This is a genomic window from Butyrivibrio sp. AC2005 (assembly GCF_000424145.1).
GTDB lineage: Bacteria > Bacillota > Clostridia > Lachnospirales > Lachnospiraceae > Butyrivibrio.
Genome location: NZ_AUJI01000012.1, coordinates 1 through 115343, shown reverse-complemented (window position 1 = coordinate 115343; position 115343 = coordinate 1). Strand labels below are relative to the sequence as shown.

The 115343-nt window shown below is 40.8% G+C and carries 105 protein-coding genes, 2 tRNA genes, 2 pseudogenes and 1 riboswitch (1 of these 110 running past the window's edge); of the genes and pseudogenes, 10 read left to right on the top strand and 99 right to left on the bottom strand.

All coding sequences use genetic code 11. The features are described from left to right. The 50 genes and pseudogenes from G602_RS0104025 to G602_RS0103770 form a co-directional block, all read right to left on the bottom strand. Window positions 1-589: the start of a protein phosphatase 2C domain-containing protein gene (locus tag G602_RS0104025; protein ID WP_026657801.1), read on the bottom strand. 896 nt of this gene lie to the left of the window's left edge; the window shows 589 of its 1485 coding nt (coding positions 1-589); its start codon is at window positions 587-589; its stop codon lies off the left edge, out of view. Between the two features lie 12 nt (window positions 590-601). Next, entirely contained in the window at window positions 602-1588 is a 987-nt protein-coding gene (locus G602_RS28545; protein WP_049945038.1) for a vWA domain-containing protein, read from the bottom strand. Window positions 1589-1602: 14 nt separating this feature from the next. After that, window positions 1603-2862: a protein kinase domain-containing protein gene (locus G602_RS0104015; protein WP_026657799.1), complete on the bottom strand. Its 1260-nt coding sequence runs from the start codon at window positions 2860-2862 to the stop codon at window positions 1603-1605. 13 nt (window positions 2863-2875) lie between these two features. Continuing rightward, a complete protein-coding gene (locus G602_RS0104010; protein ID WP_026657798.1) occupies window positions 2876-3784 on the bottom strand; it encodes a hypothetical protein in 909 nt (302 codons plus the stop codon). Between the two features lie 14 nt (window positions 3785-3798). Further along, complete coding sequence (locus G602_RS0104005; protein WP_026657797.1) at window positions 3799-7413, bottom strand: AAA family ATPase; 3615 nt, start codon at window positions 7411-7413, stop codon at window positions 3799-3801. A gap of 14 nt (window positions 7414-7427) precedes the next feature. Continuing rightward, window positions 7428-8945 carry a hypothetical protein gene (locus tag G602_RS0104000; protein ID WP_026657796.1) on the bottom strand — a complete coding sequence of 506 codons (1518 nt, stop codon included), beginning with the start codon at window positions 8943-8945 and terminating at the stop codon, window positions 7428-7430. Window positions 8946-8961: 16 nt separating this feature from the next. Beyond that, window positions 8962-10425 (bottom strand): hypothetical protein, encoded by a 1464-nt coding sequence (locus G602_RS0103995; protein ID WP_026657795.1) that lies wholly within the window; start codon window positions 10423-10425, stop codon window positions 8962-8964. A 35-nt stretch (window positions 10426-10460) separates the two neighbouring features. Next, window positions 10461-11591: a coiled-coil domain-containing protein gene (locus G602_RS0103990; protein ID WP_026657793.1), complete on the bottom strand. Its 1131-nt coding sequence runs from the start codon at window positions 11589-11591 to the stop codon at window positions 10461-10463. Beyond that, window positions 11581-12198 (bottom strand): 4Fe-4S single cluster domain-containing protein, encoded by a 618-nt coding sequence (locus G602_RS0103985; protein ID WP_026657792.1) that lies wholly within the window; start codon window positions 12196-12198, stop codon window positions 11581-11583. Before G602_RS0103985 ends, G602_RS0103990 begins: the two co-directional genes overlap by 11 nt. A gap of 53 nt (window positions 12199-12251) precedes the next feature. Beyond that, window positions 12252-12836, bottom strand: a complete 585-nt coding sequence (locus tag G602_RS0103980; RefSeq protein ID WP_026657791.1) for a TerD family protein — start codon at window positions 12834-12836, stop codon at window positions 12252-12254. Window positions 12837-12840: 4 nt separating this feature from the next. Next, window positions 12841-13302, bottom strand: coding sequence for a TerD family protein (locus tag G602_RS0103975; protein WP_256374963.1), 462 nt, complete (start codon window positions 13300-13302; stop codon window positions 12841-12843). Window positions 13303-13450: 148 nt separating this feature from the next. Continuing rightward, the gene (locus G602_RS0103970) at window positions 13451-14032 is read right to left on the bottom strand and encodes a TerD family protein (protein WP_026657789.1); all 582 of its coding nucleotides are present in this window, start codon (window positions 14030-14032) and stop codon (window positions 13451-13453) included. 16 nt (window positions 14033-14048) lie between these two features. Then, window positions 14049-14624, bottom strand: a complete 576-nt coding sequence (locus G602_RS0103965) for a TerD family protein (RefSeq protein ID WP_026657788.1) — start codon at window positions 14622-14624, stop codon at window positions 14049-14051. Window positions 14625-14634: 10 nt separating this feature from the next. After that, on the bottom strand, window positions 14635-15228 hold the full coding sequence (locus G602_RS0103960) for a TerD family protein (RefSeq protein ID WP_026657787.1): 594 nt from the start codon (window positions 15226-15228) through the stop codon (window positions 14635-14637). A gap of 15 nt (window positions 15229-15243) precedes the next feature. Further along, the gene (locus tag G602_RS0103955; RefSeq protein ID WP_026657786.1) at window positions 15244-15876 is read right to left on the bottom strand and encodes a TerD family protein; all 633 of its coding nucleotides are present in this window, start codon (window positions 15874-15876) and stop codon (window positions 15244-15246) included. A 19-nt stretch (window positions 15877-15895) separates the two neighbouring features. Further along, window positions 15896-16513, bottom strand: coding sequence for a TerD family protein (locus G602_RS0103950; protein ID WP_026657784.1), 618 nt, complete (start codon window positions 16511-16513; stop codon window positions 15896-15898). A 2-nt stretch (window positions 16514-16515) separates the two neighbouring features. Further along, window positions 16516-19194: a calcium-translocating P-type ATPase, PMCA-type gene (locus G602_RS0103945; protein ID WP_026657783.1), complete on the bottom strand. Its 2679-nt coding sequence runs from the start codon at window positions 19192-19194 to the stop codon at window positions 16516-16518. 22 nt (window positions 19195-19216) lie between these two features. Continuing rightward, window positions 19217-19504: a helix-turn-helix transcriptional regulator gene (locus G602_RS28540; RefSeq protein ID WP_049945036.1), complete on the bottom strand. Its 288-nt coding sequence runs from the start codon at window positions 19502-19504 to the stop codon at window positions 19217-19219. Between the two features lie 494 nt (window positions 19505-19998). After that, window positions 19999-21903: a YARHG domain-containing protein gene (locus G602_RS0103935; RefSeq protein ID WP_026657782.1), complete on the bottom strand. Its 1905-nt coding sequence runs from the start codon at window positions 21901-21903 to the stop codon at window positions 19999-20001. A gap of 305 nt (window positions 21904-22208) precedes the next feature. After that, the gene (locus tag G602_RS0103930; protein ID WP_155829676.1) at window positions 22209-22895 is read right to left on the bottom strand and encodes a hypothetical protein; all 687 of its coding nucleotides are present in this window, start codon (window positions 22893-22895) and stop codon (window positions 22209-22211) included. 497 nt (window positions 22896-23392) lie between these two features. Further along, window positions 23393-24520: an Ada metal-binding domain-containing protein gene (locus tag G602_RS30865; RefSeq protein WP_026657780.1), complete on the bottom strand. Its 1128-nt coding sequence runs from the start codon at window positions 24518-24520 to the stop codon at window positions 23393-23395. Between the two features lie 33 nt (window positions 24521-24553). Next, entirely contained in the window at window positions 24554-25498 is a 945-nt protein-coding gene (locus G602_RS0103920; RefSeq protein ID WP_026657779.1) for a DNA/RNA non-specific endonuclease, read from the bottom strand. A gap of 57 nt (window positions 25499-25555) precedes the next feature. Then, window positions 25556-25630, bottom strand: a riboswitch (cyclic di-GMP riboswitch). A gap of 465 nt (window positions 25631-26095) precedes the next feature. Beyond that, window positions 26096-26815, bottom strand: coding sequence for an ion transporter (locus tag G602_RS0103915; protein WP_026657778.1), 720 nt, complete (start codon window positions 26813-26815; stop codon window positions 26096-26098). Window positions 26816-26895: 80 nt separating this feature from the next. Then, window positions 26896-27459 carry a hypothetical protein gene (locus tag G602_RS25070; RefSeq protein ID WP_044930969.1) on the bottom strand — a complete coding sequence of 188 codons (564 nt, stop codon included), beginning with the start codon at window positions 27457-27459 and terminating at the stop codon, window positions 26896-26898. Window positions 27460-27485: 26 nt separating this feature from the next. Next, complete coding sequence (locus G602_RS31315) at window positions 27486-28001, bottom strand: NINE protein (RefSeq protein WP_242835482.1); 516 nt, start codon at window positions 27999-28001, stop codon at window positions 27486-27488. Window positions 28002-28095: 94 nt separating this feature from the next. After that, window positions 28096-28599, bottom strand: a pseudogene (locus tag G602_RS31980) (class I SAM-dependent methyltransferase); the annotation flags it as partial. Window positions 28600-28680: 81 nt separating this feature from the next. After that, window positions 28681-29076: pseudogene (locus tag G602_RS31975) on the bottom strand ((deoxy)nucleoside triphosphate pyrophosphohydrolase); the annotation flags it as partial. Window positions 29077-29103: 27 nt separating this feature from the next. Next, entirely contained in the window at window positions 29104-30282 is a 1179-nt protein-coding gene (locus tag G602_RS30860) for an HNH endonuclease domain-containing protein (RefSeq protein ID WP_026657776.1), read from the bottom strand. A gap of 6 nt (window positions 30283-30288) precedes the next feature. Then, a complete protein-coding gene (locus G602_RS0103885) occupies window positions 30289-32427 on the bottom strand; it encodes a DNA/RNA helicase domain-containing protein (RefSeq protein ID WP_026657775.1) in 2139 nt (712 codons plus the stop codon). Between the two features lie 2 nt (window positions 32428-32429). After that, a complete protein-coding gene (locus G602_RS0103880) occupies window positions 32430-32750 on the bottom strand; it encodes a nucleotide pyrophosphohydrolase (RefSeq protein ID WP_026657774.1) in 321 nt (106 codons plus the stop codon). A 5-nt stretch (window positions 32751-32755) separates the two neighbouring features. Beyond that, the gene (locus G602_RS0103875) at window positions 32756-34405 is read right to left on the bottom strand and encodes a DUF2075 domain-containing protein (protein WP_026657772.1); all 1650 of its coding nucleotides are present in this window, start codon (window positions 34403-34405) and stop codon (window positions 32756-32758) included. Window positions 34406-34836: 431 nt separating this feature from the next. Continuing rightward, window positions 34837-36240, bottom strand: coding sequence for a relaxase/mobilization nuclease domain-containing protein (locus G602_RS0103870; RefSeq protein WP_026657771.1), 1404 nt, complete (start codon window positions 36238-36240; stop codon window positions 34837-34839). Window positions 36241-36248: 8 nt separating this feature from the next. Further along, window positions 36249-36581, bottom strand: coding sequence for a plasmid mobilization protein (locus G602_RS0103865; protein ID WP_026657770.1), 333 nt, complete (start codon window positions 36579-36581; stop codon window positions 36249-36251). Between the two features lies 1 nt (window position 36582). After that, the gene (locus G602_RS0103860; RefSeq protein ID WP_026657769.1) at window positions 36583-36972 is read right to left on the bottom strand and encodes a hypothetical protein; all 390 of its coding nucleotides are present in this window, start codon (window positions 36970-36972) and stop codon (window positions 36583-36585) included. Between the two features lie 7 nt (window positions 36973-36979). Continuing rightward, window positions 36980-37393, bottom strand: coding sequence for a hypothetical protein (locus tag G602_RS25050; RefSeq protein ID WP_044930967.1), 414 nt, complete (start codon window positions 37391-37393; stop codon window positions 36980-36982). Beyond that, the gene (locus G602_RS25045) at window positions 37393-38484 is read right to left on the bottom strand and encodes an ArdC-like ssDNA-binding domain-containing protein (RefSeq protein WP_049945034.1); all 1092 of its coding nucleotides are present in this window, start codon (window positions 38482-38484) and stop codon (window positions 37393-37395) included. The genes G602_RS25050 and G602_RS25045 overlap by 1 nt, the downstream gene beginning before the upstream one ends. 69 nt (window positions 38485-38553) lie before the next feature. Beyond that, window positions 38554-39102, bottom strand: coding sequence for a hypothetical protein (locus G602_RS0103840; RefSeq protein WP_026657768.1), 549 nt, complete (start codon window positions 39100-39102; stop codon window positions 38554-38556). Next, window positions 39102-39914: a DUF4366 domain-containing protein gene (locus G602_RS25040; protein WP_049945033.1), complete on the bottom strand. Its 813-nt coding sequence runs from the start codon at window positions 39912-39914 to the stop codon at window positions 39102-39104. The genes G602_RS0103840 and G602_RS25040 overlap by 1 nt, the downstream gene beginning before the upstream one ends. Further along, window positions 39901-40248, bottom strand: coding sequence for a DUF4315 family protein (locus G602_RS25035; protein ID WP_044930965.1), 348 nt, complete (start codon window positions 40246-40248; stop codon window positions 39901-39903). Before G602_RS25035 ends, G602_RS25040 begins: the two co-directional genes overlap by 14 nt. A 50-nt stretch (window positions 40249-40298) precedes the next feature. Continuing rightward, window positions 40299-42071, bottom strand: a complete 1773-nt coding sequence (locus tag G602_RS25030) for a C40 family peptidase (RefSeq protein ID WP_044930963.1) — start codon at window positions 42069-42071, stop codon at window positions 40299-40301. Window positions 42072-42088: 17 nt separating this feature from the next. Next, entirely contained in the window at window positions 42089-44491 is a 2403-nt protein-coding gene (locus tag G602_RS0103820) for a VirB4-like conjugal transfer ATPase, CD1110 family (protein WP_026657767.1), read from the bottom strand. Window positions 44492-44510: 19 nt separating this feature from the next. After that, window positions 44511-44897 (bottom strand): PrgI family protein, encoded by a 387-nt coding sequence (locus G602_RS0103815; RefSeq protein WP_026657765.1) that lies wholly within the window; start codon window positions 44895-44897, stop codon window positions 44511-44513. Between the two features lie 17 nt (window positions 44898-44914). After that, the gene (locus tag G602_RS0103810) at window positions 44915-45784 is read right to left on the bottom strand and encodes a VirB6/TrbL-like conjugal transfer protein, CD1112 family (protein WP_026657764.1); all 870 of its coding nucleotides are present in this window, start codon (window positions 45782-45784) and stop codon (window positions 44915-44917) included. Between the two features lie 212 nt (window positions 45785-45996). After that, the gene (locus tag G602_RS0103805; protein WP_026657763.1) at window positions 45997-46209 is read right to left on the bottom strand and encodes a Maff2 family mobile element protein; all 213 of its coding nucleotides are present in this window, start codon (window positions 46207-46209) and stop codon (window positions 45997-45999) included. A 240-nt stretch (window positions 46210-46449) separates the two neighbouring features. Beyond that, window positions 46450-48213, bottom strand: coding sequence for a VirD4-like conjugal transfer protein, CD1115 family (locus G602_RS0103795; RefSeq protein WP_026657761.1), 1764 nt, complete (start codon window positions 48211-48213; stop codon window positions 46450-46452). Next, on the bottom strand, window positions 48210-48683 hold the full coding sequence (locus G602_RS0103790; RefSeq protein WP_026657760.1) for a PcfB family protein: 474 nt from the start codon (window positions 48681-48683) through the stop codon (window positions 48210-48212). Before G602_RS0103790 ends, G602_RS0103795 begins: the two co-directional genes overlap by 4 nt. Window positions 48684-48694: 11 nt before the next feature. Beyond that, the gene (locus tag G602_RS0103785; RefSeq protein ID WP_026657758.1) at window positions 48695-49120 is read right to left on the bottom strand and encodes a hypothetical protein; all 426 of its coding nucleotides are present in this window, start codon (window positions 49118-49120) and stop codon (window positions 48695-48697) included. A gap of 1 nt (window position 49121) precedes the next feature. Next, window positions 49122-49316, bottom strand: a complete 195-nt coding sequence (locus G602_RS0103780; protein ID WP_026657757.1) for a hypothetical protein — start codon at window positions 49314-49316, stop codon at window positions 49122-49124. A 100-nt stretch (window positions 49317-49416) separates the two neighbouring features. Next, on the bottom strand, window positions 49417-50505 hold the full coding sequence (locus G602_RS0103775; protein WP_026657756.1) for a DUF5688 family protein: 1089 nt from the start codon (window positions 50503-50505) through the stop codon (window positions 49417-49419). A 262-nt stretch (window positions 50506-50767) separates the two neighbouring features. Continuing rightward, window positions 50768-50962 carry a hypothetical protein gene (locus G602_RS0103770; protein WP_026657755.1) on the bottom strand — a complete coding sequence of 65 codons (195 nt, stop codon included), beginning with the start codon at window positions 50960-50962 and terminating at the stop codon, window positions 50768-50770. 215 nt (window positions 50963-51177) lie between these two features. On the opposite strand from G602_RS0103770, the gene G602_RS0103765 reads away from it, so the two are divergent. Further along, entirely contained in the window at window positions 51178-51357 is a 180-nt protein-coding gene (locus tag G602_RS0103765; protein WP_026657754.1) for a hypothetical protein, read from the top strand. 35 nt (window positions 51358-51392) lie between these two features. On the opposite strand, the gene G602_RS0103760 is transcribed toward G602_RS0103765, so the two are convergent. From G602_RS0103760 to G602_RS30120, 3 genes are read right to left on the bottom strand one after another with little or no spacing between them, the layout of a single operon-like run. Further along, the gene (locus tag G602_RS0103760) at window positions 51393-51650 is read right to left on the bottom strand and encodes a hypothetical protein (RefSeq protein WP_026657752.1); all 258 of its coding nucleotides are present in this window, start codon (window positions 51648-51650) and stop codon (window positions 51393-51395) included. Between the two features lie 32 nt (window positions 51651-51682). Next, a complete protein-coding gene (locus tag G602_RS0103755; RefSeq protein WP_026657751.1) occupies window positions 51683-52144 on the bottom strand; it encodes a hypothetical protein in 462 nt (153 codons plus the stop codon). A 4-nt stretch (window positions 52145-52148) separates the two neighbouring features. Next, window positions 52149-52376 carry a hypothetical protein gene (locus G602_RS30120; protein WP_155829675.1) on the bottom strand — a complete coding sequence of 76 codons (228 nt, stop codon included), beginning with the start codon at window positions 52374-52376 and terminating at the stop codon, window positions 52149-52151. Between the two features lie 186 nt (window positions 52377-52562). On the opposite strand from G602_RS30120, the gene G602_RS31700 reads away from it, so the two are divergent. Then, window positions 52563-52694 carry a hypothetical protein gene (locus tag G602_RS31700; RefSeq protein ID WP_256374961.1) on the top strand — a complete coding sequence of 44 codons (132 nt, stop codon included), beginning with the start codon at window positions 52563-52565 and terminating at the stop codon, window positions 52692-52694. Between the two features lie 81 nt (window positions 52695-52775). On the opposite strand, the gene G602_RS0103740 is transcribed toward G602_RS31700, so the two are convergent. The 20 genes from G602_RS0103740 to G602_RS0103645 form a co-directional block, all read right to left on the bottom strand. Beyond that, window positions 52776-53069 (bottom strand): hypothetical protein, encoded by a 294-nt coding sequence (locus tag G602_RS0103740; RefSeq protein ID WP_026657750.1) that lies wholly within the window; start codon window positions 53067-53069, stop codon window positions 52776-52778. A 1-nt stretch (window position 53070) separates the two neighbouring features. Beyond that, the gene (locus G602_RS0103735) at window positions 53071-53352 is read right to left on the bottom strand and encodes a helix-turn-helix domain-containing protein (protein WP_242835481.1); all 282 of its coding nucleotides are present in this window, start codon (window positions 53350-53352) and stop codon (window positions 53071-53073) included. A gap of 94 nt (window positions 53353-53446) precedes the next feature. Then, complete coding sequence (locus G602_RS25025; protein WP_044930961.1) at window positions 53447-54493, bottom strand: DUF6017 domain-containing protein; 1047 nt, start codon at window positions 54491-54493, stop codon at window positions 53447-53449. Window positions 54494-54539: 46 nt separating this feature from the next. Then, window positions 54540-55454, bottom strand: a complete 915-nt coding sequence (locus tag G602_RS0103725; protein ID WP_026657748.1) for a ParB/RepB/Spo0J family partition protein — start codon at window positions 55452-55454, stop codon at window positions 54540-54542. Continuing rightward, window positions 55455-56249 carry a ParA family protein gene (locus G602_RS0103720; protein ID WP_026657747.1) on the bottom strand — a complete coding sequence of 265 codons (795 nt, stop codon included), beginning with the start codon at window positions 56247-56249 and terminating at the stop codon, window positions 55455-55457. Next, window positions 56242-56550, bottom strand: a complete 309-nt coding sequence (locus G602_RS25020) for an excisionase (protein ID WP_044930959.1) — start codon at window positions 56548-56550, stop codon at window positions 56242-56244. The genes G602_RS0103720 and G602_RS25020 overlap by 8 nt, the downstream gene beginning before the upstream one ends. Then, complete coding sequence (locus G602_RS0103710) at window positions 56547-56816, bottom strand: DUF6462 family protein (protein WP_026657746.1); 270 nt, start codon at window positions 56814-56816, stop codon at window positions 56547-56549. Before G602_RS0103710 ends, G602_RS25020 begins: the two co-directional genes overlap by 4 nt. A gap of 293 nt (window positions 56817-57109) precedes the next feature. After that, the gene (gene lysS / locus G602_RS0103705; RefSeq protein ID WP_026657744.1) at window positions 57110-58666 is read right to left on the bottom strand and encodes a lysine--tRNA ligase; all 1557 of its coding nucleotides are present in this window, start codon (window positions 58664-58666) and stop codon (window positions 57110-57112) included. A gap of 186 nt (window positions 58667-58852) precedes the next feature. Further along, window positions 58853-59332, bottom strand: coding sequence for a transcription elongation factor GreA (gene greA / locus G602_RS0103700; RefSeq protein WP_026657743.1), 480 nt, complete (start codon window positions 59330-59332; stop codon window positions 58853-58855). Window positions 59333-59488: 156 nt separating this feature from the next. Next, a complete protein-coding gene (gene dusB / locus G602_RS0103695; protein ID WP_081675821.1) occupies window positions 59489-60517 on the bottom strand; it encodes a tRNA dihydrouridine synthase DusB in 1029 nt (342 codons plus the stop codon). A gap of 21 nt (window positions 60518-60538) precedes the next feature. Then, a complete protein-coding gene (locus tag G602_RS31300; RefSeq protein ID WP_242835480.1) occupies window positions 60539-61105 on the bottom strand; it encodes a DUF6145 family protein in 567 nt (188 codons plus the stop codon). A gap of 94 nt (window positions 61106-61199) precedes the next feature. After that, on the bottom strand, window positions 61200-62006 hold the full coding sequence (locus tag G602_RS0103685; protein WP_026657740.1) for a type III pantothenate kinase: 807 nt from the start codon (window positions 62004-62006) through the stop codon (window positions 61200-61202). A gap of 12 nt (window positions 62007-62018) precedes the next feature. Further along, complete coding sequence (locus G602_RS25010) at window positions 62019-62840, bottom strand: biotin--[acetyl-CoA-carboxylase] ligase (RefSeq protein ID WP_049945031.1); 822 nt, start codon at window positions 62838-62840, stop codon at window positions 62019-62021. 164 nt (window positions 62841-63004) lie between these two features. After that, on the bottom strand, window positions 63005-63994 hold the full coding sequence (gene argF, locus G602_RS0103675) for an ornithine carbamoyltransferase (RefSeq protein WP_044930957.1): 990 nt from the start codon (window positions 63992-63994) through the stop codon (window positions 63005-63007). A 133-nt stretch (window positions 63995-64127) separates the two neighbouring features. Continuing rightward, entirely contained in the window at window positions 64128-65279 is a 1152-nt protein-coding gene (locus G602_RS0103670; protein WP_026657737.1) for a cell wall hydrolase, read from the bottom strand. A 218-nt stretch (window positions 65280-65497) separates the two neighbouring features. Then, a complete protein-coding gene (proC, locus tag G602_RS0103665; RefSeq protein WP_026657736.1) occupies window positions 65498-66292 on the bottom strand; it encodes a pyrroline-5-carboxylate reductase in 795 nt (264 codons plus the stop codon). A 72-nt stretch (window positions 66293-66364) separates the two neighbouring features. Then, complete coding sequence (locus G602_RS0103660; protein ID WP_026657735.1) at window positions 66365-67195, bottom strand: TrmH family RNA methyltransferase; 831 nt, start codon at window positions 67193-67195, stop codon at window positions 66365-66367. 152 nt (window positions 67196-67347) lie between these two features. After that, a complete protein-coding gene (gene pfkA, locus G602_RS0103655) occupies window positions 67348-68316 on the bottom strand; it encodes a 6-phosphofructokinase (protein WP_026657734.1) in 969 nt (322 codons plus the stop codon). Window positions 68317-68453: 137 nt separating this feature from the next. After that, on the bottom strand, window positions 68454-72008 hold the full coding sequence (locus tag G602_RS0103650; protein ID WP_026657733.1) for a DNA polymerase III subunit alpha: 3555 nt from the start codon (window positions 72006-72008) through the stop codon (window positions 68454-68456). A gap of 106 nt (window positions 72009-72114) precedes the next feature. After that, entirely contained in the window at window positions 72115-73851 is a 1737-nt protein-coding gene (locus G602_RS0103645; RefSeq protein WP_026657732.1) for an ABC transporter ATP-binding protein, read from the bottom strand. Between the two features lie 501 nt (window positions 73852-74352). Between G602_RS0103645 and G602_RS0103640 the strand changes: the two genes are divergently transcribed. After that, complete coding sequence (locus G602_RS0103640; protein WP_026657730.1) at window positions 74353-74655, top strand: hypothetical protein; 303 nt, start codon at window positions 74353-74355, stop codon at window positions 74653-74655. A gap of 109 nt (window positions 74656-74764) precedes the next feature. Here the strand turns inward: G602_RS0103640 and G602_RS25005 are convergent, their stop codons facing one another. The 6 genes from G602_RS25005 to G602_RS0103610 all read right to left on the bottom strand — a co-directional run bounded on the left by G602_RS25005 (window position 74765) and on the right by G602_RS0103610 (window position 83041). Continuing rightward, a complete protein-coding gene (locus G602_RS25005; protein ID WP_049945030.1) occupies window positions 74765-75721 on the bottom strand; it encodes a prephenate dehydratase in 957 nt (318 codons plus the stop codon). 114 nt (window positions 75722-75835) lie between these two features. Further along, window positions 75836-79408, bottom strand: a complete 3573-nt coding sequence (gene mfd, locus G602_RS0103630) for a transcription-repair coupling factor (RefSeq protein ID WP_026657729.1) — start codon at window positions 79406-79408, stop codon at window positions 75836-75838. Between the two features lie 108 nt (window positions 79409-79516). After that, on the bottom strand, window positions 79517-80089 hold the full coding sequence (gene pth / locus G602_RS0103625; protein WP_026657728.1) for an aminoacyl-tRNA hydrolase: 573 nt from the start codon (window positions 80087-80089) through the stop codon (window positions 79517-79519). Window positions 80090-80213: 124 nt separating this feature from the next. Further along, window positions 80214-80534, bottom strand: coding sequence for a septation regulator SpoVG (gene spoVG / locus G602_RS25000; protein ID WP_044930955.1), 321 nt, complete (start codon window positions 80532-80534; stop codon window positions 80214-80216). Between the two features lie 117 nt (window positions 80535-80651). Next, window positions 80652-81770 carry a glucose-1-phosphate adenylyltransferase subunit GlgD gene (glgD, locus tag G602_RS0103615; protein ID WP_026657727.1) on the bottom strand — a complete coding sequence of 373 codons (1119 nt, stop codon included), beginning with the start codon at window positions 81768-81770 and terminating at the stop codon, window positions 80652-80654. After that, window positions 81770-83041 (bottom strand): glucose-1-phosphate adenylyltransferase, encoded by a 1272-nt coding sequence (locus tag G602_RS0103610; RefSeq protein WP_026657726.1) that lies wholly within the window; start codon window positions 83039-83041, stop codon window positions 81770-81772. The genes glgD and G602_RS0103610 overlap by 1 nt, the downstream gene beginning before the upstream one ends. Window positions 83042-83286: 245 nt before the next feature. Here G602_RS0103610 and murC point away from each other — a divergent pair, with 245 nt between their 5' ends. The 4 genes from murC to G602_RS0103590 all read left to right on the top strand — a co-directional run bounded on the left by murC (window position 83287) and on the right by G602_RS0103590 (window position 88251). Continuing rightward, window positions 83287-84672: a UDP-N-acetylmuramate--L-alanine ligase gene (murC, locus tag G602_RS0103605; protein ID WP_026657725.1), complete on the top strand. Its 1386-nt coding sequence runs from the start codon at window positions 83287-83289 to the stop codon at window positions 84670-84672. 298 nt (window positions 84673-84970) lie between these two features. Continuing rightward, window positions 84971-85996, top strand: a complete 1026-nt coding sequence (locus tag G602_RS0103600; RefSeq protein WP_081675820.1) for a DnaD domain protein — start codon at window positions 84971-84973, stop codon at window positions 85994-85996. Window positions 85997-86073: 77 nt separating this feature from the next. After that, entirely contained in the window at window positions 86074-87042 is a 969-nt protein-coding gene (locus G602_RS0103595) for an ATP-binding protein (protein WP_026657722.1), read from the top strand. Between the two features lie 12 nt (window positions 87043-87054). Beyond that, entirely contained in the window at window positions 87055-88251 is a 1197-nt protein-coding gene (locus G602_RS0103590) for a ribose-phosphate pyrophosphokinase (protein WP_026657721.1), read from the top strand. Window positions 88252-88535: 284 nt separating this feature from the next. Here the strand turns inward: G602_RS0103590 and G602_RS0103585 are convergent, their stop codons facing one another. Next, entirely contained in the window at window positions 88536-88892 is a 357-nt protein-coding gene (locus G602_RS0103585) for an endonuclease domain-containing protein (RefSeq protein WP_026657720.1), read from the bottom strand. Between the two features lie 331 nt (window positions 88893-89223). Next, complete coding sequence (locus tag G602_RS0103580; RefSeq protein ID WP_026657719.1) at window positions 89224-91782, bottom strand: hypothetical protein; 2559 nt, start codon at window positions 91780-91782, stop codon at window positions 89224-89226. A gap of 107 nt (window positions 91783-91889) precedes the next feature. Between G602_RS0103580 and G602_RS0103575 the strand changes: the two genes are divergently transcribed. Further along, on the top strand, window positions 91890-92387 hold the full coding sequence (locus G602_RS0103575; RefSeq protein ID WP_026657717.1) for a DUF402 domain-containing protein: 498 nt from the start codon (window positions 91890-91892) through the stop codon (window positions 92385-92387). Between the two features lie 5 nt (window positions 92388-92392). On the opposite strand, the gene G602_RS0103570 is transcribed toward G602_RS0103575, so the two are convergent. From G602_RS0103570 to G602_RS0103545, 5 genes are all read right to left on the bottom strand, one after another. Beyond that, window positions 92393-93610, bottom strand: coding sequence for a cell wall hydrolase (locus G602_RS0103570; RefSeq protein WP_242835479.1), 1218 nt, complete (start codon window positions 93608-93610; stop codon window positions 92393-92395). Window positions 93611-93635: 25 nt separating this feature from the next. Further along, a complete protein-coding gene (locus G602_RS0103565; protein ID WP_026657715.1) occupies window positions 93636-94118 on the bottom strand; it encodes a deoxycytidylate deaminase in 483 nt (160 codons plus the stop codon). A gap of 247 nt (window positions 94119-94365) precedes the next feature. Further along, entirely contained in the window at window positions 94366-94803 is a 438-nt protein-coding gene (rpiB, locus tag G602_RS0103560) for a ribose 5-phosphate isomerase B (RefSeq protein WP_026657714.1), read from the bottom strand. 93 nt (window positions 94804-94896) lie between these two features. Continuing rightward, window positions 94897-95955, bottom strand: a complete 1059-nt coding sequence (locus tag G602_RS0103555) for an L-threonylcarbamoyladenylate synthase (protein WP_026657713.1) — start codon at window positions 95953-95955, stop codon at window positions 94897-94899. 205 nt (window positions 95956-96160) lie between these two features. Continuing rightward, a complete protein-coding gene (locus G602_RS0103545; protein WP_026657710.1) occupies window positions 96161-97879 on the bottom strand; it encodes a glycosyl hydrolase family 18 protein in 1719 nt (572 codons plus the stop codon). Window positions 97880-98635: 756 nt separating this feature from the next. Between G602_RS0103545 and G602_RS0103535 the strand changes: the two genes are divergently transcribed. Then, entirely contained in the window at window positions 98636-99337 is a 702-nt protein-coding gene (locus G602_RS0103535) for an adaptor protein MecA (protein ID WP_026657709.1), read from the top strand. Between the two features lie 54 nt (window positions 99338-99391). On the opposite strand, the gene nifJ is transcribed toward G602_RS0103535, so the two are convergent. Continuing rightward, entirely contained in the window at window positions 99392-102919 is a 3528-nt protein-coding gene (gene nifJ / locus G602_RS0103530; RefSeq protein WP_026657708.1) for a pyruvate:ferredoxin (flavodoxin) oxidoreductase, read from the bottom strand. Window positions 102920-103301: 382 nt separating this feature from the next. Here nifJ and G602_RS0103525 point away from each other — a divergent pair, with 382 nt between their 5' ends. Next, complete coding sequence (locus G602_RS0103525) at window positions 103302-103472, top strand: DUF362 domain-containing protein (protein WP_022760404.1); 171 nt, start codon at window positions 103302-103304, stop codon at window positions 103470-103472. Window positions 103473-103532: 60 nt separating this feature from the next. On the opposite strand, the gene G602_RS0103520 is transcribed toward G602_RS0103525, so the two are convergent. The 12 genes from G602_RS0103520 to G602_RS0103460 all read right to left on the bottom strand — a co-directional run bounded on the left by G602_RS0103520 (window position 103533) and on the right by G602_RS0103460 (window position 115321). Next, window positions 103533-105260 carry a methyl-accepting chemotaxis protein gene (locus G602_RS0103520; RefSeq protein ID WP_026657707.1) on the bottom strand — a complete coding sequence of 576 codons (1728 nt, stop codon included), beginning with the start codon at window positions 105258-105260 and terminating at the stop codon, window positions 103533-103535. 12 nt (window positions 105261-105272) lie between these two features. Beyond that, entirely contained in the window at window positions 105273-107600 is a 2328-nt protein-coding gene (locus tag G602_RS29660; protein WP_081675819.1) for an extracellular solute-binding protein, read from the bottom strand. A 145-nt stretch (window positions 107601-107745) separates the two neighbouring features. Next, window positions 107746-109104 carry a replicative DNA helicase gene (gene dnaB, locus G602_RS0103505; RefSeq protein WP_026657706.1) on the bottom strand — a complete coding sequence of 453 codons (1359 nt, stop codon included), beginning with the start codon at window positions 109102-109104 and terminating at the stop codon, window positions 107746-107748. Between the two features lies 1 nt (window position 109105). After that, window positions 109106-109552: a 50S ribosomal protein L9 gene (rplI, locus tag G602_RS0103500; protein ID WP_026657705.1), complete on the bottom strand. Its 447-nt coding sequence runs from the start codon at window positions 109550-109552 to the stop codon at window positions 109106-109108. 26 nt (window positions 109553-109578) lie between these two features. After that, entirely contained in the window at window positions 109579-111630 is a 2052-nt protein-coding gene (locus tag G602_RS0103495) for a DHH family phosphoesterase (RefSeq protein WP_026657703.1), read from the bottom strand. Window positions 111631-111868: 238 nt separating this feature from the next. After that, window positions 111869-112132, bottom strand: a complete 264-nt coding sequence (gene rpsR / locus G602_RS0103490) for a 30S ribosomal protein S18 (protein ID WP_022763528.1) — start codon at window positions 112130-112132, stop codon at window positions 111869-111871. A gap of 76 nt (window positions 112133-112208) precedes the next feature. Continuing rightward, window positions 112209-112664: a single-stranded DNA-binding protein gene (locus tag G602_RS0103485; RefSeq protein ID WP_026657702.1), complete on the bottom strand. Its 456-nt coding sequence runs from the start codon at window positions 112662-112664 to the stop codon at window positions 112209-112211. A 22-nt stretch (window positions 112665-112686) separates the two neighbouring features. Continuing rightward, window positions 112687-112977 carry a 30S ribosomal protein S6 gene (rpsF, locus tag G602_RS0103480; protein ID WP_026657701.1) on the bottom strand — a complete coding sequence of 97 codons (291 nt, stop codon included), beginning with the start codon at window positions 112975-112977 and terminating at the stop codon, window positions 112687-112689. Between the two features lie 290 nt (window positions 112978-113267). Then, a complete protein-coding gene (locus tag G602_RS0103475) occupies window positions 113268-113984 on the bottom strand; it encodes an NAD-dependent protein deacylase (RefSeq protein WP_026657700.1) in 717 nt (238 codons plus the stop codon). A 147-nt stretch (window positions 113985-114131) separates the two neighbouring features. Further along, window positions 114132-115034: a S1 RNA-binding domain-containing protein gene (locus G602_RS0103470; RefSeq protein WP_044930951.1), complete on the bottom strand. Its 903-nt coding sequence runs from the start codon at window positions 115032-115034 to the stop codon at window positions 114132-114134. A 138-nt stretch (window positions 115035-115172) separates the two neighbouring features. Beyond that, window positions 115173-115243, bottom strand: a tRNA-Cys gene (locus G602_RS0103465). 6 nt (window positions 115244-115249) lie between these two features. Continuing rightward, window positions 115250-115321: transfer RNA gene (locus G602_RS0103460), tRNA-Glu, on the bottom strand. Window positions 115322-115343: the final 22 nt, after the last annotated feature.

Below are 115343 nucleotides of genomic sequence, written 5' to 3'. Positions count from 1 at the left end.
AACTATCAAAAGCCCTTGAGTCGCATATAGATGTAGATCTATTGCCTAGGCATCCAACATTATCCCAAGGTACCGGCTGACTATAAAGACCGTTTTCAGAGATACAAACGCATTTACCATCCCCAACCTGTATTCCAAACCAAAAATCATCAAGAATACACGTCACTATTAAGGTACATCCATATATTTTCTGCAGTCTTCTGCCTTCTTTGAGCATGCCAACCACATCATCACTGAGGCCTACTAAATCTGCATCCTGTATTGGATTGGTCTGAACATCTTCAAGAACCAAATCATTCCATTTCTTTATGATATTCTTTTCAATTTCCGTTATCACTCTATCCGGTGATATTTTTAATTCACTGTAATCTTTGATTTGCAAAATCGTTGAGATTGCTGCCTGACAAGCAATCTTGGCTCCTGCTGCACTTCTAAAACAATTCTTATCACCATGCCCATCACTGATTACAGCAATAGCTATCCTATCATCAAGATAAGATTGTGAATAATCTTCACATGCTAACCCCTTGGCTACATGCGAAGCGCCTATCATATGACTATTCAAAACTGCATATTTGCCGTTATTCATCAAATGCTCCCATTATCCAAATGTAGGAAAATCATTTTCCCAATCTATCGTATCTAATCCTGGAATAACTGGATCTGCTCCTGCATGTACATCAACAGATGATTGTTGTACTGGTACTGGTGCCGGAGCAGGTGCCGGAGTAGAAACAGGTGCCTGTGAAGCTGCAGGCGGCACGCTCTGCTGCGGAGTCTGAATTTGTGGTGCGCTAGACATCGTTGACCCAAAGGATGTAGCATTGGATGGCCTTGCATTATTGTTCGAGTTTTGGAGCGATCCCTGCTGTGTAACAAAATCAACACCGGTAAGAGTGACAAGCTCAATCTGCTTAGTTAAAATATTTGTATTTCGAGCTTCCAAAACCATTTTTTCATTTCCCGTAAACTCTAACAAAACCTTCTTACACTCTGGGCTCAACGCTCCTTCCTCTATAGCAATGCCTGCTTTGGTTGCATATTGAAACCACGAATTATGTCTTAAATTATTTAATGCCTCTGGATAGAGAGCAATATCTGAAGGTTTTCCATCAGTTAATAAAATAATCAATGGTGTATACGAACCTGCAGCAGCATTTAAAAATGCTTTTCTGGAAAGCTTTTCATTCAGCGCATTAAATGCCGCGCCAAAATTAGTTCCTCCGCTAACATAAGTAATGTCATCATATACAAACGTTGATACAGGCTGTGGTGAAAGCGTTTTCCAACTCGCTGAGCTCGAAAACTCCATTATTGCTATTTTTATCTCCGCATTGGTATTACTTGCTTCTCTCTTTTTCAATTCGGGAAGTAAGTTACGAATAGCATCATTTACAGCGCCAATTCTGGCTCCTTTCATACTTCCTGATATATCCACAATAAGAAATACAACCATAGCTCTCTTAACAAGATTTGTAGTTATAGTATCTATTGTAGGTGTTGTTTCTATCGGCATCGAAACATTTGTTGGAGCCGGCGTTTGTGGATCTAATGTTGGAAAATCAAATCCATCCCAAAAATCTCCCATTTTTTCATTCTCCTTTAATAGATTTCTCCAATGGTTCCACCAAAATCTATCTTGGTACCAGGGTCAAGTTTAGCATATCCCTGAGGTGGTACACTCATCGATTCACCTGTGCTCTTCATTACATTCCATGTACGATCAGTCATATTCCCTAGCCCCAATACACTTTTATCTGAAAGACTCATTTTTACTATACCTGCTATTGTAGTATAATCTGCGCTATATTGATCAATATGACAATTATATATTTTGGAATCATTCCCCAAAACAACTACATATTCTGGCAATTTTAAAAATCTACAGCCTTGAGGAATGGGCTGTCTTGCATACGCATTAATAAACTGCTCACGCCCATCAATTTTCACCAGCATTCCTCGCGCTTTTATAAGCGCCTCTTCCCACTCTACTTCAGTAATTCGATTGTTGATATCTTTCATTCCCTTTGTAAATGCTTTAGTAAATGTATACTGAATATCTGGTGGATACATGTTCCATCTACTAATAACATTAGGCTGTGCTTCTGGGTTAGGCCTATTCTTATCATTCTCTGGATCGTAAACAAATATCGGATTAACGCCATATAATTGAGCTCCAATTGCATCTGTTAGCGGAAACTGTATTGTATATTCTCCTTCCAGCGGATGATCAATATAGAACAACCTAAACAATAACACCGCAAGAGAAAACCTATCTGAATGCGTATTTGGACGAGTCTGATCGATAACAACTTCTGGTGCCATATATCTTGGCATTCCCTTAACGCCAAGGTTTACACCATATGGAGCAACATTATCATTATCACAAATCAAAACATCTCCATCCACAGGATTAATGAAAAAGCCTCCTTCATTTACATCCTGATAGCTATATCCCATACTATGCAATACTCTGAAACTCTCCACTATATTCAACGCGGCAGTGAAAAGTGTCTCATAATCCTTGAATCGCACAATATTCAACAGAAACTCGCCAAACTCATGATATTTAGAAGGGCGAAGTTCCATGATATAACCATAGCTTCCTTTATATTTCGCAGTAAGCATTAAAGGCCATAGATAGTGCTCATTAGGTGCACCTTTTTTCACATTATTCTTCAAGTTTTCATAAAAGGCATCTGGCGGGATTGGTCTTTTATACCATTTAAGAGCACAAGTTTTTCCTTGATAATTTACCTTATAGACCTCTCCCTGACCACCTTCTGCTAAATATTCAATAATCTGTATACTCTGACTCCCATCTACTGCTGGAATCAGTTCGCCTTTAGTTAATGATGGCATTTTTTCACCTCTCCTATATTATTTCCCATCTACCAAATCCAAAGTCTATGACAGCGCCTTTAACAATAGGCGCTGCACTCTGATGAGCTACTGATAGCTTTTGTCCATCTGGGAGATCAACTCTCCAGTTTTCACCTGATGTATTTCCCAAAGCAAGCACATTTTTATCTTTATTACTACTTACTACTTTTCCAATTTTCGTTTCATCTTCACCTGGCAAAAGATCTTTTTTATTTATCTCAAGCCCATCTATAAGGTGTATCTCCACCCCATCCTTAGCAAGTTTAAGTGTTGTATCATCTGAATGGACACCGTCACAAAACATCTTTTTCCAACTTTGTATATCAGGACGAACATCTCTTTCTTCTTTCTTTTCAAAAACAAGAGAGAAAAGCTCTTTTATGACCTGAAATCCATCATTATCCCATGCCGATACTATAGATGCCCCAATCAAATTGTCCAACATATTATCTTTATCATTATTCGAAAAGACAAAGTGCAGTTTTCTGTAAAGTTCTTTTCTTTGATTGGTATCTTGTGAAAATGCCTTTAATTCCTGCTGTCCATCATATGGTAGCGATGAGTATCTGAAAGCATACAATACCATTGCCAAACAGTACAAATCTTGTTTTACTGTCCATTCTGAGCCATCGCATAATTCAGGCGGTAAAAACTTCCATTGATCATAATTGCAACTAGCTATCTCTATAATCTCATCCGGAAAAAAAACAACATCACCTGAATCCAAATCAGTAGTAATTTTGTTAAAATCCACTAGGCCAATGATTGCTTCCTTTGAATGAGCCTCTTCATATTTTTCTATAACAGCCAAAGACGCTTTCTTGTATGCCTCAGTTGTATGAAATCGGGGTTTAAAAAGTTCCATACCATAAATAATATTGTATAAGGTAGCCGTATTCATATTAGATTTTCAACCTACTTTCCATCTACTCCAATAACCGCAATGGCTTCATCAAGTGTTAATAGGTCATCAGTTATTATCTTCTTTGTTTCTTCCGGACTAATGTTTTCTGAATGAACAACACGTCTCTTGAGCTTTGCTGTAGTCTTCTCATATATGGTTCGCGCAGTACGACCATTAGAAAAATACTCAAGCTTCTTTAGCTCTTCAAATATTGGAACATAATAATCCTCAACCCCATCAGTTATCGTATAGCCATTCTTTCTACAGAAAAGAGCAAAGATATCAAACGTTTCTTTTGCTGTATAATCGCGGAAATGTACCTCTTCTATACGTGATCTCATTCCGCTATTTGACTTATACAGCCCCTGCATATCTTTTTCATATCCAGCCAAAATGATGCAACATCTATTCCTATGATCCGGTTCATCCATAAATGCAATTATCTGCTCTAATGCCTCTTTTTTATAATTCGTATCTGAATGACTATCAGCATATGAAAGACTGTATGCTTCATCTATGAACAGCACACTATTTATAGATTTTTGCAGAAGCGCATATGTTTTCTTGTCTGTCTCTCCCACATATTGGCCTATAAGGTCCTTTGCTGTACATGAATGGAAATTGTTAGTTTTTACAACTCCAAGCTGATGCAAGCATTCTGCAAAAAGTTTTGCACTAGTTGATTTACCCGTTCCAGGATTTCCAACAAAGAAATAATATCCCGGACGGATATTGGCTGTTCCTTCGCCACTTTTTTGAGCAAAAACTATCTCTTCCTGCTTTTGGATGATAATATCCTTCAAATCAGACATTCCAATCTGCTGGTTCAATTCTTCCATGATATCTTCCAACGACTTAGGATTAACCTGATCTTCTACCATTGCCAATAAATCTTCCGGAATATCTTCCAGTGTATATTCATATTTGTTTATCTCCGGATTGTTACTAGAATATGTTCTTTCAAGACGCAGGCGCTTCATGTCAATGACCATCTTCTTAACTTCTCCGGCGTTGCCAAAATCTTCACCTCGAACGTTATATTTGTGCGTCAGAATTAAACGTACTCTGTCGTGGGCTTCATCAGTGATTGTACATCCCTGTGCCCTTATGGTCCTGTCAAAAATCTCAAGGAGTTGATCTGGCGTATAATCCGGGAAGTTCACTACTCTAAGTCTTCTTGAAAGACCTGCATTCATCTTGAGAAATTCTTCGACTTTATTTGAATACATACCAAAAATAACCTTGAAGTCATTGGCATTCTCAGTCATTTTGGTCATCATTGCACCTATAATTTCATTGCCATAAGCAGATTCTGAAATCTGATAAGCTTCATCAATATAGAGAACCTGATTATGATCAATGGCCTTTTGCATCACCTCAACAATCTTGTTCTTAGAATCACCAACATGATTTCCAATTATGTCAGAAGCATCCACAAATAAAGTCTCTGCACCTCCTAACACTTCCATCATATGGTAGAACTCACCAATCATTTTGCCGACAGTAGTCTTTCCTGTTCCGGGATTTCCGGCAAAGATGTAATGGTCCGGATATTCTTCAGGCTTAATACCACGTTTCTTACTATCGATAGTATCAAGGACTTCAAATCTGATATTTTTAAACAAATCCTTGACGAAGCCCATTCCAACGTAATTATCAATCTGCTCATAAATCTCATCAATTGATGATACGCCTCGTTTAACAAAATATTTCTGTGAATCACCAAAATCTTCAGCTATGATGCATTTTAAAATGTCATCTCTTAATGAGCATTGCATCTTAACCTCTTTTGCTAATGCTACAATATCTCGGGCATTACCAAAATCCGCTCTGTTTCGCTGATTATAAAGATTTGTAAAGAACAGATCCAAATCCAACGGTGTTTCACCTTCTTCATCGCCTATGAACCTATATCCGTCCTTTCTGCAATTATTTACAAATATTTCCTGTAACAGATCTGGCTTATAATCTTCTATAGTCAGTATATTAGCTGCGCTGAATCTGCTTCGAAGTCCCGAATTCATCTCCAGTAGTTCATCCATAGGCTCCGGATAACCTGCCATAATCATACAGAATCTGTATTTATCAGGATTTGTCATTATTGGAACAAGTGTATCTATCGCCTCTTTAGGATAATTGTGCTCGTCCCCTTTTTCTAAAAGAGAGTAAGCATCATCTATAAACAAAACCCCCTCCTGAGCACGCTCTACACATTCAGTGGTCTTAATCGCTGTGCCGCCAACATACTGATCAACCAGATCATCTCTCTTAGCTTCTATGGTATTTCCTTTCATCAAGATACCTTCGTCATAGAAAATCTGGCCTATAAGTCTTGCAACTGTAGTTTTACCCACACCTGGATTTCCTCTGAGAATAAAATGTGGAACAGGATATCTGTACCCAGTGTTTTCCGTCTCGGAATCTATTCTCTCATTGGCACAGGCTGGTTTATCAACTTTATTCTTATTAACTTTGCCGCTCTTTTCTTCAGCAGCAGCTTTCTTCATACGATAGTCTTTTAATATCTCTTCTATTCTGGTTGCAACACTTTCCCACCCCTTTGTATTTTTTAATTTTTCAAGAGGATCGGATTCGTCTATTTTCTTGTACTGACTGTATATTTTCTTAACATCATCTTCAGAAAAAGGTACTGTCAGTCCTTCAGAATTCTTCATGTAATCAACAATGTTGTTATAAATTGCATGAAGGTATCCTGAACGATTTTCATCTTTGTCCGCTTCTCTGCTCAGGTACATCAGAGAAGATGTTATTTCTTTCTTATCTTCCTGTTTAAAGGACAGCTTTTTCCCGCCATCGCCAATAATTCTCAGATACTCCAGCATATACCCCAATTCATCAAGATTAGGAAGACCTACTTCAATAGTGGATTTTCTGTTAATGGTACCATTCTCATTAAAGAATCTGTTCTTCAGAACAAAACCATTTTCCATATTGTCAAACATTTTACTCAGGTCTGAGTTTGACATCTGGGGCGCCAGAAAGATACAAATATTCTCATTGGTCTCATGGCTGTACTCATCCCAAAGATGAGAAACCAATTCTAGATACGGCTGTAATGGAGCAGATCGGTCAGTAAAAAAGTCCTGGAAGAATGTAAATACTATGGCTGACTTATGGGAAGTATCTGCCATCATCTTTTTAGCATCATCAAGAAATTCAACCGGTGTAATTTTTGGCTGCTTATAGGTAAGCTTGGCATTTTCCTGATTAGCGTTAGTTTCTGTCTGAGCTGCTGTTTCCTGAGGATATTCTGGTTCAGTAACAGTTGTCTGTTCTTTGGCAACTGCACTAGCACGGGGATTCAAAATGCGTCTTCTCTTTTTTTCCGCAGGTTTCTGCTCCGTTCCTGTCGTAGACGAAGTATTCCTAAGCCCCTTATTCTTATTAATTGCCAGAATGGCACTTTCATCATCCAAAACAAACTTACCAACATTTTTTGCGCCTGAATAAAAGACAACCTGTTCATATCCCAGGTTCTTCAAATAGCCATTTAAAAATGGTCTGAAATTGTTCTTCTGAAGATTCCTTGATATGAACATATCATCCAAATGACCATAAATCAGGAATATCTTATTCAGCTTAGGTCTTTCCAAAACCGAACTCATCTAACTTTCTCCAATCAAATCTTAAGTTTATCTCTTAAAGCCGTATTCTGTGATAGCTTATTTCTGGTTTCTTTCCTGCACTCAAGCTTAATCTGAGCCCCAGGAGTGTTATTTACAACTACGTTTTCTACACTTGTCCTGTAAAAGGCCTTCCTTTCCTCATTAGCCTCTTCACCACAGAGCTGATCAATCTGCACTCTTGTCTGAACTTCTCCGTTTTCCATCAATTCAGGCGCCAGAGTAACTATTATCTCCTCACCGGTTCCTTCATTCTCCAGACCAATGTGAAGCGCTCCGTCATGTTGATCTTCATCATAGGAATAGCCCTTGAAAGTAAAATTATGATCCTCAAAGAAATCTATAATCTCTTCACTAATATTCTGCCTTGAGAAGGCATTACTCATATTCAGAACAGCTTTATAAATTGCCAGAACAGCCGAAGGATAAAGCTTGCCATTAAGGAGCTCAACATATTCCTTAAGTTGTTGTGTTGTCAGATTTTTGGCGTCATCACTTTCCAAGAAAGTTTTTATTTCCTCTGTCTTTTTTACCAGGTAATCATATTGATTCTGACCATCTTTCATTTTGTCTGTGTAATCACAAATCTTTATTCCAACAATTTCATCTTCCAAAGGCTTTCCTGTCTGCGCCTCTGCCTGCTTTTTGGCTTCTTCTGTCACAACTGCCTGAGCATCAAGATATGCTGATAATTCTGCTGACAGAGTTAAAGCCAGTTTATAATAATTGTCCCATTCCTGCTTTTTGCAGTCAGCTTTATAGATTTCTTCCAATATCCCTATAGATGCATCTTTAGCAGTAGCAAGAGCACCCTCGTAATTCTCGATATTATATTGCCCGATGGCATCATTTATCTGCCTTTGAAGTTCAAGCAACTGACTTCCGGAAAACTTCTGTCCCTCATAGTCATCTTCCAATGAAGCAATAAGAATCTTAGATTCTTCAATATACTGGTCAGCCAATTGTCTAGCTCGATTTTTCTTTGCCACAAGATCGTTTTGGAATTGCTGTAACTCTCCCAGAAATTGAGCATATTGATTATCAATAGTCCTAGTTACATTGTCCATGCTCTCAACAATTTTTAACTGATAATTTTTGACATAATTATCCTGTATGTTGAATAATTCATTTGAAAGCTGCTGCCTAGATGTACGTATCTGTCCAACATATTGCTGAAATTTTTCTGGATCATTAGCTTGAGCCAGTTCAATCATAGCCCTTCTATTCTTTTCTATTTCTTGCATCATCCGGCTAGATGTTTCCGTATTTAATCTAAGCTGCTCATTCATATTATTAGCAATTGAAGACCTAAATGAGCCTATAGACTCCCCTATGCCACTTTGCCTTATAGCCTCACGTTTTCGTCTCTGCTCTTCTTCATAACGATTCGCAGCATTTGAAGCCGCTCTTGCACCTGCATAAACCGCTCCGCCAACCAAAGCCATTCCCAAAATCGGAACTGCTGCAGCCGCTACCAACGGAATAAGTATTAATCCACCAGCCTCACCACTCATCAGAATACCTCCATTATCAAATACGCTGTATTTTCTTTTTTATTGACTTTCCTGCTTCCCTCAGGGTAGCGTTCATATTACTCGTAAGCTGCTCTACATCTGTTGCAAAATTGATGATTCCATCATCTTCTTCAAGCTTTATCGCCTCGCATATATGAGCATATATCTGTCTCGAATAATCCTCATTTTCTGCCCCAATGTAATCAACATATACAACAATCCTGTTTTCTACGTGATCTCCCTTTTCATATGGGATAAGATAAATTAAAATTTTAGTCTCAATCGAATTATAAAATGCCAATTCCAGCCATTCCCTAGAGTCAACCGCGTCAAAAGCTTCTCCATACCGAAGGGTCATGTACTCTCTATAATCCAATTTCTCCTTTGTTTCTGAATCAACATTTTTAAAGTGAGTTTCATCTTCAATCCATCCAAGATTTATCTCATCGACCATAAAATCAATGATTTCCTCACCCCAATCAGCACGTTCACATGACATGCTATAACGCTCTTTATATACAGCAAATAGATGATCCAACTGCTCAGCCATTTTGTCTAATTCATCAATATTGTTCTGCATTTCTTCCAAAGAAATACTTTCATCCATGCACAGATACTTATCTATTCCTTCTTTTTCGGCTTTAGCTATTTCTCTGCCGTACTGATTCACTTTTTCGACAAGCTCTCCATAGACACCCCTTGTCCAATAATTTATTTCCTTCCTCGCTTTGTCTTTTTCAGCATCATTTAATTGATTACTCTTTTTATCAGTAGCTAAAGCAAATGACTGCCATATTCCCAACTCATCAACTATACGTAAGTGAACAATCCCCACTTTACTTTTAAAGACCTCATAAAACCTAACCCACTCTTCGTATTGCTCATCGATTTCAAATCCCAACCTATTGAGTCCTGATCTAGCAGAAATAGAAATAGCAATTGCGGCTTCATTTAAGCCTGTTTTATATAGTGTGCGAGCTTCACAGATTGCAGTATGAAAAGTTTTAATTCTTTTTGGAAAAAACTTTTCATGAGGTTTTTTTTCTACAGATTTATATGATAAAGCAGCCTCTGTCATGTATTTCTCTGCTTCTTGAGCACTAGCATTATCCTTCTCTATAGTATTCTGCTTTAAATCAGCTACCAAAGCCTCCATCTGGCGTGACTTTTCAAGTAGTTCCTGCTCTTTTGCCTTCGTGTCTGCAAGCAGTCTCTGATATTCAACATCCATTAAAAGCTGCTGTTCTTGAACCTCAGCACGTATACTTTCTTGATATTCACGCAGAAGTCTTTCGTATTCTCTTTGAACATCCCTATCATGCTGATCAAGATTGGTACGCATTTCGCGCTCATATGCACGTAACTTTTCTTGATTTTCTCGGGCCAATCTCTGCCGCATTTGAGCTGCTTCATTGTTCTGCCTTCGCAGTTCGTTTTGTAATTCCCTTAACTGTCTTTCAAGACGTCTTATCTCATCCATTTATACCAATCTACCTTTAGCCTGTTCCAGCCGCCTCATTTCTTTCCAATCTTTAGTTCTTCTTCAATCTCTGTTGTCTTTCTCTGTTGTGCTTCAACAAAAATTTTTATCTGCTCTTCAATTGCTGTAATATCCATCTCTGTACGCGCAAATAATTCTTCAATGGGAGTAATCTCTTGTCCTCCATAAAGCTTTAGAATTTCAGCATCAATATTATATTTTTCACTTATTTCTTTTAGATCATCTTCATACTTACTATAGTCTTTATCATACTCGGCTTGTAATTTTGCTAATCGCTGCTCAAGGCCTTTTTTTCCATCTACCAACTGTTGATTTTTTGCTTCAAGTTGCCTAATTGATTCATTTAGAGCATCAATATTCTGCTGCAGTGAATCATTGCTTCTATTTAGTTGGTCGATTCTCTGTTCTTTTTCTCTCGTTTCCTCAATGTTTGATGTCCTAAAAACTTCATTTGAAGCAATATCATTCGATGCTTGTACTGGTACTGACGTTGGATGAATCGGAGATGGTTCCGGTTGCTCAATTTGAGGTGCCTGGAAGCCTGAGCCTGCAAAGTCCAAATCAAAACCTGGCAATGCAGTGGTTGATACAGTCGGTTCATCTTTCACAGGTGCTGAAACAGCCCCAGTACCACTCCCCAGCGGAGTTGTCCCTTCAAATGGCGTTGGCATATCAAATCCTCCGCCAAAACTTCCAGTGTTCTGATTTACTTGCTGAGTGTTTGAAATAGTCGTCCCCTGAAGAGAACTATCTGCGCTTATATCCAACTTCATTAAGCACATGTCCAAGCCCTTTGGTTCAAACTCAATTTTGGTTTCACCAACAGGAATCTCATATGATTGAGCTACTGTTGAGGATCCATTTTTTACAATGTCAATCTTTACCGGTACTTTACAAATCAACCTAAAATACAAATAACATCCTATTGTGATAGGCCTAAATGTAATGTAATTATCATTTTCATCTTCTGTTACATTAAAATTATTGAATCTGTACTTGGATCCATTTCGTATATCAAACAAATCTTTCTCAACATTATCAATTTCAAGAAACAATTTGAATTCAACTTTCTTCTGTTCTATTGTTTCCTTATACAGATTAAGCTTGATATAGTCTTTCTTATAGATTTCAAACTCATTGCCCATTAATCTCAGCCCTCTTTTTCAATTCTCGCCATGTTTTTAATCCGTACTCAGATGGAACCCCAACCATATAAATATGATTAGGCTCTACATTAATTTCTATATTCCTTTTATCTCCACTCATGTAATATGAGTTGTATTCCTCTTTATAACGTTTCGTCAGTAATCTAATTTTCTGATTTGATGACCCCCTATATGGCAATCCATCATCTTTATCTTTTATATATTTTCCATCAATCAGAATATCTATTTCTCTCAAAAAATCTTTTCTATCTTTGTCATCTGTTTGTAGTAATTCCTTATAATCAAAGCCTGTATAAACAATAACTCCATAGTCTCTATTCTTACGAATATTCTGTACTAATCCTGTCAATGCCCTGGCTTGTAGAAAAGGCTCTCCGCCACTTATCGTTATGCCTTCAGTATTTGCGTCCGTAAACACTTTTACTAAAGAAGTCACATCAATTCTCGTAGCTTCTTGATTATTCATTTCTTTTGCGATGCAGCCATCACAATCAAAGCAGCATCCACTTACCCAAATTGCGCTTCTTTCATATGGCCCCAAAACTTTCGTTTTCAATACATAATGTGAAATCAGTAATTCGTTCATCTTTTTATATTATGAATGGGAAAACCCAAACAGGTTTTCCCATTCTTACCTATTTAAGCATCTAAGCCATAGTTTCTTACTAAAGCCTCAAGTCCACCTTGGTAACCTGATGCCACAGCATTAAACTTCCATTCGCCATTATGTCTATAGATTTCGCAAACTACTAGCGCAGTTTCTATTGAGAATTCTTCTTCCAAATCAAATCTGATCTGATCCTCTCCCTGCATATCGAATTCATTTGCAATTTTAGCTACTCTGATATATGCATTAGACACCTGTCCAAAGTTCTGTCTTCTAGCTACAGCGTCATGAATAGTAACGCAAACTGCAATCTTCTGGATTTCATCGGGAACTTTTGTGAAATCTATGATAATTACTTCATCATCTCCATCACCCTCGCCAGTAAGGTTATCGCCCTGGTGTACAACAGCACCATTTCTTCCATTAAGATTGTTATAGAAGACAAAATCATCATCTCTCAAGCACTTACCATTCGCTCCAAGTAAAAACGCTGAAGCGTCAAGGTCAAAATCGAAACCACCATCGTACTTATTTGTATCCCATCCTAATCCAACAAGTGCCATCTTCATTGAATTATCTAATGATACTCTTTGTCCTTTTTGTAAATTTACAGCCATATTTCTAATTACCTCCTTTGAGATTTAGTCCATAATCAACAATCAAGTTTTCAAAACATCCTTTATAGCCTTCACCAATCCATTTAAACATCCATTTGTCATGATTTCTATAAAACTCACATGCTAAAACAACTGTCTCTTCTGAGAATTTCTCATCAATACAATATTTTAGAAAAGCCTCGCCATTTTCATCGAATTTATTGTTTAACCATGATAGCAATATCATAATGTTTCGAAATTGTATGAACGTATAACGGCGACCTGTATCATATATTGTCAAACATATTACTATTTTACAAATATGGTCAGGAATTTTCGATAAATCAATCAGCAACTGATCATTCGGATTACAAATTTGACAAACTGCTTCATCTATTGATGATTGATTACCATAAAAGATGAAGTTGTTATCACACTGGCATATATGCTTTTCATCAAGCAAAAATGCAGACATATCTAAAACAATGTCCTCCTTTGGACATATCCGTTCTGCAACAAAAGAAACCTGTACCAGTCTCCCATCTGCATCAATCTAATAAGATTGTGTATTCTCGATTCTTTTCACACTTTTTCACCAAATGACAATCGCTAAATAATCCTTAACACTTTAAAAATCATTCTACCTGTAGGCCATAATTTGTTACCAATGCCGCAAGCCCTCCTTGATACCCTGCTCCCACAGCATTGAATTTCCATAGACCATCTCTTTTGTATATCTCGCAGACAACAATTGCAGTTTCAATAGAAAACTCTTCATCAAGATCAAATCTCAACTGGTCTTCCCCATTCAAGTCAAATTCATTAGCAATCTTAGCAATTCTAATGTATGCATTTTGAACTTGTCCAAAATTCTGTCTACGCTCTACAGCTTGATCTATCGTTACGCATATGGCCAATTTCTCGACATCAGCTGGGATTTTTGTGAAATCGATAATAACATTTTCGCCGTCTCCTCCACCAACTCTATTATCGCCCTGATGTACAACAGCTCCATTCCTGCTTGACAGATTTCCATAAAAGATAAAATCCTCATCGCGAGCACATTTGCCATTGCTTCCCAGCAAAAAAACTGATGCATCCAAATCAAAGTCAAAAGCACCATCATATTGGTTAGTATCCCATCCCAAATCAACAAGTGCCATTGTCATTGAATTATCCAAAGTTACCCTTTGTCCTTTAGAAAGATTAACAGCCATGTTTTCCCCTTCCTGTTTATTGATAAATGTTTACTAACTCCTGCAAACCGCCCTGATATCCAGCTCCGATTGCATTAAACTTCCAGGCCCCTTGATACTTATAAATCTCACATACCAAAATAGCCCTCTCAATCGAAAACTCTTCTGTCAAGTCAAATCTTAACTGATCTTCACCTTGTAAATCGAACTCGTTAGATACCTTCGCCACTCTTACAAACGCATTAGATACTTGTCCAAAGTTTTGCTGTGGAGTTCCTTCCTCGTAAATTGATACTGTTATAGCAATCTTTTCCACCTCTGGAGGAAGTTTTGTGAAATCAATAGTAATTACCTCATCATCACCATCACCTTCTCCACTTGTATTGTCGCCATGATGTATAACAGATCCACTAGGGTTTTTTAGATTGTTATAGAAAACAAAATCATTATCTGTAATCAACTTTCCGTTGGCTCCAAGCAAAAAAGCAGATGCATCCAAATCAAATTTAGGTAATCCCGGATACGGATTAACATCCCATCCTAGTCCAACAAGCGCTAACTGCATAGAACTATCAAGATTTACTCTTTGCCCTTTTTGCAAATTAATTGCCATCTCTATCCTCCTATCTGTACATATCAACCAATTTTGTTACATGGCTGGCATCTTGAACAGGCTGTCCGATAGCATTAAACTTCCATTCGCCATCTCTTCTATAGATTTCTCCCACTATCAGACCTTCCATTCCATTGTAGTTTTCAGATAAGTTAAAATTACAGATCTCGACATTTTTATCCATATCTACCAAATGAATATAAGCATTTTGAATCATTCCAAAGTGTTGATTTCTACTTGTTGCCTCATAGATATTCACAGTAAAGACTATTTTTCCTACCGAAGGGTTTACCTTTGTGAGATTAACTTCTATCTGCTCATCATCGCCTTCACCCTCACCAGTCAAATTATCTCCATGATGTTTGATCGAACCATCAGACAGTTCCTTGTTGCTATAATAGACCAAGTCAAGATATTTACCATTTCCATCACAAAGAATCGCTGATGCATCGCAATCTATAGCCACAGGCTTAATAATCTTCGACAAAAATCCATTTCCAGCAGGTTTAGCTTCATCCCAGCCTAATCCAACCATTATTCGACTTAATCCACCACCACCTTTTGTCAAGTCAATTTTCTGACCTTTTTGAAGATTGATTCCCATCTTTGTTAGTCTCCTTTACACATAAAGATTAAGTAGCGACTCCAATCGGCTAGCTTCTTTTACTGGCTGACCTATCGCATTAAATTTCCACTCTCCGTTTCTACGATATATTTCTCCAACAACCATCCCAGTCATACCACTATAGTTCTCAGATAGATTAAAGCGACATATCTCACTATTATTACTCAAATCCACTAGTCTGATAAATGCGTTCTGAATCATACCAAAATGCTGATTTCTTACATTTGCATCATAAATATTTACAACGAATACTATTTTATCAACATCAGATGGCACCATGCTCAGATTAACCATAATCTGTTCATCATCACCTTCACCCTCACCAGTAAGATTGTCCCCCTGGTGAACAATAGCTCCACTAGAATGTGTAAGGTTTCCAAAGTAAACCACACAATCATTTGCATCTGTTCCATACAATTTTCCATTAGCATTAAGCAGTATAGCCGATGCATCACAGTCTATATCTTGTTTTACTTCAGGTTGAGATTTAAACAATCCTAGTAATCCACCACTCTGCTGGGGAGGCTGCTGTGCCTCATCCCAACCTAATCCGACCATTATACGACTTAATCCACTTCCACCTTTAGTTAAGTCAATTTTCTGACCCTTTTGAAGATTAATTCCCATCTAATTCCTCCTTTGTCCATTATGAAAACGCTGCTACTACATCAACTAACGACTGAACTCTCGCATGTGAACCATCTGCAGTAAATTCCCATCCACTATCCGTTCTGCTTATAGCTCCTGCAATTAGGGCAGTATCATTATTATAATTTTCATTCAAATTAAACTTGCAAAGTTCTCTTCCACTTTTAGCATCAACAACTCTGATAAAAGCATTTTGAAGCATACCAAAATGCTGATTTCTTTTGAAAGCTTCGTAGATATTTACAGCAAATACTATCGAATGCACATCTGAAGGAACACGATTCAAATCAACAAAGATTTGCTCATCATCGCCTTCGCCTGCACCTGTAAGATTATCTCCCTGATGAACAATAGAATGAGCAGGATCAGAAAGGTTATTAAAGAACACAGTACACTCCTTAATATCATTTGGATGGTGAAGAAGCTTCCCATCATATCCAAGCATTATTGCGAATGCATCGCAATCAATATCCTGCGGCTTTGCGCCGAATAAAGCCCCCAAAAATCCAGTGTTTTGCTGAACTTCATCCCAGCCTAACCCCACCATTACCTGGGACAAACCTGCTTGTTCTTTTGACAGATTAATTTTCTGTCCTTTAGATAAGTTGATTGACATCCTCACACCTCCTTAGCTGTGCCCATAATTAGTTTACGTATTAAATCAATCGGTATCATAGTTAAAGCTATTAAGAATACAATTCCCCATCCTGCCAAACCAAAAGGGGTGCAGCTAAACATTGAACTGAGAAATTTAAAGAATAATAGCGGTATCAATGCCGCATTTACAATTAATGCCTGAGCTACAACTATAAGTACCCATACCTTCATAAATCCTGGATTATCCTTTAATCCCTTGAAGATAGCGAAACCATCATCTCTTACGTTAAATCCATTGAAAAGTGCAGCTACTACAAACAGCACAAAGTATGCTGTATAATGCTTTTCCTGACTTCCAAACAGATTCGATATAAATGGTGATTTTAAGAACCAAAAGCTAATAATAGTCATCCACAATGCCATTATCAGAATCTGTGCAGCCATTGCCTTACTAATAATGCTTTCATCTCTACGCCTAGGTTTTTCAAGCATATACTTTTCCAAAGCTGGTTCATTACCAAGCATGATTGCACCTAAACTATCCATTACCAAATTAACAAATAACAAATGTGTTACTTTCAGCGGTTCCACAATACCAAAGAATGGGCTTATAGCACTTACAATTACAGCAGCAACATTTATAACCAGCTGGAACTTGCAGAATTTCAAAATATTTCTATAAATTGTTCTTCCATATAAAATAGCATCCTTGATTGATCTGAAATTGTCATCAATAATAACAATCTCTCCAGCCTCTTTAGCAGCTTCTGTTCCACTACCCATCGCAAAGCCAACATCCGCCCTCTTTAAAGCAGGAGAATCATTAACACCATCACCTGTCATTCCGACTACTAAATTCATCTCTTGACAAAGTCTTACCATTCTTGATTTGTCAGTCGGAAGGGCTCTAGCAATAACTCTAATATCTTTGATGATTGATTTTACCTCTTCATCGCTCATAGAATTAAGCTGTGCGGATGTCAATGCTCTATCCGTATCGGATTTTATAAGTCCAGCATCCTTTGCTATAGAAACAGCTGTCTCCAATCTGTCTCCAGTAATCATTACTACCTGTATTCCTGCTGTCTGCACTTCCTTAATTGCTTCTTTAGCCTCAGGTCTAACATCATCCCTAATCGCAACTAATCCAATGATAACGACGTCATCATTTATTGTATTTTCAGTAAATGCACTTTCTGAATATCCAAACGCCAACACACGCATTGCTCTTGATGCATATTCATTAATCTTCTCGTTTACCACCTCTGGGAACAGCTCTGTTACAGTTCCGTCTGCCTTTAATCCTTTTTTTGCAACTGCAAGTAATTTTTCTGGTGCACCTTTATAGAAAACCTGTCCTAGTTCACGTATCTCAACTTGACTGAATTTATTAGCAGAGTTAAAGCCTTGTGAAAGCCCTACGCTGTAATCTGTATCTTTATCAGTACCATTTGCCAGGAAATTGTATGATTCCTCACCAAGAAATCTCATCAATGCTTGATCTGTCGCATTACCACCAATTACACGATGCTGGCTATCAAACATAGATGCAGTGTTCTTTCCGATTGCAATATCCATTAAAGTCTTTAACTTTCCATGACTCTTGATATCAGATAGCGGAATATTTTCTCCGTCAGGAGTAAAAAACTCTACAACCTCCAAACTACCTTTAGTAATAGTACCCGTTTTATCACTGAAAAGAATATTTAAAGATCCAGCAGTTTCTATTCCCACAGCTTTTCTGACCAATACATTATGATCAAGCATTCTACTAGTGTTCTGCATTAGTACTAATGAAATCATAAGGGGCAATCCTTCTGGAACCGCACATACAACAATCAGAATGGCAAGCGATACCGCCTCTATAACATTCATTAATACATTGCTCCAGCCAGTGCCAATGTACGCTCCAAATCCTCCAGCCTTAATTATGAAATAAGCCATATAAAGGATAACAATAACCACTGCAGAAACATATCCAAATACAGAAATCTGATTAGCCAATTTAGAGAGTTTTACTTTTAATGGAGAATCTGGCTCATCATCCTGCATATCTTCAGCCATCATACCCATCATGGTTGAAAGTCCAACTTTTCTTACATCCAAAATCCCCTCACCATCAAAAACTACAGCTCCTCTAAACAAAGAGTACTTATCAACGAATACATCTCCCGTTAATTCTTCAGGGAAAATAGTATCTATAGACGTTGCTGTTTTCTTACATTCTTCAGCTTCGCCATTAAGAACTGAGTTATCGATTCTCAAATCCCCATCAACCAACAAGCCATCTGCAGGTATTTTATCGCCAGACTGCAAAATAACCTTATCGCCTACTACAACGTCATCCACATCGATAACAGTTATCAATCCATTTCTGTATACCTTACAAGTATCTTTTTTAGTACTTTCCTTCAGTTCCCTGTACTTCGTATCGCTTGCAACACCTGTCTTTGCTGTAACAAATGCCACGATAAGAACTGCAACAATTGTTCCAATCGGCTCATAAATCTGAGCATGTCCCAAGAAGAACATAATCAGCATAATAGCCACAATTGCAAGAAGGATCCTAATCATCGGATCATTAAATGTTTCTTTGAACTCATCCCAAAATGTGGTGGGTTCAGAATCTGGAATTACATTTGTACCATATTTCTCCTTAGATTTTTTGACTTCTTCATCTGTTAAGCCATTAAATTTCATAACAATCTCCTTACCAAATTTTTTATTTTCTACCGGTGACAGCTAAAAGTTCCAATAAATTGTCGCTATCATCGTTGAAAATCGTTTTACAATTATCTTTATTTGCATTCAAAAACATCATTATCGCCAAATAATTATTCCATGATAATTCTGCTGTCCCCCTCTCAACGGCAGATATTGTCTGCCTGCTTAATCCAACCTTTTCTCCAAGTTCGGTCTGCGATATATTCATCTCCTTTCTAATGAGTGGTAGCCGTTTTACCAAAGTTTCAATCATCTCATTCTGCCTCACGACTGTCAGATCTCTCATTTCTATCTCCTCTTAATAACAAAAGCTTTTTCATTCATAAATCATATACAAGCAACAAAAAAGCAAAGTTTCATCTCTTGAACACTTTGCCCTATATAACAAACACAAACTAGGATTTCCTCCTATTCCATATAAATATCATTTAATTATTCTTTAAGCCGCCAAAATACTACATTCTAAGCTTCAATATACCATTCGTTATTTCTTCTAAACCGCATGTATTGATTATAACTCGTGACAAGCAACTTGTCAAAGATATGACTAATTACTTGTCATCATTCATAAAAATCCTATACCCATTTAGACACAAGATAAACGTGAAAAATTATTGAGAGATAACAGTCCATTATTTAGGAAAATCAGTCTAACTCCTCATGGAATCAGACTGATTTCCTTATTCACTATTGTATCTGGCCATTCAGTGTAATGGCATGTTTTAATCGTATTATAACCCCCAATATAGTTAATTCCATTATTGTTAATTAACAATCATATTACTTTCTAGATGCCTCTACCTGCTTTATTGTTTCTACATTTGACTTCTCCCAAACATTAAGAATCTGATCCATTTTTGAATCAAATTCTTCAGGTGAATACCTTGGAGTGTACCACGACTTAGAATTAAAGTAATCTTGCAATTTCTGATCTTTAAACGTTCTTCCATGACGAGCAAAAATTTCGTTTCTAGCAAGCCTTAATTCATCATTAGTAAAACTCTCAAAATAGCTTCTGTCAAAATATCCTGAATCAGATCCATATACTATGTATTCTCCATTCAAACTACTCTGATACTCATTTTCTACATATTCCTCATATGACACATCCATAGTATATGTACATTCATATGACTCATCCGCATTATATATTTCTAGAGTACATTTACCTCCAGCCATTCCAGCATAAAGATAGTATTTTTCTGTAGAAGATGCATATACCATATCACAATAGAATTTATTCCCACCTAGATAAAACAAATCTCCACGAAATTCATTTCCTCTAAAATTTAATTCTATATAACCACACTCTGGATCCTGTGTGCCATCAGAGTATAACCCAAACCACAAAGATGTATCCATCCAACCGCCTTCATAAGACCCACACCAATCCCAATAATTAAGATAATCGCCTTGATTATCAGCAGGATAATCATTAACATTCTCATTACTTATCTCATTTGCAGATACAATATCATCTGCAACAGGAGTTGTTTCTTCTATATTATTATTGTTGTCAATCTCACTTGAAATAGTTTCTACTTCAGAATCGTTTATACCTCCCATCCGAGCTACGTACTGATCATATGTGATAGCCATAGGATCTGCGTATACAAACGATTCTTCAGCAGTATAAATTTCGTCATTCCTATATGGAGTCAATGTGACTTCAAAAATGGCATAGTTACCCTCAAAAGGAGTGCCCTCATGTAACCATGTCCAATCCTTAATCTTTTGCCCCTTATTGTTAGTAATCCATATTTCTTTATCAAACGAATCACCAGCAGCAACTAAAATACTGTCATTCTCAGTATCTTCCATGCCCAATGTAACATCAGCTATAATGTAAGTTCTATAATTATCCGGATAATGTGCCGCTTCCCATTCTTGATAAGTTCCTTCAAACAGCTGCGAACTAGCGAATGGATTTGGATTTAAAACCATTACTCCCGTACAAACCAATAGCGCTATGATTGCCATTTTTTGAATAGGAAATAAGCTTTTTTTAATCTTCCCTTTAAATTGAGGATGAGATGTCATATCTTCGATAAAAATATTAACATCTTTCCTATTTCTACTGTCAAAGAAAAACTTCCCCCCCGATTGAATAATAATAGTCCTAATATTTCTAATTTCAAACAATAACCCTAACAAAATAATCGCAGCAATCACAGCTCTAAGCACAATGTCTGTTCCAACGACAATTGGTGTAAAGGCGCATATACCTGCTATAAGGGCAAACAATATCAGTATCCATAGAGAGAAATATGTTCCCGACTCAATAGAACGAATACTTGCTATATTAATTTGACCCTGCTTATCTTTTCCAAATCTTCTACTTTGTGTGTATTTGAGAATTTTAGAATCAACAGTAATATCTGTCTTGGTACTATATCCTTCAACCAGTGTAATAGGCCCAACATCCACGCCCTTACCCTTGGCCTGGCTCTTGAAATGATATTCACCATAATAGTTCGTAATGTCTATAGCCTGTGTATTAGAAGTATTATTACTATTATCTAAAGCAGACTCATCCATTTCTTTTTTTAAACTGATTCCATGTTTTACTTCTTCAGTTTCTTTTTTTAGACTGATCCCATGTTTTACTTCGTCTATCTTTTCCCCACAAGAAGGACAAAATCTCACATTATCACTAATCTCTTTACCACACTTAGAACAAAACATTAATATTCTCCTTATCATTTGGCAAAATCATTTTTCTTATTTTTTATATATGCATTTTGTATTCATGAGCCATACTTCTATTTGACATTACAAAGGTGCCTATTTATACTAATATTTTTACATTTGCCATAATCCCATATCAACCAATAAAGATTAAATGATTATTAAATAAGTATGATATTATTATTCTTTTTTTATTATTGTATTGAATCCTATTAACAGCACCTTTATTCATTACACGAAACAAAACGGACTCCGTCATCAATTTACTTAATTGATCTCAGAGTCCGTTTTGTATATCTTTATTATTTTATTTTTGCTATCTTTGTCTTATTATCCGCAGTGATAAACACATTTTCTTTCTTGTTAAACTTGCAGGTGACTTTTCTACCAGATTGAAATGTCAGATTATCAATATACATCTTTGATTTCATCTTCTTTCCATTAACATTAAGTATCAAACAAAAAGCAAATGAATCATAAGTATACCCATCTACAGGAGTGTCATTATAATATTCCACCACTGGCAGATTTTTTACTGACAATTTGTAATAATCCTTGTATTTCTTAACCTTAGCATATTTCTTTATTTTATTCATAGGTTCTTGAGGCGCACTATCGCGTCCCTTTATATTCTCAAATCCACATAAATTTCCACTTGGATCAACCGAAAATGAATACTTACTCGCCATCTGCAGCATTGTCTGATGCTCAACAAAACCCATATTACTTCTTATGCTCACCCCAGATCCTTTCATGATCTTTTTGGGTATATATAAATCATAAGAAATCTTAGAATCAGCAAATACAGCTTGTATACTCTCGTTGCTATAAATATGAACAAAATAATTCTGATCACTCTTTGTCTGAGCTTTACTAAAATTAAATTGAAGTGCTTTATCCGCAGCGCATACCACACTTGGCTGACTCTCAAAGAGAAATGATACAATTAGTAACATGCTGAATAATTTAATGACTTTTTTTCTTCCCATAACATCCCCCACACTCTTGTTATTTTGAGCAAAATCATATGACTTTTTAATTATATCACACCACTTTTTTAAGTAGAAAAGCGGATAAGTCATCATCCTGGTAAATATCCAATATACCGCATCAGCGTCTCCCCCCCTCAGTAGGAACAAGTGATGAGGAACATGAAAAGCTCTGTCCTTGGAATCCAGAGTGTAAAAAAACTCTAAAAGATCTTTACCAGCAGCATCAAAAGGAATTTTTCGATGTAATGTGTTCTTAATCATATGTGAATTGTTAAGGTGCCCCAGCCCGTATGGGTTGGGGTATATTTTACGGGCAAAAGTCCTTGTACCTAATAATATAATTGTGGTGGTCGCGCTACCCACCGAACAATTTAGCGCTTACAGATTAAATAATACTGAATCTCTGATAAAAAAATGGAGAACACCATACAATTTCAGCGTTCTCCACTGCTTTTTCTAAAAATTATAAAATTGCTATCCCTCGTTTTTTCATATTAAGGGTTACATTTTTTGCATGGTTGATAACCTTGACCAATTATTTCATCTCTATTTGACGCTGTTGCATAATTAGATGGACTTATTGTTGGTACTGAAGAACAACTGGGACGATGGAATTTCTTTGTGCTTGTATTAAGCACATATTCTTCTGTCGTATTCTGCTGTTCTGGGTTATTGTATGTGTTGAAGTTACTACCATCACCGTCACCGCTAGAACTGTTATCTACTTCAGATGTGGGAGGCACTTCTGTCTCTGGCGCAGCTACAGAAGCAACAGCTGAATCCGGAGTTTGTTCATCAGTTGTTTTAGCCACATCCTCATTATTCTCAGCATTTTGAGCCTCAGCATCTACTTTTTCCTTAGCCAACTTTTCTTCTTCTGCCTTCTTTTCTGCCTCTTCAGTAGCCTTTTTCTCCGCTTCAGCTTTTTCTGCTTCTTCTTTCTCCTTAGCTATTTTTTCTTCATCTATCTTAACGGTTACTTTTACATGTTCAGACTCAATGGCTCCGTCTTTAGACATCGCATATACTTCTGTCTCACCTTCAGATATGCCTTTGATACTGTAATATAGATAATCTGTCAATGCAGCTTTGGAAAATTCAATAGTGGCTATCTCTGGGTTTTTACTAACAAAAACCACATCGCTTTCTGAAAACGAATCTCGATCTTTAACTTTTGCTTTTAAGTAACTACCAGATTTCTCATCACCCTCAACAAGTTCAATGTCTTCACTAGAACGAAATGACAATTTCTCGATATTACTATCTTCATTTACCATTTCTTCATCAGATGCTTCCTCTATAGAATTATCAGTTTCAACAAATCGTTCTGTTGTTTGATCCTCTTTATCGTCAGCTACTTTCTCATTTGATTGTGATGATGGGAGTGTTGCAAAACTACCAATCATTAGTACTATACAAGATACTATAGTAACAATTCCATTCTGAAATTTTGGAGGCAAAAAACTAAAAATCTTTTTTCTCAGTGGAGATATTACCACTGCAAGAGCAAGAAATAATACTCCACTTATAATATATAGCCCACCGTTCATAAAACAGCCGATGGCCATAAAAATATTAAAACCTGCCAAAACCCATTGCACAATCGCCCATATCTTAGACATCTTTTTCTCCTCTTTACTAAATTTTCTTAATTTTTATGGATTACATCTTTTACACGGTGCATATCCTTGTTCTATCAGTTCTTCTCGCGTTCCATTATAATACAGTTTATTTTTTTCTTTCATTTCACTAACACTACTACATGTCTGATAATGAAATTTTTTTGTATTTCTGTTTGCTATATATGCTGTATTATCATTCGTGGTTGTTGCAGTCGTTTCTTTCTCAATATTAGATGTCGTTTCTAACTTTTGAGGAGTTTCATTTTTCGAACTTGTTTTTGAAACATAATTCTCATCTTTATAGTTAGTCCCATCTGAATAATTTAGTATTACACCAGGTTGTACATTATAGCAAAAGACATTGAAGCTTATCGCCTTTCCCTTATCTTCTACGGAATAGGCTTCCATCTGCACACCTTTGCATAGCAAGTTATCGCCATCAAAGATAGGTGTTACACGATACATGACATGATTGCTAGAATTTTTTACATAATCTGCAACTTCATCTTCGTAAGGAAGCATTCCTTCAATATTAAAATATCTTGTACCTGTTATTAGATTCTTCTCATTTGCATTTTCTCCTGTCAATTGATATCCAATAAGGTGACATCTATTGTATAAATACGGAGGATTTGAATTAACTAATCCTTCATATTTGTTTTGATTCCATCCTGTAGGTTTAATCATCCCTATTGAGCCACGTTTTTCTGTAGGCATTAGTTCTTTTCCAACACACGCTTCCGCTGCCGTGCATCTGCCCAATTTATCTAATTCCCCGTATTTTTCATATGATATTGTTGTTATTTCTGATGAAGAAAAAGTCGGGATGTTTTCATTTATAGCTATAGATACTTTACCATCATATGCAGGAATATCAGGCTTCGCAGTTGCGCTAATAGGCGTACACACAAACAAGGATAAAATCAGACCTAAAGCTAATCCTATCCCTCTTTTATAATTTATATTTTCTCTTTTCATAACACTCACCTTCTTAACTCCCAAAAAAGATCTTGCCACTGCAAGATCCATAACTAAAGATGCAGCTGGCTAACTCTATGAGTCCCTATAGCTTTGTGTCGCCAGATTGCTCTGGTTTTACTTAATATCAACAAGTATATCTACTTCGAATATTAACGCCAAGCCATTATATTACAAAAATAAAAAAAATAAAAGACCATTAAATATTCATTTAAGATATGCTACAAGGGCTCATCAGTATTTATATATTAACTATAGAGCGAACCCTTAAGTATATAAATGTTATGAATGATATGATCTGTTGCTTTATTTTTCCATTTTGGCAAAAAATATGTCTCGATCATATTTTACTTAAATCAGTACTAATTTATTATTCAAATATAGCTGTGGTAATCCTCCCAAATTACCACAGCTACATTTTATTTCTTTATTGTAAGTTCCCAGGTATAAGTCTTACCATTTACTTTGGCTTTTATCCTTATTTTTCCGGCTTAAGCATCCTAAATTTTGCTTGTTTCTTTGATTTTTCAAAAAATTACAACAATAATGACTACACATTTCTTATTTTTGTCCTCATTTTAAAAAAAGTATCCAAAATCATTCTGAAATGTCTTTTTTATCTACCTCTTTCATGTATCCGGCTGTTATTATTCCCGCCGGTAGTGCAACAATCGCTATTCCAAAGAATGATGAAAACATAGTCACAACTCTGCCAACTACAGTCACAGGATAAATATCTCCATATCCAACTGTGGTCAAAGAAACCGTAGCCCAGTATATTGCATCAAAGAAAGATGAAAAACTCTCAGGTTCAACGCAAAATATCACGAGCGCAGCTACCAAAACATATCCTATAGCCAAAGAACAAACGGCAAATAATGCCTGTCGTGATTTCTTCAGCACATTTATTATAATGATCAAGCTTTTTGAATACCTCAGTGCTTTAAAAATTCTAAAGATTCTGAACGTTCTTATCATCCTAAATAATCTCAAGAGCTTAAACCCACTCTTCAGCGTAGTCAACGAAGGCAAAATCGATAGCAAATCAACAATAGCCCAAACGGTAAAAGGATATCTTACAAAAGACATCTTCTTTCCTTCAAGTTTATAATCCGCGGTAATCCATCTGAGAGCATAATCCATTATAAAAACTGAAACAGTAATCTTATCAATTGCATAAAAAAGCCTATTTGTTTCTTTGAAAGTCAACGGAATAATGCTTAGTAGAATAAAAAAAAGCATTATCACATCATATAGTCTACTTAGTTGATTATCATCTTCAGCAACTTCGATAATTTCATAAATTTTCTTACGCATATTATCATCCTCTGACATATGTAATTTAGGCTATCATTTACAAAAGCTGCGGCAATCATTTAAATCGCCACAGCTTATAATCATTTTTTAATGGTCAATGTCCATTTATATGTCTTGCCTTTTATCTTGGCCGTGACTTTTGTTTTTCCAGCTTTAAGCATTTTTAGTTTGGCCTGTGTTTTTGTTTTTTTCTGGAACTTAACATTTTTATTTGATGCAGTCCAAGTGACCTTTTTCTTATTCCCCTTAATTTTCAGGATGATAGTATCCCCAACATGAACAGATGCCTTTTTCTTATCAGTCGTCAAAGATACGGTTTCTTTTTTTGAATCAGAATTGCTTTCTGAATTGGTATTATCATCAGATGATTTCTTATCTGATGACGAAGAATTAGAATTGTTAGAACTACCTGAAGAGCATATACTACACGCCGTCAATCCACTTGCTTTAGCATCAGATAATGAAGTCTCATAGATATTCTTGGCTCTGCTTAGCCCTCTACAACTTCTTGAGAAATGATACTTGGTGCCAGTTGCAGTCGTATATACAGTTGTATCTGCATGAATTGTAGCCATCGGAAGTTCTAACATCAATACTAATGACAACAATGTACATACAATCGACTTTTTTAAATATTTATTCATGTCCACCTTACCTCTCTTTTAAAGAATCATAACAACAATCTTCCCTGGGCATCTTTAAATTTCCCAGTAGCAATGAGAACAATGTCTACCATCCAACCTAACCCAAATAAGCCAACAGTGAACAAGTAGATCCATCCCAATCCCTTTCTTCCAACATAAAACTGATGGACACCAAAATAGCCTAAGAAAATGCATAATACCAATGCGACCCATTTGTTCCTAGGAGACGCTGCGTGATAATCAGTATAAAGTGGTTGAGCATCCTGTGCTGTTATCCAAGTGTGGCCACAATTTTTGCACATACCCACGGTTTTGTGATATCCTCTCGTACCGCTTGATTCTCGTTGAAAAGAGATTTTATCACTACCACATTTTGGACATAAAATTGTCACTGCATTAACGCCTGGATTACTAACATTCGGTGAGTTCGAACCATAATAATTATTCGTAATACTAATATTAGGTTGCTGCTCAGGCATTTTTGATCCGCAAAAGCTGCAAAAGCTACCATTAGATTCTGCCCCACAATTTGGACACTTCATATAATTGTTTCTCCTATCATTTTTGTTCTATTGAAATAATTGTATCACAAAAAACACAGCCCATTTCACTCAAAGTTCACTAAACCTCTGCTTATTAAAGCTTTTTCCCTATAGCGTTGACCCACATTTCATTTTCTCTACCAGGTCTATTATCAGTACCAACTTCATTGCAAATTATCACAAATCCCGCATCTTCAAACAGCGTAACAATACTATTCTCATTCAAATCGCTAAATCTACGATTTCCGCGCATCTTCGTACCATCGCCATATTTAAACGAAGCATATATAACGCCACTACTCTTAAGCGAAGCATTCATCTTCTTCATTGTCTCTGGCAGCTGATTCACCGGCACATGAAGAAGTGACGCGCAGGCCCAGACCCCATCGAACTCATTATGAAAATCGATATCCTCAAACCTCATATCCAGAACTTCCTGTCCCAGATATTCAGACGCTCTCTTTCGCATTTCCTTGGATGCATCAAAAGCTGTTACTATAAAGCCTGCCTCCATAAATGCCTTACTATCCCGTCCGCTTCCACAGCCTGCATCCAAAACGCGACCATGTTCAGGAAGAAGTGCTATGAATCTATCCCTCTCATATGACATATCTGCATTAACACTTCCAGCAAAGAATGAATCAGCATTCATGTCATAATACTCTACGTTATTATCAACCATAGCCTCAGCAATCTTTGGAAGTAACGCCAGATCCGCAGGGAGCCAGTCCACACTTCTAAGCTCATTAATCTCAAGCCACTTCGCAGCTTCATGCTCCAAAAGCAGTAGTTTTCCTTCTGCAACTGTCGCCCAGTAGCAGTTCATATGAAGATGAAAAGTCTCATAATCATAATCAATTACATCAATAAGGTCATGTACCTCAATCTCTGCACCAAGTTCTTCTCGAATTTCTCTTACTAACGCCTCTTCAGGAGTTTCACCTTCCTCAATCTTTCCTCCAGGAAATTCCCAGCCATCTTTATAATCTCCATATCCACGCTGGGTTGCGAATATCTTTGTTTTTCTTTTGAAATCATCGCAGATTATTGCTGCGACTACGTTAACAGTTTTCATTTATGTCTTTTCTCTCTTACCTTTTATTTAGCTAATCTTCCACAGCTCATAACCCTGCCGTCTTGCAGAGTCATAGACCGGTCTCATATTCTTTTCCAGTATATTTTCAAATTCTTCTATCGTATTACCTGGCCGATATAATTCCTGGTTTGCCCAAACAGAATGAATATTATCCTTATAGCACGCCTCAAAGCGCTTATGGAAAATAGGTCGTTCTTTATCATGTATCATCTGATAAAGAAGATACTGATTATTTGCAAACTTTATAAAAAAGGGCTCCCACTCAGGAAGCTTATTACTCTTAGACGAATTAAGCGATGAATCCATTGGCATAAGATTCCATAACTCATCATTCATTACAAACGACCATGGAATAAAATGATCAACATCATATTTTTTAGAATCAATAGGATTGTCAGTAAAAACATCTGAAACAGATTCTATCTCCAATACAGCGTCCCATAGCTTTCTTACAGCATTCAGCTTCCGCATTTTCTCATCCATTGGCGCCAGCTTGTAAACAAGCCCTGGCACCTCGGGATTATTATTCTGAAGCCACTTTACCTTTTCAAATTGTATCCACCCCAAAATTGAAACAGTATTATCCTGTATCATCTTTATCCAAGACGGATTAAAATACACTTCTTTTTTGAGTTTACTACTACTCCCCAAAGTATATGGAAGTATATTCACCTTATTTACACGTTCAATATAGGCAATCATCCTGCGAGTGCTTTCCCAATCCGCAGTTTCATCTACTTTGCCGAAAAAACCAGCAAGTGCCCTGTAGGGCACCATGTTTGTAAGCTGTTCTTTTTCCGCTTTAAGTTCAGCGTCATGCTCCTTAATAGCATTCTTTATCTCAAGCTTCGATGCATTTGCCGGAAGCTCACTAATATCACTAAGCTTTTTTACTGCCCTTTCCAAACCATCCTTTACTTCACCGACCACAATCCCGCTAAGATGAATATGAAACTCCAGTACAGAGTACCAGGCATTGGCAATCATTTCATTTATGATTTCATCAAAAGTAGTTTCCGTTACGTCTTCTGAAATCAAATTCACAATAGCTTCCAGCCAATAAAACTTATAGCAATAAGACGGATTCTTCATCATAAGAGAGAAGCCCTCTATATCCAGCTGGTTATAGTAGTCTCCTTCTATTCGTAAGCTATATTCGATTTTCTTAGGATCAAAATCAGCCATTGTTTTTTATATTTCCTCAAATCCAATGCTCTTCAGATACTCATAGGTTCCATTATAATATTCCGGTAAGCGTGTCTCATCTTCCCAGAATCCTGTTGTTGTCTTATGCGAATTCCCTTCAGGTACACATATGATCATTCCTGATCTGGCACGGGTAAGCAATACTCTATATGCATTCAGCATGTACTTCATCTGCTCTAAACGACTCTCGCTATTAGGTATAAGTTCATTCCATCTTTCTTTGCCATTAAACCTGTAATAATGCCAATCGCCATTCTCATAACGCATATCCGCATCCCATAAAAGGCACGTATAATCCAATTCCAGTCCCTGCACCTGAATTTCAGTAGCAGCATCCTCCAAGTAGTTTGAAGATCTGGTATCAGCTTTGTCTTCCAGGAACCAGTGAACTGCGTTATCAACATCAGATTGCAATACATGTATTCCAAGTGGTTTATATCTTGCCGATTCCTTTGTAATTAACACTCCGGTCCGCTCTGTACCCCTGACCTTTTCGTGCAACCATCTCTTTGCTGTTTCCATATCCCTTGTCAGAAAAATAGGATATTTATCTTTTATTTCAGAATAGATGGAAGCAGCACTCGAATCCAGGGAAAGAAGAGCATGGACCATCGCTGACAGTTTCTCTGCTCTGAAGGAGCGAAGAGATACTCCGAGATGAAGATCAGGCGCATAAGTCACATTTCTGTTATCGTTTAGTAATTCATTAACTCTGCCTTCAGCATATTCTGACTCTGTAAGCTGCGGGGAAATGTGTACCTTCCAGTGAGTAAACTTATCATTCAAAGCCCTGATCCATTCTGTAATCCCAGCTTCCCCTGTATTTATCTCCTGTCCTCCACCAACAAGACATACTATGGTAGCCCAGTCTTCACGTTGATCAAGTGCCCATATCAAAAAAGCAGCCTCCGACATTGGAAAGTTTGGAACTTTAAGCTTATTACCGTAAGTTCCACCTCTCTTTAGGTAATCTGCAAGTCTCTTATGAGTCCATGAACGCTGCGCTTCATCAAAAATAGCTACATGCTCAACTTCGCCATATCCAGCATCCTGCATTTTCACTGCTTTTGCCGGATCAATTTCAAGTACACCATTTTCAACAGGATTCTTTATCTTGGCGAGCATATTATCCCTATATCTGTGGATAATTTGGATAAACTTACCCACTTCACGCCTGGAATCCGAAAGCTTCTTCGCTTCTCCCCTTTCCTTGCACTTTGCAAAGTTATCTTTTGCCAAAGCTTCATTGAGTACCGCCACTAGTGGGCCATTCCCCGAAAGATAAACTGCCCCTTCATCCTCTATCGGCTTATCAGAGCCTTGGTAAGTCTGCTTCACTGCCACATCCAAGCCAACCAGGGTTTTACCCGCTCCAGGAACTCCGGTCACAAAGCAGATACTTTTCTCACCATTCCTTTTACTCTTATGTATTACGTCTAAGATATATGCTATAGTTCTATCTGTAGTCACTTTGTCAGCTTCATGTCTAGTGATATCTTCAACCGAATGACTCTCATACAATGCTTTAGCAGCCTCAATTATTGTTGGAGTCGGTGCATACGGACTAATAATCCAATTAGGATCTACAGATGATTCATCCGGAAAATGCTGCAATATTTCTTCAAGTAAAACTCCAAGCCCTGTTTCTCCAGTAACTAATGGATTAACAACTCTGTCATTATAGACAGATGCCTGTATCACCGATGATTTCTTTTTGTATTTCGTTGCAACCAGAATCGGAACTATCAGCTTATCATGACTATACTTATGGAAATTCTTTAGATCCAATGCATAATCAAGGACCTGATCCACGTCGCATTCCTGAATCTTAGATTCTCCAACCTTGAACTCAAGGCAAAAGACTATACCATTTAGCAGCAATACTACATCAAGCCTTTTCCCCAACCGCGGAATATCATACTCAAATATGATACGCCCCCTTGAATCTTTCCAAGAAGTAAGAACTCTCTGTAGAATTTCTATTTCACCGCTCCATGCTTCTCTCGTAGTAGTCAGTGCATCACCATGATATTTGTCACAAAGCACACCAAATATAGACTCTTTATCTTTTTCAAGAAACGTCTTTATATCACTGTCAAACAAACATCGAGGACTATTTCCCATTTTTATAACTCCGTATACTTCTTGCTGCTCCCGTAACTCTTCTCGACAGGATACTTTGCTGCATTCTTCCTTATCTTACTGATTATTGCATCCTCAATATCTACACCGATTTTATCTGCCATAAGAATACAGTAATTCATTACATCCGCGAGTTCTTCTGTAACCGCTTCTTTATCATACTCAGAATTCCACTGAAAACACTCAAGAAGTTCAGCTGCTTCTATAGAAATACTCTTTGCAAGATTTTCAGGAGTATGAAACTGATCCCAATTTCTATCCTCTGTAAACTGTACAACCTCTCGTTTTACTTCTTTAAAGTCCATTCCCTTCAAGCCCTTTCCACATATTTCATAAAATAATCGCGGAGTTTGTCATCGCATACATATAAATATGTTCCGCGGATTCCCCTTGTCATAAGTACGTAATAAATATTCCTGATATATAGATCGAGTTCTTCTTCGGTAGCTGACTGCTTGCCACGCTTGTCAAAATAGCAAGATTTGTCTACATATATCCTTCCGTTTACTTCATCATATCTGATGTCTCTGCCCAATATTACAAAAGCATAATTAAGGTCATACCCAGCACTGGTATGAATACATCCAACTTCATCAATAGCACCATCACTATTAATCCAGTTGTTCAGGCAATGATTCCACCGTTTACTAATTCCCTCTATCTCAATATCATATGCAGTTTTATCGTTCTTGGTTTTCCATTCCCACGCGTATCCGGCAAGCATCCTACAGAGCTCCATGTCTTTTTCCTTTACATACAGCTCCTTGTTGAAGTCTCCAAAGCTTGAAAAAATCTTGAAATCATAATCAGCAAATGTCTTTTTCGGAACGCCAACGTCATGGAGAATATCATTTACATAATTAATATACTCTTCTCCACCTTTAACACGCATCTGCATTTTCAAGAAATGCGTAAGGTAAGCGCCTATGCGCTGCCTTCTCCCCATTTCCAGTTTAACTTTATCCCGGAATACTTCTATTGTCGTTCCTGATGGTCCGGATAACTGATCAGGATCAAAAAAGAATACAGGCGTCTTCGAAATCTTAAGAATCCAGTCCAGCTCCGTTGCATCACTGGGAAGTCCTAGCTTTTTATTGTTATTATCATAGGCCTGGTACCCAACAATACTTCGCCTTACCTGAAGCTTTTGCGCTTCATCGACAAAAAGTATGTCCCACTCCCCACTCTTAACAGCTTCTGATGCCCCAATAACATCCTTTGATGCAAGGCCTTCTATCTTTTTGAACAGACTCTTTAGCGTAGCCCGCAAGGATGTCTGGGGAATTATTAATCCCATCTTCTTATCACGGAATGGATATTCATGAGTCTTTTCATCCTCATAATCCCTTAGATACTTCATCAGATAGACAGCTACGATTGTTTTTCCTGTGCCTGGACGCCCCTCTACCACTATGGGTAATTCTTTCCCTGCCCTGATTTCATAAATGATATCATCTGCCAGTTTTTTCTGATCCCTATTAAGTTCTTTAAAAGGTGAATACTTATAGAACTCGCTATTCTTGATTTGCTCAAGAGTATGCTCGGCGAGATTATATGACCTCAGTTCGTTCCATAATTCTTCGAAAGTATCATCATAATCTGTTTTTCGGAAATAGTTCTTATTAGCGATACCATCATTTTTGTTGGTAATAATGTATTTACCATCTGCAGAAACAAACTGAATAAGCTTAGATTCATAATCAAAAGTAACAGACTGGTTGAATTTACCAGAGTATATAAAGTGAACTTGATTAAATTCCCTTTTCTCGTGATTGTTATAATGCTGCTTCATTCTCTCAGCAACATTTGTAGACTCGCCAATATAAACCTTATTTCCATTTTCCAGGATATAAAGCATCGGCCAGTTTCCAAGATAATCATCATTCCCATAGCTTTCGCTTGGAAATCTGTGATTTGTTATAACATAAAGATTTTCCTTCGTTGTTTCAATGTTAACCATATAATTGCTCCAGTCTTCATTAACTATCTGTAAAGCAACTATAATAAGTATACTACAAATTCAGCAAACCCTACTTAATCAGATTTATTCAGTTTTTCTTTTGCGTAATACACTGCATACAACTTATCCATATACTCATTTCCAGACTTGCCAAAACGCTGCTTTATGGTGGATTTATTTATTCTTCCCCATTACTTATAAAATGTAAAACTTGGCTTTATCTTATTCTTAATAGCATAGCACTTCAGGTCATGTCACTAGTTGGCAAGCAGGGCCTCAGTAAATACCGAGGCTGTGCTTGTTGGGGAAGTCCCCAATCCCCTTTGACATTTTTTCAAACTGGCTACGCTCCTTTCGGAGCTGAATGAAATATCGCCGAGACAACGGCATAAAAAAAGATGGGCACCACCGTTGTAGCAGTGCCCTTTAGATCAACGTGACGGTTCACGTTCTTTCTTTTTATCCTGGTCAGGCGTTTTATCTTCGCCTATCTCAAGAAGTTTATCTATATCATATTTTGCAATCTGATACTTTGTCATGTTTTCCTTCACATCACGGTACTCAGCATAAAGAGCTCTCTTCCTTGACAGAAGATCCTGAAACTCTGCATTGAGTTCGCTGACCTTGGGTATCTTTTTATCTCCAAGCTTTTGAAACGCATCCTTGGAAGCCTTATGGGTCATGATCTCATCCTTATGCTCCGCAAAAAACTTTTTACTGTAACCACTCTCCCGATACTTCACATAAACATCCCTGGTTTTGGAATAATTTATGATATACCCGCGAAGATCTGAGATCTCATCCATACGTTTCTCTATCAGTTTTATCTCGGAACTGACTTTATTGAACCTGTTTGCTGAAGCTTCTGCCTTCTCGGCAAGTTCTTCATAAGTCCGTAGTCCCTGTTCCTGGAAAAAGAGAATGGCCTTCATGACATTTTTCACATTGTACTTTTTTGCCCAGAGTTCATAACCGGGACCTTTACCATTCGCAATGATATCCTGGAGTGATAGCAGAAGATCAAACTTATCATCACGCTTTACAGCTTCTTTAGGATTCCTGCCCTTACCGATATCACCGATCTTATTCCTGATATCATTTTCACTATAACCATCGCCAAGGGAACGGAACCGGATATATCTTTTCTGTCCCCTTCCCCTCAGGGCAGTATGCTTACCTCTTTTTATTTCATAGCCCTGTCTTTGGAGCTCCATGAGAAAATCATCAAAGTCCTTGGGTCTTTTTGAAAGAGCAGCATCAACAGATTCCCTGATCACATCACGGAATGCTTCCCGTTTTGGAAATAAAGTCCGCTTTTCTCTTTCACCATAAGGTCTTGGCGTAATAACAGATAATCCATGTTCAAGACAGATAAGATCGCTAACCTTCTGAAGAACCAGACCCGACTTATGAAAGTCCCTGAACTTTTTAGTATGTTTTATATTGGATGCGCAGAACACAACATGATTATGAACATGTGCCCTGTCAGTATGCGTCGCAACGATAAAAGCATGATTGCCTTTTGTAAAACGCATGGCCGTTTCATATCCGATCCGGTTTGCTTCCTCTGGAGTAACTTCCCCGGGTTTAAATGACTGCCTTATCTGATAGGCAATGACTTCATGATCATATTTTCTTCTCGCCCTTTTTTCATATTCCCGGTAGGACAGAAGGAACTCTTCTGCAACCGCTTCCACGGAGCATGCATAAGATGAAACATATTCTTTTCCTTCTGTCTTCTCAGGATTTTCTGCATAATCAGTCTTTGCTTTTATACTGTCCTTTAAAGTCCAGCCTTTACTGATATGCATTGCAATAAGTCTCGTTGCTGCCATGATAACCTCTAATAAATATTGGAAAGTCTGACAAGGATTTCCTTAAGGACTTCCCATATTTCCTGCTGCTGATCTTTTAGCTGATTGATATCTTCTATATAAATACTGCCGGTCTGGTTAGCTTTCTTGGCATACTGATTCAGGTTATTACTGTTTATCTTCATGAGTCTGACTGCTTCATTGACATCCGAAAGATCAAGAAGGATCATATGCCCGTCAATAGCCATCTTTCTCATATATGCACTAAGATTTGTAACACCTGCATCATGCATCCTGGAGAGGATCTTATCCTTATCTGCCTGTGATATCTTTATAAAGATCTGTGTATCAGTCCGTTTCATATCAAAGCACCAGCTCCTGTTGCAGTTGCCTGCATGGTCTGTCAGTATCCTCAGGCTTACAGTCATGGAGCATTTTTAAAAGAGAAGACTTCTCCTCTTTACCATGAACCGATCCCTCAGGCATACTTACTTTTTCTGAGGCAGCCTGCGTTTCATAGATCTTTTCATCTTCATCAGGAATCCCATTCGCGTTATCATCAATTACATTAACTACGTTATTGATGATGCCATCAAGGTTGTTATCATTCTGCTCAACCTGATCTTCAAGGCCTCTTCTGACATTACCGATCGTGTTGGGATCAAGTTCCTGGGGAAGCCTTATGACAGGTGGTGCAGTGATTCCATTTACCTCATCCCATTTTTCAATGGCAGTTCCTGTTTTATGTTCCATAAAGTTTTCACTCCCCTCTTCGCTTCCTTTCGGGAAATCGGATCTCGAAATGAGCTTTTCCCTCCTCATCAGTTGTCAGATCAACATAGCAGCTGAAAGTGTTTCCTGTCCTCTGGGACTTGCAGTCAAGAAGCTTTACTGTTCCGCAGTTTACGAGATCATCTGCAACTTCCCTTGTCATCTCCTTACCGATCGACTGGAAAAATCTGTTGTTTTTCCATAATGCAAATTTGCAATCCATGTTGTTACAGAAAAATCCCTTTTCCCTTTCAACGACATGGCTCCCACATACAGGACAGCTCCCAACGATGTCATCACCGTTATAAGCCTGCTTCGTTCCGCTGCCGTCATCAAAATTACCGAATGGAAGCTCTTCGCCAAAATCGGCTGCATCCATCCAGCCATCATCTACTGTTCCCATCAGATTGCCACCCCCTTTTCATCCTTCCCGGTATCTCCGTTCATTTTATTTCTGATCTTTTCTTTTTCCATCCTCAGCGAATCTAAAAGAGACGGCTTCTTTCCACCTGCGCCATCGGGTAGTATGCGCACAGTTCCAAGAATCCGTCTCTCTGCTATTACTTTTTCTTTAGGTTCTTCCACAAGTGGTGTGTCATTATCATGGACTACCTTAGCTTGTCTTTCCTGATAAATGCTGTCCAGTTTTCCCTCGATCTTGGTGATCATCCTGGATGATGTTTTCCTTATCGTATCTAGGGAAGCCTTGAGTTCTTTCATATCAGCATCACTTGTGTATCCCGAAAGATAGGGATAACTGTAATCATCCGTATCATATCCCATATACTTCAGGACAATGCATGCAGTTCCTTCCGCTTCCAGTTCTTTGCGATTCTTACTGATATCAGTACTATCCGCATGCAATAGTGCATGGGTTATCTCATGAAGACATGTCTTTACCGTCTGCAACTCACCCATGTCCTTCTGTATTGCTATCCTCTTTTCCGCGGTATGATAGTAACCCTTTGCTCCTGACTTTATGTCTTCAAATCCGATAGGGACAGGACTTATATCCTTAAGTACTCCCATCATCAGTTCATATCTGTCGACTTCGCCCTTAAGCTCATCCACTCCGATCCTTGGAAGCTCTTTTCCATCTGTCTGTGAAACATCAAAAGTTGTCTCAGCCTTAAAAGCCATGACCTGGTACTCTTTTGTTTCCTTTACATGTTCGCCGTCCTTATCGAGAACCGGCTTACCATCGCTGCCAAGCTTATCAACTTCCTTCTGTACAGTATATGGGGCAGGTGCAATTATCCTGATTCCCTTCTCACCCTTTTTCACATAGCGTCCCATCTTCTTCCATCCATCAAATCCCTGGCACAGTGTTGCATCAGGACGCTGCATTGCAATGAGCATGCAATTATTCATTGAATAATGTGGAAACTTTGCCATGACAGCAAGGAGTTTTTTGAACTCCCCACTGTCACGGACTGCCTTCACGCCATCAGTCAGCTGGTCTGTCAGCTGCTTTAACCTGTCTTCTCTTTCCATCCTTCGGCTCCTTTTTCTTCACTTCATTGATCGCCTTTACATAGGCAATGAATCTGGATTTTCTAGCCATCACTCTTCCTCCGTGCTCACTTTATATTTTCCGGATGCAATATCATCCAGCATTTCATACAGGACATCCTCATCAAAGCAGAAGTCTCCATACTCCCTTACTACTCCGACCTGTCTTCTGTATTCCATCTCAAAGTCACCTGACTTTATATAAGTCGTCTCGACCCTGACCACTTCTCCGTCAGTCTGAAGATATAGTTCTGTAAAGAAGATAAGATCTGTATCTCCATCCATAACGGACTCATCGATTTCGTAATATATCGGAACTGCGGGATGATACAGAAATGTATGGTCAAAAAATACGTGTCCCTTTGCATCATGTCCCTTCATATACGGGATATGCTCATCGAATGCATCAAGTATTTCAGGATACAGTTTTTCTGTATAAAGCTCTGAAAGCTCATCCACTATCACATCACATTCAGCGTCCATATCTATTTCATCTTCATCCGGGAATCCCCATAAGATCTGGTCGAAATCCATGCAGCTAAAGAGCTTCTTCAGTGCAGACTTAAGGTCGTCCCTTGTATAAGCCTCCGCACTTACCATCACTTATCCTCCCCATCATCATATGAAGATTCCGTTTCCGGTTTATCATCTTCAGTTTCAAAATCATCCTCATTATCTCTACTGAAGCTGTCCAGATAATCCTGGTCTGTATAGTCCTCATCAGGATCCACACCTGTATTCTTTTTCTTGGAATTCTTTGTGGATGTGTAATACATGAAACCGCCTGCAGCTCCAAGACCGATGAGAAGAATGATCGCCATGATGCCGTTTACATTCACGGGCTCTTTCTCAGGTTCAGGTTCTTCCACCGGTTCCGGTTCAGGCTCCGGCTGCGGAACAGGTTCTACCACCTTGGGTTCTTCCTCTTTCTGCTTGCCTATTCCTGTTGCAGAAATATATTCGCTTATCTGGTCATCATCCATCAGTGATAAAAGGTCTGACTCATCGACCATATTAAGGAAGTGCACTTTTTCTTCACCCTCATCATCACGGTCTATAATGATATAAAAATAGTTGCCGCTCTTTGTCATGACAGTGATGAACTGTTTTCCTCCAGCTTCAAGGCTGCCGTAATCATCAACGAGTTCCATGTTTCCATCGGGAGTAAGAGGTCCCCACTTTTCCTCGACCTCAGGTTCCTTATCCGGTTCTTTTCCCTCACAGTTACGATAGTCCTCACTGCAGATAGGGCAGTCAGGATTGATGTGATCCTCTGTGCACTTATCCTCACAGATACAGTCCGGACCTCCCGCAAATGCAGTCACGGGACTGATACAAAAAAGTGCCCCCATAAGAGCCACTGACATTCCAAAAGCCTTAGCCCTTGTTCTTATAAACTTAATAACTTTCATTTAAGATATCCTCCATTCCAACGTTTGTTGTATTCTGATCATCACTGCCTGCAGAAGATTCTGCATATTCATCAGCAGTTTTTGTTTCCGCAGTTTTCTTACCCTGGGCACTCTTCTTGTTTTTTGAAGGAGCAGGCTTCTTTTCCTCCCTGACTCCCAGGTATTCTGCAAGCTGCTCAGGGGTCATGTTCACCTTGTCCACAACCCCGATAATCTGTGTTACTTCCTCTTCACGAATCTTTGCCTTAATATCTTCGTACTTTGCGGTGATCTCCTCATATCTGGGAGTAATCCTTTCTAGCTCCGCACGAAGTCTAGTTAATTTCTCAAACATATTTTTCCTCCAATAAAACACCCCTGCAAAAATGCAGGGGTAAATAACAACTACTGGATACGCCCATATCCAAGGAAATGAGACTGCCAGTATGGTGTATTGATATTTGAATAATGGACAGGGTTTCCTGCATGGATCATCCATCCTCCGCCCACATAGATGCCGACATGGCTTGCACCAGCAGTATCATATGTGCCCTGGAAAAAGATAAGATCGCCAGGTTTTGCTTCTGAAGATGATACCGGTGTTGTCCTTGCCCGCAGACCATTCGCTGTAAGCCTTCCATAATTCCAGCCATTACCGCAATGATTTATGACCCAGCTCACAAAACCGGAACAGTCAAAACCTGAAGGACTGTAACCTCCCCAGACATAAGGAACACCAAGATAACGCTCTGCCTCAGCAAGCATCCTTGCAAACTGTTCATCTGAAAGGTACTCACCGGGAACATGATGTTCATCATCATCTCCGGGGTGTGTATCATCGGTGTTGTAATAATCATCCTCCCCGAAAAGATATTTCCTGTTTCCATAGGTGAGCATCAGAAGCTTTACACGCTGTTTCTGGGCATCTGTAAATCCCAGCTCATCAGGAACTATATCAAGGGTATGATTTACAAGATAAACATTCAGGATGTAGTAGTCATATTCCTCTGTTACAGTTTCCGTATATGGTTCCCAATAGCCTCCATCTTCGAAAGAATCATCCTCTACCCAACGGACTCCGGAAATTTCCACTTCCCTTTCCCTGGTTTCAACCTCTTCATCAATGCTCAGGTCATACTGTATTTCAAATATCTCCTGCAGTTTTGCCTGGACCTGTTCTCTTGTATAGTCCTCATAAATGACTGTAAGGATGGCTGCCAGCTGATAAGGGTTATGCCCTATCTCATCGAGATGATAGTTGATCTCGTCGTAGTCCGCATAATCCGTCTCGATGTTATCAATATCATCCTGAAGCCCTGCCTCCAGATCCTTATAGTCGTCCTCTGCGCCAAGTATGTCCTCGTCAGTAGCGGTATATGATGAAGCAAAAGCTATATCCCCGCTGCCGCCTCCTATGGCAGAGCATGAACTCATAAGCCCCATTACTGCTATGATCAGGATAAAAACAAGAACGATTATCGCAGCGGTTACAGGATTATCCTCGACAAACTCTTTTACTGTTTCCCATAAAAGAGCCGCCATATCCTCTGCTTTGTCGGTAATTTTCCGTCCTATCTTGCCTCCGTTCTCCGCAGCCCTTCTCTGCTTTTCCACGGCTTTTTTCTGCATTTCCCTCTGGGCTTTCTGCTTTGCTGCTTCCTTTTCTGCAGAGAGTTCTTTTCTTCCATGCATTTTGTTACTGTATTTTTTGTTCTTTGCCCTGGAAGTCGTACTGCTCACGGCACCACTGGCAATATATCCTCCGGTATCAACTACTTCCTCTGCTACAGCTGACTCTTCTTTTCCATCATCAGTAGATCCCACCATGTCAGATGTGACCCCGATCCCTGTCAGGACATCTGCTGTTGTTCGGGAAAAACCGCCCAAAGTCCTGCTCACATTCCGTTCTTCACCCTGCTTTGCTTTCTTACTTACCTCAGCATTTTTCCGCTTTTTCTCAATGTCATTAGCCTTCTTCTGACTCTGTTTATGGACTTTTTGTTTCCTTTTCTTTTCCTCTGCAGTATCCCTGTTGTCAGCTTTTCCATTTCGAAGCTTCTGCTCGTAGTACCTTCTTGCGGAATCCTTGGTTTTCAGTTTATTGGCATGGGTCCTGACCTTCTTTTCGTCTACGGAAGCCTCATCACGAGGCTCCCTTGTGTATAATCCTTCATCCATTACAACTCTCCCATCGTTTATGCGGTGGTCTTATTCTGCTCTTTCTGAGCTGATGTCTCCGAGAACTTGGTGTTGATAACCTCATACAGCTTTGTCTCTTTAGGGAACCTGTCGATGAATGGCAGGATAACATTTCCATAAAAAATAAGCCCTTCACCTTCTCCCGAATGTGTAACATACGAAAGCTGGTGTGGACTTATGTTAAGCTGTTTTGCAAGGATTGCCCTGTCCCCTACGGCCTGATTGAGCATTAAAATGAAGTCAGAGTTTTCAAAGATATTCTCTACTTCCCTTGATGCAAGCAGGTCTTTTACGTTCTGAGTTATGCCTGTCGGCATACCGCCCCATTTTCTGAAGCGCTTCCAGATCTCCACTGTATATGCGGCTGTCTGCTCTTCACGAAGGAGCAGATGCATCTCATCCATATAGTAACGGGTGGACTTTCCTGCCTCCCTGTTCTCAGAGACCCTGCACCAGACCTGGTCCTCGATTATGAGCATGCCTATCTTTTTAAGCTGCTTACCAAGATCCTTGATATCGAAACATACCAGTCTGTTATGAAGCTCCACATTTGTCCTGTGGTTAAAGACGTTAAGGGAACCGGTAACATAGATTTCAAGCGCAGTTGCCACATACCTGGCTTCAGGCTCGTCCTGTTTTAACAGTAAATTGTACAGATCCTCAAGTATAGGAATGTTCTCAGGACTTGGATCCTCAAGGTATTTCCTGTATACCTGACGGACGCATCTGTCTATGACAGTCTTTTCCGTAGGCTGCAGACCGTCCTTTGCACCCATGATAAGTTCGCATAATGACAGGATAAAGTCCACCTTCAGCATTACAGGATTATCATCCTCCGAGTAGTTCATGTTGATATCCATGGGATTGATGTACTGGTCTGATGTCGGGCTTATCTTGATGACCTGACCTCCCAGATACTCTACCATAGCTCGGTACTCGCTTTCCGGATCTGATATGATGATATCGTCATCCGTGACAAGGAATGCGTTTACTATTTCCCTTTTTGCTGCAAAAGATTTACCTGCACCGGGCGTACCAAGGATAAGGCCGTTAGGATTCTTAAGCTTCTTTCTGTCCACCATGATAAGGTTGTTAGAAAGAGCATTAAGTCCATAGTAAAGCGCTCCCCTGTGATCCTGGAACAGTTCCTGTGTAGTAAAAGGCACGAAGATTGCAGTACTACTTGTTGTCATACCACGCTGGATGTCAACCTCGTTATAGGCAAGGGGGAGGGTACTCACAAGTCCCTGCTCCTGCTGAAAATCCAAGCGGATAAGGTTGCAGCTGTGTTTCTGTGCTATCGAAGATGCCTGGAAAATATTGTTATCAAGTTCTTCCTTGGTCTTTCCTGTGTTCATGATAAGAAATGTCAGAAGGAACATTCTCTCGTTCTGTGACTGCAATTCCTTAAGCAATGCCTTAGCGTCTTTGCCATACGTAGCAAGGTCTGAGGGAATGATTTCCATGTCATATCCGGCACGGACCGCCTTTTTCTGCTCTTCTATCTTACTTCTGTCCAGTTCAGTGATTGTATGCTTTACAGTCTTGATTGCCTCATTCTGATCAACGGAATGAAGATGCATCGTTACTATCTGGCTTGATTCCATTCCAAGGAAATCTGCCAGCATCCTGTCGCTTACATCAGAAGCATCGATTGACAAAAAGCTCATGGAACACCATGTATCCCCCATCTTGAAATACCTGCCATTAGGAAACTCAAATGAGCTTGGAGCTATAAAATCCTTCACTGAAAGCCCTGATTTTACAAGATACTTCCAGTCAAAGTTGAACTTGGCGTTGTCTCCCATATGTAGTTGCCTGTGCATCAGCGCAAGTCTCTGTTCTCCATTTAATGTCTCAGCTATGACGCCGAGTCTTTTGAAATTATTAAGTATATCCATTTCGATATGGATGAGCCTTGGTTTAGCTGATCTCATTGAATCTGCATGGATACCGAAGGTGATGTATTTCACCTTTGTGAGTCCGTTGTTACCGGCTTGCATGTTCCTTAAAAGGATTCCGGAATATTCATCCCTAACATCATTGAAGGGATCTCCCTGGTGAGCGATCGCTATCTTTTTCTCAAAGTCTCCTATTTCTGTTGCGAAGTTCATGAATGAAAGTTCAAAATGAACCGAACTGTCAAAGAAATTAAGGAATCCGCACCATTCCTCGAATATCTCGGTCTTATCATCCTGCTGTGCAAGCTGATAGTTGATATCCTGGAACTGGATTGTCTTTGTGTAATAATCCATTCCTACCCTTATTATTCCATCAGGAAATACGCGGTCAAAAGGAAGCGTCTGCTGCGCAGTCCTCGGGGTCCCGTCATCCTTCTGTGCATTCTTTATTATCTCTTTTACCTGCGCCTGTTCACTCTTTGACAGGCCTTCAGGCATCGTAAACTGTCTTATGTCCTTATTCTTTTTCCACGGAACTACGAACAATTCTGTCCACCTCCCTTTCTGCCCTGGCTGTCCGTTCCAGAGCTGAATAATAATTATCCGTTTTATACGGACGTTTCCTTGGCCGTACAAATACGGCTTCTATGAAATGTCCAAGATAGACTTCAAGTGGCCTTCCATTTTTCTCATAAAGTGCAAAAAAGAATATCGGCATCATTATGACCATCATGCACATGATAGCCACATTTACCGGCGCCATGCTCTTTATAAGAAAAAATGACGGGACTCCGATGAGTGCCGCCACGAAAAAGCATACAATCTGTCTTTTTGTCAGATTTAAGAAGATCTTACTTTTGACCTTTGTTAAGTCTCTTGGAACTGATATATATGAAGCTGCCATATTTCTCCTTCCTCATTTTATGTGCACTGCAGGATAGCTTTCGCTACTGTATTTGTCTTAAATAAAGAAAATGCCAGGAGCAGCGTGTATCCTACAACTCCCCATAGGGAACCAACGATATCGCTTGAAAATGCCAATGTCTGTATAAGTGCAGCATAGATACCAACGCATATCATGATAAGGAATCCCTGGAGTCCTAATGCAAACAGGCTCTTTCCAAAATTGATGCAGACAGAGCTCTGCTCCTTGTTAGCAAAAGTAGCGAGTGGTATCGGAGCAAGGGAAACATACATATAGATCTCGATCATTCTCACATAGATTATGACAAATATGAGTTTTGAAAGGATCTGCGTTACTATCATGATTATTGAGACTTGGAAAAACAGCGCAAATATGCTCCATATATCCATAGCCTCTATGGTTGCCTGCATCGCTGCAAGTGCTGATGCGTCAACCGCTGTTGAAGCTGCAATGACTCCGCCCGCATTCAAGATGATATGCTGGGCTACATCAAATACCGCCATTGTGAAATCAAAAGTATGCGAGATTATCTCTACTGCAATGGCTGTCTTGAACACCCATTTAAAGATGAACCATGTTTCGAAATTCGCCAGATTGTTGTAACTGATGATAAGCTGTATCAGCTCATAACATGCTACAAACGTCAGGATTATTCCCGCTATTGGCATTATCACTGTTTCAGAAATATTCTTTATCATGCCAAATACTGTCGGATTAAATGCAGATGGTGTTGTTCCAACCTCCGATGCTATCGTTCCGACCTGATCATTTACACAGTCAAACATGGTCTGCAGTACACTCATAAGGTAGGGAATTATCATATCTTTGAGATGCTGTTCTATCTCTTGAAATAATGTATCAAACATATCCCTCCTAAGTTTTTACCAGCTTGTTGCTGGATTGTTTTTAATAGTGAGTCAAGCCCAGGAAATGCAAGCATTTCCTGGCTGGCGGATATCCGCCAAATAAAAATAAGACAGTAACCCTTCGCATGAGCGAGCTCTGCTCAGGTTTCCTATCTTATTTTTGCTTGACTCTGTATTTTTCCATATTCAGTTGTAATTCCTTCTCGGGCTAATCAGAAAAGGTTGGCAAGAAGTGGAACTACTGTTGTGCCAACGAGGCAAACACCGCCTCCAGCCATCAGCTGCTTCATTCCCTGGCTCTTCGCGCCGGGGTTGTCATTACCATAACCCTCAAGAAGATTGATGATGCCCCATGCTCCAAGGCCGCAGCCTAATGCCACCACGATTGTCTGCAACGCGCCTACGGCAGATGTAAAAAATCCCATAGTTTTTCTTATTATCGGTATTTCGTTAATATTATTATATTATTAAAATTACCGATATCCTCCTTCCAATAATTTTTGTTGGGTAGCGACACCACTCGTACCTCTGTGGTGCCGGTTAATAGTTGCTTTCCGATACCCGTCGACTGATACCGGACACATGGCCATGCCTGCCTGTCTCCAGGCAATATATAAAGCCCAGATGCAAAGCCTTTTATTGACAATGCAGTGGGCTCCATATCATTACTCTTCTACTGTCTCTTCGACGAATTCATATTCATCGTTGTCTTTTAGTTCCAGTTCGTGATTTAAAAACTTCTCCACATCGAACCAGTTCTTTTTGTCTGCATCCGCTGTGTACTTATAATTTGGATGCTGTGTCAAATCATACTTATCTGACAGGAATGGTCTTACACCACGCACCTGGACGATGCATTTGCCGCCATCCATTACTGCTAGCTCATCAATGCTCATAAGATCATGACCGAGCTTTTGGTAGTTCATGTTATAGCTCTGGGATGTTCCCCTGGACTCACCGGTGTTATACATGTCTATGGTCTCTTTGCCAAGACTGGTGTTGAGGTCTTTGAGCGTTGTCTGCTCAGAACCACCAAGGAAAATCTGACTATCACAGTTGCCTATAATAGTTTCAGAATTATCCTTATATATTGCCTTAAGCTGAGACTTTGCCTGAAGTACAAGAGCTGCAGAAATCTCACGGCTTCGTATGGTCGCCATGAGTTTTTCCAAGTTAGGGATTTGTCCGATATTTGCACACTCATCGATCAGACACCTTACATGTACGGGAAGCCGTCCATTATATACATCATCTGCTTTTTCACACAGCGTATTGAAGAGCTGCGTGTATATCATGCTGATAATGAAATTAAAAGTGCTGTCTGTGTCAGACATTATGAGGAACAATATTGTCTTCCTGTCGCCGGTCTTATCAAGTTCCAGTTCATCGTAGCTCATGACCTCACGAAGCTCTGCAATATCGAACGGAGCAAGCCTTGCACCGCAGCTGACCAGGATACTCTTGGCAGTCTTTCCGGCCGCTAATTTATACTTGGAATACTGCCTCACCGCAAAGTGATCAGGATCCTTTTTCTCAAGTCTTTCAAACAGGATATCTACCGCATTTTTAAAAGACTCGTCATCCTCCCTGATTTCCATTGAATTGATGAACTCCACCAGTGTGTTAAAGTTCTTTTCTTCTTCAGGAGCCTCATAGTATATCAGACCGATAAGCGCTGTATAAAGCAGCTTTTCAGCCTTCTCCCAGAAAGGATCTCCGGGAGTACCCTCACCCTTGGTATTCGCCATGAGCGTAGTTACAAGCTTCAAGATATCCTTCTCGGAATGGATATAAGCAAAAGGATTGTAATGCTGACTCTTTTTGAAGTTTATTGTATTGAATATCTTCACGTTATAGCCCGCCTTTACAAACACTTTGCCAACCTCGCCTACTAAAGTTCCTTTCGGATCAGTAAGGACATAGCTGCTATGGAGCTGTAACAGATTGGGCTTTATCCAGTTCCTGGTCTTACCGGAACCGGAACCACCGACAATAAGCACATTTTTATTTCTTGCATATATCCAGTTCTTAGGTCTTGAGTTCATGGTCAGCCTTTCCGTCTTTGAAAGGATGACATTGTTTTCAAAAGCAGGATCTTCAAAAGGCTCTATATCCTCCTGTTTTCCCCATCGCGCTGAACCATATTCCCTGTTATGCCGAAAGGATTTTGCATTTTTCCCTTTAAGGTAGACCGCAAGCCTTAGCGCCAATCCGCAGATAATACCTACAGTAAGATCAAAGGGATTGAAGCTTGGCAGGATATTTGCAAATGCTTTTGAAAACCCACCATATATCACAAGTCCCTGAAGCTTTTCTGACAAGTTATGCCCCCAGGCTATCCTCCAGGCCTCTCCAAGATTTGTACATAAAAGTCCAACCAGAACATAGGGAATGCATAGGATGATCTTTTTCTTTATCTTCTTATTCATCTGACATTCTCCTTAAACTTTTCTTTAATCTTCCGAGGTGCCTTTGCTATCTCATCCTTCAGCTTCTTAAGTTCCTTAAGGAGACTGGGCTTGGGTTTACCCTGAAGCTTCACTACTTTGGCAGAATATTCCTTTACCACTGCGGTAATCGCATCCATGTCTTTTGCCTTAAAAAAGCATGTAAAACGTGGCGGATCTGCCGTTTTATCTTTTACAATGGCAAAATCCACTCCGTATTTATTTGCTATCCGCTTAAATGTCCTGATGCTCTCTCCGCTGACTTCCATGCTGGAAGCACCCTGTCCCTGCTTGATAAGCTGTTTTACAGTCTGCTTTCCTTTGCCGGCAGTGAACTTTTTATTTTTCCTGTGCCGAAGATATGCCTTTAAACACTTCAAAAGGACATGCCCTGAGACTTTTCCGGTATTTATTGCAAACCGGACAGTCTTCTGAGATACTTCTTCATTCATAGGCACTTACCTCACGCAGCTCTTCTTTCAAGCATTATCGCTGGGAAAGTAGATCCGTTACCATCATCAAGGAATACTATCCTTTTTTCAAAAAGAAATTCGATGATAGCAAGATCTGTTTTTGTCAGGTACTGCATTTCGCCGTAAACATCAGTCTTTACAACGAGCGCGTCTCCATCAAGATAGATTCCTGCATCCGTCACAACAAGATCCTCTTCTGAACATACGATATGGTAATCCTCACCCATGGGAGTACCTATAATGCTGTCCCCAAATTCAGCTATAATATTTCTTATACCCGTCACATCAATGAACCTCTTTGTTCCCCGAGCTCCGATGATCACACCTCTTCTCTGAAAAATCAGTGCTTTATATGCTTCAAAGGACGGTATCTCATCCCTCTTTTTCTCAAATTCGATACTAAATAGCTGTTCCATTTTATGCCGCCTTTCTCAAATTTCTGTGCTCATCCATGATCTTCCCCATGCATGGAAAGCAGAATGTCCTTCCGGTTCCGTAGGGGCACGGAGTTTTACAGTTATGAGGTCTTAGCCCGCTGACCGGAATAGGATCCCTTGTACCCTGAAAAGACTTACCACCACTGTATTTATCTCTGTTATATGCTTTTGACATTATTCGATTCCTCCTGTGTTCTACGTTTTTGGAAAGAAATAGCGCCAGTCCGCGTATCCCACAGACTAGCGCCACATACTTCTTTTGTATCATCCGTTTATCAGATGGCTACATCACCCTTGGACTTTACGCCCTTATCTACTGCATCCTTCACAGACTGCTTCGAGGCCTCATCTTTAGCTGCCTTGAGCTCGCCGAGAAGAGATTTCTTTTCTCCAGACTTCTGCCCCATCTCCGCTTCTCTTTCCTTTACTGCTTCACGAAGAAGATGTTTTTCACCAAGCTCAAAGATTTTGTCCTTTGAGTCGTAGTGGTAAACATTATCAGTAAGCTTATCTGAAGGATCAACAGTTGTTGCATTTACTTCCCTTACCATGTTCTCAAGAGATTTAAGATCCATCATTCCATTGTCAGGAACGATAAGAAGTTCATGAATACTGCTGGGTAGAATATAAAAATCACCACCAGCCCTTTCTGCAGCCTTATCCATAAAATCCTCATATGCAAGGACTCCTGCCCCATGAATATTATCAGGAACAGAAGCCACAAAAATCTGCTCCTGCTCCGGTGGAATATTAAGGCCCAGCATCTCCAGGTCCTCAACACCCATCTGCTTTGCAAGTACCTCTGCCATACCCTGAATGACAATAGGTCTGATCTCAGGAGCGTTCTTCACTGCATCCGCATGAAGCTGTTCAGGAGTTATTCCGTAGTTATCAAGCATCTTGTTTGTCACAAGAATAGAGCTCCTACCCTCGTCTGTGGAATTGATAAGAAACCTATATACAACAGCCATATCCTCCATATTCTTATGGGGAACTGTCTCAAGCAGCTCGGCATTTCTCTCTGCTGACACCACTTCCATGGTAAGTTTGCTCTTCATCTGGTCATAATCCATGATTGAAGTAAGATCAAAATCAGGACGATTATCAAGAGCATTTTCAGCCATATCCACAGCCTTATCGACCACAGTTCCATAGTCAGCACCATCCTGCACTGACTTGTAAATCTCGGTAGCATTTATATTTACACCAATGTTGCTTCCCTCAGGCTTTACAGTAAGTGCTTCATATGATTCGTTCATCTTATCTACAGTATGAATCTCTACTGTAGTATCTGATCCAAATCTCTCATCAAGCTGCGACTTCACGTCCTTTACCAGATTCTCTTTGAATGTCTCAAAATCCATCTTCTTTCCTCTTTTCTTTTATGTTTTATATTTCTGCGCAACAAAAAAGCGCCGACTCACCATTTAATTCATGAGTCAACGCTCCATATAATCTTTTGCAAAAGAAATGCACCAGGCAATGTGTTTTGTGTTTCACATTTCTTGGTGCATTATAACAATATCATACTTAAAAGCGGATTGAAATATTCAAAGCATCACAGTTTATAACGTTGCATCACGTTATTACTGCAATAAATAACAAAATATCACTTCACATAATAAATCATTCAAGCAACATATCTGATAGTGAATCTGTACGTTCTTCCAGTAATCCGGACAGGAATTGTAAAGCTCTACTAGCAGCTCCGATATCTACTTCTTGATTCAGACTCTCAGCTATTACACTGATTGCATCCTTAATATGACATATTTCTATGAGGTTATTCTCCAAATCTTCCTTTATAGAATTTATATCCATCTTTAAATCTCCCTTCTTTTGTTAATATAGAAAATTCTATCACTCTTATGAATACAGCGTATTACAAACCAATATTTTTTATTTGTCCTTATAAATAATTCTCAACTATTAGATATAGGTGCAAGTAAGACAGTTAATAGATGTGCTAACTGCGGAAATACTTGGAAACCACGTTATTGATAAATTTATTTGATGAATTATGAGGCACATATATTATGCAGGAAAATAAACATGGTGTAGAACGCCTTTTAAGGGCTATTGAACAGAACATTGATGATAGTAATATAAATGCTCTCGCAGCATTATTAAACTACCATGAGCCGCAATTAAAGCAGGATATTGAAGCTATTGCTAATGTTACTGTTATAAATAAATCGGAGGTTCCTGAAGAGTAAATATAGGAAACAATCAGTTATCAGATAATGAAAAACTAATGGTCACTCTGTATAGTATGTTGGATTCTAAGAAACAAAATAGAAATTGTTCCATCGCCATTATCACATGTCTCGAAATCCTCTATATTAGACTCATCTCCCACGTTATTATCAGCTTCTTCAGCAACTGTATCTTCACCAACTATCACAGTTGCTTCTGTCTGTGCATCTTCACCGGTATTTTTACCGGATGCACATCCGACTATTGAAAATGCCAATAATCCTATAATTGCAATCAGTTCCTTTTTTCTCAATATCCGTTTCTCCTCTACCTATTCAAAATAAGTTATGAAGAAATAACTGCCTTCTTGAATTCTTCATACATAGCGAATCCTATTTCAAAAATCTCATCAAGATCCTCATATGTTCCAAACAAAGGGTAGTTAATTCTATAATCAGGGTCAATCAAAAGTCTTGAATATATGCTCCAGGGTGAACCCAAAAGCAGTTCATTTCCTTCTCTGGCAACCCATCCCCAATCTACAGCTCCATATCGAAGAATAATATGAAATCCAAATGAAAAATTGCCTATCTTTTCTTCCCGGATTGCAAAGAATTTCTCCTTTGAATTAAATGAAGCTTTGTATCCTAATTTCTCAATAATCTCCAGCACTTCATCACGGTCAACATATTCTAACAGCTCCTCCTCCGGTGTTCTGTCTGAATTAAATTTATTGGAAAGTTCTTCATACTTATGTACAAAATCCATTTTGATCAGAGCAGACTTTATTTTTTCATTTAGTTCCATAATTCTATTCCTCCGTAAACCTTAAGGTCACCCCATATTCTGCTGCAATCTTTTTATAATAATCGATATTACTTAAATTTTCATTGCTCGCAGGTATTTCAAGTATATATTTTCCCTCAAGCTTCTGTCCATGCCAGCCTATCCTTAGGAGTTTTTCCCTCTTTATTTTTTCTCGTGACATACTTTTGATAGTCAGCCTCCAGCTTGGGATCTTTAAACTTTCCGTTCTCATCCAATAAGATTTTTTATTATGGGCTATGAAGCAAATGGCTGATCATCCAGATGAATCTTTAGATATATATGAGCTGGAAAAACAATATTTTAAAGATGTTGTCTGATCAGTTCCAAAAATTTGATTTTTGATATTTTCGTGTGGAACAATATATATGTAAATAAAATTTCATACGGAGGTATTATTATGAAACTTATAAAACTTACTCAAAGTAATTCAAATCCGATTTATTTTAATCGTGACCATATCACAAATGTTAGCGTTTCAACAAAGGCAGCAAAAGGGAGAGATAAAGCAGTGGAATATCTATATTATTGAACAATTTCATTTAAGCTTATTAAAAACAAAAAGGCCGTACAGTATTTTATACTTACTGTACAGCCAATTTCGTGGGCATATTTATCCAAATACAATATCCGAAAGTTTATCATCAACCTTTCCGATTACCGTCAGCACTGCACCTCCGCACATGACTGCCAGAAATACCACAAATCCTCCTGTCAGTACACTTGCAAGTAACAGCCATTCCTGCTGGGATACAAAAAGCAGAATCCCTATAGCCATTACAAATATACTGAATCCAGCTACCGTAAGACCAAAGAACGAAAAAATGTAGATCCACATAAGCAGGAACTTAAATACAATCCATACTGGAAATAATACGATTCTCGATAACAGACGCATTACAGCCATTTCAATCACCCCTCTTTTCAACAAACTCCATTCTGACTTTATAAGCCATCAATCTCATGACATATTCAGGCATTTTTCTTTCGCCATGCTCCCAGTCAGAAATAGTTCTGTATGGGATTCCAAGCCACTCAGCAAATTCCTTTCTGTTCATGCCTGTCTTTTCCCTTATAGCTTTCATCTCATAAGCGGTCATCATTTCTTCTCTCTGATCTGGAGCCTGTCCTTTATCTACCTCAATAGAAAGTTTCATCCCTTCAATCTCAACTGTATAACCCTTCTCCATAAGCGCCTCCTTAGTAAAAGCAAATCTGTTGGCACGATTATACGCATTGCGTATCTATATTTAACTTCAGTATAAGCTACGCAATGCGTACTTGTCAATCAACGTTCGCTATCTTCCAGGGAGCGTTAGGATCTGCCATATCCCGGTTAACCTCAACTTGTATATATGCATCGCAAGTACTAGGCGCGTTAAATAGTGCTGCTAACATATACTTTCTTACATTCCTCGGTACATCTTTGAGATTCTTCCAACAATCCATCACGTACTCTATGTGATATTTGTTAAGTTTCAGCATCTTTGCCTTGACGAAATTTGAAGAGTACTTGTTACTCGCAACAACAATTGATTCACTCTGGCATAATACTGTTTCAAGAATCAGATCATATAATCCCTGCAAAAACTCCCTGTCATGCGGATTCTCAGCCATAAGCGAATCCAGCCCAATATTTTCACGTATTAGTTCTGCATAACCCTGTTCGTCAGTTTCAAATCCCATCGCATCATCTGGTCCTGTTACTGTTATAGGCTGATTAGATAAGTTATTACTAAGATTGTTATTATTTGTTTTAGTATTATTAGTGTTTGAAAAATAAACCGGTATCGGTTTGCTTTCAGTCTCAGGGACATTTGAATTTTGGATAGGGTCGTTTAAAAAACAAACTACGTTGTTTGATTTCTGTATAGATTTCTCTGAGTTATCCACAAGAACCTTACTGTTCCCGATAGTACCTTGTAACAGCTCATCTCGTTTTCCAAGAATTTGATTTTCAAACGTTGGGTCTTCCTTTAATATGAAATTCTTAACATAGATCTTGAGCCCTCTTCCCGGGATAAGAACCTTTTCTATCAGTCCGACCGCATCTAGTTTCTTCAAAAAGTCTCCAGCTTTATTCTTTCCACAATTTGCAAACTCCATGATTGTTTCAATAGAGCAGTACACATATGCTCTTCCAAGCTCGTCATACCAGCCATTTTTCATGGATAACTGCATTCTGTCCAGCAACATGGAATATACAACTGCCTCTTCAAGACTTATGTCTTCATACATAGGATTGTAAAGAAGCGTTTTTGGTATTCTTATAAAATTGAACTGATCAGATTCCTGACCATAGAAATAATTGAGATCTAACTTTTTTCCCACGAAATTGTCCTCCAACATAGTTTTTCCAAAGATTTAAAAACAAATTCTACTTGTTTCCTTCATGCCACTTTTCCAAGAGTCCGATAATGACCATTTCCCTTTCCTTAGCAGAAAAGTGCGGTGGAAAGTATTTATCTAGCTTTCTTTCTGAAAAACTAACTTTCCCCGAACCCTTCCTTTTCTCAGGAAGAGCATCATTCAATATCTGAATCATCACCGACTGAGTAATATTTCTTGTATTTTCAGTATCTTTAAGAGCTTCTATCTGAACTGGCTTTAGGAAGCCATTGTCTCTGTAGTATTCGCCGAGCCATCCTTGTAGTTCTTTATCGAATCCTGCAATATCGACAGCCATCGTTACTCCTATCTTCTTCTGATCTACAAGAGTCAGCACGTCCGGTACAAGCTCTGTTAGCTTTATGTAATTCTGAACTGATCTCTCACTCATTCCTGCAGCTTTACCAACAATGGCTCTGGACTTGTTACTACCATCTGACTTGTGGCAATTATTGCCACAAGTTAAGTCTGTTCGTTCACCCTGCCTGCTTATCGCTGCAAGCTTCATCTTTAGTGAGAAGGCTCTTTCACTCGGTAGTATCTCCTCACGCTGGACATTTGCATCAACCATGTAAATCACAGCTTCATCATCATTCATGTTTTTTATCACCGCAGGAACTGTCCTGAGACCAGCAAGTTTTGCCGCATGCATTCTTCTGTGTCCTGAAATCATTTCATACTGACCATCTCCATCCGGTCTAAGAAGAACAGGAGTAAGTATTCCATTGATACTGATACTTTTTACGAGTTCTTCCATTTTTTCATCATCAACAACCTTGAAAGGGTGGTTTTTAAATGGATGTATATGATTTATTTCGATTTCTTCCGTAACATCTGCAGCAATAGGTGCTCCAAGCAATTCCTCTACAGATTCAAAGCGAACTTTTTCTCTTTTTACTGCCATTTATCTTCCCTCCTTTGTATTGTTCATGACAATTTCTGTCAGATTCGCATAAGCTTTAGCTACCTTACCCTTCGGATCATATTCGAAAATGCTCTTTCCCATAGAAGTACTCTCAGAAGCCCTAATAGAAAGAGGTATCTCAACAGGAAATACCGGGAGACTCTTTCCATATACTTCATTAACTTCAGAAACAATTTCTTTAGCATAATTGGTACGATTATCAACCATTGTCAGAAGAATACCTTCAACCTCCAATTTTGAATTGAGCCTGCGTTTTACTGTGTAGATGGTCTTAATTAGAGCCTGTAAGCCTTTAACAGGAAGGAAAGCACTCTGGACCGGAATAATCACTGAATCTGCACAAGCAAGGCAATTAACAGTCATAATCCCCAGTGATGGCATGCAATCAGCGATAACATAGTCATATTGGTCTTTGACCTGCTCCACATAATCCCTTAGAACCAACTCTCTGCTCATAACATTTACAAGTGTTACCTCCGCTGCAGAAAGTCCGATATTTGAAGGCAGTAGGTCAATGTTTTCACTGTGATGGATAATAGCGAAATTTTCCGGAATATCCTCTTCATTTACAAGTCTCTCAATAACATCAACCACAGTTGTTTCAAGCTTGTCCGGTTCTGTTTGTCCCATGCAGATTGATAAACTAGCCTGCGGATCCGCATCAATAATAAGAACCTTCTTCCCACACCTGGCAAGACCGGCAGCCAGATTTACCGTAGATGTTGTCTTTGCGACTCCTCCCTTTTGGTTTGCGATTGCGATTACTTTACTCATACTCGTTTTCCTCCTTTACATGTCCTTCAATGGTTTTAAGTAGCTTTTCATCGTCACCTTCAATAAGGTCTTCTACCAGCTTCATATGATCCCTCAGATATTCTTCAAAGATATCTCTTCTGATAAGTACTCTTTTTCCAATCTTGTACACAGCACCGGATTCCCATGCCATTCTTATCATTGGCTTTTCCCCAAGTCCGTAATATTCACAGCCAATCTTGTAAGTTATGAAGTACCTTCTTGCAAACATCAGATCCTCTTCGTCCAAATACTGAGAAAACTTCCAGATGCATCCACTCATTTTTTCCTGCCTCCAGTCTTGGTCATCTTCGGTGGCTGATGAAATCTTTCAAGATAGGCGTCAAATATTTCCACATTTATAAGTACATATCCATCAACCCTGTAGAGTGCACCGGCTTTATCAGCAAGTTCCAAAAGCTTTTTGTGCTGAATCCCATAAATCCATTCTGCTTCCTTATATCGAATGAACCTTCGGCGGAACATCCTAGCTTTGTTCCTGACTTCCTGTCTGTTCTCAATGTCCTGGTATTCTTCGTTTATATCCATCTTTTTTCTCCCTTCGAAGCTTTTTAGTGGATGAATCCAAACCATTCCAAACATGTCATGAGGCAAAACAAAAAGAGCCACTCTTGAAATTTCTTTCAAGAATGACTCATCTGTTCATCTCTTTATACAAGAGTCACTCTTAAAAGATGTTTTGTAAATCTAAGAATGTCTCTTATATGACTATATATATTTTATGCCTTTTCCTTGCTAACCCCGATTAGAACCTTTTCTGCTGCTGTAATTCTGCTGTCAGAATTATTTCTAATCCCTTGAAAGCCGCTTAAACACTGGGGTTATTTATCGAGCGATTTAAGGCTTGGCCACAATAATACATCCCTGATACTAGGACTATTAGTAAGCAGCATGCACAATCTATCGATTCCATACCCAATACCACCTGTAGGGGGCATACCGATCTCAAGTGCATTCAGGAAGTCTTCATCTGTGTGCTCAGCTTCTTCGTCGCCTGCTGCCGCATTGGCATCCTGCGCTGCGAAACGCTCTCTCTGGTCGATAGGATCGTTCAGCTCAGAGTATGCGTTACACATCTCCCAAGTATTGATGAAGAGCTCGAAACGCTCAACCTTCTCAGGATCTGTGGGCTTCTTCTTAGTAAGAGGTGAAATTGCAAGAGGATGATCCATGATGAATGTAGGCTGGATCAGCTTCTCCTCGCAGAACTCCTCGAAGAAGAGGTTGATGATGTCGCCCTTGGTATGACGATCCTCAAACTCAACGTGGTGCTCCTTAGCGATAGCCTTAGCTTCCTCGTCTGTCTTAACAGCATCGAAATCAACACCTGCGTACTTCTTAACTGCCTCGTTCATTGTAAGGCGCTCGAAGGGCTTGCCAAGGTCGATGATGTTGTCACCGTAAGGAATCTGTGTTGTACCGCAAACCTTCTCAGCAAGGTAACGGAACATGCTCTCTGTGAGCTCCATCATTCCTTCATAATCTGTATATGCCTGATACAGCTCCATAAGTGTAAACTCAGGGTTGTGTCTTGTATCAGTTCCCTCGTTTCTGAATACACGGCCGATCTCGTAAACTCTCTCAAGACCGCCGACGATAAGTCTCTTTAAGTAAAGCTCCAGTGAGATACGAAGCTTTCTCTCCTCATCAAGGGCATTGTAATGTGTGATGAAAGGTCTTGCTGCAGCACCGCCTGCGTTCTCAACAAGCATAGGTGTCTCGACCTCCATGAAATCCCTTGCAGAAAGAAAGTTACGGATCTCCTGAATGATCTGAGATCTCTTGATGAAAGTATCCTTAACCTCTTCGTTCATGATGAGGTCAACATATCTCTGTCTGTAACGGATCTCTGTATCTGTAAGTCCGTGGAACTTCTCCGGAAGAGGCTGAAGTGACTTAGATAAAAGTGTTAGCTCCTTAACATGAACAGAAATCTCACCAGTCTTTGTTCTGAAAGCAAAGCCCTTAACGCCGATGATATCACCGATATCCATCTTCTTGAATGCCGCGTAAGGCTCATCGCCAAGGTCATTCCTTGATACATAAAGCTGCATGCGTCCTGACTTATCCATAAGGTTAGCAAAGGATGCCTTACCCATTACACGCTTGCTCATCATACGTCCTGCGAGCATTACGATCTTCTCTGCAGGGATGTCTGAAAACTCAGGTGTGATCTGCTTGCCCTCTGCGTCTGTCTCGGGTACAACCTCAAGAGTAGCGAAGTTGTCTCTGATCTCCTGTGCGTGATGTGTCTGATCGAATTTTACGATCTGAAAAGGATCCTTGCCTGCTGCCTGAAGGTCTGCGAGCTTCTCACGGCGAACCTTCTTAAGCTGGTTGATGTCTTCTGTCTTTTGTTGATTCTGATTATCTGCCACTTTTCTCCTCTTTCCAGCCTCCCCTCATCCGGCACTTCGTGCCACCTTCCCCCCAAGGGGAAGGCTATGAGTTCAGCTTAATACCTATTAACTGTATAAAAAATAAATGGGGGCAAATTTTCATTACCCCCTGGCCATATTACCTATACTATTATCGAACGAAAATAGAAACCTTCACCGTATTTCTTATTTACGAACGATCTCAAGAACCTTGTAAGTGAACTCACCCATCTGTGTTTCAACGGTAACTTCCTCACCAACCTTAGCGCCGATGAGAGCCTTACCTACAGGTGACTCGTTACTGATCTTACCCTTAAGGCTGTTAGCCTCAGATGAACCAACGATGCTGTACTGAATCTCTTCGTCTGCTTCTACATCAAGAAGCTTAACCTTAGCACCTACGCTAACCTTATCAAGATCAACATCCTCGTCAACGACTACTTCCGCATTCTTAAGGATCTTCTCAAGCTCCTCGATACGAGCTTCAATATCTCTCTGCTCATCCTTAGCTGCATCGTACTCTGCGTTCTCTGAAAGGTCTCCCTGCTCACGAGCTTCCTTGATTCTCTCAGCAACCTCTGCTCTCTTAACAACCTTGAGGTCGTGGAGCTCATCCTCGTATGCTTTGAGGCCTTCGTAGGTTAAAATGTTCTTTTTTTCTTCCATTTTATATACCCTTTCTATGAAAAGTTCGGACACTCTGTCCGTATAATACTTATCTACAATCCATAGCATTATATATGAATAATCATATAAAGTCAAAATAACTTTTAATCATTTATATAATAACTAAATATCGGCCAATATGTATTGGTATAAAAATCAGCCGGTCACACCAAAAACTTCTGCACAGGCAGCCTTCAAAGAGTCCATATCTTCCATGGTATTTATAAGCGCTCTGAACTTCGCGGAACCCGGAAGTCCGGTTGTGTACCAGGATACATGCTTTCTCATCTCCCTGATTCCGATGTACTCACCCTTATACTTAAGCTGCAGATCCGCATGACGTACAACCATGTCGTACATTTCACCCATCGTAGGCCTCTCCGGTACCTCACCTTCACCAAGGTAAGCTATCACTTCCCTGAAAATCCAGGGATTCCCTTCTGCTGCCCTGGCTATCATCACGCCATCACAGCCAGTCTCATCTATAAGTGCCTTGGCGCTTTTTCCGTCAGTCACATCGCCGTTTCCTATTACCGGAACCTTTACAGCCTGCTTCACTTTTTTTATTATCGACCAGTCTGCCTCTCCGCTGTAGTACTGTTCCCTTGTTCTTCCATGAACAGCAATCGCGGCAGCTCCGCCTTCTTCTGCAGCAAGAGCACACTCAACAGCATTTACGCTGTTTTCATTAAAACCTTTTCTTATCTTAACTGTCACAGGTCTGTCAGTCTCGGATACCATGGCTCTGACAATCTTTTCAATGAGCCCGGGATTTTTCATAAGAGCTGATCCCTCTCCGTTTCCCACTACCTTAGGAACGGGACACCCCATGTTTACATCAAGAATGTCGTATGGCTTAGCAGCAATCATCCGCGTAGCCTCGGCCATAACCTCAGGCTCACTTCCGAAAAGCTGCAGCGATACCGGTCTCTCCGACGGATGAATTTCCATCATGTTGTCAGTGTTTCTGTTGTGATAGGTTATTGCCTTGGCACTCACCATCTCCATGCATACGAGCCCCGCTCCCATCTCACTGCAAAGCAGACGAAATGGCAGGTCAGATACCCCTGCCATTGGTCCGAGTATTATGTTATTTTTAAGCTCAACATCCCCAATTGTAAGAGGATGCAGATATTCGTTATATCTTATTCCTTCGTTATTAAAACCTGTTGAAGGTCTATGCATTACTAAAAATCCCTTCTAATATTACTGATCTTCTTCGCTTAAAAGATCACTTACATCCTCATGCAAAATCATCGCACGGTAATACATCTGAAGCGCCTCGAAAAGATCCTGCCTCTGACGTCTCACCTCTCCGATAAGGAGTCCCGCACTCACCTCATCATAGGTGATGTCTTCTTCATCTCTCGTGGTCTCCATGGTGATGGAGCCGTCATCCTCAAACTCAATTGTGAAAATACCACCGGCCTCCTGTGTAAACAGCACGCTTATAATATGAAGTTCCTTCTGAATACTTTCAGGTATCTTTTTGAAAAGAGGATTAAAATAATACTTCATCTCATAAGCATTTGCACCGCAAAGAATAATTCTTCCACCTGCAGACACGCTTCCAAGAGAACCATCCTCAGTGACAACCTGTATGTCGGACACGTCTTCTCCGGTCTCGGCATTGGTAATCTTTCCGGTTTCTTTATTTATGATAAGGCGTCGTCCCTTTGATCTGTCTGCATTCAAAGTGTCGGAGTGAAGTTTTTCCTCATCACCGGGACGTGCTTCTTCGTTATAGACTTTTCTTGTTTCTTTTTCGCTCATATTACCCTCATCCGGCACTTCGTGCCACCTGTCTACGTTCCTCTTCGGTCCGCGCTTAACCAACGTCCCCAAAGGGGGAAGGCTTTATATATTATTACTCGCCGCCTTCAAATTCTTCGTTCTTGGGTTTTGTCTTCTTATTCTTTTCATAGATAATGCGAAGTCCCTGTATTAAAAGGTTGGGATCATAGATATCAATTTCCTCGCATTCATCTGAGATAAGTATTCCGAGTCCTCCGGTCGCAACAACCTTGATATCCTTAAGTCCGGATTCGCGCTTCATCTCATTTATAATATACTTCGCCTGACCGATCTGGCCATAAACAAGTCCCGCCTGCATGGAGCTGATAGTCTCCTGTGCCATAATACTGTCGGGCTTTTTGATTTCAATCTCCGGAAGCTTTGCCGTATCCTGCCAAAGAGCCTTAGCTGAAATCCTTATTCCGGGGCTCACAACTCCGGCCTTAAAATCGCCGTTTTCATTAATGAAAACATAGGTTGTAGCTGTGCCAAAATCTATTACGATAGCAGGTCCGCCGTATATCTCGTAGGCTGCTACCGCACCAACTACAAGGTCAGGACCGACTTCTCCGGGATTCTTTGTCATTATCTTAATGCCGGTCTTGATTCCGGGGCCCACAATATAGGGCTGTTTCCCCAGATACTTAACCATGGAATTTACAAGGGCATGCATTATATTGGGCACAACACTTGAGACGATTATTCCTTCAATCTCTTCCCTATTGATTCCGTTATTTCTTAACATCGCAATTATGTTGTTTCCGTACTCATCCGAGGTGTGAGCTGTCTGTGACATCATACGAAAAGATGCCACTATTTTTTCTCCTTTTAAAACACCAAAAGCGATATTTGTATTTCCAACATCAACTGCTAAAAGCATGGCTACCTCCGGTTACACATATCCGTAAAGGCCTCTGACACTGACCTCACCGGCATTTATTTCTTCGCGCCTACCGTCCTTACAGGTTATTATCAGCGCACCTTCATCCGTTATCCCCTCTGCAATGGCTTCGTATTCACCCTTAGGGTCAAGGATTCTTACTTCTTTTCCTATATTAATAAGTCTGCTCTCGTAATCTTCTCTCAATTGTCTAAGATCACAAACCTCTGCATACTTCTCATAGTTGCTCTCAAAGTGCTTCATACAATTTGCTATGAGTTTTGATCTGTCTGTCTCTCTGCCTGTTTCTGAAAAAATCGATCCTGCAGTCTCTCTTATCTCCTCAGGAAAAAGCTCTAATGGCTGATTCACGTTAATGCCTACTCCGATCACCACAAAGTAGTCGTCCTGGTCAGGCATCTGATGGAGCTCTGTAAGAATACCACAGATTTTCCGTTTATTCAAAACTATATCATTGGGCCACTTGATTCCTGTACCTTTTATTCGATCATCATAAGCTGAGACAACTTCATCTACAGCCTGAGATATCGCCAGCGCCATCACAAGCGTTAGCCCTGACACCTTGTCCATCGGAATCTGCGGCCTCACCATCAGACTCATGAAAATATTGTGCCCTGCAGGACTGCTCCAGCTTCTTCCACGGCTCCCTCTTCCTGCATCCTGCCTGTCAGCCACCGCCAGGAAACCTGACACTCTGCCATTAAGTCCTGCTGCCTTAGCCACATTATTGGTAGAATCGATCACCGGATAGTACTCTACTTCCTTCGCCACCCATTCGGTCGTAATCCCACCTTGAATCTCTTCTAAATCCATATCAATCTTCTCGAACTTACTCCTTTATCGAAGGTCAAAAGCCCGGGGATGAATCGCCAGCTTTGGTTATATATATAATACTTTGCGCAGTTCCCGGGGCAACACGAGCAAATATTATATATATTGCCAAAGCGCACTGCATAACCGGGGTTTTGACCGGCCCATCAAATAGTTGCGTACATTACCGCCTTGATGGTGTGCATGCGGTTTTCTGCTTCCTGGAAGACTATTGACTGCTCGGATTCGAATACCTCGTCCGTAACCTCCATCTCATCCAGCCCGAACTTTTCCTTAATCTTCTGACCGATACCTGTCCCAAGATCATGAAAAGCAGGAAGACAATGCATGAATACAGCCTGATCCCCAGCATTTTTCATAATATCCTTAGTAACAGCATAAGCCTTCAGATCTGTAATTCTCTCTTCCCATACTTCGTCAGGCTCACCCATTGAAACCCATACATCTGTTGAGATAACATCTGCACCCTTGGTAGCTTCCATAGGATCCTCATAAAAATCTATTACAGCGCCGGTCTTCTCGGCTATCTCTTTACATGTCTTTACAAGCTCTTCATTCTGCCAGTATTTTTTTGGCGCGCAGGTTGTAAAATGCATTCCCATCTTTGCGCAGGCGACCATAAGTGAATTACCTGTATTGTATCTTGCATCTCCCATGTATACCATGTGGATTCCTTTGAGCTTACCGAAGTGCTCACGTATAGTCAAAAGGTCTGCAAGCATCTGCGTGGGATGAAACTCATTAGTAAGGCCATTCCAGACCGGTACTTTTGCATACTTTGCAAGTGCCTCAACTATTTCCTGTCCAAAGCCTCTGTACTCGATACCATCATACATGCTGGCAAGAACTCTTGCAGTATCAGCAATGCTCTCCTTTTTACCAATCTGTGAGCCTGACGGATCAAGGTAAGTGGTTCCCATTCCAAGATCATGTGCAGCAACTTCAAAAGAACATCTGGTACGTGTGCTTGTCTTCTCAAAAATTAGAGCTACGTTTTTTCCTCTGTACTCATCATGCAGAGTTCCGTTTTTCTTCTTCTCTTTAAGCTCTGCTGCGAGGTCAAGGAGATACTCTATCTCTTCGGGTTCAAAATCAAGTAACTTAAGAAAATCTCTTCCATGTAAATTAACTGCCATGATCACTCCTCCTGTAATATGTAAATGTAGTTTCTGATATTTTTCGCTTTTCTAAACTTTTAACAAAAAGCCTGATCGTGGGTTTCCCACAATCAGGCTTTATTTTACCATAAATCTGCTTTATATAATACTATTACCAGAATACGTGTGCTCCGATAACCTGTCCATCATGTCCGCCTGCACGTCTGAAGTGAAGTGCTGTTCCGCAGGTTGTCTCTCCTGCAAGTGCTGCATTTGCAGCCTGGAGACAACTATCCGGAATATTTCCTGCATAGACTCTGTCAACTGATCCGTTAAGTGCAGGTGTGAACTGACCTGATGCATAAATTACACCGGAGATGGTTCCTGCATAAGCATTGGACTTAACACGGTTCATAACTACGGCACCAACTGCCACCTTGCCTTCATAAGGCTGATTACCGGCTTCGCAATAAATAAGTGCTGCAAGAAGTCTCGCCTCATCTGTGGAAGCTGCAACCGCTCCGGTATTCTGTGTAAGCTGTGCTTCAGCAGCCTTAGCCTCTTCCTCAGCCTTACGCTGAGCCTCCTCGGCTTCTCTGGCCTCAATAGCTGCTAATGTCTCACCTTCATCTATCCTGAAATCAGTCTCTACATAATCAGCCTGAACGTAACCGGTCTCATCGTTGTAATCAACCTGGATCCATCCGTTTCCAAGATCCTCGACCATGTCCACAAAACCGTTATTAGTTATAACTCCTAAAACCTCTGCATCCTCATCTGCCTCAGCACGGATACGAAGTGCATCACTCTTACTTGATACGAGCTGAACTCCTACTTCCTGAGCAAGTGCTTCAGCCTCTTCTCCAAAAAGGAGATAATCATCCTTAGCCCATCCAACAAGATCTCCTGACTGAATCTTGGTCCAGCCATCCTGCTGTTCTATAATCTTACCACCACAATCTTTATAAAGGACACCAACCTTCTCAGATTCATCATCAGGCGAGATACGAATATTCATAGCCTGAGATACATTAGCCATTACAAGTCTGGAGGAATCCTCTTCTTCATCGTATTCCCCATCTTCATAGGCATCATCATTTGCACTATCGTTAATATCCTGCGCAAAGTCATGAGCCTTGGCAACCTCTTCATCAGAGATCTCTGCAACTTCGGTAGGATTTAAAATGTTACCGATTCCTACGTCGCTGCTGTTCAAAACATTTGTTGTTCTTGCCTGTACGGTTGTGCCATTGGAAGTTCCAAGTATAATAATCGCCATTGCGAATGCGAGAACTCCCTGCATTAACGTGCCTGCTTTTTTCATGCTTTTTTGCTTCCTTTTTAAGATTGTTACAAATTGTTAAGATAAAACACTCGCCTATTGTAACAAATGTATGTTATTTTGTCAAATTATCACCAAAATTATCGTAAAAAAGACTCCCGAAATAATCGGGAGTCTTGATAAATACTAGCGTTACAAATTGTTGCGTTTTTTCGTTTGTTAGTTATTACCTAAATTTCGTTACTAAATATGTGTATTATTTATAGCTCCTTGCTGCGCTCAATAGCTGCCTGCACTGCGTCCATTACGATGCCTCTAAAGCCCATTTCTTCCATAACTTTGACCGCCTCGATGGTCGTACCTGCAGGTGAACACACCATATCTTTGAGCTCACCCGGATGTTTGCCAGTCTCCAATACCATCTTCGCACTTCCAAGTACCGCCTGTGCAGCAAATTCATAGGCTTGCTTTCTTGGCATTCCGCCAAGTACAGCTGCATCCGCCATCGCCTCTATAAACAGGAACACATATGCAGGAGATGAGCCGCTTACACCGGTTACAACGTCCATAAGGTTCTCCGTTACTACGTTTGCAGTTCCGCAGCTTCTTAAAATATCAAGCGCCATATTAAGATCATCATCACTGCAAAGATTATTCGGGCATACCGCTGAGCATCCCTCTCCAACCAACGCAGGAGTATTTGGCATAACTCTGATAATCTTTACCGGTTTTTCGAATTCCTTTGAAATCCACTCCAGCGTCTTGCCCGCAGCAATGCTTATAACCAGCTTGCTTTCATTAACATCATCCATTATGTCCGCTATTGCAACCTTCAAAAACTGAGGTTTTACTGCAAGAAGAATAATATCCGCTTCCTTTGCAACATCAGAATTATTATCCCTTGTCTGTATTCCGAACTTCTTTGCAGCGCTCTCTCTTGCTGCCTCCATCGGATCTGAACCAATGATATCCTGGGGATCAAAAATTCCCTTGGAGATAATTCCGCCCATAAGTGCCTTTGCCATATTACCAAGTCCGATAAATCCTATTGTCATACCTTACCTCCTGTTTCTCTCATACCTTATTGAAGTTACTGTTTTATTGTATATTATTATCAAAATTGACTGTTAACTGTTTCTTCTCTGTCTTGCTGCTTCAAAGGTCAGGATAGCTGCTGAAGTTGCAGCATTCATGGACTCCACCTTTCCGAGCATCGGAATCAGAACATAATCCGTTGCAGCATCCGCCGCTTCACTTGTCAGACCGTTTCCTTCATTTCCTATGAGAAAAGCGCATCCTCCATGGTAATCTATCTCATCGTAATTCTTCTTCCCTTTCAGATGAGCAGCATAGCTTATAACACCATGCTTTTCATGAAGCTCCCTTACCGTTTCGGGAATTGATTCTACATATATGAAGGGCACTCTGAAAATTGCTCCCATGGTTGAACGCACAACCTTTGGATTATATACGTCCGCCATGTCACTACTCATGATGATGCCGGTAACGCCTGCGCCTTCACCTGTTCTGAACATATTACCAAGGTTTCCGGGATCCTGAATATTCTCAAGTATAAGAAGAAGTGGTGCTGCTTTTTTATCCGCTGTAGCATCTCTTTCTCCCAGCATATCCTTCAATGTCCAGCTTTTCTGCTTAACAACGGCTATTACTCCCTGTGGTGTCTGAGTGTCAGCCATCTTCCGCATGACATCGTCTGACACCTCCTCAAAGGTTGCTCCGTCATTTTTACGTATATCTTCTATTACACGTCTGTCTTCGTTTGAAAGATTTTTAAGAAAATGTGACGTTGCATAAACTTCCCGGATAAGGTCTGAAGGCACCTCACGCAGCATGCGGATTCCTTCAATAATAAAGACTCCGTCCTCACGTCTTGCCTTTGCCTTTTTACCGTATTCTGCTATCTTCTTTACTCTGGAATTATTTGTGCTGGAAATCATGATCCCCTCATCCGGCGCTTCGCGCCACCTTCCCCCCAAGGGGAAGGCATAATATATTATAGAAAAACCTTCCCACAATGGGGAAGGCTTTTATCTTTTTAAAGCCTCTAAGGCTTTTATCTTTTTAAAGCCTCTAAGGCTTTTGTTTTTTATTACAGTATCTTACTGATCTCGTACTGATACTCAGGAATGGACTTCTTCATTGCAAGAGCCTCATCGATATCATAATCAACGAACTGTCCGTTTCTGAAAGCAACTACGCGGTTTGTCTTACCTGCTGTAAGAATATCTGCTGCATAGCAACCCATAAGAGATGCATATACACGGTCTTTACAAGTCGGGCTACCACCACGCTGCATGTATCCAAGGATAGAAGCTCTGGTCTCAAGACCTGTAGCAGCTTCGATACGGCGAGCCATTGATGCTGAGTGTCCGATACCCTCTGCATTGATGATGATGTGGTGTGTTTTACCCTTTTTACGGTTATCAATGATGTTATCAATAATTCTCTGCTCGTTGTAGTCATACTTCTCAGGAAGAAGAATGTCATCAGCACCGTTAGCGATTGCGCACCAGAGTGCGATATATCCTGCATGACGTCCCATAACCTCAACGATACTTACACGCTCATGTGATGATGAAGTATCTCTGATCTTATCGATAGCTTCCATAGCAGTGTTAATAGCTGTATCAAAACCGATAGTGTAATCGGTACATGCGATATCAAGGTCGATTGTTCCGGGAAGTCCGATTGTGTTGATGCCCTGTGCTGAAAGCTTCTGAGCACCTCTGTAAGATCCGTCACCACCAATAACAACCATTCCGTCAATGCCGTGCTTTCTGCAGATCTCAGCACCCTTCTTCTGGCCTTCCTCAGTTGTGAACTCCATACATCTTGCAGTTCCGAGAACTGTACCACCTCGCTGAATAATATCAGCAACGCTTCGGCGCTCCATGTCAACAATCTCTTCATTAAGAAGACCCATATAGCCCTTCTTAACACCCTTAACCTTAAGTCCGTTTGCAAGAGCCTTACGAACAACTGCACGGATAGCAGCATTCATTCCGGGTGCATCGCCACCACTTGTAAGTACTCCGATAGTTTTTATTTCTTTTGCCATGTCAGGTAATACCTCGTTATTGATAATAATTTGTCACTTTTTACGCTAATATATTAGCGCAAAATTCCACAATCTGCAATTATATCATTCAGAAATTTAGCATCTTTTTATTCTTTCCAAAATCTTGCGATAAAAACTCACACCACTCTTATATTCTCTTCTCCGAATTTACCTGCAAGAAGGGATATAGTATCCTCATTTGCCGATACCTTAAAAGATGACGGAAGCATTTTTATAAGCTTCTGATCCCTTAGATAAACCGCAACCTTATCCTTCGCTCCCGGACCTGTCACAGTGGAAAGAAGTGTCTCTTCCAGATCCTTTGCCTTTTTCTCATATTCTTCCTTGTTATCAAACTGAACCCAGAGTGTTCTCGGAACCTCATCAAACAGCTGTATCTTCGAAGCAATGAGTTTGGCATCCTTGTCCTCTTCGGCACTTACTCTTCCCTGTATAAACACCTTGGCGTCATCGTTAAGTCTTCCCACATTTGACTCGTAGGTCTTGGGAAATACTATAACTTCTATACTTCCAACCAAATCCTCAAGAGTAATGAATGCCATAAGCTGGTCTGTCTTTGTATATTTGGTCTTCTTATCTGTAATGATGCCTCCGACCGTAACTGTTGCATTATCCTGAACAACAGTAGCATCCGTCTCTTCATCAAGATAAAAATCCGTTGTCTTTGCTGTTATGTGTTTTTTCCAAAGTCCCTCGTATTCCTCAAGAGGATGCCCTGAAATATAAACATCCAGAACCTCCTTCTCAAACTCCAGGCGCATATCCTTAGGATACTCTCCTACATCGGGGAGCTTTATCTCAAACTGTTCCTTCACTTCCTGTGGTGCAAAATCAAACAGAGACATCTGTCCGGCAAAGCTGTTCTTGCTCTTGTCATGAAGCTGATCCAGCATTCTTCCGTACACGCACATCATCTGCTTTCTTGTTCCGCCAAGGCAGTCAAGTGCTCCCGCTTTTATGAAATTCTCTACTGCGCGCTTATTGATTTCGCCATAGGGCTCCATCCTTGTAAGGAAATCATTGATATTCCTGAACTTACCACCGATTTCCCTTTCCTTCACTATAGCTTCTATGACAGGTCGTCCCACACCTTTTATGGATGTCAGCGCATAACGGATTGCTTTTCCGGCAGTTCTGTTATCCACTACAGCTTTATTAGCATGATCTTCTTCTCTCTTTTGCGCGTCAGTATCAAGTCTTGCAACTGAGAATCCGGAAAATCCCTCATTTATGTCAGGTGGCATAATATCAATTCCCATATTTCGACAGGTCATTATATAGGAAGAAACCTTTCCCTGATTGTCGATAACAGAGGTCATAAGTGCCGCCATGAACTCAACCGGATAATAATATTTAAGCCATGCAGTCTGCATTGAGACAACCGCATAGCAGGCAGCGTGGGATTTATTAAAAGCGTACTTTGCAAAATCCATCATAGAATCGTAGATTCTGTTTGCAACATCTGCAGAAACTCCGATAGCCTTACATCCGGGAACTCCTTCCTCCACATTTCCGTTTACGAAGTTTTCCCTCTCGACCTCCATAACATGCTGTTTCTTTTTACTCATGGCACGTCTTACTTCGTCCGCGCGGCCAAGAGTATATCCTCCCATCTGCTGAACTATCTGCATAACCTGCTCCTGGTAGACTATACATCCATAGGTAGGAGCAAGGATGGACTCAAGCTGCGGAGCCTCGTAGGTAATATTCTGAGCGTCCTTTTTTCCTGCTATATATTTAGGAATAAAGTCCATCGGTCCCGGACGATACAGAGAAATTCCGGCTATGATATCCTCCAGGGACTGCGGTTTAAGCTCCTTCATAAAGGACTGCATTCCCGCACTTTCCAGCTGGAACACGCCCTCCGCATGTCCGCTTCCGATTGCGGCAAGAACCTGAGGATCATCATAATCAATTTTATCCATGTCTATGTAATTGGGATCTCCGGGCTTTGCTCCGATTGACTCATTTGCAAATCGCGCTGCATCCTTAATTACCGTAAGCGTACGAAGACCAAGGAAATCCATTTTCAAAAGTCCCAGCTCTTCTATTGTGGTCATTGTAAACTGTGTAGTAAGGTTACCTTCCGCGGATCTGGAAAGAGGAACCAGGTCCTCCGCGGGCTTCTGGCAGATAACGACACCTGCAGCATGAATAGAGGTGTGTCTGGGCAATCCCTCGAGCTTTTTGCACATGTCTATCAGATGCTTAACCTGTGGATCCGACTCATACAATCCTCGCAGCTCTGAATTCATATCCAGGGCTTTTGAAAGAGTAATATTAAGTTCATTAGGTATCATCTTTGCAAGGTTGTCACCGAAACTGTAAGGAAGATCAAGGACTCTTGCCACATCTCTTATAACGCCCTTTGCCTGAAGTGTACCAAAGGTTATAATCTGAACAACCTTGTCCGCACCATATTTTCTTGTAACATAATCAATGACTTCCTGTCGTCTCTCGTATTCGAAGTCCACGTCGATATCGGGCATGGACACACGTTCCGGATTCAGGAAACGTTCAAAAAGAAGATCATACTTAACAGGATCGATGTTAGTTATATGTGTACAGTACGAAACTACAGAACCTGCTGCCGATCCACGCCCGGGTCCTACTGCTATTCCGTTTTCCCTGCAGAAATTTATGTAATCCCAGACTATAAGGAAGTAATCCACATATCCCATTTTCCTGATAACAGAGAGCTCATAATCAAGCTGCTTTTTTATAGTACCGTCATCATCAGGGTATCTCTCCTTTAATCCGTCATCGCACAGCTTATTAAGATAAGTCCAGGAATCATATCCCGGCGGCACCTCGAAGTGAGGGAGCTTTGTAACGCCGAACTCAATCTCAACATTACATCTGTCTGCAATCTTCTGTGTATTCTCCACCGCCTCCTGGGCATAGGGGAAAAGAAGACGCATCTCGTCCTCACTCTTAACGTAATACTGACCGCCCTCATATCTCATTCTGTCTTCGTCGGTTACCTTTTTACCGGTCTGAATGCACAGAAGAAGATCATGGGGCTCAGCGTCCTCTGCATAGGTATAGTGGCAGTCATTGGTCACAACAAGCGGTATATCCAGTTCCTTTGATAAGGTCAAAAGTGCGGAGTTGACTCTTGCCTGTTCCGGAATTCCATGATCCTGCATCTCAAGGAAAAAGTTCCCATGTCCGAAAATCTGATCATATCTTAAAGCTGCTGCCTTAGCCTCCTCAAGGTCTCCCTTTGTTATCGCCTTAGGCACCTCACCTGCAAGGCACGCTGACAGACATATTATTCCCTCATGAAACTCCTGAAGAAGCTCCAGATCAACACGGGGTTTATAGTAATATCCTTCCGTGAAACCGCGGCTGACAATATGCGAAAGGTTCTCGTAGCCCTTATTATTTTCCGCAAGAAGAACAAGGTGATAATATCTGTTCTCATTAACACCTGCTTCCTTCTCAAAGCGGGAGCCCGGTGCAACATACACCTCACACCCGATGATGGGTTTTATTCCTTCCTTCTTGGCAAGCTTGTAAAAATCGATAACTCCGTACATGACACCGTGATCCGTTATGGCTCCGGCCGTCTGTCCAAGTTCCTTAATTCTCTTTACATAGTCTGCTACTTTATTCGATCCGTCCAACAGGGAATATCCTGTATGGACGTGTAAATGTGCAAATGACATGTGTGTTACCTCGTTAATAATGAAGTTCCGGTCTACTCTGTATGACCTCTCACCAAACTCAAAATACTTTGCCAGATGATCTGCAATATCGCGTTGCTCGCGGGGACTACATAGTACCTACCTGCATACGGTAGTACTTCGCATAGATTCCGCCCTTTTCAAGCAGCTGCTTATGATTACCCGTCTCCTGAATTCCATCGGAATCCAGAACAATAATCTCGTCTGCATTTCTGATAGTAGAAAGTCTGTGTGCAATAGTGATAGTTGTTCTGCCCACTGCAAGTCTGTCCAGACTCTCCTGTATATATCTCTCTGATTCATTATCAAGTGCGCTGGTGGCCTCATCAAGAATCAGTATCGGAGGATTCTTAAGGAAAACTCTCGCTATCGCAATGCGCTGCTTCTGTCCTCCGGAAAGCCTTGCTCCACGCTCCCCCACCAGGGTATCGTAGCCGTTTGGAAGAGATGAGATAAATTCGTCAAGGTCTGCCTTTTTAGCAGCATCCTTGATTTCTTCAAGAGTTGCTCCCTGTCTGCCATAGGCTATGTTTTCCCTGATGGTTCCATTAAAAAGATACACCTCTTGCTGTACGATACCAATGACACCTCTCAAAGATTTTTGAGTCAGTGTCCTTACATCTTTTCCATCTATCTTAACTGCACCCTTGGATACATCGTAAAATCTTGGAAGAAGCGAGCAAAGCGTGGATTTTCCTCCGCCGGAGGGACCAACAATCGCAACTTTTTTTCCTGCATCGACATGAAGATTAATATTGTCGAGAACCCTCTCCTCCTCGTCATCATAAGCAAATGAGACATTTTCATAATCCACATCTCCCTTACAGGAGGTCAGCTCTGCAGCATCAGGCGCATCCACAATCTCAGGTACCACATCCATAACATCCCTGAATCTTTGGAATCCCGCAGCGCCCTTTTGAAGCTGCTCTGTGAACTCTATAAGTATCATCACCGGCCCTATGAACACATTTATGTATAGCGCATAAACAGCCAGGTCCTCCACCGAAAGACTTCCCTTTGCAATGAAAAGTCCGCCAAAAACAATTACTGCGATATACATAAGTCCTTCAAAGAAATTGTTTCCTGCAAAGAACATCGCCATAGTCTTATAATTTGCCTCTTTTGATTCCAGAAAGGCTTCATTGCTCTTATCAAACTTCGCTTTTTCAATATCTTCTCCGGTGAAGGATTTAACCACACGGATTCCTCCAAGAGTATCCTGAAGAGAAGAATTGATTCCGGCTATCTTTTTCCTGTTATCAAAAAAGGTCTTGCGCATGATCCCGTTTTGTCTGTATGAAAAAATCGCCATACATAACACAATCACAACAAGAATCAGGGTCATCGGGACATTCATAGTCATAAGAATGGCAAACGAACCTATAAGCTTCACTGTAGATATGAAGATGTTTTCAGGACCATGGTGAGCAAGCTCCGATATATCAAAAAGATCTGACACAAGCTTACTCATCATCTCGCCTGTGTTGTTCTTATCATAGTATGAAAAAGAAAATCTCTCGAATTGCTCGAAAAGATCGCTTCTCATTCCCGACTCCATGCGGGCTCCCATCATGTGCCCCTGATAAGTCACATAATGCTTACACAAAAATCTCACTATGTACATGATGAGCAGTACTACCGCCAGTTTCATCACTCCTGCGACAATCTTTTCGGGAGATTCAAGAAAAAGAGTCTGCCTCAAAATTCTAAGCAGCTGTGGAAACACCAGGTCTATGAGCGACAGAATCGATGCCGCCAAAAGGTCCAGCAAAAACACCCCAATATAAGGTTTGTAATAAGGTATAAATTTTTTTAGTAAATCCATATAAAGTCTAACTCCCAGATCAAAAATCTTTCACACCATCCCCTTGTTGTATCATACCCTATACTATATTTTTAGTCACTTACTTTCATCTGAGCATAACAATTTAAATGGAAATATATGAATCTTTTTATGAATTTGGTACCCTTTTATGGTTTTTTTTCAGATATCTGAAGACCAAAAGGAAATATATAATGATTTCTTGAAATTTGGTATCCATAATTTTCCAAAACATGGGTACCAAATAGATAAAAAAGCACTATCATTTCCTAGCAGTCATATAAAAGATTAAAATAATACCATAAAAGGATACCAAATCACAAAATATGCTCTCAAATTTCCAATCTTATATAACCCAGATTATATAGGGACTAGATACGGAACCCCATAATATACTGATTCCAGTCATATGAATACTATATTATGTCATAGTGGTTTTTTATCAATCAATAGTCTAATATTATATATGATATATATTCGTTATTTTCTTTGAGGGAGGTCGCCATGTATATTGCAATGCACTGTATCAATGCTACCAATGATTTACAGTATGAGATTTGTAAATTTTACGGAATTCATTATGACAACAGATATAAATCCTGTGTCATTTCAACAGACCATCAGCACCATGACTTTGTAATGCCCATGTCCGATACTGATTACAATGAATTTTATAAAAAGATGTTACTCGCTCTGGCCGCAAATGGCGGAAACGTAATTCAATTAAACAATTGCAAGGTCTTCAGGTGCAGGAAAAACGAGATCAGGCATGGTGAAAACCAAAAGCCTGATGTTCAAAGACTGTAACCTGCGCCCCGGATTCTTATGTACATTTCTGCTTTAGTACTCCGGAAGTCTTATTTGTAAAAATTTAGGCAGTGGATCATTATACCGACCCACTGCCTTTTTCTAAATATCATTCCAGATTTTCTACAAAGTTTCCAAATATTCTGATATCGCTCACAGTGCATTGAAGAGCTTCAATAACTCTGTTCATTCCTTCAACCGTCAAATCTCCGGTGAACTCCGCAAAGAACATATACTGCCACTTCTGCTCAGGAATAGGACGTGATTCCAGTCTTACAAGATTGAGTCCATAGATTCTGAAAACCGTGAGCGCTTCGTGAAGTGCACCTGCTTTGTGTTCAGTTCTGAAGCTTATGCAGATCTTGTCCCTGCCCTCTCTGAGCTCCATCATGGGAGATACCACGACGAATCTCGTGGTGTTACTTCTGTTTGTATTGATTCCTTCTTTTATTATCTTAAGACCATAGATTTCGGCAGCTCTTGAAGAACAGATTGCAGCCTTGCTCTTGTCTCCGAGTTCTGCAACCATTCTCGCACTACCTGCAGTATCGGCCTGGGGTACTCTCACCCATTCGCGATGCTCGTTTAAAAACTGCTCGCACTGGAAAATTCCCTGCTCATGTGAAAAAACGGTCTTGATATCAGACATATCAGCATCCGGAAGAACCATCAGATTGTGCTTTACTCTGACGGTTGTTTCTCCAACCATATAGCACTCGTACTGAGCAAGAAGGTCGTACACCTGACGGATTGCACCTGTCGAAGAATTCTCAATAGGAAGAACCGCATAGTCTGCTGCCCCGCTCTTTATCGCTTCGAAGGTGTCCTCAAAATGCAAAAGCCCTTCTGTATTAACGCCTTTCCCAAAGAAATCTATAGCCGCCATTTCGCTGTAAGCACCGGGTTCTCCCTGATAGACCACCTTGGGATTCGTAATAGGTTCCCGCACATTTTTAAGGGCCTTGTCCAATGGCTCGCAGGCACCGTGGCTCTCTCCGAGCTTTCGCTCCACACGCTCGCGAAGCTGGGTTATGTATTTTTCGTTGATTATCTGTATTTCTTCCATGTTGTCCTTCCCCTCATCCGTCTGCTTCCTGCCACCTTGTCTTCGCTCCGCTCCGGTCGGCGCAAGAATTAAGTCTTACTTCTCCGCCAATATTTGCATAATCTCTGCCAATACTTAAGGTTTCTCCGCCAAAACTTCCATCTTCTCCACAATCTCCTCCACATCCAGAAGGAGCTGTTTTTCTGCCTTAGCCGGATTGTTGTCCTTCGTATATTTATATAGGAACAAAGGATATGAAGCCGGTCTGAAAACAATCTTCTCATCGCAGGCAGCTATGAAAACAGGGATATTCTCTGCCTTTAGTCTTGCATTGTTGTTCATCTTGATGGCAACCTCACCGTTGCCACCCTTAATTTCAAGAATGTATAGCTTATGTGCCTTTTCTCTGAGAAGTGATATTCTTATCAGATTGTCAACCGACTCAGGTATTTCACCAAAGCGGTCACGGAGCTCATCTCTCATATCATCGCGGTCGCCCTCGTTCTCAATTCCGGCGATTCGCTTATATATCTCAAGCTTCTGCTCCTCGTTAACAATATAATCGTTTGGAATAAATGCGTCTACATCTATATCCACACTTGTTGAAAAATCTTCCAGAAGTGCATCCGTCTCCTCGCCCTTTTTCCTTCGCACTGCCTCTCCGAGCATCTTGCAGTAGAGATCATATCCGACAGATGCCATGTGTCCGGACTGGCTTTTTCCAAGAAGATTACCCGCACCTCTGATTTCCAGATCTCTCATCGCTATCTTAAAACCTGATCCCAAGTCCGTAAACTCACGTATTGCGGAGAGTCTCTTCTCAGCAACCTCTCTGAGCATCTTGTTTCTCTTGTACATAAGAAACGCATATGCGGTTCTGTTTGATCTTCCGACACGTCCTCTTAGCTGATAGAGCTGTGAAAGTCCCATCTGGTCTGAGTCATGGATTATCATCGTATTTGCATTCGAGATATCAAGTCCGGTCTCTATGATAGTTGTTGACACCAGCACGTTAATCTCGCCGTCTATGAAATCATACATGATACGCTCAAGCTCAGACTCTTTCATCTGACCGTGTGCAAAGGATACGTTCACCTCAGGCACCAGCTTCTGGATTCTTGCAGCCACATCGGCAATATCATTTACCCTGTTGTAAACATAGTAAACCTGTCCGCCTCTTGCAACCTCACGTGAAATCGCTTCGCGAACCATCTCGTCATTATACTCGCACACAAAGGTCTGGATAGGCTGTCTGTCCATGGGTGCTTCCTCAAGGACGCTCATGTCCCTTATACCCACAAGTGACATGTGAAGTGTTCTGGGAATAGGAGTAGCGGACAAAGTCAGAACGTCCACATTTTCCTTCATCTTCTTTATCTTTTCCTTGTGAGTTACTCCGAATCTCTGCTCCTCATCAACTACAAGGAGTCCCAGGTCTTTATAAACAACATCCTTGGACAAAAGTCTGTGAGTTCCGATTACAACGTCCACGAGACCTTTTTTTAGATCCTCCACAGTTTTCTTCTGTTCAGAAGCTGTTCTGAATCTGGACATCATATCTACTCTTACAGGAAAATCCTTCATTCTCTCTGTAAAGGTGTTGTAGTGCTGCTGCGCAAGGATAGTGGTAGGCACCAGAATAGCCACCTGTTTTCCATCCTGAACCGCTTTGAAGGCTGCGCGAATTGCTATTTCTGTTTTTCCAAAACCAACATCTCCGCAGATAAGTCTGTCCATAATCCGGGATGATTCCATGTCACTTTTGGTGTCCGATATAGCGACCAGCTGATCATCAGTCTCGTCAAACGGAAATGCATCCTCAAACTCCTGCTGCCAGACAGTGTCTCTGCTAAACTGATATCCATTGCTGTTCTGTCTCTTTGCATAAAGCTCCACAAGATCATCTGCAATCTCTTCAACCGCAGTCCTTACCTTGTTCTTAGTGCGCTTCCAGTCTCCCGTTCCAAGCTTGTTCAGCTTAGGTTTTCTTGCCTTACCATCAGCACCGGCATCACCGCTTGCATACTTCTGAATGACATTAAGTCCCGTCGCAAGAACATAGAGATTTCCGCCATCTGCATAACTGATTTTTATATAATCCCTGACAACATGGTCAGTTTCAATCTTCTCAATACCTTTATAAATACCAAGGCCGTGGTCCTCATGAACCACATAATCGCCCACGGTCAGATCAGAAAATCCCGAAATCTTCTCTCCGCTGTACTTGGACTTCGAGCTTTTCCTCTTCTTTTTTTTATGCTCTGTGAAAATATCACTCTCAGAGATTACCGCAAACTTAAGATCCGTATACTCAAAGCCCTTAAGTATTCTGCCATAGTAGGTCATTATCTCACCTGGCTGCAGCTCTCTCATTGGGTTCTCACTGTAAAAAGCTGTCACGCTCTGATCGCGCAAATCCTCAACAATTCTCTTGGCCCTTGTTCGTGAGCCGGAAAGTATGAGGACCTTATAGCCGTTTTTCACAAAGCCCTTAAGGTCATGTACCAGAGATTCGAAGCTGTTGTTATAAGGTGCAATACTCCTTGCGTGTACCTCGTAATGCTCCTCAGGCTCAAACTTATTAAGCCCCTTAGGTGCCTGAAGCGCAGAAACCATAACGCGTCTTGTGCTCTGCATTCTTGCAATACACTCCTCCGCAGAATACAGAAGGTCCATCTGTGACGGCAGCGCATATCCGTTCTCTGATCTGTGGATCATGCTCTCCCTGAACTCTGTCTCCACAGCGGAGGCATGCTCTAACACATGCAGAGGTTCATCTATGAAAATGCAGGATTTGCCTGCAGGAAAAAGCTCTAAGAAGGTCACCGTCTTTTCATAAAAATATCTGATGTAGCTCTCGAGGTTAACCTCCAGCTCCAGCTCTGTCAGCTCTTCCTTTAATTCTTCAAAGGAAGTTTTTATTCTGTGAGCTGCCTCTGTCTTAAACTCATCGCGAAGCTTCTGGTATACCATCTTCGCTTCGCTCTCCATTTTCTTTAGTCCCTGCTGTTTTTCATCATCCGTAAGGATAATTTCTGCTGCAGGATAAATCTCAATGGATTCAAGCTTGTCGATGGAACGCTGTGTCATGATGTCGAAGCTTCTGATGTTTTCGACCTCATCACCCCAAAGCTCTATACGATACGGGTTCTCCTCAGTCAGGTCAAATACATCAATGATGTCACCCCTTACCGAAAACTCACCCGGCGCACCAACCTGATATACTCTTGAATAACCTATCTGCGTGAGAGTCTTTGCTATTTTTCTTTCATCAACCGGCTTTCTCTTGTCGATTTTTAATATGTTTTGTTTAATGACATCAACAGGGATCTGCGGTGTCATAAGACTGGAAAAAGTTGTAACGACAGTGACTGGGCGTCCTTCGATGAGGCGTCTCAAACATCTTATTCGCTCTCGCACAATCTCGTTGGAATGAATATCCGCCTGGTAAAAAATCAGATCCTTCGCGGGATAAACAGTCACGTTACGATCGTAGAACCTATAGTCCTCAACAATTTCCTTAACCCTGATATCGCTATAGGTCACGATGATCCGATACTTAAAATCCTGAGCAAGACCGCCGATTAGGTGAAGCTTCTGAGAATCCATGCAGCCTGAAACCTCTGCACAGGCGAAAGGTTTTTCAAGATACTTATTCAGTTTTGTAAATGCCTCCAGTTCCTGGAGGGGTGCTTCTATGGCTCGCATATTGCCCTCATCCGTCTGCTTCGCAGACACCTGTCTTCGCTCCGCTTCGGTCCGCGCTAAACCGACGTCCCCCGGACGTCGAGCGCCCCAAAGGGGGAAGACTTGAAATTAATGTTTGACTCCGTTCCACTTGTTCATGGCTGCATTTACATCCTCTTCCATAATGAGTCTTACGGCGTCAGCCGCGTGATCCATTGCCTCCATGACATACTGCGCATCTTCTTTATCAAAATGTCCGAGTACCCAGTCTGCAAGGTCTATCCTCGGGGGCTTTTTGCCGACCCCAACTCTTACTCTGGAGAACTCGTCATGTCCTAGCTGGGCGATTATATTCTTAAGCCCGTTGTGTCCACCAGCACTTCCACCGGGGCGAACCCTGATTCTACCCGGATCTAAATCTATGTCATCAGATATAACAATCAGCTCTGATTTCGTATCAATCTTAAAGTAATCCGCCACAGGTCTTATGGATTCGCCACTGAGATTCATGTAGGTAAGCGGCTTAAGCAGGATAACCTTTTCATTTCCAATCCTGCCTTTTCCATACATTCCCTTGAACTTCATTTCCGTCAGATCTATATCATATTTTTCAGACAAAACATCTATAACGCCAAATCCAACATTATGCCTGGTTGCGTTGTATTTCTTCTCGGGATTACCGAGTCCTGCTATTAAGTACATATTAATCCTCGTTTGATTCATGTCCGCCTGGCTCGTGCCATCGCGTGAATAAAAATGGGAAGCGACCGAATCGTCACTCCCCATATATTAGCACAAAATTAAATTTATAAGTATAATAACCTTTTTAATATAAACTTCCAACTCCGCTCGGAACCGCTTCCTCAGCTACCGGTCTTGAATCGATGACCTCATCTGAAGCCTCGTCATAAGCCTTAAGAATGGTATCCTGAAGTAACCTTCTGGTATCGGAGTTGATTGGATGTGCAATATCACGATACTCTCCATCAACTGATTTTTTGCTGGGCATTGCTATGAAAAGACCCTTGTCACCTTCAATTACCTTGATGTCATGAACTACAAATTCATTATCAAGTGTGATTGAAACGATGGCACGCATTTTCCCCTGCTTTGCTACTTTTCTGACACGAACATCTGTAATATTCATCCTGTTAATCCCCCTTTTTGATGCTTGTTACTATACATGAATAATCATGTTTGTTAATTCTCAATAACAAATCTCTCTTTGTGCCAGCATAGAAAGATTTGAAATTGAAAACATCATTCAGATTACATACCTCTCATTATTTTCGACTACGATCTTGATATCGTTCTCTCCCTTGTAATAGGAGTTAGCCTGAATTGTACCGTGACTCTCCACGATGCAGTTCTCAATGTGAGTATTGTCTCCGATGTAAACATCATTCAAAATGATTGAGTTCTTAATGTAGCAGTTATTACCAATGAATGCACCCTTGAAAATAACCGAATCCTCAACCATACCATTTATGATACATCCGCTTGAGATAAGGCTGTTTGAAACCTTAACTCCTACATTGTACTTAGCAGGCGGAAGATCAATAACCTTTGTATAAACACCCGGATACTCGTTGAAGAAATAATTTCTTACTTCCGGCTTAAGGAAATCCATGTTTGTACGGAAATAATCCTCAACAGAAGCGATGTTATTCCAATAGGTCTTAAGCTTGTAACCGTAGATTCTCTTCATATCCTTGTATCTTACGAGGATATCCCTAACGAAGTCGAATCTCTCTTCTGTCTGTGCTTTTTCAATAAGCTCTATAAGCTGGCGGCGTCTGATAACATACACACCGCATGAAACCGTGTTGGATCTTGCAACTACAGGCTTCTCCTCAAACTCCTCGATACGGCTCTCCTCGTTCATACGAAGTGTTCCGAATCTCTCAGTATCGATATCTGCCGCAACATCCTTACATACAACTGTAATGTCTGCCTGCTTTTCAATGTGATACTCGAGAAGCTTGTTATAATCCATCTTATAAACACAGTCACCTGATGTAATAACCACATAAGGCTCATGACAGCTCTTTAAGAAGCTGAGGTTCTGTGCAATGGCATCGGCTGTTCCCCTGTACCACAGGTTGCCGTTAGCCTTGGCAGCAGGAGTGAAGACATAAAGTCCGCCCTGCTTACGTCCGAAATCCCACCACTTTGATGAAGACAGATGTGTGTTCAGGCTTCCTGCATTATACTGCGTGAAAACCGCTACTGTCTGAATATGGGAGTTCGTCATATTACTTAATGCAAAATCAATACTTCTGTAAAATCCGGCAATCGGCATAGCACATACTGCTCTGTTTTTAGAAAGCTCGTGCATACGGTTGCTGCCGCCTCCGGCAAGAATAATTCCAATCGCTCTCACTACCTATCACCTGCCTTATCTAATGTTCTTCCGCTAGCCAGCACTCTGTCCGGATAGTCCTTTTCGGTAGTTACACCGGAGATCATCGTGTTCTTACCAACACTTACACCATCAGGTACAACTGATTTTTCTCCGATAGTTACGATTCCATCTCTGTAAATTCCCGGCTTGGTCTCATTCTGAACTTCATCACCCTCACCAAGTTTTACATTATTTCCAATCTTAACCTGCTCGGCTATGACTGCCTTCTCAACATTACAGTTCTCACCGATCTCGGTTCCGTTCATAATGATTGAATGGCTTACTACTGTGCCCTTGCCAATCTTAACTCCACATCCGATTACGGAATTGTGTACCTCGCCGTAGATCTCAGAACCCTCACCGATAATACTTCTTGAAGTAGAACTCTCAGGTCCAAGGTACTGCGGAGGCTGAACCTCATTCCTTGTGTATATCTTCCAATACTCTTCATAGAGATTGAACTCAGGAACGATATCGATGAGCTCCATGTTAGCTTCCCAATAGGATGTCAGTGTTCCTACATCCTTCCAGTAGCCATCGAACTCATAAGCATAAAGGGACTGTCCCTTCTCCTTGCAGTAAGGAATAATATGCTTACCAAAATCGAGCCCAGGCTGATCCTGATTAGTTATGAGGGCTTCCTTAAGTGCCTCCCATGAGAAGATATAGATACCCATGGAAGCAAGATTTGAACGCGGCTTCTCAGGCTTCTCCTCGAAGTCCACAATCTTTCTGTCCTCATCTGTAATCATGATACCGAATCTGCTTGCTTCCTCAATCGGTACAGGCATAACAGCGATAGTAACATCTGCTCCGTTAGCCTTGTGGAAATCAAGCATAGTCTCATAATCCATCTTGTAAATATGGTCACCCGAAAGGATGAGCACATAGTCAGGATGGTAATTTTCCATGTACTCCAGGTTCTGGAAAATAGCATTAGCCGTACCTGTGTACCACTCACTGTTTGCGCTCTTTTCATAAGGAGGCAGTATGGAAACCCCACCGATATTTCGGTCAAGATCCCACGGAATGCCGATTCCGATATGCGAATTAAGACGCAGCGGTCTGTACTGAGTAAGTACGCCCACTGTATCTACTCCTGAATTGATACAGTTACTGAGTGGAAAGTCAATGATGCGGTATTTACCGCCAAATGAAACTGCTGGTTTTGCCATTTTTGCCGTAAGCACGCCCAGTCTGCTACCTTGCCCACCGGCCAGCAACATGGCAATCATCTCTTTTTTTATCATGTTAAGACCTCGTTGTCATTTAATAATGAATTTTTTTTGCTCGCGGTGCTTTTTATTAATGGTAGATTTTATTCCCCCACACAAATCACCAATTAGAGTATATCACATAAGATTTTTAAAGTGAACGCATTTACAAAAATAATCCGCTATTTTTCTCACTTTTTGGATATATTTTAAATTTTGACATGATTAATAGGAAGTAGTATGTTTATTCTATATATTCAGACTAACAAAGGAGGGACTTCATGTATCAGATTAGCTTTGATAATCCCATAAGTGTATATTTTATTGGTATCGGCGGAATTTCCATGAGCGGACTTGCACTGGTACTTGCTGACAGAGGATTTAAGGTAAGCGGCTCAGATCGTTCAGAATCCGAGGCTACAGCAGAACTTACCAAGGCAGGAATAAAGGTAATTATAGGACAAAATGCCGAGAACATCGACAGTATCATAAAACCTGATCTTGTTGTATACACCGCTGCCATTCATCCGGACAATCCGGAATTTGCCGCAGCAAAAAAGCTGGACATTCCCATGCTGACCAGAGCAGAACTCCTTGGTCAGATAATGCAGCACTACTATCTGCCCGTGAATGTTGCAGGGACCCACGGCAAGACTACCACAACAGCCATGGTTGCAAAGATCATGCTTGAGGGAAATCTTGATCCCACTGTTTCCATTGGTGGTTTTTTGAAGGACATAGGTGGAAACATCCGAATCGGTACTTCCAAATACTTTGTGACAGAGGCCTGCGAGTACACAAACAGTTTTCTTAGCTTTTTCCCCGGAGTCGGCATAATTCTTAACGTGGACGCCGATCATCTGGATTTCTTCAAGGACCTTGATGACATCAGAAGATCCTTTAGGAAATTTGCCGAGCTCATCCCTGAAAACGGAACTCTTGTTATCAACGGAGAGATTCCGAACCTTTCAGAAATAACAGACGGTCTTTCATGTAATGTAAAAACCTTTGGTTTTTCAGATGTGTTCGATTACTATCCGACCGATATTACTTATGATGCATTTGGAAATGCTTCGTTCCATATTAATAGAAGAAACTCAGACGGATATGACATAACTCTCAAGGTTCCGGGAAAGCATAACATAGGAAATGCCATGGCTGCCGCAGCAACCGCAGATGTTTTTGATATCCCCGAAGCAGAGATCAAATCAGGACTTTGTTCCTTTACAGGTACAGACAGACGTTTTGAGTACAAGGGAACTGTAGACGGCGTAACAATTATAGATGACTACGCTCATCATCCAACCGAAATTGCCGCAACCTTAAGCGCAGCTAAAAATTATCCTCACAAAAATCTATGGGTAGTTTTCCAGCCTCATACCTTTACAAGGACCAAGGCACTCATGGACGAGTTTGCAAACTCCCTTCTCGGTGCAGATAAACTGATAATTGCTGATATTTATGCTGCCAGAGAGACCGACAATCTCGGCATTAGCTCAAGGACTCTCAAGGAAAAAATCGAGTCACTCGGACATGAATGTTACTATTTTCCATCCTTTGAAGAAATTGAAAAATTTCTTTTGCAAAATTGCACTAAGGATGACATGTTGATAACCATGGGGGCAGGTAATGTGGTAAATATCGCAAATGACCTTTTGGGTATGTAATTTTCCACCCTATCCACTTACACCTTATACAATTTAATTAAAATTTCATGTGGATAACTTCCCGCTGGCTACACCGCGAAACGCTTTGTGTAGCCAGCGGTTTCTTATATTTTTTTCATAAAAATAATCCACCTTATCCACATTGTCCACAACGGACCGAAAACGTTTAAAGCCAGTACACGCCTGCTTTTTTATCGTCATTTTTCCCATTTGCATCCGGGTACATTAAGTGTATAATTCAAAACGTGTCAAAGAGAAGAAATGAAAAATATATTAAAAAAGTGGGTGAAGAAAAAGTATGATGGGGCGAGTAACTATCAATAATTCTATGATGTCAACGACATCACTTTCCAATATCTTTATAGACGAATACCTTGCAGATGCAAACGACGCACAGATAAAGGTCTACCTTTATCTGCTTAGAATGATGTGCGCAGGCACGGCTACCAGCGTTGCTGACCTTGCAGATAAGTTCAATTATACGGAGAAGGACGTTCAGCGTGCCCTCTCCTACTGGGAGGAGCTTGGACTTATTGGGCTTGAGCTCGATGCTGCAGGTCAGCTTATTGGTATCCATATGCAGGACATTCTTCCTAAGCGCGCAGCTAAGGTCACAAGTCTGCATTCAGTGCGCATCACTGAAGATGAAGCACAGCCTAAGTATTCAGTAGTAAAAAAGCCTAAGAAGAAGGCTGAACACAAGGACAATCCGCAGATGCTTTTCGTTGCTGAACAGTATTTCGGACGTACACTTAATCCTAACGAGATTAAGACTATCTACTATATTCAGGATGATCTTGAATTCTCAGAGGATCTTCTGGATTACCTTCTCCAGCACTGTGCAAGCGCAGGCAAGAAGGATTTCGATTATGTTCGCAAGGTAGCAATGGCATGGCATGAAAAAGGCATAACCACAACCGCGCAGGCAAGCCTTGAGAACTCAGCAAACAGAACTGCTTATCAGATTATGAAGGAGCTTGGTATGCAGAACGCTCCTACTCCTGCAGAGCTTCAGTTCTTTGATCGCTGGCAGAATGAATATGGCTTTTCACTGGTCATCATCACAGAGGCCTGCCGCAGAACAGTACTTCAGACTCAGGTTAAGCGTCTTCAGTACTGCGACGGAATTCTCAGAAGCTGGTTCAAGGGCGGTGTTAAAACTCTTGCAGATATAAACAAGATGGATTCCGAATTCGGAAAAGAGACCGCTAAAAAAGAAAGCATTAAGAAAATTGATAATATAAGATCAAACAATCGCTTCCATCAGTTTAGACAGAATGACTACGATCTTTCTAGTCTGGAACAACAGTTACTGGACAATTAAGATATGTGCTTCCCATACGGCGATATTAACGGGATAATACTAATCCGTGTGGGAAGCGCAGGGAGGGGAACATCGCTATGGCATTATCAAACACTCAGTACGACGAAATCATGCACGACTATGAAAAAGTCCGTACCCTTAAGCGCAGTGAGCTAACCAAGCGAATCAGGTATGTTGAGCAACATGTTCCGGGATATCTTGTTCTTGAACAGGAGACCGGAAAGAGAAGTGCTGCCTTCGGACGCCGCCTTCTAAGTGGGGAAAAGTTGGACAGATCCGAGCTTCACAGACAGTTGGCTGAGGTTGCAGCTCAAAAACGCAGCCTTCTTCGTGAAGCCGGTCTCTCCGACGATTATCTGGAGATGCAGTATGAGTGCCCTTTTTGCAAGGACACCGGTTACGTGGGCAATGAAAAGTGCTCATGCTTTAAACAAAAGATTATAGAACGCCTCTATGCCCAGTCAAACATTAATAAGCTGGCAGAAGAGGCTAATTTTGGTATCCTTTCCGAGGATTACTATGAAGGCGAGGATTTGGAACGTTTTCGCGGAGCAGTTAGAACTTCGAAAGATTTTATTAAGAATTTTGAAAGTTTATACCCAAACCTCCTCTTTTATGGTACAGTTGGTACTGGTAAATCATTCCTATCAATTTGTATTGCTAAAGAAATCCTTGAAAAGGGCCATTCCGTGCTGTATTTCAGTGCTGCTTCTCTCTTTTCAATGATTCAGACCAGTACTTATGATTTCAAAAAATCAGAGGAACTCAGGTCCTTATATGAAAACCTATACAATACAGAACTTCTCATAATTGATGATCTGGGGACAGAGCACGTGTCAAACACTTCTATTCCTCAGCTATTTACATGCATTAATGAGAGACTGAACAGGAATAAATCCACTATTATCACAACCAATTTTTCATTGGACGATATCAAGTCCATGTACTCAGAGCGCGTATCCTCCAGAATTGCCAGCTCTTATCATCTTTGTAAGCTGACCGGCAGAGATATACGCATCATGAAAAAGGTCCAGAATAGAAAGTGAGGAATTTTGGCAATGCCAAGAAGAGAAGAAAAACGTAACCTTGAAACAATCCCCGTTGGTTCACTGGGTATCATTCCCTTAAAGGGATGCGAGTCACTTGGAGAAAAGGTGGACTACTACCTGGTTAAGTGGCGTCAGGAACGCGAGAACGAGCACAAGGGCAGCCTTGCATTTACAGGCTATGAACGTCCCTCTTACCTCTTAAAGGCTGAGGTTCCGAGATTCGGAAGCGGTGAAGCCAAGGGTGTCATCAAGCAGTCTGTCAGAGGTGATGATCTCTACCTCATGGTTGATGTTTGTAACCACTCTCTTACATATTCTCTTTTCGGAAAAGAAAATCACATGTCTCCTGATGATCACTATCAGGATCTTAAAAGAATTATTGCTGCCGTAGGTGGTAAGGCAAGAAGAATCACAGTTATCATGCCTTTCCTCTATGAGAGCCGTCAGCACAAACGCACATCCAGAGAATCTCTCGACTGTGCTATTGCTCTTCAGGAGCTTGTAGGAATGGGCGTAGACAACATCATAACATTTGATGCTCACGATCCCAGAGTTCAGAATGCTATTCCACTTAATGGATTTGAAACAGTACGTACAACTTATCAGTTTATAAAGGCACTCCTTAGAAATATCAATGATCTTCAGATTGATTCAGATCACATGATGGTCATCTCACCTGATGAAGGTGGTATGGGTCGTGCTATCTACCTTGCAAGTGTTATGGGTCTCGACGTGGGAATGTTCTATAAGCGCCGCGACTACACTCAGGTTGTTGATGGTAGAAATCCCATCGTATCACATGAATTCCTCGGAACCTCTGTTGAGGGCAAGGATGTTATCATTGTAGATGATATGATTTCCTCCGGAGAAAGTATCTTCGACGTAGCAAAAGCTCTTAAGCAGAGAAAAGCAGCAAGAATATTTGCATTCTCAACCTTTGGTCTCTTCACCAATGGCCTTGAGAAATTTGATAAGGCTCACGAAGAAGGTCTCATCGACAGAGTACTTACCACAAACCTTATCTACCAGACTCCCGAGCTTCTCTCCAGAGAATGGTACATAAGCTGTGACATGAGTAAGTACATTGCTTACCTTATCGACACACTTAATCACGACGCTTCTATCAGCGATCTGCTTAATCCTGTCGAGCGTATCAACAGTATTATCGCCAGATACAAAAAAGGCGAGCTTGAAACCCAAAAGTAATTGCTAAAATACGCCCCCTATCTAAAGCCTTCCCCTTGGGGGGAAGGTGGCGCGAAGCGCCGGATGAGGGGGCCCGAAATCTTAACCAAGAATTGAGATTTCCAAAATCGTATCAATAAATCAATTGATTCCAGAATCAAATCCATATATTATTAGATTCCAGAATCAAATCCATATATTATTAGATTCCAGAATCAAATCCATATATTAAATTCCAGAATTCAAACCAAATACTTTGAGGCCTCGAAGATTCTACTCCGAGGTCTTTTGTTATCCCCCAATTCTCACTTTATCACTTCCAATTTTCTTGCTATATCTTCACATACTACATCAAAATTCCGATTTACATCATTATTTGCATATCTAATTACCTTAATCCCTATTTCCTTCAGATAATTATCTCTTTCAATATCGGTAGCCTTTCCATCCTTTTCAAAATGTTGTGATCCATCCAACTCAATAGCGGTTTTTGATTTAGCACAATAAAAATCAATAATATAAGGTCCTATTACCTTTTGTCTGTTAATAGTGACAGGAAGAGATTTCAAGAAGTCATACCACAAGTGGCGTTCTTCCTTAGTCATCTGCTTCCGAAGCTTTTGTGAATTATTCTTTAGCATTCTATTATAAGTTTTGGGCATAAACACTCCTCTGAAATAAAAAATATTACACTAAACAAATGTAATGGTGACAATATGTTGTAATAAACTACCAATCAAATAACTAATTAGTAAAAAAAACAATCTATATAAAAGTCTGTGAAAGTTAAGCGAAAGCTTAGATTTAATTATTATAATTAAAGAAACAATCTGAATATTGAAATAAACTAGTTAAAGAAATAATCTGATTATAAAAACTATTTATTGGGTTCAACTGCCGTTCCCCTCATCCGGCGCTTCGCGCCACCTTCCCCCCAAGGGGAAGGCTTTTATATTTGATCTTTATCTTTCCCCTTAGGGAAGGCAGGATTGGTTAATTCTCCAACCCCGGCAGATATGTTATGAAGTGATTACCGTTATTCTCAAGAAGTGATGTGGTATCGCCTCGTCCAAGCTTATAGATCTGTCCGGTGGAGGGTTCAAGAATAACTGTATTCAAATCATTGAATCCAATGATCAGCAAACTATTACCATCATTAAGCGTAGCCATAACCGGTATGTCCTGATTTACATAGTAGAGCATAGCCTCCATGGGACATCCGTCAAGCTCAAGGACTCTGGTATTAACCAGACTGCCCGATAAAATATCAACCACAGATTCACCCTGTTCGAGCATGGAATTCACATTTACATTAATTCCCTTATGCTGCAAAATCAGGTCAATGCAGACACTTGTTGAATTCTCAGCTGACATGTTCTCCATACTCTCGGCCAGATTTGTGATATACATAATCTGATTTGACGCCAGAAGATTTCCCCTTAACCAGACATACTGATTCACGTCATTCATGACAACTCCGGGTGCGGCATAAGCTCTGGTGACCGCATCTGCAGGATTATCATAAACCTTCTCAAGACCATACATACCATAAACATAATAATACGGCTCGGTCTCAGCATCCCTGTCTGACTTGATCTCAACCTCACGACTGCCCTCATACAGAGTCATATTCGGAGTCTGTACAATAAGAGACTTTTTCTTGATATTACTCTTCATGTTTATCTGAGTAACATTCTTATAATTCTCAGTCGCCGCAACTGTAACGAAGTTACTTCCGACCTCTTTTTTTAAAGTGCTCATAATCTGGTCATCAATAAGCTCATCGTAGAGGCCACTGGTCTCATTCCATGAAGCTCTGGACAAACGAATCAGATTATCTTCAATCGATATATCCGTAACAACACCCTGGGAAGGACTGTAATTCTCGAGAACATTACCCTCGCTATCCATGATGTGAATGCTATACATTCCGTAAACCACTGTTCCCATTCGGTCTGTATGAACATCCGATTCATGAACCATTCCATAAACAAGGTCCTCACCCATAAATCCAAGAACCCTGACAAGGTCGCCCGCATTTGCCTGAATATCAGACTGAGCCTGTGTACTCAGGTTCATAATCTGCGCACTCTTCTTGTCCTCATTCTGCCAGGCAATTATGCTTCCTGAATTTGAAATGCAATATCTGTCCTCTGAAATATTATCGATCAGTTTCTTCTGATTTCTCTGATCAAGATCTATCATGTAAATATCACCGTCAAGCTTTATGCAAAGCTCTCCGCCGGTGCTGGCATAGAGCACATTTTCAGAATAGGCACGAATTATGTCCTGATGCAGTGTCGATGGTATGAAAACCAGCTCCTCAATTGTATTAAGCTGCGAGTCATACTTATAAACCGCCGTTCCAACGTATCCCTCGTGATCACCACGGTTCATATACCCGGAAACAGCAAAGCGCACATTACCGGCTTCGTCAACATTCAGGATATGAATTGTATTCCCCTTAAAGGTCGCCCTGTCGTCTGAATAATCTTCATTATAGAATCCAAAAACAAGCGCAATCTTGTTATCATTGTTGTTATAAACGTAGAGTCTGTCTTGACTGATGAACGCAAATATACCTCCACCGTCGCTCTCTTTAATTGCCACATCAGGATCCGATATCCACAAACTGATAACATTATCCGAAAAATCTGAAGAATCAGCATTGAAAACATAGTTCATTTTTCTATCAAAATTCAGCAGATAGATTCTGTCAGAGGTATACCTTATTCTGTAGGCTTCTTCAACATCGTAAAGCTTCTCGCTTCCATCCACCGTCCTCTGTGTCACCTGATACTCAAGTCCGACAGTAGTTGTCTGCGAATGAATATCGCGAAGGAAAACCTTCGGTTCAGTACGGTTTGTGATATTAAGATCCCCCCAGGTCACCTGATCATAACTACTATTAATAGTAACGTGACTATAGGATGAATTATCTCCCTCGGAATTAGACTCCATATACTTTGTCAGTTCATCTGTGGATCCATTTTTATCAAAAGTCATTTCACGAAAATTCAATGCGAAGGCCATCGCCTCTTCCACATGAAAAGAATCCTCGCTCTCCGGCCATATAACCCTTGAATAGTAACGTGCTGTCTGTCCATTAACATTTGCCAGAATGACCAGCATATATTCCCGGCCTGCATCAATCAGGTCTTTCATCTGAAATCTGCCCCTGATAATATCCCCATCTTTTGACAGATCTGTAATCTCGGAATTCTCCACAAGGCTGTTTCCCGATACCTGCCTTACCTCAAATTTTAAATCGGAAACCTCTTCTCCATATGTATTCATCTGGAAAGAAATCCCTCTGGAACTTGTCGCAGGCAAAATCTCACCTCTCATATGCGCTACTTCCATTTCAGTAGCGTATCCATGAACCATATTTACCTGTTTTCCATTTATCTCAAAAGTTACAGTGGGAAAAGTAGGAGCACCCATCTTTGCAGTCATATCGACTGTTTCAACATTGGTGAAATGTCCGATTAAAATAACGGACAGAATAAATACTACTATTGTATATATAATCTTAAAGATTGCGTTTTTCATTACAAATCCTATACCTTAATTCCATTGACTTATTACACTCATCGCGGTAATATTTTTCTAACTTCTAAACGTTTATAGCAAAGCGCATGACGCAGATAGGGGGATTCATGAGTTACCCTGTTCTTTACCGCAAACGTATTATTCCGAATGAATGTATTCTATTGAAGGACGATCAGATCCTGCAATGTGATGATAACACCATTGTCACTGCATGGAAAGCAATTCATCCTCGTTCTGATCTGTCTCACGGATATTCCTGCTACTATTTAAAACGCGGATACAAGATAAGCAAATTCTACCGCGCTGATTCCACGCTTATGTATTGGTACTGCGATATCGTGGACTATCAAAAAGGTCCTGATGAAAATTCCATCATTGCACTGGATCTCCTCGCCGATGTGGTCATTTACCCTGACGGCAAGATACGCATCCTCGACCTCGATGAGCTGTCTGAGGCTTTTGAAAAAAAACTCATCGATGAAAAGCAGATGAAAATTGCGCTTCATTCGCTCAGCGATCTTATGGATGCAATTTATGAAAACAGCATATCAGCGCTTGAAGCGCCAATAATTAAAGCATTAGGAGCACCTCATCCGGTCGGATGAGGGTCTTAATAAAATACATGCCCACCGATATTAATTCCGGACAATCCTGGTATCGGAGTACGGAAGTATACACAGTTTCCTACATTTGTTGCTCCGCCCATAGCAGCATCTGCTGCCTTATAGCAGGCATCTGTTGCGCTTCCGTTTGCCAGAGCAAGGGCAAGCCTTCCACTTCCAACGGGTGAAAACTGCCCCGACTGATATATAACTCCTGTCACCGTATCAGGGTAAACAGAACTCAAAACTCTGTTAATTACTACTGCGCCTACAGCAACCTTTCCTTCATATGGCTCGCCACCGGCCTCGCAGTATATCAGATTAGCAAGAAGATATCTGTCACCATCTCCAAAAGAAACATCTGAAATATTTCTCCACTTTGATTTTTTTGCCAGCTTAGACAGTCTGATTTCTTCAGCAAGTTTAGCCTCAAGAGCCTTAACATCCTTGTTCTGATCTTCTATCTGAGCTTCATACTCTCTGGCCTGTTCCTCAATATTTTTAGCCTCTTCCTCAGCTGTGGAAATACTCTGCTTATATTCTTTGATACTACCACTGGTTTGGTTCACAAGCCCGGAGACTCTGCTCTGCTCAGCCTCAACCTGAACCTTATATTCATCAAGCTGTGCTTTTTCCGACTCAAGGATATGCTCCTTGTTGTCGATATTCATGCAGATTTCCTTATACTGTTCAAGCATTTTTCTGTCATAGGCTGACAATGCTGCAACATAATCACTTTGATTCAAAAAATCAGCAAATCCTCCCACATCCAACAGCATGTCAAAAAGCATAAATTCCTGCTTTTCATAGATGAACTGCACTCGCTTTTTCATAGCTGCATACTGCTCATCCTTGACATTGATCGCAACAGCAAGCTCCTCCTGCGTGGTTGTAATCTCTTCTTCCTTTGTATCTATCTGGCCCTCTAAATCCTCCAGATTATTACTCACCTCCGCAAGCTGCTCATTTAAGTCATTAAGCTTGTTCTGCAGAACCGTCTTTTCCTGATGTAAATTACTGATATCTTCCTTTTTATCATCAAGCTGTTCCTGCGTATCACTCAGCTGATCCTTTGTCTTATTAAGTTTATCCTTCGCTTCCTCAAGCGCTTTCTTAGTCTCCTCTGTTGCATGGACACTCACTGCCGGACTCCCCAAATCAAGACATACCACCGGCATCATAGCAAGTGCTGCGAGGCGAAAGGCCTTTCCCCAATAGCTTTTCACAATAATCCTCTGACAAAATATTTTTTCAAATTTCTATATGAATATTTTTCCCCGTTCTTTTGTATGGATAGTACTTTACTCCCGCCGCATCGAACATCTTCTTGGATGCTCTTGTTGCTGCAGAAGAGCTGTACTTATCGCTGTCATAAACCACTTCCTTTATCCCCGCCTGAATGATTGCCTTGGCACACTCATTACAGGGAAAAAGTGATACATAAAGCTTTGCGCCATCAAGACTTCCGCCTCTGTAATTCAAAATGGCATTTAGCTCACTGTGCGTAACAAAGGGATACTTTGTAGAAAGTTCATCCTCCCCGTCCCTCTCCCATGGGAATTTATCATCATCACAGCCAATAGGGAATCCATTATATCCCATAGATAAAATTTTGTTGTCCTGGCTGACAATGCAGGTTCCTACCTGAGTGTTCGGGTCCTTTGAACGCATGGCTGCAAGCTTTGCAACTCCCATGAAATACTCATCCCAGGAAATATAGTCTTCTCTTTTCATACTTTAATCTCCCTTCCCCTCATCCGACGCTCCGCGCCACCTTCCCCCCAAGGGGAAGGCATTTATATAATCAGCAAATCCCATACATCATAAGCCTTCCCATATGAAGACTTATTATATTCTGCAATCCCATTCATCATAAGCCTTCCCCTTGGGGGCGCACATCGTCCAGTGGACGATGGCTTTGCGCGGACCGAAGCGGAGCGAAGACAGGTGGTCCGAAGGACCGGATGAGGGGTTCTGCAAATCACACTTCCATATCAGATATCTCGGATATTCTTCTCTCATGCTTCTCAAGCCCGGAGAATTCCGTATCCAAAAATGTGTCAACAATATCAATCGCCATATCAGGACCGATAAGTGCGCCACCCATAGCAAGAACATTAGCATCATTATGCTCTCTTGTAAGCCTTGCAGAATGAGGTTCACTGCAAAGTGCACATCTGATTCCCTTTACCTTGTTGGCAACAATAGAAATACCAATACCTGTTGTACAGATTACAATACCTTTCTCGCATTCGCCGCTGGCTACAGCTTCAGCTGCTGCCTTACCAAAAATCGGATAATCACAGGAATTCTTATCATAAGTACCAAAATCCTTGTACTCTATTCCTCTCTCTTTCAGGTGTTCAATTACCACCTGCTTGATGTCAAATCCGCCGTGATCACTACCAAGTGCTATCATTTTTCATACTCCTCCGTTAAGTTAAAATATATTTCTCTTCATCTGTCATTTCCAGGATTGGAAGCTTTTAGATGAAGTTTACTTCCTACATTTTTATAGCTTCACTACCTTATGGCCTGCTGCCTTAAGAAGTCTGTTCATAATGGCCTGTCCGATTCCATTTTCATTAAATGCCTCGGAGTACATGCATCCTACATTCTCATCATCAAACTGCCTGAGTATACTGAAAAGATTTCTTGCAATCTCCTCCTCATCATCTCTGCTACCTGCACTTTTTACAACATCTGCCTTATACAGATCGCTGGTCTGAGATGTGGCAATAACCCCTGTCTTTATACCCTCGGCACGGAGCTTTTCAATCTCCGCATTTATATACTCCGTAACCGCTGCAGGATCACCCTCGACAATCGTGAGATCCCCCTTAGGTGCGTAATGTCTGTACTTCATTCCAGGAGCCTTGGGCTTAACACCACTGTCAGCGCTTAGGATTGTCTTATCGATGCTGACACCTCCAAGAATATCATCAAGCATCTCCCTGGTAACATATCCAGGGCGCAGTATCATAGGCGTCTCAACAGTTAAATCAACAATCGTTGATTCCAGACCGATTCCCACCTGTCCGCCGTCAATTATCATCTCTACTCTTCCGTCGAGATCCTCAATGCAATACTTTACTTCTGTGGGGCTTGGTCTTCCCGACAGATTAGCACTGGGAGCTGCTATATAACCTCCCGCCTGTCTTATAAGCTCTGCTGCAATCTTATTGCTGGGCATTCTTATTGCCACTGTATCCAGTCCGCCCGTTGTCTCATAAGGTACAGCTTCCGATTTATTCATTATCATAGTCAGCGGTCCCGGCCAAACTGCATCTGCCAGCTTATATGCTGCCTCCGGAACTTCTTTTACTATCTTTTCAATTGACTCCATATCCGCCACATGAACAATCAGCGGATTATCTGATGGTCTACCCTTTGCTGCGTAGATTTTCTTTGATGATTCCGGATTTAGCGCATCTCCGCCAAGTCCGTAGACAGTCTCAGTAGGAAAAGCTACAAGACCGCCGGATTTCAGGATTTCACCTGCACGTTGCAGGCTTGCAAGAGCAGTGGAATCTATGTTGTTTTCTTCTATTTTAATTACTTCCGTTTTCATAATTTATATATAATTTCCTGATTTCTTCTAAAAATCCCCTCATCCGGCGCTTCGCGCCACCTTCCCCCCAAGGGGAAGGCTTTATGAGATAATATCTGCCTTTATTGCCTTCCCCTTTAAGGAAAGTCTTTATGAGAAAGTATCTGCCTTTATTGCCTTCCCCTTGGGGGGAAGGTGGTCCGAAGGACCGGATGAGGGGCATTACTTACTTACTCATATAATCCGCAAATACATCCCACACATCCGCGGTCTCAAACCCGAGCGCCCACTCTGCAACACCTGCAATTCCTGCACTCTGCATCACACTAAGCTTAGTCTCAATCGACCTGGCATCCTCGTTCCATATCTGATAAAAATCGCCATTATCTGCGGTTTTCTCACCATAATACTGACAAGTCTCCTCGTCCCACTTCATCTCGATGCCATTTTCAGCTATAAAGCTTGCTGCCCCGTCCATATGGAGTGCCTTACTTGATAGCTCTCCGCCGCTTGTTGTCCACAGTCTTGTATAAAAAGGAACCGCATTGATAAGCTTATCCGCTGCTACGTTTTCAAGCGCCTTGTTGATTCCCGTAGTCACATAGCCTATAGATGCAACAGAACCCGGTTCCTCAGAACCTGCATAATGCTCATCATAGCCCATGATAACCACATAATCAGCAATAATTCCCTGTTCGTGAAGATCATAGTGATCATTAAAATCCATGGGAACATAATCATCGATAGACATAACAATATTGTTCTTACGACATGCCACAGATAACTCTCTCAAAAATTCGAGATAAGAATCCGCATAACTCTCACTAATAAGCTCGAAGTCAACGTTGATTCCCTCAAATCCGTATTCAGCCTGCTGTGCCATAAGATTCGAAATAAGATTCGCACGAGCTGACGCACTTGAAAGCACCGTCTCTGTGTCAGGCTTATTTTCATTATTAAAATTATCTACCACGGCCCATACCTGAACCCCGCTTGCATGCGCAGCAGTTATGTAGTCGTGAGTTGCATAGCTTGAAATATTGCCCTCGGTATCAGATATTGAAAACCACGTAGGTGCAATGACATTTAAAGTCTTCGCCTGAGCCAGGATACCCGCAACAGATTCATTTCCTGAAATCCCACCAATAGCATGGAATCCCATATTCAGCTTGGTATCCATTTTAATGGAATTATATTCTCCAAGATTTACCTTGTTAGCACTTGCGGTACCGACCAGTACTGTTGGAGCGGTATCCTTGATGTACTTATTCTCAATATATCCAATGTGGCCGTCACTTGTGATTACCCGTGACCACTCCTCCATCTGCTCCACAACAGTTACAGCTCCTGCGGTATTATTACTTACCACTTCACTCTTTCTGCCTCCGAGCTTTCTTATAGCTATATTCTTATTCAGCTTACCAACCTGAACTTCTTTTCCGGCAGCTGAATAAATCCTGATTCTAAAAGGACCATCATCCACATATCCATCATATGTGTTATCTGTAAACATAGTTATATAGTCCACAGAAACATACAGTGTCTCACCCTCAAGTATAGCCGCGGGAGTATCAAGATTTATGGTCTCGCCCTCTGAAGAAGTAATCATACTCTCGCCAAGATAAGCAGTATAAATTGCATTTGGCCCGGTATAGACCATAATTCCATCAGCCACGCCATAATAAAATCTATTTGAAATATGTTCTTTAACCAGATCGTATTTCAGATAGAACTTATCATTTAAATAGGCAGCCTTTTCATCCATGAGCTCATCATCAATAAAAAGAACGGCCTGCTTAGCATCGGTGAGTCCGTAGTACTCGTTTAAATCCACTTTATCTTTTGTATATGAAAAATGCTCAATTAAAAGCTGTCCCGCATAAATAAGTCCGCAAATAACAATAAGGGCGATTATAAAAATCACCGGTTTAATTTTTTTCTTCATTTAAAAATACCGACTCCTTTCAATCGCCTCATTATACCATAATATTTCATTTAATTGCCATTTTCTCGGCGATTACTCTGATATTCAGCTTCTTTTTATACCTGGACATATCTTAATAAATGTCATCTGTTGTCTTAATTCCGACATGTCATGCGATGGTGGGGCCCTTCTCAATAATGTCAACTGAATCACAAAGGGGGATTAAACTTTCAGAACCAAAAGAAGTAATTCCGGTCTAAGACAGACCTTACCCAGTGATAATTTCCCAAGCACTGCTTATAAGTCTGATAGATTAATTCTCCGGGTATAAGAAACAAGATCAGAGATCGCCGCGAATGGCACAGGTGCCACTGCTGTATCACAATCTTTATCATCTAAAAAATAATTCCTGCAAGATTTAAAAATGTTGTTGTTTGTATATAATAGGTTGCAGTTTTATTTTTGTGATTTCTTCCGAGATTATCGGTTGAACTTGTAAGACATTCCACACAGAATGTGTGAAACATTTTATTAAACTGTTGTGTACCATGCCTCCTCCCTGATACGCTTTGCAGAGGCACCACGAGTATGTAATATACACGACATCAATCATAATGTCAACACCAAATTTCAATTTATATCATTTTTATAATTTTAACCTATATATGAAATTTTAAAACATGCCGATACATCTATTGACACATGGACATCTTTTTGTTTAAGATATAAAAACCATTATTGGATTTTAATAACGTTTTTATATAGGGAGGGCATCGCATGAAAATCGAGCGAGTAAATGATTGTCAGATCCGATGCACACTCACAAAGGAAGACCTGGCAAGCAGAGAGCTGAAAATCAGCGAGCTTGCATATGGAACAGATAAGGCAAAGGACCTGTTTCGTGATATGATGCAGCAGGCCAATTACCAGTTCGGGTTTGATGCGGAGGATATTCCGCTAATGATAGAAGCTGTTCCTATCAATTCCGAGTGCATCGTTCTCATTATAACTAAAGTCGAAGATCCGGAGGAGCTTGACACACGTTTTGCAAACTTCTCTCCTGCACTTCAGAGTGAGATCAACGGTTCTGAAGACGAGGATGAATCTGAAGAAGACATTATGGATCTTTTCCAAAAAATCAAAAATGAACCTGCTCCGGAGACGAAGAAGAACGCCAAAGCTCTTGATCCGTTTTTCCTTTTCTCATTTGGATCAATGCATTCTGTAATGCAGTTTGCATCGCTTAACAATGTTTCAGTATCAGTCAGGAACACATTATACAAGAACGAAGCAGACGGCAGGTTATATCTTCTGATTCACCCTGACGATGAGTCAGCAGCAGTACTGCAGAAATTATGCACACTTCTTTCAGAATATGGTAAATCAGAATCTTCAAATTCTATAAGTGAGCAGTATCTTGATGAGCACTTCACAGTGATCATAAGGGATGAAGCCATTCAAAAATTATCTAATATATAAAAAAACCTTCGGCACTTTCGTGTCGAAGGTTTTTTATTCCTAACTATTCACTAATTACTTTGAATAAAGAGTAACGAGCTTGTTCAGGTAGTCAAGACGCTCCTGAGCGTTCTCCTTAGACTTAGCATAGAGCTTCTGTGCTCTCTCAGGATTCTTGAGCTTAAGTGAAAGGTATCTAACCTCACCATCAAGGAAGTCCTGATACTCCTCTGTAGGAGCCTTGCTGTCAAGTGTGAACTTCTGCTCTGCAGCAGGATTGAATCTGAACATATGCCAGTATCCTGTAGCAACTGCCTTCTTCTCTTCGTCCATAACCTTGTTCATGCCGGCCTTAAGACCCTGGTTGATACAAGGAGCATAAGCGATGATGAGTGAAGGTCCCGGATATGCCTCAGCCTCTGCGATTGCCTTAAGTGTCTGGTTCATATCAGCACCCATAGCGATCTGAGCAACGTATACATAACCATAGCTCATTGCGATAGAAGCAAGATCCTTCTGCTTGATCTCCTTACCGCCTGCAGCGAACTGTGCTACAGCACCTGTAGGAGTAGCCTTTGAAGACTGTCCACCTGTATTTGAGTAAACCTCTGTGTTAACAACGAGAACGTTTACATCCTTACCGGAAGCAAGTACGTGATCGAGACCACCGAATCCGATATCGAATGCCCATCCGTCACCACCGAAGATCCACTGTGACTTCTTAGCAGCAAAGTCCTTATTCTTAACAACATACTTAGCAGCATCTGAGCTGTCGCCTGCAAGTGCAGCTACAAGCTCTTCTGTAGCAGCTGTGTTTGTTGCGCCATTTGCAAATGTATCGAGATACTTCTGAGCAGCATCCTTAGCAGAACCGCCAGCAGCTACGATCTCTTCAACCTTTTCCTTAATAGCGTCACGGAGTGCGTTCTGTGCAAGAACCATACCGAAACCAAACTCAGCATTATCTTCGAACAGGGAGTTATCCCATGCAGGACCCTGACCCTTAGCATTTACTGTGTAAGGTGTTGAAGGTGAGGAGTTACCCCAGATTGATGTACATCCTGTAGCGTTAGCAACATACATTCTGTCACCAAAGAGCTGAGTAACAAGCTTAACATAAGGTGTCTCACCACAACCTGCGCAAGCGCCTGAGAACTCAAGGAGAGGCTGCTTGAACTGTGAACCTCTGATTGTTGTCTCTTTAAGCTTCTCAACAACTTCTGTCTTAACAGGAGTCTTAACAGCATAGTCGAAGTACTTCTGCTCGTCTTTGTTATCAGCGATAGCGCCCATCTTAAGTGTCTCGCCAGCCTTGTTACCAACGCAGACATTAGCACATGAGCCACATCCTGTACAATCAAGTGCAGAGATAACAACTGAGAACTTGTATCCGGGAACTCCATTGAGATCCTTTGTCTGAAGTCCTTCAGGTGCAGCTGCAACTTCTTCATCTGTAAGAGCAACTGTTCTGATTGCAGCGTGAGGGCAAACGAGTGAGCAGAATCCACACTCTACGCACTTTGTAGCATCCCACTTCGGAACGTTAACTGCAATACCTCTCTTCTCGAATGCAGCAGATCCACTAGGTGTAGAACCGTCAACATAAGGAAGAAGGTCTGAAACCTTAAGAGTGTTACCTTCCTGAGAATTAACCTTGGACTGGATATTGTTAACGAAATCTACAACGTCCTTACGATCGCCCTTAGCTTCTGTGAACTCAAGGCCTTCGTCCTTAGCGTCCTTCCAGCTCTCCGGAATCTCAACCTTGATGAGGTTCTTCGGATCAGCACCGGCATCGATAGCATCCCAGTTCTTCTTAACGACATCTTCACCCTTACGGCCGTATGTCTTCTGAGCAGCATCCTTCATGAACTTGATTGCATCATCTTCAGGGATGATCTTTGTGATATTGAAGAATGCAGACTGAAGGATTGTGTTAATTCTTGTAGGACCCATTCCTACTTCAACACCGATCTTAGAACCATTCATGATGTAGAAGTTGATCTTGTGGTCGTACATGAACTTCTTAACCTGTCCGGGAATCTCAGTCTCAAGCTGATCTACTGTCCAAGGGCAGTTAAGAAGGAATGATCCTCCATCAACAAGTTCCTGAACCATGTTGAACTTGCGGATGTATGAAGGATTATGGCAAGCTACAAAGTTAGCCTTCTTGATAAGGTAAGTTGACTTGATAGGAGTCTTACCAAATCTAAGGTGAGACATTGTAACACCGCCTGACTTCTTAGAGTCATAATCGAAGTATGCCTGAGCATACATGTCTGTGTTATCACCAATGATCTTGATAGAGTTCTTGTTAGCACCAACAGTACCGTCAGCACCAAGACCCCAGAACTTACAGTTTGTTGTTCCCTCAGGAGTTGTAACAAGGGGAGCACCTGCATCAAGTGAAAGATGTGTAACATCATCATTGATACCGATTGTGAACTGTTCCTTATCTGTATTGTTGTAAACAGCAACGATCTGCTCAGGAGTTGTATCCTTGGAACCAAGACCGTAACGTCCGCACATTACAGGAACTGACTCAAACTTAGTGCCCTTAAGAGCTGCGATAACATCAAGAGCAAGAGGCTCACGGTATGAACCGGGCTCCTTAGTTCTGTCAAGAACTGCAATTCTCTTAACGCTTGCAGGGATAGCATCAACAAGTGCCTTAGCATCGAAAGGACGATAAAGTCTAACCTTTACTACGCCGACCTTCTGGCCCTGCTTAGCAAGGTAATCGATTGTCTCTTCGATTGTATCGTTTACGGAACCCATAGCAACGATGATTGTCTCAGCGTCAGCTGCTCCGTAGTAGTTAAAGAGCTTGTAATCTGTTCCAAGCTTAGCATTAACCTTGTCCATGTACTTCTGAACAATTGCAGGAAGCTCGTCATAACCTGTGTTGCAAGCCTCTCTTGCCTGGAAGAAGATATCCGGGTTCTGAGCTGAACCCATCTGACGAGGATGATTCGGGTTAAGAGCGTTAGCCTTGAACTCGTCAATAGCCTCGTGATTTACCATCTCATCGAGATCCTTGTAATCCCAAACCTCGATCTTCTGGATTTCATGTGATGTACGGAAACCATCAAAGAAGTTAATGAAGGGAAGCTTGCCCTCGATAGCAGCCATGTAAGATACAGGTGTAAGATCCATAACCTCCTGTACGCTTGAGCTGCAGAGCATTGCTGCACCTGTCTGGCGACATGCATAGACGTCAGAATGATCACCGAAAATGTTCAGCGCATGTGAAGCTACGCAACGAGCTGATACATTGAACACACCGGGAAGACGCTCACCAGCTACCTTATAGATATCAGGGATCATAAGAAGAAGTCCCTGTGATGCAGTGTAAGTAGATGTAAGTGCACCTGCTACAAGAGATCCGTGTACAGCACCTGCTGCACCTGCCTCTGACTGCATTTCTGTGATCTGTACTGTACGACCGAAGATGTTCTTCTTGCCGGCAGTAGCCCACTCATCAACATGCTCAGGCATAACTGATGAAGGTGTGATCGGGTACATGGCTGCAACTTCGGTAAATGCATATGAAGCATAAGCCGCAGCCTCGTTGCCGTCCATGGTTTTCATGTTTCTTGCCATTTGTATTCCTCCTACCTTTAATAAGATTTATGGATTATCACGTATAGACATGTTAAGCTTTTACACACCTATGCCGTAAAATCGCTAAAGTACGCACTACGCGCAACTTAAATTCTAACATTGTGATTTCTCAAAGTCAACGCAATTACTGCATTTCCACGCCTATCCCCTGATAATTTTTATAAACAAAATAACGAAAATATAAAAAAAATAAATCTTTTATAAACTACTACTATACAGATAAAAGTTATCGTTAAATTGCTTGCGAAAAACAAACAATTATATTATCATATCTTTTGTAGTAGGTAATATAGATTGGTAACGGCTAATACCGATCGTTTCTTATATTACAAACTTTTAATTCAGGAAGGAGATTTTTAATATGGCATACGTTATTAGTGATTCTTGCATCAGCTGCGGATCATGTGCAGGTCAGTGCCCTGTATCTGCTATTTCTCAGGGAGACTCACAGTTCAACATCGATCCTGATACATGCATCGACTGCGGTTCTTGCGCAGCTCAGTGCCCTGTTTCAGCTATTTCTCAGGGCTAATTGCATAATTGCAAATGAAAAAGGAAAGCAGCGCTTACGCGCTGCTTTTTTATTTTCCTTTTAAATCTTAGCGAATATCGCAGTCTCGTCATCAAGTTCTCCCGCTATCCTCTGATTTTCATCCATTCTCCTGGAAATATTATCCATATCTGTAACAAGTGTCTGCGTACTTTCGGCTGCACAAGATACACCTCTTACTCCTTCATCAATAGCTGTCGTTATGCTGCTTATGGACTCCGCTATCTCATTGAAGGTCTCCTTGAAGCCTTCCGTCTTATTCGTAAAGTCAGCCATTACAGACTCAATATAGTTTGCATTGTCCCTGTATTTTTCACCATCCTCCACAAACTTTTCAAACTCAGGAAGAATGGAATTTTTCATATAATCTACAATTTCATTTGCACTGTCTGCAAGATTATGTACCGCATTCACTACAACAGAATTGATTTCCTGAATATTCCCTGCTGTCTGTCTGCTGTTTTCAGCAAGTGATCCGATTTCACCTGCAACAACCGCAAAGCCTTTACCTGCTTCACCTGCTCTCGCAGCCTCAATTGAAGCATTAAGTGATAAAAGATTTGTCTGACTGGCGATGCTCATAATCTCATCCGTAAGAGAGTTAACCTGGTCAACACTCTGACTGTCGGAAATTGCCTGGCTCAACGCCGCAAGAATATGCTCAACCTTCTCATTGGTCTCATCCATATTTGCTTTAGCGGACTGCTCCATATTATCAGCATGTTCCTTCATGGCCTTGGAATAATCATTGATCTCCTGACTCTTTCTTGCCATCTCGTCAACTTCAATTCTGACAGACTCTGTATTCCGGTTGATTGTCCCTGCACTGTTTGCAACCTCCTGCATAGTTGCGGAAAGCTCCTGCGTGAGCGCTGACAAATCTGCTGCACTGCTGTTGGATGTCTGCACGCTTCCGAGAACATCGCTGACCACCTGATCCATTGCTGTAGAATTATTTGTAATCATTACAAAAATATTCTGTAGCAATTCGATAAACGCATTGATACCATGACTTAATGCTCCGATTTCATCCTCGGAATCAACAGTAATTCTGCGCGTAAGATCTCCCTGACGGTTATTGATGCCGTCAATAATCTCATGCAGCTCTTTTTCTGCTTTTATGACAGGCCTTATCACATGTCTTGAAACCATGAAAATTGCTACCAAAGTTGCTACTACACTTATTATGATTACAATTACTCCCGAGAACATGGACATGGTGAAGGCAGATTCCAGATGGTTCTTCTCAGTATTAGCGCTTGTTTGAAAAGATGCAATAATACTGTTGATATCATCGTTAAGCTTTCTTGAATTATCTGCCACTATTCCATTTGCTGTCGCATATGCATCCTTTGTCTTCTGGTTTGCACTTTGCGCAAGAAGAACTCTTACAGAATCCCTAAAGGTCTGATAATCCTTTACCATGCTATCGTAGTTCGCTGATGTATCAGAGGTAACGTACTTATTATAATCAGCGATTGCTTCCTCCAATACTGCTTCTTCCGACTCAATCTCAGTTACCACCGAAGTCATGGTTGCAAAATCCGTCGCAACAATATGTGACAACGCAAGAGTATGCACGTCCTTAGATGTCTGACCGATTGTATCAAGCTCCGTTATAGCAGTTAAATACTCATCAGATATAGTTGAGGCCGTATTATTAACCTTTCTAAGGTTAGAAAGTGCCATTACATTCGACAAAATTGAAACTATTCCAAGCAGAAGTACCGGCACCATTATCTTCGTTCTGATACTTGTTTTTTTCTTCATTGTGCCTCCCTCCTATTTCCAATTTGCTTTCCCCAGTTCCAAACATCCATCAAAATCAGAACTTTCTTCACCAGTTCCATCTTCTTTGCCACCTTCGCCGTCTGACTCTATGGTAACTCCGGTTGATGCTCCCGAAGCCTTTGTCTTTTTATATACTCCCGCTGCCTTGCCGGATATTTTTGCTTTTCCATTCTTAGAGTTTTTATTCTTTGAACTTTCACCCTGAGTTTCTTTGTTGGTCGCTTTGTTGGTTTCTTTGTTGATTTCCTTCTTGGTTTCTTTGTTAGTTGCTTTTTCTACTTCGGAAGCTTTTCCATTTATTTTTTCTCCTGTAGATGTTTTGCCTGTTGCATCTTTTGTTGCAGTTGCTTTATCCTTTTCTTTTCCTGCGTCAGACGCTTTATCATTTGCATCTTTTGTCTCAGTCGCTTTGTCCTTACCTTTTCCTGCATCAGTTGCTTTGCCATTTACATCTTTTACTCCGGACTTCTTAGCATCTTCCTTGGCTTCTTTCGCAGATTCTTTGTCTGATGTATCTTTGACATCCTTATCAGAATCTTTACCTTCTACGCCTTTATCATCTTTACCGGTTTTGTCCGCTGCTTTTTCCTCTGTCTTCTTATCTACAGGTTCGTCTGCCTTCTCCTTGCCAACTGATTTGTCCATTTCTTCGCCTGCAGTTTCTTTATTCATTTCTTCGTCTGCAGTTTCTTTATTCATTTCCTCATCTGTAGATTCCTCTATATCCTTACCTACTTCTTCCGTGGACTTCTTGTGCCCTTCAGTTGTGATCTCTTCTTCTGTTTTTTCTACTTCACCTATTTTCTCAACATCCCCTGCTCCCTCTTCAGAAACTACCTCATCCACAACTGTCTCATCCGTACCTAATTCTTCCTTATCTGTCTCTTCCGTATCGGTTTCTTCCCCGTCTATTTCTTTCTTGTCTGTCTCTTCCGTATCTGTTTTTTCCTCGACCGTATCGGTTTCTTCCGCAGATTCCTTTTCCGTAATAGATTCTTCCACAAGTGACTCTTCGACAACTTCCTCCAGATCATTTCCCGGAGCATCACCGGTAGTCTCTTCTCCGGTGATTCCTTTGACCATCTCATTTAAAAGCACCTGTAAATCTTTACCCGAAGGATTCCCTTCACTCACCTCTTTACCAAAAGCAGCTGCAGCATCCCAGTATGTTCCGCCAACACGCTGTAAGTTTGAAAACTCTGCCTGTTGCTGAAGCGCCTTTATCGACTTTGACTGCGCAACATCACCTGAAGCTGAAGCATTTTTATTGGAAGGCCCCTGTCCACGCATATTAAATCTCAAAGTCTGGTTCTTCTCATTTGTCATCCAGTCCGCAAACTTCGCTGCCCATGCCGCATTTTCAGAATATGAATTCACACCCACCAGTTTATAACCTGCATAGCTTGCCATTTGAAGCTGCTGCCCCGCTACTGTATATGTGGGCAGTTTAACTGCTTCATAATCATCTCCCCAGGCTTCCTTTATCGCATTTTCATCCCAGATTCCGCTCACACCTGCCACGAACTCACCTCTGGCTGCACCTGCCGCAAATCCCTCATCACTTACTGCAGTAAATGCCGGATTTGCTGCGATTTTCAGCATTGCCTCAGCCACATCTTTTCCTGTGATATCGGTGTACTTCGCATTCCAGTTACAATAGGTAGAGATTCCATCGTCATTAAGACCAATCTCCATATCCGTATTTCCGAAAAAAGAATACATATACCAACCGGAATTCATATCCATAAATACCTTTTTACCCTTTTTTCCGGCAGCATCAAGGAGGCTGTCCATCGTCTGAACATCCTCCTCGCTTAATTCTTTGCTATTGTAAAAAAGAAAATAACCATTATCCGCCGTGAGCGGATATGCATAGAGCGACCCTCCAACTGAAGCTGCATCAACTGCAGCCTTAAGATTTCTTACTGATATATCCGAATCATTCTGAACCTTTTTCAGAACTCCGGAGGCAACAAATGCCATAAGCTGATCGTCTGCGAAGGTGAAAACATCGGGAGCGTTCAGCACATCTCCCAAAATATCATCCTTACAGTTCGCTTCACTATGTGCCTCAAATGTAATATTAAAAGTGGCCTGACCGGCATACTCCGAAGTAAATCCACTGATAATCTGATTTATCAGCTCACCATCCTCCTCGGCACCCCAGACCCTAAGCGTCACGTTCCCGGAAGGAAACTCTCCGTCATCTGCCTGCTTATCAGAACCTGCTCCATTTTCCACAGCTTTTGATCCACATCCCACCACAAGACTCATTATCAAAGTTGCAGCAACAAGATAACCAAGTATTCTCTTTCCCATATACCAGCCCTCCATATAATTCAATTTATCAACATAAAGGACCTACTTCAATAAAATATGGCCGTTTTAGATTATTTTAATTTAGTTTATTTTTTATTTATATAACGAAAAAAGCCTACCCCGAATGGGGTAGGCAAGTGAGCACTTACTCTTGGTTGCTTCTATAGGATGGCTCAAGGTTTGCAAACTTTGTAAACTCAGGAAGCCAAGCCAGCTCTACAGTACCGATCGGGCCATTTCTCTGCTTAGCTATAATAATCTCTGAAACACCTTTCCTATCAGTATCCTTATTATAATAATCATCACGATAAATGAACATAACCATATCTGCATCCTGCTCGATAGCTCCGGACTCACGCAGATCAGACATCATCGGCCTGTGATCCGGTCTTGATTCAACGGCACGGGAAAGCTGTGACAGTGCAACAACAGGAACATTAAGCTCACGGGCAAGAGCCTTCAACGCTCTTGAAATCTCTGAGACCTCCTGCTGTCTTGATTCAGATGAGCGTTTACCACTGCCACTCATCAGCTGCAGATAGTCAATCATAATAATATGAAGATTATGTTCCATCTTATATTTTCTGCACTTAGACTGAAGCTCCTGAATAGAAATACCCGGAGTATCATCAATTATAAGATGTGATCTTCCTATGAGATCCGCACTCTCGATCAGATTCTCCCAGTCCATATCTGTCATGTTACCGGTCCTGATGTGCTGTGAATCAACGTGCGACTCCATGGACATCAGACGGTTTACCAACTGTTCCTTCGACATTTCCAGTGAAAAAACTGCGACAGTTTTATCCTGATGAAAAGCCATATACTGTGCAATATTCAAAACAAACGCAGTCTTTCCCATAGAAGGACGAGCTGCTATAAGAATAAGGTCAGAAGGCTGGAAACCTGCTGTTCTGTAATCAAGGTCCGTAAATCCTGTCGCAAGACCGGTTACTGTTCCCTGCATCTTACTTGCCATCTCAATCTTGTTGAGGGCATTCATGACAACTTCACTGATTGGCACAAACTCGCCGCTGTTTCTAAGCTGTGTAATCCTGAAAATCTCCTTTTCAGTATCAGTCATGAGATCTGCCAGATCCATATTGTCATTGTAGCAATTGTTTATGATTTCACCGCAGGAATGAATAAGTTCACGCAGCTTACTCTTTTCATGAACAATCTCTGCGTAGAACTTCACATTTGCAGAAGTAGGAACAGCCTCTGCCATTCCAAGAATATAGTTCATGTCATACACCTGAGGCGGTGCATTTTTTTCCTTTAAATGATTCTGCAGGGTGATTCCATCTACTGGAGTTCCCTCCTTATGGAGTTCCACCATCGCCTCAAACAGCATTCCCAGTTGTCTGTTATAAAAATCGTCCCCTGTAATTATCTCGGATGCCACCTGAATCGCATCCTTATCTATGATCATGGCACCGACAACAGACTGCTCTGCCTCGAGACTGTTGGGCATGGTGCGTTGTAATACATTTTCTTCAGGCATATCAAGCCTCCGTAACAGAAACCTTAAGTGTAGCAGTAACCTGTGGATGAAGCTTTACAGGAACCTCTGTTGTACCAAAGTTACGGATAGGCTCGGAAAGCTGAATCTTTTTCTTATCTAACGCAAAGCCAAACTGCTTCTTTGCTTCTGTCGCAATCTCCTTTGAAGAAACGGAACCAAAAACACGTCCGCCCTCACCAGCCTTCATTGTGAGACGAACTGTCACCTGCTCTATTTCTTTAGCATACTCCTGCATCTTCTCAAGAAGCTCCTGCGCATCACGCGCATCCTTTGCCTGGTGATTTTTCAGATTTGTGAGATTTGCCTTTGTTGCCTCTACTCCAAGCTTCTTAGGCAAAATAAAATTTGATGCGTAGCCGTCGCTTACCTTAACGACGTCGCCTTTTTTTCCAAGAGATTTAACATCCTCTAACAAAATTACTTCCATTCTAAACTCCTCCGTTCTATATTGCCTTACGCCAGCTCCCCAGCCTCAATCATTGCATCCAGCGTACTCTTTACCATATTAATAGCTTCTTCAGCACTTATACCCTCAAACTGACATCCGGCTGAATTAATGTGTCCGCCGCCGCCAAGTTTCTCCATAATTATCTGTACATTGACCTCATCAATTGATCTTGCACTTACATAAATCTGATTCTGGTACTGAGTTAAAGTAAAGCTCGCCTTAACTCCCTTAATATTAAGCAACTCATTTGCAGCCTGCGCAGCCACAATTGTAGGACTCTGAACATCCTCTGTGGCACAAACCGAAATCGCATAAGCTCCGCGGTAAATCTCTGCCTGACCGACAGCATCTGCCTTAGCCTTATACTCCGTCGCATCCTCTCTGAAAAGCTTTCTAACTCTTGTTACATCAGCGCCATTTCTTCTGAGGAAAGCTGCCGCCTCAAAGGTTCTTACTCCTGCCTTGTTCATGAAATTGTTGGTATCAACAACAATTCCGGAATACATACTGTCAGCCTCTTCAGGTCTGATCTTAACCGTCTCATCAATATACTGAAGAACCTCTGAAACCATCTCACATGCACTGGAAGCATACGGTTCCACATAAGACAGCGTAGCATTCTCAATAACCTCAGCACCCTGCCTGTGGTGATCCAGTACTACTATCGTCTTACAGAACTTAAGTAGCTCCGGGCACTCGGTAATGCTTGGTTTATTAACATCAACAACCACAAGTACAACATTACTTCCTGCGATATCAATAGCCTGCTGGTTACTGATAATCATATCCGACTCATACTCCGGATTATCCTTGAAAAGATCCACCAAAGGCTTCATCGAATTCGTCACATCATTTAGCACGATGTGGCATCTTCTATCCAAAGTCTTGGCAATTCTATAAATACCGACTGATGAACCAAAACTGTCCACGTCACCAAGCCTGTGTCCCATGACGATAACAGTATCCTTACCATTAATGATTTCCTTAAGAGCATGCGCCTTAACTCTAGCCTTAACTCTGGTACTCTTCTCAACCTTCTGGCTTTTACCTCCAAAGTACATAATCTCATCCGGAGTCTTCACTACAGCCTGATCACCGCCACGTCCCAAAGCGACATCTATAGCATTCCTTGCAAATTCATAATTCTGTGCATAGGACAGACCATCAAGACCAATACCAATACTCAGCGTAACTGCCATCTCATTTCCTATATTGACAGTCTTAACATCCTCCAGAATATCAAATCGCACTTCCTTTAGATACTGTGCTGATTTCTTCGGCATTACTATGAAATATTTATCCTTCTCAATCTTCTTCGCAATACCATCACAGGTTGCAATATACTTATTTATTTTTCTATCAATAAGAGCAGTCAAAAGAGATCTTCTGACCTCCTCAACACTCTCCAGGGCCTCATCATAGTTATCTATATAAATAAGACCGGCTGCAAGACTCTGAGAATCAACCTCATTAATAGCCAGCTTTAACGCTGTCTCATCAAACAGGTATACAGCTATAAGATAACCTTCATAGCCATCTGAATCGATAATATCGCTATTAGCTGCCATCTCTTCAAGAGATATCTTTTTCATCTTCAGAGTATAAAAATTACCCTCATATTCAACATCCTGATGCACCTCTTCTTCGCCCACCGGGAACTTCTCAGGAGTGATATTGGAAAAAAGTACTGATATTGGCTTACGAAAACCCTTTTCCTGATGAGTAGCCTTCTCAAAAGCAACATTAGTCCATACAATCTTCCCTGTATCATCAAGAAGAGCATGAGGTAAATCCAACTCTCTCAAAAGCCGCTTCTGAATCTGACCATACTCAGTAGCAAAACTGATAAGCTCATTCATTATTACCGGCTTATTGTAAAAATAAAGATACAGCACAGCCATTAGATACAGCGCGGTAAATGCAGCTACAATAAGACCTGCAGTAAAATCCACCGTAAATACAGCTACCATTACACAGGTAAGAAGTATACCAAGATAAATAAAAATTCGAAGAAATGTTTTTAGTTTTCCCTTAAGCCTTATCTTATTCTTCGGCATAATCTGTTCTCCATCTGTAAAAGACGATAAAACGCCCATTTATCATATAATAGCATAAATAAACGCAAAATCATATATGGTTAAATATTGCCGGTATAAGCACATAGCTTAAACCTCGATTATTTAGACTTCTTATGAACAACGAATAATTCATATATGTAAATAAAAAGACACTTCTTAGAATTTACTTCTAAAAAGTGCCTTGATTTACATATTTTGACTAATCAGCAACTGCTAATTACTCTGCCTCGTAAGGCATAAGAGCCAAATGTCTAGCACGCTTGATAGCAGATGTAAGCTCTCTCTGGTGCTTAGCGCAGTTACCTGTGATACGTCTGGGAAGAATCTTTCCGCTCTCAGAAACAAACTTCTTCAGCTTTGCTGTATCTTTGTAATCAATAACATTGTCTTTTCCACAGAAAACACAAACTTTCTTTCTTCTGTGCATACCACCTTTTCTTCTTACAGGAGAATCGGTTCTATCAGACTTATTGAAAGCCATTGTGGTACCTCCTTATCGAATTTCAGTTGACATCACCTGACTAGAATCATTCCTATATCCGGTGAAAATAAATCAATTAATTAAACGGAAGCTCTTCATCAATTCCATCGGGAAGATTGATAAAACCATCACCCGGATTACTGCTGGGAGCATCAAAAGCGGGTGCCTGTGAGCCACCTGAGAATCCCCCATTTCCGCCGTTAGCATTTTTGCTCTCAGCGAATTCCTGATCCTCAACAACTACTTCTGTAGTATATACTTTCTGACCTTCCTTATTGGTATAACTACCAGTCTGGATGCGGCCTGTGACGGCAATCTTAGTTCCCTTTTTCAAGTATTTTTCAGCAAATTCACCACTCTTACCAAAAGCTACGCAGTTAATAAAATCTGCTGTCTGGCCATCCTGGTTATTTCTGTTAAATCTTCTGTCTACTGCAAGTGAATATCTTGCAATTGCAAGAGAACTTTCTCCCTGAGAGTATCTAACCTCAGGATCTCTTGTTAAACGTCCCATAAGTATAACTTTATTCATATTTTTTCTCGTCCTTTTCTATTTAGGCCTCGTCCTGCTTAACAAGCAAATAACGAATGACGCCATCGACGATGCGGACACGCTTCTCGATATCAGCGGGTGCTGTAGGCTCAGCGTCGAACTGAATGAAATAGTAGAAGCCTTCGTTCATCTTCTCAATTTCATAAGCGAGCTTCTTCTTGCCCCACTCATCAACATTTGTGATCTGTCCGCCGAATCTCTCGATCAAAGCTTTGCACTTGTCAACAGCTGCTGTTCTGGCGTCGTCTTCGATCTTTGCGTTAACGATAACGGCTAACTCATATTTTGTCATGCTTTCTTTACCTCCTTTTGGTCTCTGGCTACCATTTTCATTATGGTAACAAGGAAATTATCACAGAGATAGAATTTATCACAAAATATGAAATCTTGCAAGCAAAAATCGGCCATTTTATGATAGTCAGAATTTTAATCGAGTTGACTGACTATTCCCCTCATCCGACCCTTCGGGCCACCTGTCTTCGCTCCGCTTCGGTCCGTGCAAAGCCATCGTCCACTGGACGATGTGCGCCCCCAAGGGAAAGGCTTTTATTATATACTATCCACATAGGGAAAATATTGGACTTAGACTTGACTAAGAACCTCACCTATAGGCCCCTGAATTACAAGATCAGCCTGCGAATCACGGGTTGTAGCCTGCTTATTTATAAGAACAAGCTTATGACCACGATAATAATCTATGAGTCCTGCCGCAGGGTAAACCACCAATGATGTTCCACCGATTATAAGCACATCAGCATTGGAAATATATCCAACTGCCCTGCTCATGACGTCCATATCAAGTCCTTCTTCATATAGAACAACATCCGGTTTGATTCTTCCGCCACAATCACAGTAAGGAACACCCTCACATTCAGCCATAAAATCAAAGTCATAGAATTTTCCGCATTTTTCACAGTAATTCCTATGAACACTTCCGTGCAGTTCCAGAACTTCCTTACTACCTGCAGCCTGATGAAGTCCATCTATATTCTGTGTTATAACGGCCTTCAGTTTTCCCTGTTTCTCCAGTTCCGCAAGCTTCAGATGGGCTTTATTCGGTTGAATGCCCTTAACCAGCAGCTTATCCTTATAAAATCTGAAAAACTCCTCGGGCATCTGCCTATAAAAGCTGTGGCTTAGCATCTGCTCCGGTGGATACTTATAATGCTGGTGATATAGTCCGTCTTCACTTCTAAAATCCGGAACTCCACTCTCTGTGGATACTCCTGCTCCGCCAAAGAAAACTATATTGTCACTGCCATCAATTAATTCCTTTAACTCTCTGATCTTATCATCCATACTAATTGCCTCACTTTTATAATAATAGGTGCTTCATTTTCTGAATTATAAAAATCACGTTCCTAAAGAAATATCCAGGACTTTATGTGAAAAAAATGCGCAAGTCTATAATATTTTCAATTAAAAATAATTAATAGTATTTCCTGTTTAGAAACCGGCCTTCTTAAGAAGATCTGCAAGAGAAGTAGTAGCTTCTCCCTCACTCTCAAATTCTATCTTTTCTTCAGTAATCTCTGTCGCAGCAACATCCTGAAGTGCCTTCATACTAAGGCTGAGCTTGCCATCCTTAATCGCTGTTACTTTTACCTTAACCTTGTCTCCAACCTTAAGAACTGAGCTCGGGTGAGCAATTCTCTGATTTGAAATCTGTGATATATGCACAAGTCCTGAAAGACCATTTCCAAGATTAATAAATGCACCATAATCCTGGAGACTCTCTACTGTACCCTCAGTTACAAGGCCAACCTGAACATTAGATACTTTCTGTGCTCTCTCCTCGTCAGCCTTTTCCTTGAGAATCTCTCTTGCTGAAAGAACCAGTTTCTTATCCTTTTCATCTGCAGTAATAACTCTAACTTCAAGTTTCTTACCTACAAAATCTTTAAGGGCATCCTCTTCAATATAATTGAGAGAAAGCTTTGATGCCGGAATAAATGCTCTGATTCCCTCAAGAAAACATACTACTCCGCTCTTAACAGCTTCACTTATTGTAACCGTTACATTTTCTTTGCTCTCAAGAAGTGCCTTTAATTTATCCCAGGCAAGAACCTGAGTAGCCTCTTTTTTAGATAAAAGAATATTACCGTTACCATCATCTGTAGCTATTACTGTAGCCTCAATTTCATCTCCAACTTTAACATCAGTTCTAATATTGAACTTGGGATCATCACTTAAATCCTCTGCCTTAATAACACCCTGAGTATAGTATTTGATATCCAGGAGTACATATGTGTCCTCCACACCAATTACTGTTCCGGTAAGTATATCCCCCTCTTTAATCTGTCTAAAGGATCTGTCAATCTCGTCCTTGAAATCTTCCATTGATTCCATAATTTGATACCCCTCCTTAATACTAATAAATTCATCTAAAATTGATTATACAACGCTGAACTAAAGAATTGTACTTAAAATGTCATTTGAACAAAAGAAAAAAGCCTTAAATGCTTAACATTTAAGACTTACATCTAAAGGTGACTGACGGATTTGAACCGACGATCAGGGAGTTGCAGTCCCACGCCTTACCACTTGGCTAAGTCACCATATAATGACTCCGACGAGGCTCGAACTCGTGTTACCGCCGTGAAAGGGCGATGTCTTAACCACTTGACCACGGAGCCGTGTTTTTCCTGCCTCGCAGGC

Coding starts and splice junctions, on each gene's coding strand:
- G602_RS0103795 (WP_026657761.1), bottom strand. CDS start 48,213: ATGAATAAGAAGATAAAGAAAAAGATCATCCTATGCATTCCCTATGTT.
- pfkA (WP_026657734.1), bottom strand. CDS start 68,316: ATGGCAAAAGAAATAAAAACTATCGGAGTACTTACAAGTGGTGGCGAT.
- G602_RS0103945 (WP_026657783.1), bottom strand. CDS start 19,194: ATGAAATTTAATGGCTTAACAGATGAAGAAGTCAAAAAATCTAAGGAG.
- G602_RS31700 (WP_256374961.1), top strand. CDS start 52,563: ATGAAACTTATAAAACTTACTCAAAGTAATTCAAATCCGATTTATTTT.
- G602_RS29660 (WP_081675819.1), bottom strand. CDS start 107,600: ATGGGAAAGAGAATACTTGGTTATCTTGTTGCTGCAACTTTGATAATG.
- G602_RS25030 (WP_044930963.1), bottom strand. CDS start 42,071: ATGGATGAAGGATTATACACAAGGGAGCCTCGTGATGAGGCTTCCGTA.
- G602_RS0103575 (WP_026657717.1), top strand. CDS start 91,890: ATGAGTTACCCTGTTCTTTACCGCAAACGTATTATTCCGAATGAATGT.
- G602_RS0103815 (WP_026657765.1), bottom strand. CDS start 44,897: ATGGCAGCTTCATATATATCAGTTCCAAGAGACTTAACAAAGGTCAAA.
- G602_RS0103685 (WP_026657740.1), bottom strand. CDS start 62,006: ATGCTTTTAGCAGTTGATGTTGGAAATACAAATATCGCTTTTGGTGTT.
- G602_RS0103725 (WP_026657748.1), bottom strand. CDS start 55,454: ATGGCAGTAAAAAGAGAAAAAGTTCGCTTTGAATCTGTAGAGGAATTG.
- argF (WP_044930957.1), bottom strand. CDS start 63,994: ATGGCAGTTAATTTACATGGAAGAGATTTTCTTAAGTTACTTGATTTT.
- G602_RS28545 (WP_049945038.1), bottom strand. CDS start 1,588: ATGGGAGATTTTTGGGATGGATTTGATTTTCCAACATTAGATCCACAA.
- G602_RS25050 (WP_044930967.1), bottom strand. CDS start 37,393: ATGGGAACAGTAGATGATGGCTGGATGGATGCAGCCGATTTTGGCGAA.
- G602_RS0103960 (WP_026657787.1), bottom strand. CDS start 15,228: ATGGGAATCAATCTTCAAAAAGGTCAGAAAATTGACTTGACAAAAGGT.
- G602_RS0103875 (WP_026657772.1), bottom strand. CDS start 34,405: ATGGTTAACATTGAAACAACGAAGGAAAATCTTTATGTTATAACAAAT.
- G602_RS0103755 (WP_026657751.1), bottom strand. CDS start 52,144: ATGGAACTAAATGAAAAAATAAAGTCTGCTCTGATCAAAATGGATTTT.
- G602_RS0103555 (WP_026657713.1), bottom strand. CDS start 95,955: ATGAAAACGGAAGTAATTAAAATAGAAGAAAACAACATAGATTCCACT.
- rplI (WP_026657705.1), bottom strand. CDS start 109,552: ATGGAAGTAATTTTGTTAGAGGATGTTAAATCTCTTGGAAAAAAAGGC.
- G602_RS0103535 (WP_026657709.1), top strand. CDS start 98,636: ATGAAAATCGAGCGAGTAAATGATTGTCAGATCCGATGCACACTCACA.
- G602_RS0103645 (WP_026657732.1), bottom strand. CDS start 73,851: ATGGATTTACTAAAAAAATTTATACCTTATTACAAACCTTATATTGGG.
- G602_RS0103485 (WP_026657702.1), bottom strand. CDS start 112,664: ATGAATAAAGTTATACTTATGGGACGTTTAACAAGAGATCCTGAGGTT.
- G602_RS0103780 (WP_026657757.1), bottom strand. CDS start 49,316: ATGTCAAAAGCATATAACAGAGATAAATACAGTGGTGGTAAGTCTTTT.
- G602_RS0103470 (WP_044930951.1), bottom strand. CDS start 115,034: ATGGAATCAATGGAAGATTTCAAGGACGAGATTGACAGATCCTTTAGA.
- G602_RS0103810 (WP_026657764.1), bottom strand. CDS start 45,784: ATGTTTGATACATTATTTCAAGAGATAGAACAGCATCTCAAAGATATG.
- G602_RS0104010 (WP_026657798.1), bottom strand. CDS start 3,784: ATGAATACGGCTACCTTATACAATATTATTTATGGTATGGAACTTTTT.
- G602_RS31300 (WP_242835480.1), bottom strand. CDS start 61,105: ATGAGCGAAAAAGAAACAAGAAAAGTCTATAACGAAGAAGCACGTCCC.
- pth (WP_026657728.1), bottom strand. CDS start 80,089: ATGTACTTAATAGCAGGACTCGGTAATCCCGAGAAGAAATACAACGCA.
- spoVG (WP_044930955.1), bottom strand. CDS start 80,534: ATGAATATTACAGATGTTCGTGTCAGAAAAGTAGCAAAGCAGGGGAAA.
- G602_RS31315 (WP_242835482.1), bottom strand. CDS start 28,001: ATGAAGTGTCCAAATTGTGGGGCAGAATCTAATGGTAGCTTTTGCAGC.
- G602_RS0103660 (WP_026657735.1), bottom strand. CDS start 67,195: ATGATTTCCAGCACAAATAATTCCAGAGTAAAGAAGATAGCAGAATAC.
- G602_RS25070 (WP_044930969.1), bottom strand. CDS start 27,459: ATGAATAAATATTTAAAAAAGTCGATTGTATGTACATTGTTGTCATTA.
- G602_RS0103580 (WP_026657719.1), bottom strand. CDS start 91,782: ATGAAAAACGCAATCTTTAAGATTATATATACAATAGTAGTATTTATT.
- G602_RS0103770 (WP_026657755.1), bottom strand. CDS start 50,962: ATGGATATAAATTCTATAAAGGAAGATTTGGAGAATAACCTCATAGAA.
- G602_RS0103585 (WP_026657720.1), bottom strand. CDS start 88,892: ATGCCCAAAACTTATAATAGAATGCTAAAGAATAATTCACAAAAGCTT.
- G602_RS0103495 (WP_026657703.1), bottom strand. CDS start 111,630: ATGCCGAAGAATAAGATAAGGCTTAAGGGAAAACTAAAAACATTTCTT.
- G602_RS0103860 (WP_026657769.1), bottom strand. CDS start 36,972: ATGGAACATAAAACAGGAACTGCCATTGAAAAATGGGATGAGGTAAAT.
- G602_RS0103590 (WP_026657721.1), top strand. CDS start 87,055: ATGCCAAGAAGAGAAGAAAAACGTAACCTTGAAACAATCCCCGTTGGT.
- G602_RS0103920 (WP_026657779.1), bottom strand. CDS start 25,498: ATGAAAAGAGAAAATATAAATTATAAAAGAGGGATAGGATTAGCTTTA.
- G602_RS30860 (WP_026657776.1), bottom strand. CDS start 30,282: ATGGCTGATTTTGATCCTAAGAAAATCGAATATAGCTTACGAATAGAA.
- G602_RS0103820 (WP_026657767.1), bottom strand. CDS start 44,491: ATGCCTGAAGGCCTGTCAAAGAGTGAACAGGCGCAGGTAAAAGAGATA.
- G602_RS0103790 (WP_026657760.1), bottom strand. CDS start 48,683: ATGAATGAAGAAGTATCTCAGAAGACTGTCCGGTTTGCAATAAATACC.
- G602_RS0103870 (WP_026657771.1), bottom strand. CDS start 36,240: ATGGCAGCAACGAGACTTATTGCAATGCATATCAGTAAAGGCTGGACT.
- G602_RS0103565 (WP_026657715.1), bottom strand. CDS start 94,118: ATGAAAAGAGAAGACTATATTTCCTGGGATGAGTATTTCATGGGAGTT.
- G602_RS25005 (WP_049945030.1), bottom strand. CDS start 75,721: ATGGAAGAAATACAGATAATCAACGAAAAATACATAACCCAGCTTCGC.
- G602_RS0103650 (WP_026657733.1), bottom strand. CDS start 72,008: ATGTCATTTGCACATTTACACGTCCATACAGGATATTCCCTGTTGGAC.
- G602_RS0103600 (WP_081675820.1), top strand. CDS start 84,971: ATGATGGGGCGAGTAACTATCAATAATTCTATGATGTCAACGACATCA.
- G602_RS0103885 (WP_026657775.1), bottom strand. CDS start 32,427: ATGGGAAATAGTCCTCGATGTTTGTTTGACAGTGATATAAAGACGTTT.
- G602_RS0103915 (WP_026657778.1), bottom strand. CDS start 26,815: ATGCGTAAGAAAATTTATGAAATTATCGAAGTTGCTGAAGATGATAAT.
- mfd (WP_026657729.1), bottom strand. CDS start 79,408: ATGCGAGCCATAGAAGCACCCCTCCAGGAACTGGAGGCATTTACAAAA.
- murC (WP_026657725.1), top strand. CDS start 83,287: ATGTATCAGATTAGCTTTGATAATCCCATAAGTGTATATTTTATTGGT.
- proC (WP_026657736.1), bottom strand. CDS start 66,292: ATGACAATAGGATTTATCGGACTTGGTAATATGGCAAAGGCACTTATG.
- G602_RS30865 (WP_026657780.1), bottom strand. CDS start 24,520: ATGTCTAAGATATGGGCGATTGTGCAATGGGTTTTGGCAGGTTTTAAT.
- G602_RS0103765 (WP_026657754.1), top strand. CDS start 51,178: ATGCAGGAAAATAAACATGGTGTAGAACGCCTTTTAAGGGCTATTGAA.
- G602_RS0103775 (WP_026657756.1), bottom strand. CDS start 50,505: ATGGATTTTGAGACATTCAAAGAGAATCTGGTAAAGGACGTGAAGTCG.
- rpsR (WP_022763528.1), bottom strand. CDS start 112,132: ATGGCTTTCAATAAGTCTGATAGAACCGATTCTCCTGTAAGAAGAAAA.
- G602_RS0103735 (WP_242835481.1), bottom strand. CDS start 53,352: ATGGAGAAGGGTTATACAGTTGAGATTGAAGGGATGAAACTTTCTATT.
- G602_RS0103970 (WP_026657789.1), bottom strand. CDS start 14,032: ATGGCTGTTAATCTTTCTAAAGGACAAAGGGTAACTTTGGATAATTCA.
- G602_RS0103935 (WP_026657782.1), bottom strand. CDS start 21,903: ATGTTTTGTTCTAAGTGTGGTAAAGAGATTAGTGATAATGTGAGATTT.
- G602_RS0103865 (WP_026657770.1), bottom strand. CDS start 36,581: ATGAAACGGACTGATACACAGATCTTTATAAAGATATCACAGGCAGAT.
- G602_RS0104000 (WP_026657796.1), bottom strand. CDS start 8,945: ATGAGTGGTGAGGCTGGTGGATTAATACTTATTCCGTTGGTAGCGGCT.
- G602_RS0103995 (WP_026657795.1), bottom strand. CDS start 10,425: ATGGATGAGATAAGACGTCTTGAAAGACAGTTAAGGGAATTACAAAAC.
- G602_RS0103720 (WP_026657747.1), bottom strand. CDS start 56,249: ATGAGTAAAGTAATCGCAATCGCAAACCAAAAGGGAGGAGTCGCAAAG.
- G602_RS0103520 (WP_026657707.1), bottom strand. CDS start 105,260: ATGAAGAAAAAAACAAGTATCAGAACGAAGATAATGGTGCCGGTACTT.
- G602_RS0103595 (WP_026657722.1), top strand. CDS start 86,074: ATGGCATTATCAAACACTCAGTACGACGAAATCATGCACGACTATGAA.
- G602_RS25040 (WP_049945033.1), bottom strand. CDS start 39,914: ATGAAAGTTATTAAGTTTATAAGAACAAGGGCTAAGGCTTTTGGAATG.
- G602_RS25020 (WP_044930959.1), bottom strand. CDS start 56,550: ATGAGTGGATGCATCTGGAAGTTTTCTCAGTATTTGGACGAAGAGGAT.
- G602_RS28540 (WP_049945036.1), bottom strand. CDS start 19,504: ATGAGAGATCTGACAGTCGTGAGGCAGAATGAGATGATTGAAACTTTG.
- G602_RS30120 (WP_155829675.1), bottom strand. CDS start 52,376: ATGAGAACGGAAAGTTTAAAGATCCCAAGCTGGAGGCTGACTATCAAA.
- greA (WP_026657743.1), bottom strand. CDS start 59,332: ATGGAAGAAAAAAAGAACATTTTAACCTACGAAGGCCTCAAAGCATAC.
- G602_RS0103990 (WP_026657793.1), bottom strand. CDS start 11,591: ATGGGCAATGAGTTTGAAATCTATAAGAAAGACTATATCAAGCTTAAT.
- rpsF (WP_026657701.1), bottom strand. CDS start 112,977: ATGACAAAATATGAGTTAGCCGTTATCGTTAACGCAAAGATCGAAGAC.
- G602_RS25010 (WP_049945031.1), bottom strand. CDS start 62,840: ATGGATTTAGAAGAGATTCAAGGTGGGATTACGACCGAATGGGTGGCG.
- G602_RS0103545 (WP_026657710.1), bottom strand. CDS start 97,879: ATGAAGAAAAAAATTAAACCGGTGATTTTTATAATCGCCCTTATTGTT.
- dusB (WP_081675821.1), bottom strand. CDS start 60,517: ATGCATAGACCTTCAACAGGTTTTAATAACGAAGGAATAAGATATAAC.
- G602_RS0103785 (WP_026657758.1), bottom strand. CDS start 49,120: ATGGAACAGCTATTTAGTATCGAATTTGAGAAAAAGAGGGATGAGATA.
- G602_RS0103610 (WP_026657726.1), bottom strand. CDS start 83,041: ATGATAAAAAAAGAGATGATTGCCATGTTGCTGGCCGGTGGGCAAGGT.
- G602_RS0103985 (WP_026657792.1), bottom strand. CDS start 12,198: ATGAACGAATTACTGATTTCACATTATGTATTGAAAACGAAAGTTTTG.
- G602_RS0103805 (WP_026657763.1), bottom strand. CDS start 46,209: ATGGGATTTTTTACATCTGCCGTAGGCGCGTTGCAGACAATCGTGGTG.
- G602_RS0103980 (WP_026657791.1), bottom strand. CDS start 12,836: ATGGCTGTAAATTTACAAAAAGGACAAAGAGTATCATTAGATAATTCA.
- dnaB (WP_026657706.1), bottom strand. CDS start 109,104: ATGCCTGAAGAAAATGTATTACAACGCACCATGCCCAACAGTCTCGAG.
- G602_RS0103965 (WP_026657788.1), bottom strand. CDS start 14,624: ATGGCAATTAATTTGCAAAAAGGGCAAAGAGTAAATCTTGATAGTTCT.
- G602_RS0104005 (WP_026657797.1), bottom strand. CDS start 7,413: ATGAGTTCGGTTTTGGAAAGACCTAAGCTGAATAAGATATTCCTGATT.
- G602_RS0103950 (WP_026657784.1), bottom strand. CDS start 16,513: ATGTCAATCAACTTATCTAAAGGACAGAAAATTAATCTGTCAAAAGAA.
- G602_RS0103640 (WP_026657730.1), top strand. CDS start 74,353: ATGTATATTGCAATGCACTGTATCAATGCTACCAATGATTTACAGTAT.
- G602_RS0103740 (WP_026657750.1), bottom strand. CDS start 53,069: ATGGCTGTAATGCGTCTGTTATCGAGAATCGTATTATTTCCAGTATGG.
- G602_RS0104015 (WP_026657799.1), bottom strand. CDS start 2,862: ATGCCATCATTAACTAAAGGCGAACTGATTCCAGCAGTAGATGGGAGT.
- G602_RS0103930 (WP_155829676.1), bottom strand. CDS start 22,895: ATGGGAAGAAAAAAAGTCATTAAATTATTCAGCATGTTACTAATTGTA.
- G602_RS0103525 (WP_022760404.1), top strand. CDS start 103,302: ATGGCATACGTTATTAGTGATTCTTGCATCAGCTGCGGATCATGTGCA.
- G602_RS25035 (WP_044930965.1), bottom strand. CDS start 40,248: ATGTTTGAGAAATTAACTAGACTTCGTGCGGAGCTAGAAAGGATTACT.
- G602_RS0103880 (WP_026657774.1), bottom strand. CDS start 32,750: ATGGACTTTAAAGAAGTAAAACGAGAGGTTGTACAGTTTACAGAGGAT.
- G602_RS0103710 (WP_026657746.1), bottom strand. CDS start 56,816: ATGGATATAAACGAAGAATACCAGGACATTGAGAACAGACAGGAAGTC.
- rpiB (WP_026657714.1), bottom strand. CDS start 94,803: ATGATAGCACTTGGTAGTGATCACGGCGGATTTGACATCAAGCAGGTG.
- G602_RS25045 (WP_049945034.1), bottom strand. CDS start 38,484: ATGGAAAGAGAAGACAGGTTAAAGCAGCTGACAGACCAGCTGACTGAT.
- nifJ (WP_026657708.1), bottom strand. CDS start 102,919: ATGGCAAGAAACATGAAAACCATGGACGGCAACGAGGCTGCGGCTTAT.
- G602_RS0103955 (WP_026657786.1), bottom strand. CDS start 15,876: ATGGGAATTAATCTTCAAAAGGGTCAGAAAATTGACTTAACTAAAGGT.
- G602_RS0103840 (WP_026657768.1), bottom strand. CDS start 39,102: ATGGTAAGTGCGGAGGCTTATACAAGGGACGACCTTAAGTCTGCACTG.
- G602_RS0103670 (WP_026657737.1), bottom strand. CDS start 65,279: ATGAAAAAAGCAGGCACGTTAATGCAGGGAGTTCTCGCATTCGCAATG.
- G602_RS0103475 (WP_026657700.1), bottom strand. CDS start 113,984: ATGGATGATAAGATCAGAGAGTTAAAGGAATTAATTGATGGCAGTGAC.